Origin of the sequence: Ancylomarina sp. 16SWW S1-10-2, assembly GCF_009669305.1 — a bacterium.
In the GTDB taxonomy this organism is placed as follows: Bacteria; Bacteroidota; Bacteroidia; order Bacteroidales; family Marinifilaceae; genus Ancylomarina.
Map to the genome: position 1 here is coordinate 57,672 of NZ_SADB01000008.1, position 115,343 is coordinate 173,014.

General features: G+C 34.0%; 82 protein-coding genes and 1 pseudogene (2 of these 83 cut by a window edge). 53 read left to right on the plus strand and 30 right to left on the minus strand.

What is annotated here, in order from left to right; genetic code table 11:
* The 3 genes from EMN46_RS08260 to EMN46_RS08270 form a co-directional block, all read left to right on the plus strand.
* A protein-coding gene (locus tag EMN46_RS08260) for a T9SS type A sorting domain-containing protein (RefSeq protein ID WP_154200332.1) crosses the window boundary here: on the plus strand, positions 1–3,374 show its 3' portion. It extends 373 nt beyond the left edge of the window; the window shows 3,374 of its 3,747 coding nt (coding positions 374–3,747); the start codon falls outside the window, past its left edge; the stop codon is at positions 3,372–3,374.
* A 349-nt stretch (positions 3,375–3,723) separates the two neighbouring features.
* The gene (locus EMN46_RS08265; protein WP_154200333.1) at positions 3,724–4,170 is read left to right on the plus strand and encodes a hypothetical protein; all 447 of its coding nucleotides are present in this window, start codon (positions 3,724–3,726) and stop codon (positions 4,168–4,170) included.
* Positions 4,171–4,219: 49 nt separating this feature from the next.
* Complete coding sequence (locus EMN46_RS08270; RefSeq protein ID WP_154200334.1) at positions 4,220–7,963, plus strand: T9SS type A sorting domain-containing protein; 3,744 nt, start codon at positions 4,220–4,222, stop codon at positions 7,961–7,963.
* A gap of 212 nt (positions 7,964–8,175) precedes the next feature.
* Here EMN46_RS08270 and EMN46_RS08275 read toward each other — a convergent pair whose 3' ends face one another.
* The 6 genes from EMN46_RS08275 to EMN46_RS08300 form a co-directional block, all read right to left on the minus strand.
* Entirely contained in the window at positions 8,176–10,665 is a 2,490-nt protein-coding gene (locus tag EMN46_RS08275; protein WP_154200335.1) for an FAD-dependent oxidoreductase, read from the minus strand.
* Between the two features lie 214 nt (positions 10,666–10,879).
* The gene (locus tag EMN46_RS08280) at positions 10,880–11,299 is read right to left on the minus strand and encodes a thioesterase family protein (RefSeq protein WP_154200336.1); all 420 of its coding nucleotides are present in this window, start codon (positions 11,297–11,299) and stop codon (positions 10,880–10,882) included.
* Between the two features lie 306 nt (positions 11,300–11,605).
* Complete coding sequence (locus EMN46_RS08285) at positions 11,606–11,947, minus strand: NifB/NifX family molybdenum-iron cluster-binding protein (RefSeq protein ID WP_154200337.1); 342 nt, start codon at positions 11,945–11,947, stop codon at positions 11,606–11,608.
* A 180-nt stretch (positions 11,948–12,127) separates the two neighbouring features.
* Positions 12,128–12,373, minus strand: coding sequence for a DUF5320 domain-containing protein (locus EMN46_RS19625; RefSeq protein ID WP_195715220.1), 246 nt, complete (start codon positions 12,371–12,373; stop codon positions 12,128–12,130).
* 20 nt (positions 12,374–12,393) lie between these two features.
* Positions 12,394–12,711 carry a NifB/NifX family molybdenum-iron cluster-binding protein gene (locus EMN46_RS08295; RefSeq protein WP_154200338.1) on the minus strand — a complete coding sequence of 106 codons (318 nt, stop codon included), beginning with the start codon at positions 12,709–12,711 and terminating at the stop codon, positions 12,394–12,396.
* 7 nt (positions 12,712–12,718) lie between these two features.
* Positions 12,719–13,129, minus strand: coding sequence for a DUF134 domain-containing protein (locus EMN46_RS08300; RefSeq protein ID WP_154200339.1), 411 nt, complete (start codon positions 13,127–13,129; stop codon positions 12,719–12,721).
* Between the two features lie 338 nt (positions 13,130–13,467).
* On the opposite strand from EMN46_RS08300, the gene EMN46_RS08305 reads away from it, so the two are divergent.
* Positions 13,468–14,157: an HAD family hydrolase gene (locus EMN46_RS08305; RefSeq protein WP_154200340.1), complete on the plus strand. Its 690-nt coding sequence runs from the start codon at positions 13,468–13,470 to the stop codon at positions 14,155–14,157.
* Positions 14,158–14,217: 60 nt separating this feature from the next.
* Here EMN46_RS08305 and EMN46_RS08310 read toward each other — a convergent pair whose 3' ends face one another.
* Positions 14,218–17,163 (minus strand): FAD-binding and (Fe-S)-binding domain-containing protein, encoded by a 2,946-nt coding sequence (locus tag EMN46_RS08310; protein WP_154200341.1) that lies wholly within the window; start codon positions 17,161–17,163, stop codon positions 14,218–14,220.
* A 247-nt stretch (positions 17,164–17,410) separates the two neighbouring features.
* Between EMN46_RS08310 and pta the strand changes: the two genes are divergently transcribed.
* From pta to EMN46_RS08345, 7 genes are all read left to right on the plus strand, one after another.
* Positions 17,411–18,412, plus strand: a complete 1,002-nt coding sequence (pta, locus tag EMN46_RS08315; RefSeq protein ID WP_154200342.1) for a phosphate acetyltransferase — start codon at positions 17,411–17,413, stop codon at positions 18,410–18,412.
* A gap of 50 nt (positions 18,413–18,462) precedes the next feature.
* The gene (locus tag EMN46_RS08320; protein ID WP_154200343.1) at positions 18,463–19,668 is read left to right on the plus strand and encodes an acetate/propionate family kinase; all 1,206 of its coding nucleotides are present in this window, start codon (positions 18,463–18,465) and stop codon (positions 19,666–19,668) included.
* A gap of 153 nt (positions 19,669–19,821) precedes the next feature.
* Positions 19,822–20,205, plus strand: coding sequence for a VOC family protein (locus tag EMN46_RS08325; protein ID WP_154200344.1), 384 nt, complete (start codon positions 19,822–19,824; stop codon positions 20,203–20,205).
* Between the two features lie 86 nt (positions 20,206–20,291).
* On the plus strand, positions 20,292–21,938 hold the full coding sequence (locus EMN46_RS08330; protein ID WP_154200345.1) for a sulfite reductase flavoprotein subunit alpha: 1,647 nt from the start codon (positions 20,292–20,294) through the stop codon (positions 21,936–21,938).
* 300 nt (positions 21,939–22,238) lie between these two features.
* Entirely contained in the window at positions 22,239–22,712 is a 474-nt protein-coding gene (locus tag EMN46_RS08335; protein WP_154200346.1) for a protein-disulfide reductase DsbD domain-containing protein, read from the plus strand.
* Between the two features lie 284 nt (positions 22,713–22,996).
* Positions 22,997–24,046 carry a PLP-dependent cysteine synthase family protein gene (locus tag EMN46_RS08340; protein ID WP_154200347.1) on the plus strand — a complete coding sequence of 350 codons (1,050 nt, stop codon included), beginning with the start codon at positions 22,997–22,999 and terminating at the stop codon, positions 24,044–24,046.
* Between the two features lie 574 nt (positions 24,047–24,620).
* Positions 24,621–25,739, plus strand: a complete 1,119-nt coding sequence (locus tag EMN46_RS08345; RefSeq protein WP_154200348.1) for a glycerate kinase — start codon at positions 24,621–24,623, stop codon at positions 25,737–25,739.
* 114 nt (positions 25,740–25,853) lie between these two features.
* On the opposite strand, the gene EMN46_RS08350 is transcribed toward EMN46_RS08345, so the two are convergent.
* Complete coding sequence (locus EMN46_RS08350) at positions 25,854–26,210, minus strand: hypothetical protein (protein WP_154200349.1); 357 nt, start codon at positions 26,208–26,210, stop codon at positions 25,854–25,856.
* Positions 26,211–26,870: 660 nt separating this feature from the next.
* Here EMN46_RS08350 and EMN46_RS08355 point away from each other — a divergent pair.
* Together EMN46_RS08355 and EMN46_RS08360 are read left to right on the plus strand one after the other, a co-directional pair.
* Positions 26,871–27,545: a spondin domain-containing protein gene (locus EMN46_RS08355; protein WP_154200350.1), complete on the plus strand. Its 675-nt coding sequence runs from the start codon at positions 26,871–26,873 to the stop codon at positions 27,543–27,545.
* Between the two features lie 155 nt (positions 27,546–27,700).
* On the plus strand, positions 27,701–28,093 hold the full coding sequence (locus EMN46_RS08360; protein ID WP_154200351.1) for a DUF302 domain-containing protein: 393 nt from the start codon (positions 27,701–27,703) through the stop codon (positions 28,091–28,093).
* 50 nt (positions 28,094–28,143) lie between these two features.
* Here the strand turns inward: EMN46_RS08360 and EMN46_RS08365 are convergent, their stop codons facing one another.
* Both EMN46_RS08365 and EMN46_RS08370 read right to left on the minus strand, forming a co-directional pair.
* Positions 28,144–28,767 (minus strand): YqaA family protein, encoded by a 624-nt coding sequence (locus EMN46_RS08365; protein ID WP_154200352.1) that lies wholly within the window; start codon positions 28,765–28,767, stop codon positions 28,144–28,146.
* Positions 28,768–28,943: 176 nt separating this feature from the next.
* Positions 28,944–29,231 carry a hypothetical protein gene (locus tag EMN46_RS08370; RefSeq protein ID WP_154200353.1) on the minus strand — a complete coding sequence of 96 codons (288 nt, stop codon included), beginning with the start codon at positions 29,229–29,231 and terminating at the stop codon, positions 28,944–28,946.
* Between the two features lie 431 nt (positions 29,232–29,662).
* Between EMN46_RS08370 and nhaA the strand changes: the two genes are divergently transcribed.
* Complete coding sequence (gene nhaA / locus EMN46_RS08375; RefSeq protein WP_154200354.1) at positions 29,663–30,994, plus strand: Na+/H+ antiporter NhaA; 1,332 nt, start codon at positions 29,663–29,665, stop codon at positions 30,992–30,994.
* Positions 30,995–31,072: 78 nt separating this feature from the next.
* On the opposite strand, the gene EMN46_RS08380 is transcribed toward nhaA, so the two are convergent.
* Positions 31,073–33,196: a tetratricopeptide repeat-containing sensor histidine kinase gene (locus EMN46_RS08380; RefSeq protein WP_154200355.1), complete on the minus strand. Its 2,124-nt coding sequence runs from the start codon at positions 33,194–33,196 to the stop codon at positions 31,073–31,075.
* A gap of 271 nt (positions 33,197–33,467) precedes the next feature.
* On the opposite strand from EMN46_RS08380, the gene EMN46_RS08385 reads away from it, so the two are divergent.
* From EMN46_RS08385 to EMN46_RS08485, 21 genes and pseudogenes are all read left to right on the plus strand, one after another.
* Positions 33,468–33,857: a DoxX family membrane protein gene (locus EMN46_RS08385; protein WP_154200356.1), complete on the plus strand. Its 390-nt coding sequence runs from the start codon at positions 33,468–33,470 to the stop codon at positions 33,855–33,857.
* A 3-nt stretch (positions 33,858–33,860) separates the two neighbouring features.
* Positions 33,861–34,439, plus strand: a complete 579-nt coding sequence (locus tag EMN46_RS08390; protein ID WP_154200357.1) for a TetR/AcrR family transcriptional regulator — start codon at positions 33,861–33,863, stop codon at positions 34,437–34,439.
* A gap of 11 nt (positions 34,440–34,450) precedes the next feature.
* Entirely contained in the window at positions 34,451–35,110 is a 660-nt protein-coding gene (locus EMN46_RS08395; protein ID WP_154200358.1) for an NAD(P)H-binding protein, read from the plus strand.
* 70 nt (positions 35,111–35,180) lie between these two features.
* Complete coding sequence (locus tag EMN46_RS08400; RefSeq protein ID WP_154200359.1) at positions 35,181–36,173, plus strand: NADP-dependent oxidoreductase; 993 nt, start codon at positions 35,181–35,183, stop codon at positions 36,171–36,173.
* A 40-nt stretch (positions 36,174–36,213) separates the two neighbouring features.
* Positions 36,214–37,374: an iron-containing alcohol dehydrogenase gene (locus tag EMN46_RS08405; RefSeq protein ID WP_154200360.1), complete on the plus strand. Its 1,161-nt coding sequence runs from the start codon at positions 36,214–36,216 to the stop codon at positions 37,372–37,374.
* 54 nt (positions 37,375–37,428) lie between these two features.
* Positions 37,429–38,130 (plus strand): type 1 glutamine amidotransferase domain-containing protein, encoded by a 702-nt coding sequence (locus tag EMN46_RS08410; protein ID WP_154200361.1) that lies wholly within the window; start codon positions 37,429–37,431, stop codon positions 38,128–38,130.
* 958 nt (positions 38,131–39,088) lie between these two features.
* Entirely contained in the window at positions 39,089–40,645 is a 1,557-nt protein-coding gene (locus tag EMN46_RS08415; RefSeq protein ID WP_154200362.1) for an acyl-CoA carboxylase subunit beta, read from the plus strand.
* 40 nt (positions 40,646–40,685) lie between these two features.
* Positions 40,686–40,874 (plus strand): hypothetical protein, encoded by a 189-nt coding sequence (locus tag EMN46_RS08420; RefSeq protein WP_154200363.1) that lies wholly within the window; start codon positions 40,686–40,688, stop codon positions 40,872–40,874.
* A gap of 53 nt (positions 40,875–40,927) precedes the next feature.
* Positions 40,928–42,832, plus strand: a complete 1,905-nt coding sequence (locus EMN46_RS08425; protein ID WP_154200364.1) for a pyruvate carboxylase subunit B — start codon at positions 40,928–40,930, stop codon at positions 42,830–42,832.
* 261 nt (positions 42,833–43,093) lie between these two features.
* The gene (locus EMN46_RS08430) at positions 43,094–43,354 is read left to right on the plus strand and encodes a hypothetical protein (protein WP_154200365.1); all 261 of its coding nucleotides are present in this window, start codon (positions 43,094–43,096) and stop codon (positions 43,352–43,354) included.
* 30 nt (positions 43,355–43,384) lie between these two features.
* A pseudogene (locus EMN46_RS08435) lies at positions 43,385–43,924 on the plus strand (TolC family protein); the annotation flags it as partial.
* 488 nt (positions 43,925–44,412) lie between these two features.
* On the plus strand, positions 44,413–46,182 hold the full coding sequence (locus EMN46_RS08440; protein ID WP_154200367.1) for a V-type ATP synthase subunit A: 1,770 nt from the start codon (positions 44,413–44,415) through the stop codon (positions 46,180–46,182).
* The gene (locus EMN46_RS08445) at positions 46,182–47,510 is read left to right on the plus strand and encodes a V-type ATP synthase subunit B (protein WP_154200368.1); all 1,329 of its coding nucleotides are present in this window, start codon (positions 46,182–46,184) and stop codon (positions 47,508–47,510) included. The genes EMN46_RS08440 and EMN46_RS08445 overlap by 1 nt, the downstream gene beginning before the upstream one ends.
* A 16-nt stretch (positions 47,511–47,526) precedes the next feature.
* Positions 47,527–48,132, plus strand: coding sequence for a hypothetical protein (locus EMN46_RS08450; RefSeq protein ID WP_154200369.1), 606 nt, complete (start codon positions 47,527–47,529; stop codon positions 48,130–48,132).
* A gap of 2 nt (positions 48,133–48,134) precedes the next feature.
* Positions 48,135–48,638, plus strand: coding sequence for a DUF2764 family protein (locus tag EMN46_RS08455; protein ID WP_154200370.1), 504 nt, complete (start codon positions 48,135–48,137; stop codon positions 48,636–48,638).
* Complete coding sequence (locus EMN46_RS08460; RefSeq protein WP_154200371.1) at positions 48,638–49,246, plus strand: V-type ATP synthase subunit D; 609 nt, start codon at positions 48,638–48,640, stop codon at positions 49,244–49,246. Before EMN46_RS08455 ends, EMN46_RS08460 begins: the two co-directional genes overlap by 1 nt.
* Before the next feature lie 8 nt (positions 49,247–49,254).
* Positions 49,255–51,078: a V-type ATP synthase subunit I gene (locus EMN46_RS08465; RefSeq protein WP_154200372.1), complete on the plus strand. Its 1,824-nt coding sequence runs from the start codon at positions 49,255–49,257 to the stop codon at positions 51,076–51,078.
* Positions 51,079–51,090: 12 nt separating this feature from the next.
* Positions 51,091–51,549, plus strand: coding sequence for a V-type ATP synthase subunit K (locus tag EMN46_RS08470; protein ID WP_154200373.1), 459 nt, complete (start codon positions 51,091–51,093; stop codon positions 51,547–51,549).
* Positions 51,550–52,218: 669 nt separating this feature from the next.
* On the plus strand, positions 52,219–54,219 hold the full coding sequence (locus EMN46_RS08475) for a thioredoxin family protein (RefSeq protein ID WP_154200374.1): 2,001 nt from the start codon (positions 52,219–52,221) through the stop codon (positions 54,217–54,219).
* Positions 54,220–54,578: 359 nt separating this feature from the next.
* A complete protein-coding gene (locus EMN46_RS08480) occupies positions 54,579–57,377 on the plus strand; it encodes a pitrilysin family protein (protein WP_229130312.1) in 2,799 nt (932 codons plus the stop codon).
* Positions 57,378–57,729: 352 nt separating this feature from the next.
* Positions 57,730–59,010, plus strand: coding sequence for a serine dehydratase subunit alpha family protein (locus EMN46_RS08485; protein WP_154200376.1), 1,281 nt, complete (start codon positions 57,730–57,732; stop codon positions 59,008–59,010).
* Positions 59,011–59,227: 217 nt separating this feature from the next.
* On the opposite strand, the gene EMN46_RS08490 is transcribed toward EMN46_RS08485, so the two are convergent.
* The gene (locus tag EMN46_RS08490) at positions 59,228–60,685 is read right to left on the minus strand and encodes a sodium:solute symporter (protein WP_154200377.1); all 1,458 of its coding nucleotides are present in this window, start codon (positions 60,683–60,685) and stop codon (positions 59,228–59,230) included.
* A gap of 413 nt (positions 60,686–61,098) precedes the next feature.
* Positions 61,099–61,371, minus strand: coding sequence for a DUF493 family protein (locus tag EMN46_RS08495; RefSeq protein WP_154200378.1), 273 nt, complete (start codon positions 61,369–61,371; stop codon positions 61,099–61,101).
* A 293-nt stretch (positions 61,372–61,664) separates the two neighbouring features.
* Between EMN46_RS08495 and EMN46_RS08500 the strand changes: the two genes are divergently transcribed.
* The 4 genes from EMN46_RS08500 to EMN46_RS08515 all read left to right on the plus strand — a co-directional run bounded on the left by EMN46_RS08500 (position 61,665) and on the right by EMN46_RS08515 (position 65,503).
* On the plus strand, positions 61,665–62,840 hold the full coding sequence (locus tag EMN46_RS08500; RefSeq protein ID WP_154200379.1) for a hypothetical protein: 1,176 nt from the start codon (positions 61,665–61,667) through the stop codon (positions 62,838–62,840).
* 449 nt (positions 62,841–63,289) lie between these two features.
* On the plus strand, positions 63,290–64,366 hold the full coding sequence (locus tag EMN46_RS08505) for a M20/M25/M40 family metallo-hydrolase (RefSeq protein WP_154200380.1): 1,077 nt from the start codon (positions 63,290–63,292) through the stop codon (positions 64,364–64,366).
* Between the two features lie 152 nt (positions 64,367–64,518).
* Positions 64,519–64,971, plus strand: a complete 453-nt coding sequence (locus EMN46_RS08510; protein ID WP_154200381.1) for a hypothetical protein — start codon at positions 64,519–64,521, stop codon at positions 64,969–64,971.
* Positions 64,972–65,047: 76 nt separating this feature from the next.
* On the plus strand, positions 65,048–65,503 hold the full coding sequence (locus tag EMN46_RS08515) for a hypothetical protein (protein WP_154200382.1): 456 nt from the start codon (positions 65,048–65,050) through the stop codon (positions 65,501–65,503).
* A 301-nt stretch (positions 65,504–65,804) separates the two neighbouring features.
* Here EMN46_RS08515 and EMN46_RS08520 read toward each other — a convergent pair whose 3' ends face one another.
* The 3 genes from EMN46_RS08520 to EMN46_RS20200 form a co-directional block, all read right to left on the minus strand.
* A complete protein-coding gene (locus EMN46_RS08520; protein WP_195715221.1) occupies positions 65,805–68,906 on the minus strand; it encodes an AsmA-like C-terminal region-containing protein in 3,102 nt (1,033 codons plus the stop codon).
* A gap of 7 nt (positions 68,907–68,913) precedes the next feature.
* Complete coding sequence (locus EMN46_RS08525) at positions 68,914–69,288, minus strand: hypothetical protein (RefSeq protein ID WP_154200384.1); 375 nt, start codon at positions 69,286–69,288, stop codon at positions 68,914–68,916.
* A 546-nt stretch (positions 69,289–69,834) separates the two neighbouring features.
* Positions 69,835–69,957, minus strand: coding sequence for a hypothetical protein (locus EMN46_RS20200; protein WP_255447770.1), 123 nt, complete (start codon positions 69,955–69,957; stop codon positions 69,835–69,837).
* A gap of 312 nt (positions 69,958–70,269) precedes the next feature.
* On the opposite strand from EMN46_RS20200, the gene EMN46_RS08535 reads away from it, so the two are divergent.
* Entirely contained in the window at positions 70,270–71,589 is a 1,320-nt protein-coding gene (locus EMN46_RS08535; RefSeq protein ID WP_154200385.1) for a cytidylate kinase family protein, read from the plus strand.
* Between the two features lie 315 nt (positions 71,590–71,904).
* Here EMN46_RS08535 and pepF read toward each other — a convergent pair whose 3' ends face one another.
* Positions 71,905–73,803 carry an oligoendopeptidase F gene (gene pepF, locus EMN46_RS08540; RefSeq protein WP_229130313.1) on the minus strand — a complete coding sequence of 633 codons (1,899 nt, stop codon included), beginning with the start codon at positions 73,801–73,803 and terminating at the stop codon, positions 71,905–71,907.
* A gap of 254 nt (positions 73,804–74,057) precedes the next feature.
* Here pepF and EMN46_RS08545 point away from each other — a divergent pair, with 254 nt between their 5' ends.
* From EMN46_RS08545 to EMN46_RS08560, 4 genes are all read left to right on the plus strand, one after another.
* A complete protein-coding gene (locus tag EMN46_RS08545) occupies positions 74,058–74,750 on the plus strand; it encodes an aspartate/glutamate racemase family protein (RefSeq protein WP_154200386.1) in 693 nt (230 codons plus the stop codon).
* An 807-nt stretch (positions 74,751–75,557) separates the two neighbouring features.
* Complete coding sequence (locus EMN46_RS08550) at positions 75,558–76,676, plus strand: efflux RND transporter periplasmic adaptor subunit (protein WP_154200387.1); 1,119 nt, start codon at positions 75,558–75,560, stop codon at positions 76,674–76,676.
* Between the two features lie 30 nt (positions 76,677–76,706).
* Entirely contained in the window at positions 76,707–79,871 is a 3,165-nt protein-coding gene (locus tag EMN46_RS08555; RefSeq protein ID WP_154200388.1) for an efflux RND transporter permease subunit, read from the plus strand.
* 238 nt (positions 79,872–80,109) lie between these two features.
* Positions 80,110–81,396, plus strand: a complete 1,287-nt coding sequence (locus tag EMN46_RS08560; RefSeq protein ID WP_154200389.1) for a TolC family protein — start codon at positions 80,110–80,112, stop codon at positions 81,394–81,396.
* A 74-nt stretch (positions 81,397–81,470) separates the two neighbouring features.
* On the opposite strand, the gene EMN46_RS08565 is transcribed toward EMN46_RS08560, so the two are convergent.
* The 3 genes from EMN46_RS08565 to EMN46_RS08575 form a co-directional block, all read right to left on the minus strand.
* The gene (locus EMN46_RS08565) at positions 81,471–82,058 is read right to left on the minus strand and encodes a porin family protein (RefSeq protein ID WP_154200390.1); all 588 of its coding nucleotides are present in this window, start codon (positions 82,056–82,058) and stop codon (positions 81,471–81,473) included.
* A 200-nt stretch (positions 82,059–82,258) separates the two neighbouring features.
* Positions 82,259–83,551 (minus strand): aminopeptidase C, encoded by a 1,293-nt coding sequence (locus EMN46_RS08570; RefSeq protein WP_368667510.1) that lies wholly within the window; start codon positions 83,549–83,551, stop codon positions 82,259–82,261.
* A gap of 152 nt (positions 83,552–83,703) precedes the next feature.
* The gene (locus EMN46_RS08575) at positions 83,704–84,390 is read right to left on the minus strand and encodes an AAA family ATPase (RefSeq protein ID WP_154200392.1); all 687 of its coding nucleotides are present in this window, start codon (positions 84,388–84,390) and stop codon (positions 83,704–83,706) included.
* A gap of 289 nt (positions 84,391–84,679) precedes the next feature.
* Here EMN46_RS08575 and EMN46_RS08580 point away from each other — a divergent pair, with 289 nt between their 5' ends.
* Together EMN46_RS08580 and EMN46_RS08585 are read left to right on the plus strand one after the other, a co-directional pair.
* The gene (locus tag EMN46_RS08580; RefSeq protein WP_154200393.1) at positions 84,680–86,659 is read left to right on the plus strand and encodes a tetratricopeptide repeat protein; all 1,980 of its coding nucleotides are present in this window, start codon (positions 84,680–84,682) and stop codon (positions 86,657–86,659) included.
* Between the two features lie 106 nt (positions 86,660–86,765).
* On the plus strand, positions 86,766–88,040 hold the full coding sequence (locus EMN46_RS08585; RefSeq protein ID WP_154200394.1) for a replication-associated recombination protein A: 1,275 nt from the start codon (positions 86,766–86,768) through the stop codon (positions 88,038–88,040).
* Between the two features lie 175 nt (positions 88,041–88,215).
* Here EMN46_RS08585 and EMN46_RS08590 read toward each other — a convergent pair whose 3' ends face one another.
* The 7 genes from EMN46_RS08590 to EMN46_RS08620 all read right to left on the minus strand — a co-directional run bounded on the left by EMN46_RS08590 (position 88,216) and on the right by EMN46_RS08620 (position 99,393).
* Positions 88,216–88,944, minus strand: coding sequence for a tRNA-uridine aminocarboxypropyltransferase (locus EMN46_RS08590; RefSeq protein ID WP_229130314.1), 729 nt, complete (start codon positions 88,942–88,944; stop codon positions 88,216–88,218).
* A 188-nt stretch (positions 88,945–89,132) separates the two neighbouring features.
* Entirely contained in the window at positions 89,133–89,741 is a 609-nt protein-coding gene (locus EMN46_RS08595; protein WP_154200395.1) for a short chain dehydrogenase, read from the minus strand.
* A 67-nt stretch (positions 89,742–89,808) separates the two neighbouring features.
* The gene (locus tag EMN46_RS08600) at positions 89,809–90,372 is read right to left on the minus strand and encodes a Crp/Fnr family transcriptional regulator (protein WP_154200396.1); all 564 of its coding nucleotides are present in this window, start codon (positions 90,370–90,372) and stop codon (positions 89,809–89,811) included.
* Positions 90,373–90,649: 277 nt separating this feature from the next.
* Positions 90,650–94,600 carry an Eco57I restriction-modification methylase domain-containing protein gene (locus EMN46_RS08605; protein ID WP_154200397.1) on the minus strand — a complete coding sequence of 1,317 codons (3,951 nt, stop codon included), beginning with the start codon at positions 94,598–94,600 and terminating at the stop codon, positions 90,650–90,652.
* Positions 94,590–95,591: a restriction endonuclease subunit M gene (locus EMN46_RS08610; RefSeq protein WP_154200398.1), complete on the minus strand. Its 1,002-nt coding sequence runs from the start codon at positions 95,589–95,591 to the stop codon at positions 94,590–94,592. Before EMN46_RS08610 ends, EMN46_RS08605 begins: the two co-directional genes overlap by 11 nt.
* Positions 95,588–95,788, minus strand: coding sequence for a helix-turn-helix domain-containing protein (locus tag EMN46_RS08615; protein ID WP_154200399.1), 201 nt, complete (start codon positions 95,786–95,788; stop codon positions 95,588–95,590). Before EMN46_RS08615 ends, EMN46_RS08610 begins: the two co-directional genes overlap by 4 nt.
* Before the next feature lie 1,193 nt (positions 95,789–96,981).
* Positions 96,982–99,393, minus strand: coding sequence for a penicillin-binding protein 1A (locus EMN46_RS08620; RefSeq protein ID WP_154200400.1), 2,412 nt, complete (start codon positions 99,391–99,393; stop codon positions 96,982–96,984).
* Between the two features lie 568 nt (positions 99,394–99,961).
* On the opposite strand from EMN46_RS08620, the gene EMN46_RS08625 reads away from it, so the two are divergent.
* Both EMN46_RS08625 and buk read left to right on the plus strand, forming a co-directional pair.
* Positions 99,962–101,302, plus strand: a complete 1,341-nt coding sequence (locus EMN46_RS08625) for a serine hydrolase (protein WP_195715222.1) — start codon at positions 99,962–99,964, stop codon at positions 101,300–101,302.
* A 415-nt stretch (positions 101,303–101,717) separates the two neighbouring features.
* Positions 101,718–102,794 carry a butyrate kinase gene (gene buk / locus EMN46_RS08630; RefSeq protein ID WP_154200402.1) on the plus strand — a complete coding sequence of 359 codons (1,077 nt, stop codon included), beginning with the start codon at positions 101,718–101,720 and terminating at the stop codon, positions 102,792–102,794.
* Between the two features lie 395 nt (positions 102,795–103,189).
* On the opposite strand, the gene kdsA is transcribed toward buk, so the two are convergent.
* Entirely contained in the window at positions 103,190–104,008 is an 819-nt protein-coding gene (kdsA, locus tag EMN46_RS08635; RefSeq protein WP_154200403.1) for a 3-deoxy-8-phosphooctulonate synthase, read from the minus strand.
* An 85-nt stretch (positions 104,009–104,093) separates the two neighbouring features.
* On the minus strand, positions 104,094–105,098 hold the full coding sequence (locus tag EMN46_RS08640; RefSeq protein WP_229130315.1) for a transglutaminase domain-containing protein: 1,005 nt from the start codon (positions 105,096–105,098) through the stop codon (positions 104,094–104,096).
* Between the two features lie 387 nt (positions 105,099–105,485).
* Here EMN46_RS08640 and hrpB point away from each other — a divergent pair, with 387 nt between their 5' ends.
* The 3 genes from hrpB (at position 105,486) to EMN46_RS08655 (ending at position 112,444) form a co-directional block, all read left to right on the plus strand.
* A complete protein-coding gene (hrpB, locus tag EMN46_RS08645; RefSeq protein WP_154200405.1) occupies positions 105,486–107,969 on the plus strand; it encodes an ATP-dependent helicase HrpB in 2,484 nt (827 codons plus the stop codon).
* A gap of 506 nt (positions 107,970–108,475) precedes the next feature.
* Positions 108,476–110,719, plus strand: coding sequence for a peptidase U32 family protein (locus EMN46_RS08650; protein ID WP_368667509.1), 2,244 nt, complete (start codon positions 108,476–108,478; stop codon positions 110,717–110,719).
* Positions 110,720–111,232: 513 nt separating this feature from the next.
* Entirely contained in the window at positions 111,233–112,444 is a 1,212-nt protein-coding gene (locus tag EMN46_RS08655; protein ID WP_154200406.1) for an NAD(P)/FAD-dependent oxidoreductase, read from the plus strand.
* A 656-nt stretch (positions 112,445–113,100) separates the two neighbouring features.
* On the opposite strand, the gene EMN46_RS08660 is transcribed toward EMN46_RS08655, so the two are convergent.
* The gene (locus EMN46_RS08660; RefSeq protein ID WP_195715223.1) at positions 113,101–113,700 is read right to left on the minus strand and encodes a Crp/Fnr family transcriptional regulator; all 600 of its coding nucleotides are present in this window, start codon (positions 113,698–113,700) and stop codon (positions 113,101–113,103) included.
* Between the two features lie 242 nt (positions 113,701–113,942).
* On the opposite strand from EMN46_RS08660, the gene EMN46_RS08665 reads away from it, so the two are divergent.
* A complete protein-coding gene (locus EMN46_RS08665; RefSeq protein ID WP_154200408.1) occupies positions 113,943–114,407 on the plus strand; it encodes an OsmC family protein in 465 nt (154 codons plus the stop codon).
* Between the two features lie 212 nt (positions 114,408–114,619).
* Positions 114,620–115,343 carry the 5' portion of a methyltransferase gene (locus EMN46_RS08670; protein ID WP_154200409.1) on the plus strand. Its footprint extends 377 nt past the window's final position, so 724 of the gene's 1,101 nt are visible here — the first part of the coding sequence; its start codon is at positions 114,620–114,622; the stop codon falls past the right edge of the window.

Sequence of the window (115,343 nt, forward strand, 5' to 3'; positions counted from 1 at the left end):
GTGCAATTATTGTAGATCCTGATGTAAGTGACAAAAATACTTGGTATGTAGGAAGTGCCAGTGGAGGTATTTGGAAAACAACTGATGGTGCAGATAATTGGACTAATCTTTCCAATGATTTAACCAACTTATCGGTAAATGCTCTTTTTATGGCACCATCAAAGCACGATGTTATTTATGCTGGAACTGGGGAGAGTTTTCCAGGAAGTGCCAATAATCTTGGAAATGGGATTTGGAAATCGATTGATCGTGGTGAAAGTTGGACTCAATTGGAAAGTACTGTAACTGATGAGAATTTTAGCTACATCAATAGCCTTTGGGTGAATCCAATTAATGAAAACATTGTTATTGCTGCCACAGAACACGGTATTTTTAAAACAATAAATGGTGGAACTGATTGGGCTGAGGTTTATGAAAGTTCGACAGGAATTGAGGTTTTAAAAGCACATTCCTCCGAAGAGAACACGATATACGCTGGAGAAAATTCGAAGGGGATACTTCGTACCTTAGATGGAGGGGATACATGGAAAATGGCGTCTGAAGGATTAGTCGTTGGTGGCAGATATGAACTTGCCGTATCTCCTGTTAATAAAGAGATCGTTTATGCAAGCATCAACGTTTCAAGTAGTGAATCCTACGTCTATGTGTCTATAAATGGTGCTACCGATTGGCAATGTTATAAGGATGAAGATAATGATGCAAATAATGAGAATTTTTTGGGTGGACAGGGAGATTATGACAATGTAATTACGGCCCATCCATTTAAGGAAAATGAAGTGTTTGTAGCTGGCGTAAATATGTGGAAAATCACACTGAATGAGAAAGCGACAGAGAGTGAAACGGTTAAAGCAGCTTATACTGAGAATACTGATTTTCTTTCTTTTGTCAGCTTCGGTGCTGATTATTTGAATGGAAGTTTAACCACAACGGTAGGTGCAAATTTGGTTCCTACCGATTGGACATCAGTAGAGATTCGTTTTGGATCTGGTCTTTCTCAAAAAGCGCATCGTTTTACAGTTCCCGATGAAGCAACTTCTGGCGTTGCAGCATCAACTTACACTTACCAAGATTATGTTGATGTTCCTTTTCAAGTTTGGGATACTAAAAACGATAGGCAGTTGATGGTTTCTTTTCGAGATCAGGAAAAGGATGGCGCCTTTAATCTTTATACGCGTACAGGTACAGAATATGGTGATTTGGGAAGAGAATATATTTATGTAAATGCCGTTGAGTACAATGCTGAGTCAGCAAATGCTAGCATAGCCGTTTCAGGAGGGCATTTATATAAAGCACTATATATGATGTGGCCCACATTAACTGCTGGTGCCGATTGGAATTCTGATAATTTGCCTGATTCAAAGATTGTTGTAAAATACGGTACAGTTAAAGTTTTTGGCGGAACTACAACTAGTGTTACAGATGCGTATGGTGAATATGGGGGAGGTAACAGATACGACCAGACTTATGGTATGGGGAAAACTAGAATACCTGGTTTACATCCCGATCATCATAACATTACAATAATTCCTAAGGATGATGAAAGTTTTAGAATTATTGATGGAAATGACGGTGGAATTGGAGTCTCTGAGGATAGTGGTGAAATTTTTAACCAAAAGCCATATAATTATATAACAACCCAATTTTATGGTGTAGCTAAAAATCCTGAAGCCAATGAATACATTGGTGGAATGCAGGATAATGGCACTTGGCAGTCGGCAGTAAGTGAAAATGCATCTTCTGAAACCAACTATCATTTTCGTATAGGAGGAGATGGTTTCGAATGTTTATGGCACAGTACAGATCCTGAAAAAATATTGGGAAGTGTTTATAATAATGATATTAGAAAAACCATAAATGGAGGTGAAACTTGGTCAGGTGTTAATGGAATAACTGAGGATGATGGCCCTTTTATTACTCGACTTTCAAGTTCAAAATCGCATCCAGATGTGGTGTTTGCTGTCGGAAATAAGGGTGTTTATAAATCTACAGATTTTGGATTTAATTGGACGATAAAAAATATTGAAAACAATTGGTCTGATGGGACCGTTTATAGTGTGCACAATGTGGGAGTTTCTCAAGCTGATTCTAAAATAGTATGGGCAGGAGCTGCTATGCAGAAGAGTAATGGCTATCAAATTCATGTTTCGCAAGATGAAGGAGAAACCTTCACTGCTGTGAATGACTATGCAGAAAGGTATATGACTTCTTATATAAGTGGAATTGCGACTCATCCTACAGAGCCAAGCACGGCTTATATTCTTTTTTCAACAGCTAAAGCTCCTAAAATTTTAAGAACGACTGATTTGGGACAAAATTGGGAAGATATTTCTGGTTTCGGCACAAATACAGAAAGTGATAATGGTTTTCCTGATGTGGTTACGCATTGTCTTTTAGTGATGCCAAACAGTCCTGAAACCATCTGGGCTGGTACCGAAATAGGTATGTTTGAATCCATTGATAATGGGAAATCATGGCATATTCTAAGTGGTAATTTACCTCCTGTTTCTATTTACGATATGCATTTTGTAGGCAATCAAGTGGTGATTGCTACGCATGGAAGAGGCATTTGGAGTGTAGATATTCCTGTTATTATCCCTGTTCCCGAGGTCATGGAATTAAAAGAGATTAAAGACCGCGTATTGAAACTAGATGTGGACGTTAAAATAGCTTGTGATTCTATAGAAATTTATATTAATGATGAGCTGAATGAAACGATCCAAACTTTAGATTTGGGCTCTTATAGTTATGAGATACCTGTTGAGGAAGCTGGTGTTTATAATTCTTACGTGACCGCTTATGTTAATACGGAGCCCTTTAAATCGAACCAAAAAGAGGTAGAGGTAAAGGATAAGATTCCTACGGTTAATGGGTTTGAAATTATCGAAGATTTACAGCTGAATTTGCAAGTTAATATTCCGGTTAAATACGATAAGTTTGATATCTATATTAATGGTGAGGTTTATGATACCATAGATAATCCAGATGTAGGAAGTGCCAATTATGATGTAGTTGTTGATAAAGATGGTATTCATGAGGCCTATATCGTTGGTGAGATATTTGGGACATCGTTCACATCTAATGCCAAAACTGTAGAAATAATCTTAACAGGAATAGAAACGGTTAAGGAAGAGATAGGTGAGATGAAGATTTATCCTAATCCTTGCCGTAACGCATTTAAACTTCAACTCGGTAATTCAACTCAAGATTTTAGTTTGGATATTTTCGATCTTACAGGGAAGAAAGTTTATTCTATAAAAGAGCGAAATACAGGGGATAATACCATTCGCGTTGAATCTCTTAAGAATGGTATTTATGTTGTTAGAGTAAGATTCGATGGTAAAGTAATGTCAAGTAAAATTCAAGTTGTAAAGTAGATTACAAATAGGTGCAAATCCTGAATTAGTAAATTCATAATCAATTTTTTAAAGCCTCAGATGCCAGCCATCTGAGGCTTTTTCTTAAGAATTTTCTATCTCTGATAAATATTCATCCTTTTTGTGTAAACTTATTATATATGGAGAGCTAACGAATTGGGTGATAAATATACAAGATGGTTAATTTGATTAATGTGGAAAATGATCTTTATAATACAAACACCTGTTTATAAATTGATAGAGTTGAGTAGATTTGTTTGTTGTCATGAATAGTCATTATATTTACCAAACACGATACTGTTAAAAGCTTGTTTTGCAAGTATTAACTAAATGTTAAGAACGATAAGAAATGATAAAGCAATTTTCAATATCTATTAAAAATATTCTGGTTAATTCATTTATACTTCTTCTTTTCTTCGGTTGTATTCAAACGAATAAAGTAAGTCAGTACAGAACTCTTAAGTCGGAGAAGACCTACCAACAAATTGCTTCAGAAAAGTTTGGTGAAAAAGTAGACTGTAAATTAAATTCAAATAAGAGTTATGCATTGTGTCAAAAGATGATGACTGCACCCGAACTTAATCCGAATCAACCGATAGCGTTTTTTGTATATGATATCAAAAAGAATGAGATTATTTATGAGGATAAAATGGCTAATGCAAAAATATCATGGCATACTAATACACAGTTGAAGATAGTCATGCAAAAAGGCTATATTGTAAGTCCGGAAGACAAAGGAAAATCGATCTATTTTTTCGATCTTCAATCAAAGAAGAAAATAACCCCTAAAAAATAAAAATTTTAACCAACCAACCAACCAACCAACTAACTAACCTAAACGGTTTATGAAGAAATTTTACATTTTTCTTACTGTGGGAATTCTGGCATTGTCAGCTGTTCTTATCATTAAGTCAATTAGACCTCATGAAAAACAATTAGCTAGCAATGAATTCACACCTGAAGAAATCTGGCAAAAGCAATTTCAAGAAAAAAAGGCAAAAAGAAAAGTTGGCTATAGTAAAGCCAACAAGCCAGATATGTTCAGTAAGTACTATAAGGATATTACGACCCGAATAGGAGAAAAGAAATCTGGTTATAAAATGAACTACAAGACATTGGAGCTGAATAAAGCCCGTGATAATGGTTCAAAATTAAAAAGTACAAAAGCTACTTTGGATTTTATTCAGAGAGGTCCAGCCAATATTGGTGGTCGTACTCGGGCCATTGTTGTTGATCCTGATGATGCTGAAAAAAACACGTGGTATGCAGGTAGTGCTACTGGAGGAATTTGGAAAACGACTGATGGTGCTTATAATTGGACCAATTTATCCAACGATTTAACTAATCTATCGGTAAATGCATTAGCTATGGCTAGTTCCAATCATGATATTATTTATGCTGGTACTGGTGAAAGTTTTCCTGGTGGTGCCAATAATATTGGAAATGGAATATGGAAATCGACTGACCGAGGTATAACTTGGGTACAATTGTCCAGTACTAGTACAAATCCCGATTTTGGTTATATCAACCGTCTTTTTGTTGATCCTATTAATTCAGATCTTGTGATTGCCGCTACCGAGAAAGGCTTATTCAAAACGAATAATGGAGGAACAGATTGGGTACAAGTATATGAAAGTCTTAGTGGAGTAGAAGACCTTGCTGCTTATCCTACTGCAAGAGATACTATTTTTGCTGGTGAAAATGGAAAGGGAATTTTACGTACAATTGATGCTGGTCAATCATGGGAATCCTTTTCTAAGGGACTTGCTAGTGGGACCCGTTATGAGGTCTGCGTATCTCCTGTAGATCGAAATATTGTTTATACAAGTGTTAATATCTCAGAAGAGGCATCGAATGTTTTTATCTCAAGAGATAATGCTAATAGTTGGACTAAATTTAATGATGAAACAAATTTCTTGGGCGGACAAGGTGATTATGATAATACACTTGAAGCACATCCTTTTATAGACAGTGTTGTTTTTGTAGGTGGTGTTAATATGTGGAAATTGGCTTTTAATAGTACACCTAAAGAATTAGATGCTGCTGTTAAAGCTGCTTATACAGAGAATACAGATTTTCTAACTTTTGTTAATTTTGGAGGTACCTTTTTAGATAGTGGATTAAGCACAGAAGAAGGAACAAATCTTTTAACGACAGACTGGTCTTCAGTAGAAATTCGTTTTGGAGATGGAATTTCACAAAAGGCACATCGTTTTACAGTACCTAACCAAGGAACTAATGGTGTTCCAGTTGCCGATTATACTTACGCTGGCTATGATGACGTTCCTTTTCAGGTTTGGGATGTTACCAATAACAAACAGTTAATGGTTTCTTTTCGAGATCAGGAATCAGATGGAGCATTTAATATTTATACCCGCAAGGGAGATGGTGCAGCCTATGGTAATTTAAGTAGAGAGTATATTTTTGTTAATGCAGTAGAATATAATGCTGATGCTCCAGATGCAAATATTGCCGTTGCAGGTGGACATGTTTTTAAAGCAATGTATATGATATGGCCTGAATTGACAGATGGTTATACATGGGATTCTGAAAATTTGCCTACTTCTAAAATTATTGTGGAGTACGGACCAATTGAAGTTTTCGATGGTGAAAAAACAAGTGTAGCTGATGCCTATGGTAATAATGGAGGTGCAAACAGTTACAATCAAGCAGCAGGAAAGGGGAAAGTTAAAATAGAAGGTTTGCATCCTGACCATCACAATATTACAATTGTACCCCTTGAAGGTGATAATTTTAGAATTATTGATGGAAATGATGGTGGTATTGGTGTTTCTGAAAATGGAGGTGTATTATTTGATCAAAGACCTAATAATTATATTACAACTCAATTTTATGGAGTTGCTAAAAATCCTGATGCCAATGAATATATTGGAGGAATGCAGGATAATGGAACTTGGCAGTCAGCTGCAGATGAAGATGCTAGTTCAAGTTCAAATTACTACTTCCGTTTGGGAGGAGATGGTTTTGAATGTTTATGGCATAGTACAAATTCTAAAAAGCTGTTGGGAAGTATATATAATAATGACATTTATAAATCAGATAACGGTGGAGATAGTTGGACAGCTGTTAGAGGAATTACTGATGACGATGGTCCTTTTATTACTAAGTTGTCGGCTTCTAAATGGCATCCTGATGTCGTGTTTGCAGTAGGAAATACAGGTGTTTATAAATCGACAGATTTTGGTAGTAACTGGAAACTAAAAACGATTGGAGACAACTGGTCTGATGGAACCGTTTATAGTGTGCATAATGTTGAAGTATCTCAAGCCAATCCGAATATTGTTTGGGCAGGAGCTGCAATGTCTGAGACTAATGGTTACCAGATTCATGTTTCGCAGGATGAAGGCGAAACCTACACTGCAGTGAAGAAATATGCTGAAAGAGATGTGAATGCTTACATAAGTGGAATTGCGACACACCCTTCTGACCCTAATACAGCTTATTTACTTTACTCAACAAGTGAAGCACCTAAGATTTTAAGAACAACTGATCTTGGAGAAACTTGGACAGATATCTCAGGTTTTGGTACAGGAGATGTAAGTACTAATGGATTTCCAGATGTTGTGACTCATTGTCTGATTGTTATGCCTTATGATACTAATGTTATTTGGGCAGGAACTGAGATTGGATTATTTCAATCAACTGATAATGGCGAAAGCTGGAGTGCTGTTGGTGGAAATATACCTCCAGTAACTATTTACGATATGCATATTGTTGGTAATCAGGTGGTATTTGCAACCCATGGACGTGGTGTTTGGAGTGTAGATATTCCAGAGCTTGACAGAGTTCCTTTAGTCTCAGGATTAGAAGAAGTTAAGGATAAGGTTCTTAATCTTAATATGGATATTAAAGTCGATTATGATTCATTGAAAGTATATTTAAATGGAGAATTTTATGAAAAAATTGTAACCCCAGCAATTGGAGAACAGTCTTTCTCTATAACAGTTGATCAGGTTGGTACTTACACATCTTATGTTCTCGTTTATATAGATAAAAAGGAATTAAAGTCGAATCAGGTTGAACTAGAAATTAAGGATAAAACTCCTGTAGTTAGCAAGTTTGAAGTTGTTAAAGACTTCAAATTAAACCTAGAATTGGAGCTTCCTGTTAAATATGATAAGTTTGACATCTATATTAATGATGAATTTTATAAAACCAATGAGAATCCAGTTGTAGGGATTACTAGATATGATATAACAGTAGAAGATGCTGGAAACTATAATGTCTATATCATTGGTGAAATATTTGGGACTTCATACACGTCCAATACTGAAGAAGTAGAAATTATTCCAATTGTAACTGGAATCGAAACGATTGAGGAAGAGATCGGTGAGATGAAAATTTATCCTAATCCTTGTCGTAACGCATTTAAACTTCAACTAGGAAGTTCGAATCAAGACTTTAGTTTGGATATTTTTGACCTTACAGGAAAGAAGGTTTATTCTAAAAAAGAACGAAATTCAGGTGATAACACCATTCGCGTTGAATCTCTTAAGAATGGTATTTATATTGTTCGAGTAAGATTAGATGGTAAAGTAATGTCAAGTAAAATTCAAGTTGTAAAGTAGATTATTCATTTTTACTAATCTCAGATTAGTAATTTTATAAGCATATTTTAAAGCCTCAGATGCTAGTCATCTGAGACTTTTTCAAAACAATTTTTCTAGCTCTGATATATATTCATCCTTTTTGTGTAAGCTTATAAAAGGTCGAAACATTACATAAAAAAAAGACTACCTAAAGGCAGTCTTTTTATCGATTATATTGTTTTGAGTTGTTATTAAATGAATAGGTTGACATTTGATTTTTCAGCTTCCTCAAGGTAAGCCGCAACACCTCCAATTTCAACACCTTCTAGTAATTCTGCTGGATCAACTCCCATGATGTCCATAGACATTTGGCAAGCAATCATTTCAACACCATTTTCCATAGCTGTTTTCAATAATTGTTCAAGAGAATCAACCTTTTTCGAGCTCATTCTTTTCTCCATCATCTTAGTACCCATCCCCATCATATTCATTTTCGATAACTTAAGATGACCAGCATCACTAGCCATCATCTTACCGAACATTTTGCCCATTAGGTCTTTTTTAACGCGAGGTTTGTTTGCTTTTTTAATAACGTTTAGCCCCCAGAATGTAAAGAATAAAGTTACTTTACTACCCGTTGCAATTGCACCATTTGCGATAACAAGAGAAGCCAAAGCTCTATCTAAATCGTCAGAGAAAACAACCATGGTTTTGTTCTTTGCTACAGTTGTATTGGAATCTATAGGAGATTCGACCTTTTCTTGTTTTTCGATAACAGCAGAAATAATTCCTTTGTCTGATTCGCAAGAAATCAACTTGTTTCCTGTCATATTACACCACGATTTCACATCTTTGATGAAACCGGCATCAGTAACTTTTTGGCGAAGTCGTTGACCAACTTCAAGCTTATCAACCTCTTTCTTAAGTTTGATTATAGGACCAGGACATTGTAGACCACACGCATCAATATCTATCGTTTTGATCTCTTTCCCTTCGCTGTTTTGCCCCTCAGCTTCTTTCTCTTTTCCACGATAAATTTGGCCATCTTTAGCAATATAGTTAGACTCAAAGATGTCTTCATTACTTTGTTTGCATGTAGCATGCTCGTATGTTTTGTAACCACCACTCAGGTTTACAACATCATTAAAGCCTCTCTGCATAAGAATTCTTGCTGCAAAATAGCCACGAAGTCCTACGCCACAGTAAATAATAATTTTTTTGTCTTTCGGAATCTCATCAATTCGTTCACGGATTTGATCAAGCTCAATATTAATTGCACCTTCAATTTTTCCTAGTTCAGATTCATCTGGTGTTCTTACATCTAAGATAAAGGTGTTAGGTGCATCCAAAAGGTGTACTTCATCCCAATGGATAATATTAACCAATCCTTCAATAATATTACCAGCTGTAAAGCCGGCTTGATTCACAGGATCTTTGGCAGATGAAAAAGGTGGGGCATAGGCATGCTCAATTTCTTGAAGATCGTATATACTTCCTTTGTTTTTAAGTACGTTTGCGATAAGATCGATACGCTTATCAACACCTACATAACCAATAATCTGACCACCAAACAGTTTTCCTGTCTCGGGATCGAACATGATTTTAATTGTAGTAGGCATAGCCCCTGGATAATAACCTGCATTCGATGCACCGTGAGTAATATTAGAAATATACTTAATCCCTTCCTTCTTAAGTACTTTCTCTGCTAATCCGGTTGATGCTACGGTAATATCAAATACTTTGGCAATAGCTGTAGCAATAGCCCCTTCATATTTTTTATGATGTCCGTTAACCAAGTTATCAGCCAACATTCTTGCTTGTTTATTGGCTGGTCCTGCCAAGTAAGTATTCGTGTATTTACCTGTTATTGGATGAGGAAATGCCATAGCATCACCAAGAGCGTAAACGTGCTCGGCGCTAGTTTGTAAATATTCGTTTACTTTAATACCACCATTGGGAGCTAATTCAAGACCAGCTTCTTTCACTAATCTAGTTTCAGGACGTACCCCAATCGATAGAATTACCATATCAGCCTCAATCTTACGACCCGATTGTAGGTGAATGTTTAATTTATCACCTTCGCGACGGAATTCAGATACACCATCTTTTAAATAAAACTCAACATTTTTGGTTTTAAGGTGCATGTGTACCTCGGCAGCCATTTCGTAGTCTAGAGGTGTCATTACTTGATCGGCCATTTCTACAATGGTAACCATCATCCCTAGGTGGTGAAGGTTTTCTGCCATTTCGAGACCAATGAAACCGGCACCTACAACAACAGCTTTCTTAGGTTGATTATTATCGTAAAATGATTTGATTTTATCGGTATCCCTTACGTTACGAACGGTAAATATGGCATCATCTTTAATGCCAGGAATAGGTGGTTTAATTGGTTCTGCACCTGGCGAAACGATTAACTTATCGTATGTTTCAGTATAGTTTGTTCCATTAAGTATATCCTTAACTTCAACCGATTTATTTTTAGTGTCAATGCTTATAACTTCATTTTGAACTCGGACGTCAACATTTAATCTCGCTTTAAAACTTTCAGGGGTTTGTAATAATAGATTTTCTCTTTCTACAATAACACCACCTACATAGTATGGTAAACCGCAATTAGCATAGGAAATATGTTCTCCTCTTTCGAACATGATTATTTCTGCCGATTCATCTATTCTTCTTAGACGAGCTGCTGTTGTTGCTCCTCCAGCTACTCCTCCAACTATTAAATATTTTGTCATGATAATTATATTCTAAGTATTATGTTTTAATCCCCATATTTAGATATTTACATATATGGCAAATATAATATATCATTTAGTTTCTACAACATGGAATGAAGTAAATATGACATGTTCCATAACAGATTTGTAATATATACTCGGTTGAAAATTCGACAGACTAGTATTAATGAGGAATAAGCCTTGTTAATGCTAATCAGTTTATAAATAGGGATTATAGTAGGGAGAATTCTTTTTCGTGTTTGAAATTAGATTGAAGTTTACTAGCTATAAATTCAGGAATTAATTTAGGTTGTCGAGATTCTTTATTTACGAAAACAAGAGTAGAATTTGCTTTACAAAGAATCTGACCTTCTTCGTTGCTTATTAGGAATTCAAAATAGAAACGAGTTTTGGGTAAGTCTTTTATAGTTGTTGTAATGCTTATGAGCTCGTCGTAATGAGCTGGTTTTTTGTAATCAATATTAAAAGATATAACAGGCATCATGATATTCATATCTTCTAAGTACTTGTCATTTAAATCCAGTTTTCGTAAAAGCTCAGTTCTAGCTTGATGGCAATAACTCAGATAATTGGCATGATAGACATAGCCCATCTGGTCGACTTCGCCGTAGCGAGGTCTTAATTTCATCATATCTTTAATCACGTTTTTTAGTTTTAAATTTCAAAAAAAATGATCTAGTTGATGCTCTTAAATTGTTTGTGATGAGTGTTTGATCGTAGTATTATCAAATGAAATTTTTGTCAATTGTAAAAGTTTATTTTTTATTAGATAATTTTCGATAATATCTTTTAGACCAGGGTTTAAAACAGATTTATTTTTCCCAAGACCATTTATTCCGCTTGTTGTGGCAATTTTAAATGAGATAAGGTTCTATATATTAAAAGCATAATCAGTGCAATATGTTTGCACTGATTATGAGTTTGCTTTATTTATCAATTAATGATCACAGTAGTTAGCTGTAAATGTTATTGTTTTATTAAGGTAAGCTTCAATTAATTCTTTAGCTGATAATTTAGGTGCACCAACAAAAACATTAACCCCATTTTTATTAAATAGTTGAATGGCCATTTGACCCATTCCACCGGCAATAATATCGCTCACACCTTTTTCAGATAACCACTTTGGAAGTACGCCTGGTTCATGAACGGGTGGTGTTAGTTTTTCTTCAGATACAACTTTACCATTTTCGATATTTAGAACGGCAAAAAAGCTACAGTGTCCGAAATGGGCATCTAAAATATCTTCTTTATCTACTGGAATTGCAATTTTTTTCTTCATAATATTTCTTTTTATTGAGTTTATTATTATTAATGGATGGGTTTATGCGTAAAAAAAATTCGCGCAAAGCTCTCAAATGAATCTATACTTGTAAAAGAAGACTTACCAAATTAAATTTCTTTTAAAGTATGACGATTCTTTGCAAACGATGCGTGAATTTCAACTTATACAGAATAGATTCTAATTAGAACCTCTTCCTCTTCCTTGGCCCTGACCTTTTCCTTGTCCACGACCTTGACCTTGACCTTGACCTTTTCCTTGGCCTCGTCCTTGACCTCTACCACCTCCATTTTGAGAAGCTGATCTTTGTTGGTCTTCATTTGGGTCTTGTTGATTCGTTCCTTGTGAATTAGAATTACATCTTCCTTGACCTCTTCCTGTTTGAGAACCTTTTCCACCTGGTCCTGTTCCATCAAATCTTGGCATAAAACCTCCTTTTTATATAATTAAATATTAATGCGATCAACAACACTTTGTATGTTTGTTGAATCTTGAATAATAATCATTTGAATATTTCGTTTTTCTAATTGTTCTTTAGCTTCAGGACCAAAATCGCCCGAAATAACTTTATCAGCCTTTAGTTTGTACATTAATTCAGCTGCTTGTTTTCCAGCAGAACGCTTTGTATTTACAAATTCATTTTTTACAAATGAGCTTTCTTTTGTTTCGCTATCAAATACACAAAACCACTCAGTTCTACCAAAGCGCTTGTGAAATTGAGATGTTAGTTCATTACCTGAAGATGTAATTACTGTTCTACTCATGAATTTTTTATTTTTGATTATCTAATAGCTTTATATTTAACGATGTACACAAAGGACAGAATTCCTCTCCCAATGTTTTTGGAATCGTGAATTGTGCTTGACAATGATCACAGACAAACCAAGATTTGTCCATCCAACAGTTTCCAAAAACAGTTATAATTTCCTTTGTTTCAACAAATGCCTGAGCAATTTTGCGTCTAGCACTTTCATATATTCTTGCAAATGTTGGCCTTGATATACCCATAAGCTCTGAGGCTTCTTTATGGTTCATCAAATCATAGTCTGCAAGTTTAATTGCTTCATATTCTTCATAAAGTAATTCTATCGGTCCTTCAGTACCTCCATTTGTTCCATACGGTTTATAACCTTTAAATTCTGGAGGAGCTACAACTTTTCTTAGTCTCCTTCTTCTGGGCATAAGGTGATTATAATAGTAATGAGAATATTCTCACTTCAAATGTAATGAGAATATTCTCATTTAAAAATATTTTATGCCTTTATTTGAGATAATTTGAATGATAAAAGTTGAAGACTTTATTTAGGAAACTTCTATATTCTATCGATTTGATATATTTTGCTTTTTTTATTGCTGAATTAATTTACTTTTGCACTAAATTATAGATGATTTATTGGGGTGGTTTTAGGGTCAACTTAATAGAATTAAAGAAGTTTGTTTGTATGTTGCTAATAATGAAAATAGTGCATTTGTAAACAGATAAGTATGATACTAAGAAGTAAAATAAGAGAAGGCAAGACATGATTGATTTGATCGCATTTGATGCAGATGATACGCTTTGGGGAAATGAGAATTATTTCTACCAAACTCAGAATGAATACGCTCAAATATTGAGTGAATATGGGTGCAAAGAGGCTGTTTTGGAACGTCTATATTCTACTCAAATAAAGAACTTGAAGCTATATGGTTATGGCATTAAAGCGTATACGCTTTCGATGATAGAGGCTGCATTGAGTTTGTCTTTTAGAGAAATTCCAGGAGAATTGATAGCAAAAATATTGGCTCTTGGAGCTAAGATGCTTACGGAGCCCGTGCAACCTATGAATCATGTGCAACATGTTCTTGAAAATTTATCTAAGAATCATGACCTTATAAGTATTACAAAGGGTGATCTTTTAGATCAAAATCGTAAGATGAAAAAGTCTGGTTTGAGTAAGTATTTTTCAGATGTGATTGTGCTAAGCGAAAAGGATGATCAGGCTTATCAACAAATTATTGAAGGACGAAGCATTAAAGCAGAGAATTTTCTTATGGTTGGTAATTCTATGAAATCGGATATGCTTCCTGTTCTCAATATTGGCGGATATGCTGCTTATGTCCCTTGTAAATATACTTGGGAATATGAGAAATTAGCCGAATCTATACAGCACGAAAAGTTGTTTGAATTGAATAATATGAAAGAAATTTTGGACTTGAAATTCTTTAATTAGAAGTCAAGCTAAATAATATACAAAATCCCTGTTTCTGTTGAAGCAGGGATTTTTTTCTTCCTAAATTTTAGTAACCAAAGCATCAAACAAAATCTCTACAGGATGTTGTGCTTCTCTCTGACTGCCATCTTTTATTTGATGACGGCACGATGTACCAGAGGCTGCCAATAATGTTGTTGGTTTGGTATTTCTAATTGCAGGTAAAAGTTTAAGTTCTGCTATTTTCATACTAAGATCATAGTGTTCTGCTTCGTAACCAAAAGAGCCAGCCATACCGCAGCATCCCGAATCAATTTCAGTAGCTGTATAGTTTTCTGGGAAAGATAAAACCTCTTTAACAGGTAGGGTAGAAGCTAAAGCCTTTTGATAGCAGTGCCCGTGGAAACTAATTTCTTTAGATTCTTTTGTGAACTGTTCTTTTATAATTCGTCCTGCTTGCATTTCTTGCCAAAGAAATTCTTCTATCATTAGGCAATTCTCCGAGAGCTGCATAGCCGATGTTTTAAGGTCTGGGTAAGCGAGATCTTTATATTCATCTCTAAAGCTAAGTATAGCGGAAGGTTCAATGCCTACCAAAGGTGTTTCTTTACTGATAATGTCTTTTAACAAGCTGATATTTTTATTAGCAATAACTTGTGCCTTTTTCACCAAGCCCTTTGAAAGGTACGTCCTACCATTTTCGTGATGTTTTGGAATGATGACTTCATAACCTAATTTTTCAAGTAGTAGTATTGCTTTAATTCCTACACTTGTGTCATTAAAGTTGGTAAACTCATCGGCAAAGAAGTACACTGTTTTTCCTTTACCATTTATCCTTTTCCCTTTCTTTTTATACCACGATCTTAATGTTGTTTTGTGTAGAGTAGGGATGTTTCTTTTTTGAGCAAAACCCAATTGCTTTTTAATAAAACCACCAAGTTTTGGATGTTGGTTAACGTAGTTATAGAGCTTGGGCGCAATTGCTCCTAATTGATTAATCTGACTAATATTTGCAATTAAGCGAGTACGTAAGGGAATTCCATTACACTCATAATAATGTTGCAAGAATTCAGCCTTAAGTTTAGCCATATCCACATTCGATGGACATTCTGACTTACAAGCTTTGCAAGACAAACATAAATCTAAAATATCATAGACCTCTTTGCTGTCGAATATATTTTTCTTTTTGGAATAGCTTAAGAATTCTCTCAGGAGGTTGGCTCTAGCTCGTGTCGTGTTCTTTTCATCAAGGCTTGCCTGGTAACTTGGACACATATTTTTACCTGTAAGGATTGTATTTCGACAGTCTCCCGAGCCATTACAACGTTCAGTTGCTTTAATCATCCCACCATCAGCAGAAAAATCGAAATAGGTTTCAGGCTCTTTAGTTTCTTGATTATTAGTGTAACGCAAGTGGCTGTTCATTTTTGGTGTATTCACGATCTTTTCAGGATTAAAAATAGTGTTTGGATCCCAAACGGCTTTAATATCCTTAAAAGTCTGATAGTTTATTTCACCCATCATAAGAGGAATAAATTCACCTCGTAAACGTCCATCACCATGCTCTCCACTTAACGAACCTTTAAATTTTTTCACCAATTTAGCCGTATCCAAAGCAATGGTATGAAATTTCTCCCTATCTGTATCTTGTTTCAAATTAAGAATAGGTCGTAAATGAATTTCGCCACTACCAATATGTGCATGAAATACACAGGACAGATTATGTCTTTGTAGTAGAGTTTTAAATTCAGCTATATATTCAGGAAGAATTTCTGGTAATACAGAGGTGTCTTCGATAACCGATACGGGTTTGGCATTGCCTTTTAAATTAGAAAGAACACCCAAAGCTGACTTTCTTAAATCCCAAACGCGTTTAATATTTTCGGAACCTGTAATAATTGGAAAATGGTAACCCAAGTTATTGCGTGTCAACTCAGCTTCCATTTTTTGAGCCAGCTCATTAATTATGGCTTGACTTTCGCGTGCAAACTCGATAATAAGTATGGCACCAGGTTTGTCTTTTAGGAAGAATCTATTTTGTGCTTGTAGAGGATTATTTTCTGATAGTTTTAGGATTGTATCATCCATTAATTCGACTGCACCAGGTTTGTATTTTAAAGCTATTAAATTGCCTTGCATGGCTTCTTCAAGTGATGTAAAGTGTGCACATATAAGAGCAACCTCCTTTGGTGGAGAAGGAACGAGATCTAATTTAATCTCAGTAGTAAAAGCTAAGGTGCCTTCTGATCCTGCGAGGAGCTTACAAAAATTAAAATTTTTAATGCTTTTAGAAAAGGGGGAGCTGTCTAAAAGAAGATCGAGAGCGTAGCCCGTATTACGTCGGTGGTTTTTTGTGTCAGGAAATTCACTGCGAATTGCATCCTGTATCTTAGTGTTTTCGAGCGTTTCTTTAATATGTTGATAAATCTTTTTTTCTAAGCTTGATGTAGTGCCTTTTGGCTGACATTTTTCATGAAAATCTTCATCGCTTAATGCGGAAAAACTAGCATTAGAACCGTCACTTAATATGGTTTTTACTTCTAAAGTATGATCTCTTGTGCTACCATATATTAAGGAGTGAGAGCCACAAGAGTTATTGCCCAGCATGCCACCAATCATGCAGCGAGATGCTGTTGATGTTTCAGGTCCAAAAAATAAATCGTAATCTTTTAAGTAGAGATTTAACTCATCGAGAATAACACCTGGTTGAACTCGTACCCATTTTTCAGCTACATTTAATTCTAAAATTTCAGTGAAATATTTTGATATATCTACAACGATACCATCGCCAACAACTTGTCCAGCAAGCGATGTTCCTGCAGCACGGGGAATAAGAGATAATTTTTCTTTATTCGCAAAGAAAATGAGTTTTTTTATGTCAGATTCATTTTTTGGATAGGCAACAGCAAGAGGCAGCATTTTGTAGGCAGATGCATCGGTTGCGTAGATTAAACGAGTGCTTTTATCTCTATGAAATTCCCCATCGAATGCTTCTGAAAAGTTTAAAAATTTATCTGATGTTTGCATGAGTATAGTTAAGTTGTAAGATGCGAATGTGTTAGTAGATATAGTTTTGTAAATACTCTAGTAATAGTTAACGAAATAAATATTCTAGCTAAATTTTCGCTAAGATATTAAAATTAATTCTTATCAAGAATGAATATTAATATAGATAAAAATGTGTTAAAAATGAAGGTTTAGAAATGCATTTTGGGCAATTATTTATAATTTCGCAATGTCGAGATTACAAAAACACATAAAATACTGACTCACAATGGATTTATTACAGAAAATTAAGGAAAATGCAAAGCTGCATAACAAAAGAATAGTTCTTCCAGAAGGAACTGAAGAAAGAACACTACAAGCAGCAGACATACTTTTGGATGAAAAAATTGCACAAATTATTTTAATTGGAAAGCCTGAGACTATTAAATCAGAAGCTAGTCGATTGAATTTAAAAAATATCTCTAAAGCAACTATCATCGATCCTGAAAATCATGATAAAATGGAAGCTTATGCTGAAACTTTAGTTGAACTTCGTAAGAAAAAAGGGATGACAATGGAACAAGCTTTGGGGCTTGTTAAAAATCCTCTTTATTTGGCTACTTTAATGATTAAAGCAGGTGATGCTGACGGCGAAGTTGCTGGAGCTATGAATGCTACAGGAGATGTATTACGTCCAGCTTTCCAAATTGTGAAAACAATGCCTGGTTGTTCAGTTGTTTCTGGTGCTTTTATCTTGATCTTAAAAGATAAAACATTTGGTGATAATGGTATGTTGGTTGTTGCTGACTGTGCTGTTCATCCAAACCCAACAGCAAGCGAATTAGCTGAAATTGCAGTTGCTACTGCAAGAACAACAAAAGCTATTGCTAATATGGAACCTCGTGTTGCAATGTTAAGTTTCTCTACAATGGGATCGGCTAAGCACGAAATGGTTGATAAAGTTGTTGAAGCAACTCGTTTGGCTAAAGAAATGGCTCCAGAATTCCTAATTGATGGTGAAATGCAAGCTGATGCTGCCATTGTTGAAGCAATTGGTGCAAGTAAAGCTCCAAATTCTAAAGTTGCAGGTAGAGCTAACGTTTTGGTATTCCCTACACTAGAAGTTGGAAATATTGCTTACAAATTAGTACAGCGTTTAGCTGGTGCTGAAGCTGTAGGTCCAGTATTGCAAGGTATGGCTGCTCCAATCAACGATTTATCAAGAGGTTGTTCAGTTAGCGATATTGTTAACTTGGTTTCTATTACAGCAAATCAGGCTGCAGGAATGTAAGTTGAGAAATCAGAAATAGAAACTTAATTAACAAATCAAAACAAAATATAATGAACGTTTTAGTTTTAAATTGCGGAAGTTCTTCATTAAAGTATCAAATTTTGAACATGGGCAAAGAGGTTACTCTTTTAGCTTCAGGTTTAGTTGAGCGTATTGGTCTTGAAAATGGTGTGTTAACTCACAAACCTGAGGGAAAAGATAAGTTCAAAACTGTTCAAGATATTCCTAACCACTCTGTTGGTATTAATTTAGTACTTGCTGCTTTAGTTGATGCTAATCATGGTGTAATCTCTGACATTAAAGAAATTAATGCTGCTGGTCACCGTGTGGCTCATGGTGGTGAATATTTCCAAGATTCAGCTTTTATTACTGAGGATGCTAAAGCAAAAATCAAAGCATGTTGCGAATTAGCTCCACTTCATAATCCTGCTAACCTTGAAGGTATCCTAGCAATTGAAAAATTATTGCCAGGTTTACCACAAGTTGCTGTATTTGATACATCTTTCCACCAAACACTTCCTAAAAAAGCTTTCATGTATGGTTTACCATACGATTGTTACGAAACATTGAAAGTTCGTAAGTATGGTTTCCACGGAACGTCACATAAATTTGTTGCAAACAAAGCCTGTGAAATTTTAGGATGGAATATCGAAGATAAGAAAATCGTTTCTTGTCACTTAGGTAATGGTGCTTCTATATGTGCTGTTGACGGTGGTAAGTCTATCGAAACTTCTATGGGATTTACGCCAAACGAAGGTTTATTAATGGGAACTCGTACTGGTAGTCTTGATCTTGGTGCTTTATTATTTATTGCAGAGAAAAAAGGTTTATCTATTCAGGAAACCAATAATTTGATCAACAAAGAATCTGGATTAGCTGGTGTTTCGGGTATCTCTTCTGATATGAGAGACCTTGAGAATGCTGCTGAAGAAGGCAACGAAAGAGCTCAATTGGCTTTAGATATGTTTGCATATCGTGTGAAAAAATTTGTTGGTTCATACATCGCAGTAATGGAAGGTGTTGATTTAATTATTTTCACTGGTGGTATTGGTGAAAATGATGTAATTACTCGTGAGAAAGTAGCTGGTCAGTTCGACTATTTAGGAATGAATTTTGATTCTAAGAAAAATGCTGGACTTCGTGGTAAAGATGCTCTTATCTCTACTGAGGATTCAAAAGTGAAGTGTATGGTTGTAACAACTAATGAAGAGTTAGTAATTGCTACTGATACTTTACGTATTGTTTCGGCACTTTAATAAACTAAAATATATTTTTAGGAAGGCCATCTCTAACGAGATGGCCTTTTTTATATTATTTAAATGATAGAATTAACTTGCGTAAAATAAGAAACAAATCATAATAGATGTTACCTTAGGTGTTGAAATTATCTTTTAAATAATAGTTGAGTCATGAAAAATGAAAATATACTTGGTTTGAGAACAGTCGTTTATATGGTAACTGATCTTAATAAGGCAAAAGATTGGTATACTAAAGCATTTGGAACTCAACCCTATTTTGATGAAGCTTTTTATGTTGGTTTTAACATTGGAGGCTACGAGCTAGGACTTTTGCCTGAAGAAAAAGCTAAAGAAGGAAAAAGTGAGGGTGCTATTTCTTATTGGGGTGTAGAAGATATCAACTCTGTATTTAATAAGATGATAAGTTTGGGTGCTAAAACTCATGAAAAGCCTACAAATGTAGGCGGAGAACTTATGGTAGCTAGCCTAATAGATCCTTGGGGTAATATGATTGGTTTGATTTATAACCCTTCATTTAAATTGAGTAATTCATAATATTTCACTTATTTTAATTTAGTTTAATTCCAAATACGAATTATTAAGGATATCTTGTGGAAGTTTTAAACACAAGATTATTAGAAATGACTTCATATATATTAAAGCATAAACCTCAGTCTTTTTCACTATCAAACATAAAAGGACTTTCGTCTCCCATTACGATACTTTATGGGGGTAAAACTGGGAATTCAGCTTTTATTGCTGAACAAATGAGACTGCAATTTCAAACTCACGAATTACAGCCCTCGGTCTATAATATGTCAGAATATGACGTAAATAATTTAGAGAACGAGAAATATCTTTTCATTGTTGTTAGTACGCGAGGGGAAGGTGATCCTCCTGGACCGGCTCAGCAATTTTATAAATACCTTTTCGGATCGGAAGTATCTAAGCTGCCTAATTTAAACTATTCAGTATGTGCTCTTGGCGATTCTAGTTACCAGAATTTTTGCCAAGCAGGAAAAGATATTGATATGAAGCTAAAAGCTTTGGGAGCTAAGCCATATACTGATCTCGTTACCTGTGATTTAGCATTTAATTCTAAGGCCGAAACGTGGGCTTCAAACTTGATCAATAAATTTCAAAGTAGAAAAAATGGTGATGTACTAGCCTTAAAGTTTGGCGCTAACTCTGTAGGACCTACTTTTACCGTAAAAGTTAAAGATAAGTATCGAATTACGGGTGATAAATCGAGTTGTGAAATTCATCATTTGATTCTTCAAACTGATCATCCCGATTTTACATATCAAGCTGGCGATTCTGTATCAGTTAAGGCTAAGAACCCCTACTCATTGGTTGTGAAAATCATGATTAAACTTAACTATTCACCTGATACTATTGTCGTTTATAAGAATAAGAAAAAAAGTATAGAAGAATTATTAGCTGTGAAATTAGAACTCACAAAACTCAGTGAAGATGTTCTTAGAGCTTATCAGTTAGTTAGTACTGATGAAAATTTGAAACGGCTATTAGAAGATGAAGAAAAGTTACATGCTTATTTAAAGCAAGCAGATGTTTATGATATGATTTGTGATTATCCTTATGCCATTGATGCGACTAGTTTAAGTCAAGTTTTGACAAAGGTTCAGCGTCGAGAATATTCCATATCGTCAAGTATTAAATCAACTCCTAATGAGGTTCATTTAACTGTAAAACAATTTAATTATTCAGCCTTTGACAGAGATCGGATTGGAGCATGTTCATCATACATAAACAAAGGTTTACAAGCTGGTTCAGAGTTGAAAATTCAAATTATTCCCAATGATGAATTTCGTTTAGCTCCTGTAGATGTGCCTATAATCATGATAGGTGCCGGAACAGGAATTGCTCCCTATATGTCTTTCTTAAAAGAACGCGAAGCTGTTGGTGCAACTGGCGAAAATTGGTTGTTTTTTGGAGAAAAAGAAAGAAAGTGTGACTACCTCTATCAAAATGAAATTGAACGCTTTAAAAGCGAGGGTGTATTAACACGTTTGGATTTAGCTTTTTCTCGAGATCAGGAAGATAAAATTTATGTGCAAAACAGGCTGAAAGAGAATGGCCAATTAGTTTTTAATTGGATAGAGAAAGGAGCTCATTTTTATATTTGTGGATCAATTGCTCTGGGCAAAGATGTGAAACAAAACTTGATTGAATTGTTACAAGATGAAGGAAAGATGAGTGTGTCAGAAGCTTTATTTTATCTTGAACATCTAAAAGAAGAATCACGATATCACGAAGATCTGTATTAGGAATGTTTTAAATATGTGGTATATAGTTTGTTCTATTTTCTAAACATTAATTCGAATAATATATCTGCAAGTAAATTTAAGACGAGTTTAAATGACGGGTGAATCAATTATGGGTATTATTATAAATAATGTAAAGCCTTCTTTATGAATGGTATATCTTTATTGTCAATATTTCATAAAACAATTAACATTCTTTAATATTGATTTATTCACCCTATTTGCTAAATAAAGGGTCTTAAGGATATAAAAGAGCATTAATGATTTTTTTAAAATCGTGAAACCTAGATAAAAATTAAAGATATGAACAGAAAATTCACATTAGTTGTTACTCTATTATTGATGGTAAGTAGCTTATCATTCGGGCAAATTCTAACCCCAGCCAAATGGAAAGTGGAGTTGTCGAAACAAGAAATTAAAGTTGGTGATGTAATTGATGTTGTTTTTAAAGCAAAGATTGATAAGTCATGGCATCTGTATTCAAATGATTTTGATGCAGACTTGGGACCAATTTTAATTTCATTTGATTTTGAAGATCACGCATCTTATGAGCGTATTGGAGAAGTAAAGCCTGTTAATGCTCAGAAGCACTATGATAAAATTTGGGAAGGCGATGTTAGTTATTTTGAGAATACTGCTGAAATGCGTCAGCAAATTAAAGTGAAAAGTCTACCATTAAAAATTGAAGGTACTTTCGATTTTCAATCGTGTTCCGATGCGAGTGGACAGTGTGTAATGGGTGATGATGAGTTTGATTTGAACTACCCAAACAAGTAAAAAATAGTTTCTCTTTATGAGATTTAAGCCATCCTTCGGGGTGGCTTTTTTGCTTTAATCATGTATTATGAAATGCTATATCAAGACGATTCATTTAATGATAAGGTTAGGTGTTTTTTTTATAGATTAGTTTTGTGGGTTTTAATGCATAGGAAGGAATAAATATCATTTTTTTTAACATTTGATTCACCCATTTTCGATAATTAAGGGTCTTATAAATAGATTAGGATATTAATATCTTAAATTAAATATTATTATGAATTTCAAACCCCTATTATAAGAATATGGAAAAAAACAACCCTTGCAAAAGAATTAATGGATTATCGTCTCTAGTTGGAAACACGCCATTATTAGCAATTGAATTTGAGTATAAAGGAACAACGAGAACAATTTACGCGAAAGCGGAATATTTGAATATGACAGGTAGTATTAAAGACCGTATGGCCTTTCATATTATTCGGAAAGCCTATAAGTTGGGTACATTAAAAGAAGGTGACCGAATAATTGAAGCGACTAGTGGAAATACTGGTATTGCTTTTTCTGGAATAGGTAGAGCGATGGGACATCCAGTAACCATTTATATGCCTAATTGGATGAGCCAAGAACGTATTAACCTAATGAAAAGTTATGGCGCTGATATTCGATTGGTAAGTAAAGAAGAAGGCGGTTTTTTAGGTAGTATCGATATGGCTGATAAATTGGCTTCCGAGAATGAGAATACATTTCTTCCACTGCAGTTTTCAAATAATGATAACTGTGAAGCGCATTATAACACAACTGCACCTGAATTATGGTGGCAATTGAAATATATAAGTTTAACTCCTGATGCTTTTGTCGCTGGGGTTGGTACTGGCGGTACTGTAATGGGAGTTGGTAAGTATCTAAAAGAGCAGAACCCTAAAATTAAGGTCCATCCTCTAGAGCCCTCTAATTCTCCAACTATGTCGACAGGACACAAGGTTGGTAAACATAGAATTCAAGGTATTTCCGATGAGTTTATTCCATCAATAGTTAAGCTTGATGAGTTAGATGAAATTGTGAGTGTTGACGATGGAGATGCTATAATAATGGCTCAGAAATTATCTTCAATTCTAGGCTTAGGCGTTGGAATTTCTTCAGGAGCTAACTTCTTGGGTGCTTTAAAAATTCAGGAAGAGTTAGGTCCAGACTCAGTTGTAGTTACGGTTTTTGCTGATGATAACAAGAAATATTTAAGTACAGACTTAATGAGAGAAGAACCAATCAAAGATGATTTTATGGCTACTGGGGTAGAATTAAAACAGTTTAGATCATTTAAACGTGTTTGTCCTACTTGTTGTGGTCCTAATGATTGAATCTCAATTTGATATTAGTTATGAGGTGGTTAGATTATCTAACTGTCTAAGACGAAATTAGTCGAGAGAATGGCAAAATTTCACTTCATATAGTTGGTGAGAAAGAAGACTTTTATCATGAAGTTGAGTAGTTGATTTCGAACTCATCTTAAAAAAAGAATAAATAGTCTTCCAATTAATTTTGGAAGGCTTTTATATGCTATTATAGCTGTATTTAAGAGATTTATTAAAAAATAAATAAGTTACATTCACCCTTTTCCTATTTTTAGGTGTCTTATATATAAGAACTTTAGTTAGTAAAGTTGGTAAAATCATATTAGAGATATTTTGTGAATTATTTCGCACGTTTTTATTTCATCTTCTTTGGTCGGATTTGTTTGAATAAAAATTAAAAACATACTCTAAGAGGTTAAAATTAATGGTCTAAAAAAGCCACCTTCAGGGTGGCTTTTTTTAGTATGTGATGTCTCGTTCTAAAATAGCTCTATATAAATGTAAAATTAGCATTAGGATTAGTGTTTAGGTATAATTTGTTTAAATTCAATCCTGAATATTTATTCATAAAGTAAATAACATGAAAATAATTATTGCTCCAGATAAGTTCAAGGGTTCTTTAACAGGGATGGAATTTTGTGAAACCGTTGAAAGAGGTCTTAGAAAGTACAGCTCTAATGTTGAAATTATAAACTTACCCTTGGCTGATGCTGGTGACGGAACTATTGAAGTTCTAAACTATTACCTAGATGGAGAAATGATATCTCTAGAGGTTCATGATCCTTTACATCGAAAAATTAAGGCTAGCTATTTGTATTCCAAAAGTAAGAAAACGGCCTATATCGAAATGGCTGAAGCTTCGGGAATTCGTTTGCTGAAAATGAATGAAGCAAATCCTATGCTGACCAGTACTTATGGTACGGGTGAACTTATTAAAGACGCTTTGGAAAGAGGAGTGGAGCATATTATTTTAGGAATTGGAGGAAGTGCAACTAATGATGCTGGTTTGGGTATGGCAAGAGCTTTAGGTTATCGTTTTTTCAATCAGTATAAAGAAGAATTGAAAGGTCTGGGTGAAGATTTAATTCAGCTTCACTCTATCGATAAATCAACGGTTCATCCACGACTTAAAGAGGTGAAATTTGAAGTTGCTTGTGATGTTGATAACCCTTTGTTTGGAGAACGAGGAGCCGCCTACATTTATAGTCCGCAAAAAGGGGCTAGCTCTGAAATGGTTCTGGAATTAGACGCAGGACTCCAGAATTTTAATGAAGTTGTGAAGGCGCAATACGATATTGATTTGCATGAAATTAGTGGTGCAGGAGCAGCAGGAGGACTTGGTGGAGGAGCTATGTTATTTTTAAAAGCAATGTTGAGTTCCGGAATAGATTTGATAAAAAAGGAAGCTAATTTTAATACGCATATTAAAGATGCTGATTGGATTATAACGGGCGAAGGCAAGTTGGATAAGCAAACTTTTTCTGGCAAAGTTATTCGTGGTATTATAGATTCTATTGATATGCAAAAATTAGCCTTATTTTGTGCGGTGGTAGATCTAACAGAAAAGGAAAAACAAGCCATTAATAGCGATTATATCGCTGAGACATCAGTATATGCAAAGAATGTGGATGACTCGATTAAAAATGCGGGAAAGTATCTAGAACAGGCTGTCGAAGAATTCGCAAAGAATAATCTCTGAAAGAGACTAAAATATAATAGATTGAAACTTTATATTTAAATAAAGGGTGCCTTGTAGGTACCCTTTAATTTTGTATTTAAATCGAGAAGCTTCTATATTAAAGCTTAGATAGATTTAATGTGTTTTTTTTACAGATTTAGTTTTCGAAAGATTAGTCGTTCTTTTATTATCAAAAATATAATTGACTCCCGTAGAATCTATTTTGATACGTACATTGGATGCTTCTATATTTATAATTGTATCTCTACTTGTACCGAGGAGTATTTTTCTTCCATCAGAAAGAATTAAGGTTGCCTGTTTCTTGCCCGGTTTAATTTCTTTATCTGCTAATACTTGTTTGTTTAATGGTACAATAAAAATTAAAAAAAATCCAACAGTTATTATTCTTTTAGTTATTACACGTAAACCATGTGTTGCACTCTCACGTTTGCCTTTAAACTTTATTAATCCGGCAATCTCTTTCTTCTTCATTATTACTTTCTAAATTAATTAACCTAAGTATTCATTTAAAATTCTAAAGGTAAGACAGTCAATTTTGATAAAAGGGTGACTAGATATATGTTATTTTCTGTTAAAAAATATTTAAACTTAATTCTTTAAATAATTATAGGCTTTAACTTGTAGATTGATAGTTCAATATGATTTTGTATTTTAAATATGTTATAGAGGTAGTTTTACCTTCTTTCTAATGAATAGAGCATAAAATGAAAAAGGAAGCATATTTTTTTCATCGTCTTAAATTATGATGTGTCTCAAAGGAAATTAAATTCGAAGTGAATAATTCATAATAACTGTTTTGTAATTTAATGTGCCAGAACCAAAATATACAGAAAATGGTATATGGGTATGTATAATCTTTTGCAAATAGGTTGTGTTATGTTGTTGTGAGTGGACAATCTGTAATGGCTGATGATGAGTTTGATTACTGTAACTGGTAGTAAATTAGTCCTTTAGTGAGGTGTTAGTCATGCTTATAAGTAGTGTTTTTTTAATAATTATTCGAATATTCTAGTTACAGTCAAAAGCGTTAATTCTGTTTATTATTTAAAAAAAGTGATGCAAGTTCTTTGAACTCAAAAAAAAATCTAATTTTGTTCCTACTAGCTTATTCCAAAAATATATAATTGACTTATGAAAAAATTGAAATTTATTTTATACATAATGCTTGCTTTTTTAATTGTAAGCTGTTCAGAAAGTGACGGGCCTATTGAGATGGGAATTGAGAGTAATGCAACTTATACTGTGACATTTACGATGCATTGGAATAGTTCCGATTTTCCAACTGATTATCCTTCAAATGCATCTTTTTCTCCACTGATAGGGTGGAGTCATTCAAGCTCGAATAGTTTTTTTAAAGTTGGAACAACAGCAACTGAAGGAATTAAAGAAATGACTGAAACAGCTAGTATAGACACCTTACAGACTGAGTTGGAAACTAAAATTACAGATGGAGAAGGTTTGGATTTTGTTCTTGGAAGTGGATTGGATAGTGGAACTGGTGAAATTTCTGTTGAAGTAGAAGTTGATGCGACCAATTCAGCAATTACATTGGTTTCTAAGCTGATTCCAAGTCCTGACTGGTATGTTGGAGCTCTTAATGTTGATTTATATGATGGTAATAATTTCGTAGACAGTACAATGACTGCTGTTGTTTACGATGCGGGTACCGACAGTGGCTTAAGTTTTGCTTCAGCTAATTCTACGACTGATCCACAGGGATTAATATCCTTGTTTGTTGATTCACCTCTTGGTGATGGTACCGAATTACCAACTGCTTTTGCAACTGTTACGTTTGTGAAAAAATAGATTGAAATATTTAAATTTCACAGGTCTCTGATAAAAAAATCAGAGGCCTTTTTTTGTGGCATATAATTCGTAAATTGGTTAGAGATATAATATCAAGAGGCTATTAGGTTTAGCTTTGAAGGTATTCGAGTTAATAAAAATTTAAGATTCAAGTTATGAGCTATTATTTTAATAAGGTTTTGAAAACTAAAAACTTCGATGAAGCTATTGATCAGATTACTGTTGAATTGAAAAAGGAGGGCTTTGGAATACTAAATCAAATAGATATAAAAGCAACTCTTAAAAAGAAAATAGACGTTGACTTTAAGAAATATGTCATATTAGGAGCTTGTAATCCTCATTATGCATACAAAGCTTTACAACAAGAAGATAAAATAGGTGTTTTTCTTCCATGTAATGTTATTGTTGAAGAACACGATAATGGTGACATAGAAGTTTCGGCAGTTGATCCAATTGCATCTATGGCTAAAGTGGAGAATGACTCCTTAGGCGAAATCTCAATTGAAATTCAGAAGAAGTTGAAGCTTGTAATCAGCAATTTAAATTAGATAAATAGTTTAACAAGAAAATTCCAGTATTTAGCTGGAATTTTTTTCTTTTAGCTCATTAAGGAAAAGATGGCTAAGGCATATAAATAAAAACGTAAAAATCTGAATAAGCCGTACATTAGGTACTTTTTAAAGCTAAAACTGATAATACCCGAGGCAATACTAACCATTGAGAATGGAATGGGTAATAGAGCGCCTACAATAATTAAAAATCCACCCCATTTACGAATATTCGCAATGTGTTTAGCCATTTTAGTCTCCATGTAAAGATTCACTTTCGGAATGTTAAGAATACTTTTACCTATGAAATAGGAAACGCAACCTCCTAAATAGGAAAGTAGGGCAAGTAGAGAAAGGTTAATGAATGAATGATCTAAGGTTTTAACCCATGCAATAAATATTTCTGGAGGAATAAGCCCCAATATTGATTCTGATGCGAAGAAAAGAGAATAAATACTTATTGCAGAATAATTCTCGGTAATATATTCAAAGAATGTATTAAAATCGATGATAAAACGATCCAGTAATATGAGTCCAAATACAATTAATATAAAGGGTAAAATGGCTTTCTTAATATTTTCCCAAATAAAATTGTAAAATCCTGTATACGAATAATATTGGTGTATAAGCTGCAATTTTGATTTTCGATTCTTCTGTGTTGATTGTGGTCTCATTTTTTCCTTTGTTATAGTAGAATAAAGTAAATCCTAAAAAAGAAGGATTTGTTATTTCAATTAGCAGGTATGGCACAGGAATTTAAGTTTGCGAGCCAATTTTAACTTTTACCAATTGAGGTAGAAAGTTTAAAAATTAGGTCTACGAAAAATAGTTGTGTGCCCAATTTCCAATTTTATATTGGAGGAGGTAAAAAGGATGTATCTGCTATACTTAAAGGGAAAAGTAAAACTCTAATTGAGATGGAAATCTGTTTGTGAAAAAGTTTCATTGAATTTGGAAGGGTGGAAATTAATTGGTTTCCGGACTCTTCATTTTCGTCTTCAAATGATGATTGGTCAGCATCAGAAATAGGCATATATATATCAGCCTTTTGTTGTTGTGCCATCACCATTTTATGGATTGTTGGACCAACTACAAAAAGTAAAGCTATAAGTATTAATTGAATGCTATAGTTTTTCATATTTTTTACTAATCATGTAAATGTAAATAAAAAACTAAAGGGTATTACATATTTCATAGTTACTTATGCTCATATGTATAATAATCTAATCTTAACAGCGAGATAACTCTCACTAGTATAGCGGTTTGTATGTGTATTAAATAAGTGTTAAAAATTTGTAATGCATAAAATACTGGGTTTCCCATATATGATTTTGAATTAGCTGTCTTTCTATTATATCTTATGTGTTAGGTATATTCAAATTAAGATATATTAATATGAAGGTTATCTTTAATTTTACCTGAACCTTTGAATGGAAGACAGGATTGCTCTTTTGAAAAAGTATTAGTAACTTTCTTCTTTTGTTGTATACAGAAGATGATGAAATAAGTATTTATTTACAAATTGAATCAATCTGTATGTAAGTTTAGTTCGCATTTAAAGAGTATATAATGATTCAATTTTTTAAAAGGAAAAGACTATTTGATCGTATTAAAGATCCTTTAGCAGATTTCGTAAGATTAGAGGCATTTGGTGGTATTGTTCTAATGGTATTTACTGTATTAGCATTAGTTATTGCTAATTCCTATATGGGAGAAGATTTTCTTGCTTATTGGGAGAACTATTTTGGTCTACATTTTGGCGATTGGCAACTAAGCAAAACTTTAATTCATTGGATTAACGATGGCTTAATGGCAATCTTCTTTTTTGTAGTTGGCCTCGAAATTAAGCGGGAAATGCTAACAGGAGGGCTATCTTCTATAAAAAATGCCAGTTTACCAATTTTCGCTGCCGTAGGTGGAATGTTGGTCCCAGCTTTAATTTATGTTTATTTTAATCAGACAGGATCGGGTACACATGGTTGGGGAGTGCCTATGGCAACAGATATTGCATTTGCACTTGGTATTTTAATTCTATTAGGGAACCGAATACCTGTTTCTTTAAAGTTACTATTAACCTCAATAGCTATTGTCGATGATATTGGCGCTGTAATCGTAATAGCTCTTTTTTATACCTCAGAGATCGATTGGATGTATCTAATTTATGGCGGTGGTATATATGCTTTACTTTGGGGTTTGAATTTATTAAAGGTAAGGATTATCCCTGTTTATTTATTCTTAGGATGTATCCTTTGGTATGTTCTCTTAAAATCGGGTGTACATGCTACATTAGCGGGTATTCTTTTAGCTTTAACTATTCCTGCACGAGCTAGCTGTGAAGTGTTTGAGTTTATAAAATCAGGAACGTCTCTATTGAGTCAAATGGGTAAGATTCCTACAGAATCAACAGTAGCTGAAACGGATAAACATATTCAGTCATCTGTAGAAACAATTAAGGAAAACTGTCAGGAAGTAATTTCTCCTTTACAGAGGTTGGAACATGCCTTACACCCTTTCGTTATCTACTTTATAGTGCCTTTATTTGCTTTTGCAAATGCTGGTGTTATTATCGATCATCAGCTGCTTGGAGAGGTTCTTGAGCCTATATCCATAGGAATTATATTGGGGCTTTTCTTGGGTAAACCTATAGGTATATATCTTTTTGCATGGGCAGGTGTTCGATTGGGTTTTGCACGAAAACCAGTCGATGTGTATTGGTCACAAATATTAGGAATTGGATTCCTTGGAGGAATTGGTTTTACGATGTCTTTCTTTGTATCACAGTTAGCATTTACAGATCCTTCCGTATTGAGTTTAGCCAAGCTTGCTGTTCTTATTGCATCTGTACTATCTGGTTTGATAGGTTTCTTAATTTTAAAATCCTTTTCACACGATCCTAAATAATTTATTTAATCATATTTAGTTTTTAGGCCGAGACGTAAGTTTCGGTCTTTTTATGTGTTAGATTATGAAATAGATGTATTAATGAACAACTGTATTTACTGTAAATTTAAATGTAGAACCAGTTCCTTCTTTACTCTCTGCCCAAATCTGTCCTTCATTTTTTTGTACAAATTCATAACATAAAGCGAGACCTAATCCTGTTCCTTTTTCTTTATTAGTTCCTATAGTCGTGTGGCCTTTATCTATTTTGAAGAGTTGGTCTATTTGTTCTGGAGTCATACCTACACCATGGTCCGAAACCGAAATTATAGTTTTAGAACCTTTTTGCTCTGTTGATAGGTTGATCACGCTTCCTTCATGGGAAAATTTAATTGCATTATTAATCAAGTTTAGAATAACTGTTTTAATCGAGAATTTATCAATAAATACTATTTTTTCTTCTGTTTCAGAATATTCGATAGTAATATTCTTAAGTTTTGCCGTAGCTTGATGAGGAAGTATACATTCTCTAATTAATTCAGCTAGGTTTTCTTCATGTATTTGAATTTTAATATTCCCTTGTTGAATTCTAGCCCATGTTAATAAGTTATCAAGTAGACTATATGTGTTTTTTGAGGCCATATTTAAATCATTAATGAAATCTTTTCGTTCTGAGTCGTTAAGATTATCATATGATGAATGTAGAATATTACTTAGGCCAATTATAGCATTAAAAGGCGATCTTAAATCATGCGCAATAATAGAAAATAATTTGTCTTTTGTTTTATTAGCAATTTCAAGTTCTGATTTTTGATTTTGAATGATCTGATGAGACTTTTTCTTTATTCTAGATCTATTTAGTAGAATCAAAAATAAAATAAAGACTACAAAAGATAGTAGAATTAGATAATTATTATTCTGATTTTGTTTTTCTATTTGTAGCTTGTTTAAGTTAACGTCTTTCCGAAGAGATTCATTCTCAATAATTTTTTGTTTGGTCTCAAATTTAGTTTGTAACTCAGATATTTGATGCTGGCGTGTTACATCGAATATGCTATCTCTATAATTTAGTTCCTTTTGTTTGTAATCTAAGGCTAGCTCAAGTTTGTTAATTTTAGAATAGTATAAGCTATATATTTTGTATAAATCAACTAAGTTAGAACTGATATTATGTTTTTCTATAAGGCTTTGAGATTCCTCTAAACACGTTTTCGCTTCTGAAAAATTATTGTTTAATATTTCTAGTTTAGCAACAAGTATTAAGTTCATAATAAGTTGCCTTTTTGAATTGTATTTTCTGTTCAGTTCAATGGCGTGTTGTAGATATTTTAAGGCTAGTTTATTGTGTTTTAAAGAATGGTGTGACTGCCCTAAATTGGAGTAAACTAAGGAGAGTTGGAGTTTATTGTTCAGTTTCAAGTATGCCGGTAGTGCTTTGTCAAAATATTCGATTGCTTTTTTATGTTGCCCCATCTCGCTATAACATGCTCCAATATTATTTAGAGCGGTTGGGTAAGCTAATGTATAGTTTAAAGTATTTGAACGAGCTAGTGCTGTTTTAAAATATCCAATAGCTCCCTGTAGATCTTCATTACACATTAAAGTGCTACCTATATTTAATGAAATATTAATGAGTTTATCATCGAGTTTTAAGCTATCAGCTAGTTGATAGGCAGTCATGAATTTTTCTAATGCAAGTTTGTACTTAGCTTGATTAGTATAGCTAGCTGCAGTTGTATTTAAACATTGTATCTGAATGTTCAATTCATTAGCATCTATAGCTTTTTTGTATGACCTATTGAGAACATTTATAGAGCTATCTATTTCTCCAATTGCATAAAGTCGAAATCCTTTATAATATAGAGAGGATATCATTTCCTTATTCAGATGTTTTGATTTAGACAAGCGTAAAGCTTCGTTATTGAAACTTAAGGCGTCTTCTTTGTTTCCCGAATAAATAGATGCGTAAGATAAATAGTTTAGTGCATTTATTTTGACGCTATCTATATGGTAAATAGTAGCTAGAGAATCTGCTTTTTTTGAATAATATATAAGTTGGTCAGTATCTTTATAATAATACGTTTTGGCAAGTTGGAGGAATAGGGATGCTTTGTTTTGATCTTCCGATTTATTTAGTTCCTGTTTTAGACTATCAATTTTGTTTTGACCATAGCTTAATTGACAAAACAAAAGGTTTAGAATAAATAGTGACAGATATCTCATAGGTGTAATTTGTGTAAATCTAGCTTATTAAATGGGGTAGCAAAGTAGGAAATAATGTTCTATTATTATGTTCTTTCTTATTAAAATTAGTTGATTAATAATGATTATCTGTTTATAAATTGACGAGTTCTTGAAATAATGTCAAAAATAAATATTGAAATAAAAATGAACGTTCATTCATTATTAAAAATATTTGTATATATTTGTACTAACAAAATCAGTAAAGTGTATTATGTACTGATGAAAAATGATTGAATTTAAATATAAAGATATGAGTATTACCAATAAAATATGGTTTGGAGTTAGAATATTATTCGCTCTATTTATGATTATGGGAGGGGTGCAACATTTTATAAAGCCTAATTTTTATTTACCATTTGTACCGAGTTTTTTACCATTCCCAATGACTATAATCTATTTATCGGGAATTGTTGAAGTTGTCTTAGGTTTGGCTTTGTTATTTACAAAATATGCAAGAATTTCAGCTATAGGTATTTTTTTACTCATGTTACTTTTTTTACCCGTACATGTTTGGGATATCATTTCGGACACGCCAGCAATTGGATCACATAAGGCGGCATTAATAAGATTACCGTTTCAGTTTCTATTTCTGGCTATAGCCTGGAAAATTAAGCAAGTATCATCACTTACAAGAAAGTAAAATATGGCAACACGAGTAAAAAGTCCAGATAAACGTAAGGCTCTATTAAAAGCAACTCTTAGTCTAATTAATAATAATGGTTTTCATGCGGCACCCATGTCTAAAATAGCCAAGTTGGCTAAGGTGTCACCTGCAACAATCTATATTTATTTTGAGAATAAACAGGATTTAGTTAACCAATTGTACCTTGAAGTAAAGAGCGCTTTTAGCGAGCATGCTTTTCAAAATTTCTCAGACGAAATGCCTGTTAAAAAGGGATTCGATATTATATGGAACAATATTGCGGATTATAAAATTAGTCTGCCCGAAGAATCTAATTTTCTCTCACAGTGTGATAATACACCTATGATTGATGAAAAAAGCAGACTAGAAGGACTGAAGAATATTGAGCCCTTATTGAATTTATGGGAGCGAGGGAAAAGTGAAGGAATTATAAAGAATATTTGTCCATACATTCTTTACGCTTATGCTATATATCCCTTGGCATTTTTAATGACTGCACAGCAAAGAGAAGATTTTGAATTGACAGAAGATTTAAAAGGTATTGCTTTACAAGCAGCTTGGGATAGTATTAAAATCTAAAAAAAGAAGAAATGGGAAAGACAGCATTAATTCTTGGCGCAACAGGCTTAACAGGGAAATTACTCTTAAATCGTTTATTGGCTGATGAGGCTTATGATAGAGTTAAAGTGTTTTCTCGTAGAGCTTTGGGACTAGAACATCCAAAGTTGGAGGTGTATATTGGAGATCTTTTAAAACTAGATATTTTTGAATCTGATTTTTTGGGAGATGAGGTATTCTGCTGCATTGGGACAACAGCAAATAAAACGAAGGATAAAGAAATTTATAAGCAAATAGACTTTGGTATTCCTGTTTCAGCGGCGACCTTATCTAAGAAAAATGGAGTAAATAGTTTTCTAGTCATTTCAGCTCTTGGCGCCAATGCTGAAAGTTCTATTTTCTACAATAAAACCAAAGGTGAGATGGAAAAAGCTGTTTTAAATCAGCACATTCCTAATACCTATATTCTTAGACCATCATTAATAAAAGGTTCTAGAGACGAGAAGCGTATTGGTGAGTCAATAGGAGGACTGCTGGCAAGTATAGCTTCGGTGTTTTTAGTTGGAAAGTTCAAGAAATATAGAGCTATTAAAGCTGAATCTATTGCAAGTGCGATGCATCAATTAGTAAAATCGAAACTCAAAACACAAATCATAGAATCTGATCAAATAGAAGAATTACGGCGTTTATGATGAAAACTTCGTAATTGCACCCTTTTTTACATTAATAAAAGAATGAACATTCATTAATAAAATAAAAAAGATGAAAACAATACATTTAAATACAAGACCAATAGGTACGCCTCAATTGTCTGATTTTAATTTAGTAAATGAAGATATGCCTCAGGTTGGTGATAACGAAATGTTATTAAAGACAACTTATATTTCAGTTGATCCTTATTTAAGAGGTAGAATGATGGAAGGAAAATCTTATATCGCGCCATTTGAATTAAATAAGGCATTGAGTTCTGGAATGATTTCTGAAGTGGTAGAGTCGAATTTAGATGGCTTTAAAAAAGGAGATTTTGTCTCTGGAATGTTAGAATGGAAAGAATATCAGACTCATAATGGTGAGGGGTTAATGAAAGTCGACCCTGCTCAGGCTTCTCTATCAACTTATTTGGGCATACTAGGAATGACGGGTTTAACTGCCTATTTAGGTTTGACTGAAATTGGTAAGCCTAAAGCTGGTGAAACTGTTGTTGTTTCTGGAGCTGCAGGAGCAGTGGGTAGTGTTGTTGGTCAAATTGCAAAATTATTAGGTTGTCGTGTGGTTGGTATTGCCGGTAGCGATGAAAAGGTTGAGGTCCTAAAATCAGAATATGGTTTTGATGCAGGTATCAATTACAAAACCACTGGAGATATAAATAAAGCTATTGCTGAAGCGTGTCCCAATGGAGTAGATGTTTATTTTGATAATGTTGGTGGTGAAATTTCAGATGGCGTCATGTTCAACCTGAATCGCTTTGCAAGAATAATTGTTTGTGGAGCCATATCAATGTACAATTCAACAAGTTTACCAATGGGACCAAGGTTAGATTCTATTTTAATTAAGAATTCAGCATTAAAACAAGGCTTTATAGTAGCTAATTATATGGCGAAGTTTGGTGAAGCTATTCCTAAGTTAGCTCAGTGGCTGCAAGAAGGTAAATTAAAGTCTACCGAAACCATAGTCGAAGGTTTTGAAAATACACCTCAAGCTTTTATCAACCTATTTGAAGGCAAGAATAAGGGTAAGATGATTGTGAAAATATAAGAAGTAAGAATTTATTAGTAATTAATAGCAAATTGAAACGATGAATAATTTCGAATATAAAAATCCAACTAAAATCATTTTTGGTCAAAATAAAATTGCAGAGTTGGCAACAGAAATTCCTACAAACGCAAAAATTCTGATGCTTTATGGAGGAGGGAGTATTAAAAGTAATGGCATTTACGATCAGGTTAAAACGGCTTTAGCAGATTTTGAAGTTTTGGAATTTTCTGGAATACCTTCAAATCCAGAGTATTCTATCCTAATGAATGCATTGGATTTTATCAAGTCGAATGAAATTACCTATCTTTTAGCTGTTGGAGGAGGATCTGTAATTGATGGAACTAAGTTTTTATCAGCTGCTGCTTTCCACGAAGGAGAAACACCTTGGGATTTACTAACAAGTAGAAAGCCTGTGTTGAAAGCAATGCCGTTTGCTGCTGTTTTGACTTTACCTGCAACAGGTTCTGAAATGAATTCTGGAGCAGTGGTAACCCGAAGAGAAACCAAGGAAAAGTTAGCTATGAGTGGTCCTGCTTTGTTTCCTCAGTTTTCTATTCTCGATCCTCAGGTGATCAAATCTATTCCAGAGAGACAAATAGCCAATGGTTTGGCTGATGCTTTTACTCACGTTTTAGAGCAATATTTAACTTACCCAACTGATGCTTTATTGCAAGATCGATTTGCAGAGGGTATTCTACAAACCTTGATTGAGGTGTCACCAAAGATATTGAAGGATCCAAGTGATTATAATGCAGGAGCCAACTTTATGTGGAGCTGTACGATGGCTTTAAATGGTTTAATTTCTCAGGGAGTGCCTTCTGATTGGGCTGTACATGCTATGGGGCATGAGTTAACCGCTCTTTTTGGTATCGATCATGCACGTACCTTAGCTATTATTGCACCTAGTCATTATAAGTACAATCTAGCTAGCAAAAAAGAGAAGTTGGCACAATTTGCCGAACGTGTATTTAATATCAGCGAAGGCAGTACTGAAGAGAAAGCACTTGCTGGCATTGATGCAACTGAAGCCTTCTTTCATACTTTAGGAATTAAAACGAAACTTTCAGAATACACTGAGGATTATACAGGTACAGCAGAACTAATTTCCAAACGTTTTACCGATCGAGGTTGGATGGGAATTGGTGAACGAGGTAGTTTAAGTCCAACAGATGTAGCAAAAATTATAGAGATGGCTTATTAATAGTCTTATCTTTACTTACAATCCATTTATAAATATTTTAAAAAATATAACGATATGTCAATAACAACAGGAGCATTAAAAGTACTAATAGTTTTGACCTCACATTCTCAAATGGGAGAAACAGGTCATAAAACAGGATTTTGGGTTGAGGAATTTGCTAACCCTTATTATACATTACTTGATCAGGGAGTTGATATTACGATTGCCACACCAAAAGGTGGAGCGGCACCAATCGATCCAACTTCGGATTTACCTCAAAATGCAACAGAAGATACGGAGCGTTTTAACAAAGATGAGGCCGTGCAGAAAATGATTAAAGAAACAATTGCACTAGCCGATATTAATTTTGAAGATTACGATGCTGTATTTTATCCAGGAGGTCACGGACCACTATGGGATTTAGCAGAGGATAAAACATCTGCCAAATTGATTCAAGATTTTTATGCAGCAAACAAACCAGTTGCTTTTGTGTGTCATGCACCAGCTGCACTAAAACATGTGAAAGACGTTAATGGTGAGTTCTTGGTAAAAGGAAAGAAAGTTACTGGATTTACCAATGAGGAAGAGGAAGCAGTTCAGTTAACTAATGTTGTTCCATTTTTGGTAGAAGATATGCTTAAAAAGAATGGTGGCATTTACAGTTGTGGAAAAACTTGGGAAGCTTATGCAGTTCAGGACGGAAATTTAATAACAGGTCAAAATCCTGCATCATCAGCTTTAGTTGCTGAAATATTATTAAAGAAGTTGAAGAAATAAAAAACGGTAATTCGTTTTATTAATTATTGAGCCATTACGTGAATTCGATTCATGTAATGGCTTTTTTTGTAGGTGTATTCTCTAAATTAAAAGGTAAGAGAAAGGAGACGTTTATATATGTGCTGGATATTTATATTCTTTGTTATTAATCTGTTATGAAGTGTTGGGTGGGTAAATATATGAAAGTTTGAGACAATATAACAAAGCATTAAATTTGTATAAACTTGGTACATTAAAAACGAATGAAAGTAAGTTTATTTATAGACTTGATTGGTTTTCTAATAAAGAAAAAGATCCTTATATGTACGATGTGATGATATTAAGTAATCCTTCTAATTTCCCCCATTTGCTCTAAATCTTCTTTTTCCTGAAATAATTAATCTTTTTTAATCAATCCACTAATTTATTCTCTACTTCCTTATGAGATAATGGCTATTCAGAATTGATTTTTATTTGTGTCAAAAATTTTTGATTGGTGTTTTGTAATAAATAGGTAGTGTGTTAATTATTAGTTATTATTGTAATTAAATTTTTAGAAAAAGAGTTTTATGTCTGTATTTTCTCTTGAAAGAAAATGTTATTAAAATCAATTTCTACAGATATTCATATTTTTCAACTTGTCTTTTATATGTTTTACAATATCTAAAACGAATTGTTGATATTCTTTTTGATTTCTTTTTTAATGAAATTAATCGAGTTAATGTGTTGATAGTAAATAGTTTGGTGTTGTTCTGTATTGATGCTTTTTTACGTATGAACGTTTGTGTTAATTGGGTGTTGTTTTAAAACAGTTTCTTATATATAGCGAAAGTATTTATATTCGTCCTTTAATAATGAAATAATTCTTTAATCTAGTAAACGGATATTATAAAACTAGGTTTAAAATTGAATAGCAATTGAGGTAAATTGGAAAATCTTTTGGGTTTTCTAGGCAAATTACTTGAAAATAAATATAAAAATGAAGGTATCTGAAAAGTTAGATCTCTTAAAGAAAAAAAGAGAAGAAGTTAAAAAAATGGGCGGAGAAGCTCGTGTTGCTAAACAACACGACAAAGGTAAGCTTTCCGCTCGAGAGAGATTAGACTTGCTTTTTGATGAGGGAAGTTTTAGAGAATTGGATATGTTTGTGGAGCATCGTTGTGTAAACTTTGGTTTTCAAACAACTGACATTCCAGCTGATGGTGTAATTACTGGTCATGGTCTAGTTGATGGACGTACAGTATTTGCTTATTCTCAAGACTTTACTACTAGAGGCGGTTCTTTAGGTGAAATGCATGCTGCAAAAATCTGTAAGATAATGGATTTAGCTGTAGCTGCTGGAGCTCCAGTTATTGGTCTTAACGATTCTGGAGGAGCTCGTGTAGAAGAGGGTGTTGATGCATTAAAAGGATATGGTGACGTATTTATGCGTAACTCAAGAGCATCAGGTGTTATTCCTCAGATTTCTGCTATCATGGGCCCTTGCGCTGGTGGTGCAGTATATTCTCCAGCAATGACCGACTTTGTGTATATGGTTAAAAAACAAAGTCACATGTTTATTACTTCACCTTATGTAATTAAAACAGTAACTGGTGAAGAAACTACTTTTGAAGAACTTGGTGGAGCTATGGCTCACAACACTAAAAGTGGTAACGCTCATTTTGCTTGTGATTCAGATGAAGAAACAATTGAAGCAATTCGCGAGCTTTTAAGCTACCTTCCAAGTAATAATATTGATGAAGCTCCTCAAATGCAAATGGGAGATGATCCTCAACGTGTTTGTGAAGAGTTAGATACAATTATTCCTGACGATCCTAAGACACCTTACGATATGAAGCTTGTCATAGAATCAGTTCTTGATCAAGGTGAATTTTATGAAGTTCATGAGCACTATGCTGAGAATGCAATTGTTGGCTTTGGTCGATTAGATAATAATTCAGTTGGTATCGTTGCTAACCAACCATTCATTCAAGCTGGTTGTTTAAATATTGATGCATCTGATAAGATTAGTCGTTTTGTACGTACTTGTGATGCTTTTAATATTCCATTAATCACTTTTGTAGATGTTCCAGGATACCTTCCAGGAGTTGAACAAGAGCAAGGTGGTATTATTCGTCACGGAGCAAAATTACTTTGGAGTTATGCTGAAGCTACTGTGCCTAAATTTACTGTGGTAACACGTAAAGATTATGGTGGAGCTTACTTGGCAATGTGTGCTAAGCCTTTGGGAGCAGATATGGTATTTGCATGGCCAACTGCAGAAATTGCTGTAATGGGTGCTAAAGGTGCTGTAGAAGTAATTTCTGCTTACAAAAAAGAAATTGCTGGTGCTGATGATAAGCAAGCTAAAACTGATGAGAAAATTAAAGAGTACGAAGATGCTTTTAGCGTTCCTTACTTGGCAGCTCAACGTGGTCATATTGACGACGTAATTCTTCCTAGCGAAACTCGTGCACGATTGGTTGATGCACTTAATGCTATGAAAACAAAAACAGAAGTTTTACCAGCTAAAAAACATGGAAATATTCCATTGTAAGAGTGATTTAATTTTAAATTAATTATTAATACCAATAGTTATGACACGAGAAGAAAAAATTAAAAAAGCAGTGCTTGTAGCAGTTGCTTACCACATAGAACAAGAGAAAGCTGAAGCATTAAAATGTGAAGTTTCAACTACTAGTTCTTGGTCACGTACAGGCATTAAAATGATGATGACTAAACGTAAGATTATTCAGCTTCGTGGTCGAAACTTACGAAGTGCGTAATTCCATTTTTATGGTTGCCAGGAAAAGTATTAATTAGAAAAAAAATATAAAAAATGACATTCGATAAACACGGGGTTTTAGAAATGACCCAGCTTAATTTTGACGCTGATCGTCCAAAAGCTAAAAATCCAATTAAAATTAATGATGTAAGCTTACGTGATGGACATCAATCTCTATTTGCTACACGTGGTCGTACAGAAGATATGTTGCCTGTTGCAGAAATGATTGACAACGCAGGATATAACGCTGTTGAAACTTGGGGTGGTGCTACTTTCGATACAATGCACCGTTTCTTGGGTGAAGATCCATGGGAACGTTTAAGAGTATTGAAAAAGTATATGCCTAAAACACCATTTTCAATGCTTCTTCGTGGGCAGAATGTGGTAGGATACCGTAACTATGCTGATGATGTAGTTCAATCTTTTGTTCAAAGATCAATTGATAATGGTATGGATATCTTTCGTTGTTTTGATGCATTGAATGACTTCAGAAACTTCGAAACTGCAGCTAAAGTTATTAAAGATAACAAAAAACATCTTCAAGGTGTTGTGTGTTATACACTTAATCAACCTCGTTTAGGTGGTGATGTATATAACATGGACTACTACCTTAATAAGGTGAAAGATCTTATTAAATTTGGTGTAGATTCAATTTGTATTAAGGATATGGCTGGATTGATAGCTCCTTATGATATCTACAATTTAGTACGTGAAATCAAGAAATTTACTGATACACCAATTAACTTGCATACTCACTTTACTTCAGGTATGGGTGATCTTGCAATTTTTAAAGCTATAGAAGCTGGTGTAGATATCGTTGATACTTGTATCGGACCTTACGCTTACCGTACTTCTCATCCTGCTGTTGAGCCAATGATTATGTCTTTATTAGGCACAAATCGTGATTCAGGAATGGATATTAATAAGATTACTGCTATTGCTGCTGAAATGGAGAAATCTATTCCTAAATATAAGCACTTAGACAATAGTCCTAAATATGCTACTACTGATATCAATGTGTTATTGCATCAAACTCCAGGTGGAATGCTTTCTAACCTTGTAAATCAGTTGAAAGCAATGGATAAATTGGATAAACTTCCTGAAGTTTTCCGTTTGTTACCTAAAGTTCGTAAAGATCTTGGTAATATTCCATTGGTTACGCCTACATCACAAATTGTTGGTGTACAAACAGTAAACAATGTATTATTCGATACTTTCGAAGGAGAATATGCACAAATTACTAAAGAGGTAAAAGACCTTTGCTACGGATTGTATGGTAAAACAACTCATCCAATTAATCCAGAACTTCAAAAGAAAGCTCTTAAGGGTTATGCAAGAGGTGAAGAACCTATTACTGTACGTCCAGGATCTATTCTTGAACCAGAAATGGATGCTGTTAAAACTGAATTCGGAGATCTTGCAAAAGATATTGATGACGAAGTTTTATGTGCACTTTATCCTGTTACAGGAAAACGTTTCTTGAAATGGAAATATGGTTTGGAAGAAATTCCAGCAGATGTTAAACCTAAAACTTTGGAAGAAGTTGCAAAAGCAGATGAGCTTGTAAGAAAAGCACTTTCTGGCGAACTTACTTCTAAAGGAAAAGGTAACGGTCGTGAGATTGAAGTTACTATTGAAGGTGAAACTTTTACTGTAGAAGTAAATGATCCTAACGGTTCTTCTGCTCCTCAATTTAAAGGACGTAAGAAAAAAGATTCTGCAAAAGAAGAAGAAACAACAGGAAGCCTTGTTGCTCCACTTCCAGGTATGGTTGTTGAGTACAAAGTAAAAGTTGGTGACGAAGTTAAAGCAGGAGATACACTTGTTGTACTTGAGGCAATGAAGATGATGAATAACATCAATGGTAAAATTGATGGTGTTGTTAAAGAGATCAGATATGAATCAAGTGATTCTGTTTCTAAAGGTGATGTTCTTTTAGTAATTGAGCCAAAAGCTTAATCACTTTTTGATAATTATATTTTAAGTACCCCCTGAATTTATTTTCAGGGGGTATTTTTTTTTACGTTTTTTTGGATGTTTACTCTAAATCTGATTATAGTTCAGAGGTCGTAATGGCAGATTTTTGTAGCTGTAATACTTTTAAAGTGTTTCATAAATATGAAATAGTAACTTGAATACAGGTCTCAATCAGGTGTTGCATTAAGTAAAACCGAAGTTTTATTAAGTATTGAACAACAATATTGGTCCTTGATTTCTTTGATGGAACAAAAGAAGGTAACAGCAAAAGCGATATCTTTTCTTACCGATGTAGTCACCGATATGAATCCGTTACAAAATAGGTGTGGTGACCAAAATGAGGTGTTAAAGCCTAAAGTCGAGTTAAACAATTCTAAGCTGTTTCAAATTAATATTGAGAACAATATTGCATTAGCTAAGATGGCACTTAACCAGTCAATTGGTTTAGGTATTGAAAATCCAATGCATAACGCTGATACAACAATAGAAATTCATCAAAATTGAATTTAATATAGTGATGATAATCTAACGAATCGTGAGGAAGTTAGGATTTTGAATAGTCAGGTTGAAATTAAAAACTCAGAAGTAAAAATCGTTCATTCAGATTATTTACCTCAGTTGATTTCCTTTGCAAATTATAGGTATCAAAATCCAGATCATCTTGCTCAAAACGAGGGAGAGTTAACTTGGAATGCAGGTTTATCATTAAGTATCCCTGTTTTTCATTGGGGTGAAAGAAAGTTAAAAGTAATTCAGTCTAAAATGAATTTGGAAAGTTCAAAGAATACACTTGAGAGAACAAAAGAATTAGTCGTTCTGGAAATGCATCAGTCCATTTTTAACTTGAAAGAGGCTTTGGTAAAACTAGATTTCACACTAGAAGCTTTAGAACAATCAGAAGAAAATCTTGCTCTTGAAACGAATAGATTGACTGTAGAGGTTGCAACAACAACTGATCTTCTAAATGCACAATCGCAATGGCAAAAGGCTCATGTAGACTATATATCAGCTAAAGTAAATGTTAAAATTAATGAAGCTAAATATTACAAATCAATTGGGGCGTTGAATCCTTAATTGGCATTTTGGTTGTTAATCATTTTTTGTTTAAATGTCTTTGGTTGTTTATAAAACACGATGCTATGAAATAATTGTTAGGAATAAATGGGTACATAAAGTAGTTTTATTTATAATACCGCACGACAATATGTGTTATGCAGCATATATAGAGGTTTGGAAAGTTAAAGAAGTTAAATAAAATAAAAACATTCATAATGAATGAACAATCTATTGTAAAACTAATTAGTTTCACACTAACAAATTGAAACCCTTAGCTGTCTTGTATCCCACTAATTTAGCTAATTCGGGTTTTTGATATATAATATTCTTTTTACTTAGATATTTTGTGATGACATTTTAGGCTTTAGATTTTTAATTTGATGCCATAATTTGTTGTGATGAAACTTTGACTCTTGTATGAAAAATTCGAGTTCTTAAATCTAGATTGAACTAGATAAACGACTTGAGTCTATATGGTTCTTAGGTAAGAATTTAATGAATTAATTATGAATAGTAACAGTAAAAGAACAGGAGTTCTCATCTCCATTCAGGATTCTCTAGTTAAGGCCCGCTATAATGAGAACGTAATTATGGGAGAAACTGCTGAAATTTTGGTAGAAGGTAAATTTTTGCAGGCGGAAGTATTACAGATTGTTTCTGATCCTAAAAATGCTAAGCTTGGAATTGTTGAAATGCAAGTGTTTGAAGATTTAACAGGGGCTAAGATCGGTGATTTAGTTGTATTTAAAGGGAAAGCTCTTTCGGTTCTTTTAGGTCCTGGTCTGTTAACCAGTATTTGGGATGGTCTTCAGAATGCACTTTACCCCTTAGGAAAGCAGGACAGTTATTTAAAACCAGGAATGAGGGCTCCCGCTCTTGATGAAGAAAAATTATGGGACTTTACACCAATGGTAAAGCCTGGAGATACTCTTTATGGAGGTCATGCAATAGGGTCGGTTCCCGAAGGTCGATTTATTCACAAAATATTGGTTCCCTTTGGATTTGGAAAATGTAAAATTCAGACAATTATTGAGAGCAGTTTGGTCAATATTACTCAAACTGTTGCTATTGTAACTGATGAGCACAATAAGGAACACGAGTTAAAATTGGTTTTTAGTCATCCAGTTAAGTCACCCATTCCATTTATGGAACGTTCCATTCCGAAAAAGACAATTTCGACAGGAGTGCGCGTAATTGATTTATTGGCTCCAGTTGCTTATGGTGGAACAGTTGGAAATCCTGGACCTTTTGGGGCAGGTAAAACCGTATTGCAGCATTCTCTTTGCAAATATGCACTTGCTGATATTATCATCATGGCAGCTTGTGGCGAACGTGCTGGTGAGGCCGTAGAAGTTTTTAAAGATTTTGCTGAATTGGATGATCCATCAACAGGAGAATCTTTGATGAATAGGATGTGTATTTTTGGAAATACCAGTTCAATGCCAGTGGCTGCGCGTGAAGCGAGTGTTTTTATTGCTTTAACGGTTGGTGAATACTATCGTTATCAAGGGTATAATGTTATTTTATTGGCAGACTCGACTTCTCGTTGGGCGCAGGCGCTTCGCGAACGGAGTGGTCGTCAGGGTGATATTCCTGGACCAGAGGCTTTTCCAATGGATATTCCCGATCAAATAAAAGGAATGTACCAACGTGCGGGAGCTGATACGGGTTCAGGCGGATCATTAACATTTATTGGTACTGTTTCGCCAGCGGGTGGAAACTTTCAGGAACCTGTAACGCAAGCTACTATGGATTCTACAGGTGGTTTTTGGGGTTTGTCACAAGATCGTGCCGATGCAAAAAAATATCCAGCCATTGATTCTTTGGTTTATACCAATTCGGTGTACGATAGTTTTATTTCGAAAGAGGATCGCGATCAGATTCTGAAGACGTTGCAGGAAGCTAACGATATAGATCAAACAATTAGTACGATTGGATTGAAAAAAGTACCAGTTGAAAAATATGTGCTCTACCAAAAAGGTCAAACAATTGATTTTTGCGTGTTACAGCAGGATGCTTTTCATGAATTGGATGCCTGTACTCGTCCCGAACGACTTCAGGTAATCAATATGGCCATTCAAAAGTTAATTAAGACTCCGATTCATTTTTCTAACGAAGAAGGAGATGTGGAAGAGTTAAAAGAGCAAATTAAAACGGAGTTTGATCAGCTTCGCTTGTGGTGGAAAGATTGGAATGCAAATGCCAAAAGTGATGCTGAGTTAGCAGGTTTGCCTGAACAGATCGAAAATTTTGTTTTACAAGAACAATACGCATAATGATACGAAAAGAAATTAATAGGATTAGCGAAGTTGGAAAAGCGTTAATTTCCGTAGAAGGAAATCCGGGCGTTGCTCTAAATCACGTGGTTGAGTTGCTCGAAGCTGATACAAATCAAAGTCTTTCCTTTGCAAAAGCGATTAATATTACTGAGGATACGACTCGTTTTCAGGTTTTTAATGGAACTCAAGGTTTGAGTACGAAAACAAAAATTAGAATGCATGAATTGCCTTTAACGGCTGGTTTTTCGCATAAAATGCTTGGACGAAGTTTCGACGGTGTTGGTCATGTGAATGATGGTGGACCTGATATTCTATTTGAGAAAGAATTGTCGACTCGTTTAGATACCTTAAATCCGACAGCACGTTTGGTGCCAAAACAACCTCTGTGGACAGGTATTCCGATGATTGATGTGTTTAATACCATGGTTAAATCGCAGAAAATTCCAATTTTTGCAGGACCTACCGAGCCTTATAATCGTTTGCTTTCGCAAATTGCGCAAGGTGCACAGGCTGATATTATCATATTTGCAGGTATTGGATTAAAGTTCGATGAATATCATTACTTCAAAGAGGAACTTTCAAAATCGGGAAATATGGATAAAACCATTATGTTTTCTCATTTGGCTGGCGATTCACAAATTAAAGGTTTGATGTTGCCTGATGTTGCATTAAGTGTTGCTCGTGAATTTGGCGATCAAGGAAAAGATGTACTGGTTTTGCTTACCGATATGACCAATTGGTCGAATATTTTACGAAATGTAGCCAACTATCAGGATATGATTCCTTCTTTGCAAGGATATCCTGGTTCGTTATATTCTGAATTAGCTAAAAGATATGAGGTTGCTGCCGATATCGATGGAGCTGGTTCCATCACAATTATTGGGGCGACTACTATGGAATCGTTGGAAGATCCGGTTCCTGATAATACGGGTTACATTACCGAAGGCCAGTTCTTTTTGGAAAATGGGAAACTAAAATTGGCTCGTTCTCTTTCTCGTCTTAAGCAGCAGGTAAATGGAGGAACTAGAAATGATCATCGGGCTGTAATGACGGCTATGGCTTCCTTACTTGCCGATGCTGAAAAAGCTTATGAAGCTGCCGAAGTAGGAGCTGCCAATGATGCGTTCTCTCAAAAATTGTTGCGATATAGAAAAGATTTTATTGATCAAATAGAAGAACCTTTCGGAGAACCTCTTCAACTTGAAGCTGCCTTGGATTTGTGTTGGGATGTGTTACGCAAACATTTTGAACCTATTGAAACCGGATTAAGTAAAAAATTGACGGATCAATATTGGGATTTGAAAGATTCAGAAAAAGGAATTTAGCTTAAAAAAATAAAGAATGAAAGAGACCAAAGAAAACTTGGAAGGAATTGTTTTGAAGCTTAAAGATCAAGGCGTTAAAGCAGGACAAGAGGAAAAATATAAAATAGTAGAGGCTGCTAAAAAGCAGGCCGAAGAACTATTGGTTAAAGCTAAATTGGAAAGTAATCAAATTATTCAAGAGGCAAAGACAAGTGCTGCTCAGTTCGAAAAAAATGGGAAAGCTGCTTTGGCGCAAGCTTCTCGTGATTTGATTGAGGCAACAAAAATTGCCATCCTAAAACATTTGCAGTCTACTTTTGGAAAACAATGTGAAAGCTTGTTTACTGAGGAACAATACTTATCGGAATTACTACCAGTAGTACTGGCTAATATACCAGGGAATAAAAAGGTTGCCATTTCATCGGAATTAATGCCACAAATGGAATCTTATTTGTTGAAAGACGCTATAAATAAGGGAGTAGAATTACAAGCTTTGCCAAATAGTGAAGCCAAAATTGTGGTGAATTGCGACGAAAAAAGTGGCATTCAATTTGTGATAAGTGCAAAGGATATTCAGGAGTCTGTATTTTCTCTTGTTAATCAAAATTTAGTTGAATTACTCACCAATAATGAGGAGAAATAGTCATGTTAACTGTATATCTTACTTGCAGTTTGCCGACTTTATATTACAATCAAATTGCACCCATTACACTTTCTGAATTTTATGAAGAAGCAAGTTCTCAGTTGTCTATTAAGAATTTTGAAAAGCTTAAACAAACAGATCTTCAACAGGTGAATGCACGAAGTTTGCAAGCTCGAATGAATTCTTTTTGGGAATTGAATGAAAGCTTGAAAGCTGATGTTGCCGAGATTCGGAAAGTTAGACAAAGTAAGCAATTACCTAATGTGCATACACTTCCCAAATCGTTTGCTGATAAAAATCCGCTCGAGCGAGAAAAATCTCTGCTGAAAATTCAATGGGATGCGCTTACTGATCTTGAGTTTGGAGAAACCTTTAGTTTCACTGGCGTATTGGTTTATAAGCTAAAACTGCAAATTCTCGAACGTTTGGCTTCCTTCGATGCTAAAAAAGGCAGGTTAGTGCTCGAATCGATTGTTAATCCTGCAAAAGAAAAGGAGATGGTGTAATGGCAGTAGCAAAAATAAAATATACTAAAACGGAACGCGCCCGTCAGAATAAAATTTTGAAGGTTTCTTTGCGAATGTTGCCTTTGTTCGAGGCAATGGAAAAATCATTAATGGCTACAGTAAATACTATTGCTGAGAAAATTGAGCAGATACGCGCAGCTATCGAAAAAAATGAGGCGCAAGCAGAAGATTGGCTTGCTGTTTTAAGTGATTCGTGGGTAGATATTAATCAGTTTATATGGGTAAATAAGGTAATTACTAAAGCCGTTGATATTGCTGGCGTTCGTGTGCAACAATTCGAATCTGTAGATTTTAAACGAATGCCAATTCCTGAAAATACACCATTGTGGGTTGATGATGCCATTGAATTGATGCAAGAACAACTTCAATTACTAGCTGAAATAGGTTGTTTGAAAGAACAGATCGAAAGTTTAGAGGAAGAATTGCTCGAAGTACGTGCACGGATAAAATTGTTTGAGAATCGACGTATTCCCAATGCAAAAATTGCCATTCGAAAAATAGGACAAAAATTGCAGGATGATGAACGATTGACAATTGCGACGGCTAAAGTGGTGAAAACAAAAAAACTAGAGGAGGCCTTTCTATGATTACAAAAATGAAAAAGTTAGTGCTTTTCTTGCCAAATATAGAAGAGGATATTGATGCCAATTTAACCTTATTGGGAGAGTTGGGAGTGATGCACGTAATGCCTTTTCAGCCCGCTAAAGATGCCTCAATAGAACGTGTGGATGCGCGAATTAAGCAGTTGGAGAAAGCCATTGAAATTTTGGATGATTATTCTGAAATTGATAGTAGAGAATTTGCTATACCAGCCGATTTAAATTTTAGAAATCAGAAAAGAGGCGAAATTGCTTTGTTGGAAAAGGTTTTGGAGGCTGATGCACAGGAAATGGCTCTGCAGAAGTTGGAACAAGAGCAAAATAAGGAATTGAAGTGGTATAATGAATGGGGAAATGTTTCCATAACTGACCTTGCTGAGTTGAAACAAGTTGGTGCCTTTATTCGTTTATATTTGTTGGATGATAGGGATCTTAAAAAGATTCAGGATCTAGAAAATATATCGGTAGTTGGAAAATTAAGTCATCTGCATCAAGTTGTTTTTGTTTCGCAAGATCCGAATGAAAAGTTAGATTTTAAAGAAGTTGAACTTCCCGCATATCAGCAAACAGAATTAAAAGAATTGGTGGAACAAACCCATTTTAAAATGGATGAAAACCGCAAATTGTTAGAGATTCTTGCTTCGCAAAAAGATGTTTTGAAAACTGCTCTTGAAGAAAGAATTAGGCGTATGGATGTTCGAAATGTACATTATGCAGGTAAAAATTTTGACGAACAGATTATTTGCTGGAAGGGTTTTATTCCGGAACAGTCGGTTGACGAATTGGTAAGTGTGGCTGAAAAAAATAGTTGGGCTTATATTATCGATGACCCAGAGCAGGAGGAATTAGACGAAGTTCCAACCTTAGTTAAATCAGCTAAATGGGCCGAGCGAATTCGTCCAGTAATGAATTTTATGGGATTGGTTCCAGGCTATAAAGAATTAGATGTTTCCAAGATATTCATGATTTTCTTCACCTTTTTCACCGGTATTTTGGTGGGTGATGCTGGTTATGGCTTGATCTTTTTACTCATAACTTTAGCTGTTCATTCTAAAACAAAATTCAAACGTAAAATTGAATTTGATTTGATGTATACCCTTTCGGTAGCTATCATGATTTGGGGTGTGCTAACAGGAACCTATTTTGGTTCACAGTCTATTGCTAATTGGTCATTTTTAAGTCAATTAAGAGTAGATAAATTGGCCAGTTTTGGAGGTGATAGTCTGTTTGTTCAACAATTAATGTTTTCCATAGGAGCCATTCAGTTAACTATTGGGCATTTACAAACGGCTTGGAAATATAATAATAGTGTGAAGGCAATTGCTCAATTGGGTTGGGTTTCAATTATTTGGGGGCTGTATTTTGTTGTGGATCAAATGGTTTTGGGTATTGCAGCACCCGCTGTAATGCCTTGGTTGTTTGTTGGCGGAGCAGTTTTAATTGCCTTGTTCTCGAATCCAGGAACCAGCTTTTTTAAAGGTGTTCTTTCTTCTTTAGGATCTTTGCCTTTGAGTGTGATTAGTGGTTTTTCGGATATTATTTCTTACATCCGACTTTATGCGGTAGGTTTATCAACGGTTTTAATGGCAACTAGTTTTAATCATATGGCCTTGGGCGATGGAATTACGACAATTGCCTCTGGCATAGGTGCCGTTTTAGTACTTGTTTTAGGTCATGGATTAAACATGATTCTTGCAGGAATGGCTGTCATTGTACACGGTGTGCGTTTAAATATGCTCGAATACGCTGGTCATGCTAGCGTGGAGTTTTCTGGTAGTGAATACCAGCCTTTTAAATTAAAAAATCAGAAAAATATATAAATTTTTAATAGTATGACTTTATTAACAGTAGTAACAGGTTTTGGCGGACATGCCATAGGATTAGGAATAGCAGGTGTTGGTTCGGCTATAGGAACAGGAATTGCAGGATTGGGAGCAATGGGGCTTTGGAAACAGGCCATTAAGGAAAAGAAAAAATTGCCTTCTTTGGCATTAGCTATGGTTGGTATGCCGTTAAGCCAGGTGATTTATGGAATGATTTTTATGAATTCTATGATTGGAGCTAACCTTAATCCAGATAGTTATATGAATCAGATGATATGGGCATTTTTTGTTGGAATAGCCATTGCTGCTTCTGCAATTATGCAAGGAAAATTAGGTGCTGCGGCTTGTGCAAACTTAGCTGTTGACGATAAACAGGGAGCAGGTATGTACATTGCTGCTATGGGTATTATCGAAACAGTAGCTTTGTTAGCTATGGTATTCGGCATGGGAGCAATTCCAAGCGTATAGAGCAACCATTGATAGTAAATTGTTACGATTTTGTTTAATGCTAAATACGTATTACAAAATCTTAAACTAAAATCACACATTTTCAGATCCTGTCAGACTTACGTTTGACAGGATTTTTTTTGATTTTAAATGTTTGAAATCACCTGCTGAGATAGCTTCCAGTTTTTTGGTGAAATTTACAAGGGTGCAGCCATATGGACTCAATCTGTTAATCCCTTGTTAAAAGACATCTCTTTCGGATAAAAAAAGACGTGAAAATGTTTGTTTTTCATGTGTTATTTACAAATTTACATCATATTGATGGTTGAATAGATAAGCTTAAGAGAGAGAATAAATATAATTCGATTTTTTAAAAAATATTTAAAATTCAGCTTTTATCTAATCTAGATTAGATGAAATAGTGTAAACTAAAGATTATCAAGTTTTAAACAAATTGTAATTAACAAAACATGTTGCATGATTGTTTACTTGAGTTGTGTTATCTCCCTGAGTTTAACATTTTTTGACAAAAAATATAAAATATGATTCACCCATTTCCCTCTATTAGGGGTCTTATGAGTAAGAAAAGAATAAATAGTCAAGAATTAGTCTTTAATGAGACATCGATCAATATTATAATTGAGATGTATATTAAAACATACACACAACAACTAACATAAATTAAGACAAATGAAATTGAATTTTAAGTTTGCTCTCGTTCTTATTTTGAGCAGTATGATTACTTTAAGTGCATTTAGCCAGATTGTTCAACCTGCTAAATGGAAGGTCGAATTCTCAAAGAAAGATGTGAAAGTTGGAGAAACACTTGAGGTATTAATCAAAGGAGATATTATAGATACATGGCATGTCTATTCAAATGACTTTGATCCTGAATTAGGTCCTATTGTTGCGACATTTAATTTTGAGAAAAATGATTCTTACGAATTAGTTGGTGAAGTAACTCCAATTAAACCTCATAAACAATTTGATAAAGTTTGGGAAGGAGAGGTAAGTTATTTTGAGAAGAATGCTGAGTTTCGTCAAACCATTAAAGCCTTAAGTGAAAACATAAAGGTGTCTGGTTCTTTCGATTATCAGGCTTGTTCTGATGTTTCAGGACAATGTGTGACTGGCGAAGAGGATTTTGATCTTGTTTTAGGTGGCGAAGTCGTTAAGGCCAAAGTTCAGCAAGAGATTAAGCAATCAACTCCTGACGAAGATAAAAAAGAATCTAAAAAAGGTCTTTGGGCTATTTTTATCGCAGCTTTTGTTGGTGGATTAATTGCAATTGTTACGCCTTGTGTGTTTCCAATGATTCCTATGACCGTGAGCTATTTTATGCATAGTGGAGGCGGAAATAAAGCTAAAGGTAGAATGAATGCATTCTTCTATGGTTTTTCTATTATTGCAATTTATACTATAATTGGTACAATTTTAGCCGTTGTGATGGGGCCCGGATTTGCTAACTTCTTAAGTACGCACTGGATTCCTAATGTACTTTTCTTTATCATATTTGTTGTGTTTGCCTTTTCATTTTTTGGTATGTTCGAAATTACGATGCCAAGTTGGATGGTCAACAAGTCTGTTGCAAATGAAGATAAAGGTGGCTTTTTAGGTTCGTTCTTTATGGCTTTCACATTGGTACTTGTATCATTTTCATGTACAGGTCCAATTGTAGGTTCTATTCTTGTGGCTTCAGCAGGAGGTCAAGTTCTAATGCCAATTATTGGTATGTTAGGATTCTCTTTAGCATTTGCACTTCCATTTACATTATTTGCAATATTCCCAGGATGGTTAAATAATATGCCTAAGTCAGGTGGATGGTTGAACTCAGTAAAAGTCGTTTTAGGATTCTTAGAATTAGCTTTAGGTTTGAAATTTTTAAGTATTGCAGATCAAACTTACCATTGGGGAATTCTAGATAGAGAAGTCTACTTAGCTATTTGGATTGTAATCTTCACATTAATGGGATTCTATTTACTAGGTAAAATAGCGTTTTCACACGATAGCCCTGTTAAGTTTGTTAGTGTGCCAAGACTATTGTTATCTATTATCACATTCTCTTTTGTTGTGTATATGATTCCAGGTATGTTTGGAGCTCCTCTTAAAGTCTTATCAGGATTTACACCTCCAAAATCAGGTCTCGATTTCGATCTTGAGTCATTAATTGTTGAAAATGCAGGTTCTGGTGTAAAACATGAAAAAATAAATTCTAAGTATAGCGATTTCCTTCATTTACCACATGGTTTACAAGGGTATTTCGATATGGATGAAGCTAAAGCAGCATCTAAAGCTCAGAATAAACCCATATTTGTTGATTTTACAGGTCATGGATGTGTAAACTGTCGTGAGATGGAATCGAATGTGTGGTCTGACTCTAGAGTATTGAAGAGATTAAGAGAAGATTACGTAATCGTGGCAATGTATGTTGACGATAAAAAGAAATTACCTAAAGAAGAATGGATTGTATCTAGTTTTGATGGTAAGACAAAAAAGACATTAGGTAAGAAAAATGCAAATTACCAGATTGAGAATTATAATGTAAATGCTCAACCTTACTATGTTCTTATGGATAATGAAGGTCAAGCTTTACACATCCCAAGATCTTATGATTTAGATGTTGATGCATTTGTTAAGTTTCTTGATGAAGGAATAAAGAATTTTAAGAACGGGACTAGCGTTGAACTCTAATTTATATTGAGTTAATAAGGTGCTAATTTAACATTGTCCTTGTTCTTAAGTAATTTTTTAGTTAGTCGGTAGAAGGGCAGAATTTATATAGAATTGTTTGGTGTCGATAGACGCAACCTTATTTAGAATCATCTTTGGTCGGATCTGATTTTGGATAAATTAAAAGCAATTTCTTGAATTCTGTCCTTTCTTATGACCAATTAATTTAAATTAATATAATCATTCAAAGAGAGAGTTAAGGTAATATACGTAATGTTAAGTTTTGTGATGTGTTTTATTAAATTCGCACGACTTGATATATATCGCCAAGAAAATTAAGTTCTATTATTGATATAACCCAATTTAATATTTTAAAAATGATGTCTAAATTAAAATTTTCATTTCTAATATGCTTCAGTATTTTAGGATTGAATTCTTTTGCTCAGATTACGACTACAGTACCCACTAGTGAGGCTGTAAAAACTGGTGTGTTAGAGAATGGCATGACTTATTACATCATGCATAATGAAGAACCTAAAGATAGAGCAAGTTTTTACTTTGTTCAGAATGTAGGTGGAATCTTAGAAAATGATTCTCAGAATGGTTTAGCTCACTTTTTAGAGCATATGGCTTTTAACGGACTTGAGAACTTTCCTGGTAAAAACATGCTTGATTATCTAGAAAAGAATGGTATTCTTTTTGGTCGTGATATTAATGCATACACTGCACAGGACGAAACGGTATATAATTTAAGTAATATTCCAGTTGCCAGAGAAGCTCTACTTGATTCTGCATTATTAGTACTTCACGATTGGTCTGGTGGCCTTTTACTTGAAGGTAATGAGATTGAGTCAGAGCGTGGTGTAATTCACGAAGAGTGGAGAACACGTCGTGATGCTAACTTTAGATTGAGAAGCAAGACGAACCACGTCATGTTTAACAACTCTAAGTATGCTGATCGTGATGTGATTGGATCATTAGATGTAATCGACAATTTTAAGCATTCAGTTCTTCGCGATTACTATGAGAAATGGTACCGTCCAGATTTGCAAGCTGTAGTTGTTGTTGGTGATATTGATGCTGAGAAAATGGAAGCTAAAGTAAAAGCTTTATTCTCTAAAATTCCTATGCCTAAGAATGCTGCTAAGCGTAAATATACTAAAGTTGAAGACTCAAAAGAGGTTGGATATGTTGCTGCTAAAGATAAGGAAGCAAGAAGCTTAAGTATCATGTGGGGGTTTCGTAACGACTTAGATAAAGTTATTACAGAAGAGACTCAAAGACGCGATATGGCTACTAGTATGTTTAACTCAATGCTTAAATCTCGTCTAGCTGAAAAGACTAAGAAATTAGAATGTTCGGCAGCTGCTATGGAGATTGCCGGTTTCGAAATGGTTAGAACTAAAGGACTTGACTATATTTATGTTTCACCAAAAATTGGTAAAGAGTTAGAAGCATTTGCTGAAGTGTTAACAGAACTTGAGCGTGTTAAGCGTTATGGTTTTACCAAGTCAGAATTAGATCGTGTAAAAGTACAATTTCAGAGATCTTATGAATCGTATTATGTAAATTATTCTAAAATTGATAATGATACGCATGCAAAAGCATTAGGAAATTTATTCTTAAAATCTAAACCTTTTCCTTCTATAGACTGGGAAATGACATTTGCTGCTAAAACAATTCCTGCTATTACGCTTGAAGAAGTAAATGCATTGGTTGCTAAATATTCTGATGAGAATAATTCAGCCTTGATTTTAAAAGGTCCTGATAATGCAACACAATACTACCCAACTAAAGAAGAATTATTAGCAGTTGCAGCTAAGGTAAAATCTTCTAAAATTGAAGCTTATACTGAAGAAGGTAACGACAAACCATTAGTTGCGAAGAAATTGAATGCAGCTATAATCACAAGTACATTCAAAGTTGAAGGAACTGATGCTAAAGGTTATGTTCTAGAAAATGGCGCTAAAGTTGTAGTACTTCCTACAGAGCTAAGTAAAGACAAAATCTCAATGTCTTCGTTTAGTTTTGGTGGAACATCTTTACTTGATGTGAAAGATCTTGCTTCGGCTGATATGGCAACAGGTATTGTTGAGATGTCAGGTGTTGGTGAGTTTAATGCAACTAATTTGAAGAGAAAGTTAGCTGGTAAGATTGTAAGTTTAGGTGCAAACTTAGGTGGTTTAACTGAAGGCTTTTCGGGTTCTGCATCTCCTCAAGATTTTGAGACTTTAATGCAGTTATTATATTTGAATTTTGAAGCGCCACGTTTCGATAAAGCACCATTTGATGCTCAAATGGCTCAAATAAATAACTATCTAGCAAATATTGGTGTTGATAACAACAAAGCATTGAAAGATACAATTGCATTAGCAAGCTCAAATTATAACTCTCGTACATTATTGTTCGGTGAAGAATTCGTAAAGAATATTGATTTCAATAGAGCTTCTGAAATTTATAAAGAACGTTTTTCTGATGCAAGTGACTTTACTTTCATCTTTGTTGGTAATATTAATGAAGCGGTTCATTTGCCAATGATATTGAAGTATATTGGTAATATTACTTCTACTAATAGAAAAGAGTCTTTTGTAGATCATAAGGTTGGTCCTGCTAAAGGAAAAACGATAAAGACTTTTAATCGTAAGATGGCTGTGCCAAAAACAACTGTATCATATGCTCTAAGTGGCGAATTTGATTATACACTTAAGAATAGATTGATGCTTAATGTTGTTTCTCAGCTTTTATCTAAGCGTTATATGACCACTATTCGTGAAGAAGAAGGTGGATCTTATGGTGTAGGTGTTAGTCCATCAGCTTCTAAATTACCAAGTTCTGAATTTTCTATTAATATCAATTTCGATACAGATCCAGCTAAGTGTGATCGTTTGATGGAAATTGTAAAAGAAGAACTTGTGAAAATTCAGAAAGAAGCTTGTAATGCCGATGATTTAAATGAGATTAAGAATAACTTTATCAAAAGTAGAGAAGAATCAGAATTAAAAAATGGTTTCTGGATGGGTGTTATTCAAAATAATTTGATGTTAGGATCTAAGTATACTTCTAAGGAAGATTATAAGAAAATTGTTGAAGGTATCGATGCAGCTTCTGTTAAGAAGTTTGCAAAGAAACTTTTAAAGAAAACGAATATTGTAGAGGTTATCATGAACCCTGCTGAATAATTTTGATTGTTAGTTTATGTTAGTTTGGATCGATCAGTTTTACTGAACGGGTCGATTCACTCTTTTATTATCACAGATCAATTTTGGTAAAATGGATGTGTAGAGGTATTGTATTCTTTTTTAGGAGTTTACCATAATTAAAGCTAGCTTCGCATAAATTACAGATTACTTAGATCTAGATGTTTTTTTTAAAGCTTAAAATCTAAATTGAATTGTTTTATATTCCTTTGGAATCTAGCTTTTAAACTTCTCTTTTTGAAGAATTTTAATTTATACTTAAGCTAATTTTGAAATTGTTTTTTCTTTTAATAAACAACATAATAAAACACAACAAACACAACACAACAAAACAATGAAGAACGTATATTTAAACAAATTAAAAAAGGAGTTTGTACCAGCTGCTGGTTGTACTGAGCCTGCATCAATCGCATTAGCTGCTGCTAAAGCAAGTGAAATATTGAAGGCTACGCCTGATAAAGTTCAAATGAAGGTAAGTGGAAATATTTTTAAAAATGTAATGGGTGTTGGAATACCTGGTTCCACGCTTGTTGGTATGTCAATTGCTGCTGCTTTAGGGGCTTTAGGAGGGCAATCTAAATATGGTTTAGAGATTTTTACGCACATAGGTGAAACTGTGGCTGAAGAAGCTAAAAGTTTTGTTAATGATGGTAAGGTTGAAATCAAGATGGTAAAAGATGTGCCTAAGCTTCATGTTGAATGTCTTAGTACCAAAGGAAAAGATACTTGTCGTGTTATAATTCAAGATAGACATGAAAATGTTGTTTTGGTAGAGCATAATGGTAAAGTTATTTTTTCTAAGGGTGTTGATATTTCGGTGGATGATGTAGACAAGGAAGAAGATTGGAGCGTTGAATCAATTTATAACTTTATCACAAGTGTTGATATTTCGGAACTTCAGTTTCTTGAAAAAGGAATTGAGATGAATAGAAAAATTGCAGAGGAAGGTTTAAAAGGTTCTTACGGTTTACAAGTAGGTAAGTCTATGCAGTTAAATATTGAGAAAGGTATTATTTCTGATGATATCATTAATAAATCAATAATGATGGCTGCTGCAGGTTCCGATGCTAGAATGGCGGGTTGTTCAATGCCAGTAATGTCTAACTGTGGTAGTGGTAATCAAGGTATGAGTTTAACTCTACCGATTATGGTTGCTGCAGAAAAATTAAAAATTGATGATGAAACAAAATTAAGAGCATTGGCTTTAGGTTTGTTAATCTCAATACATATGAAATCTTATGTAGGTCAATTGTCAGCTATTTGTGGTGTTTTATTGTCTACTTCAGGTGCTGCATGTGCTATCACTTATATGATGGGTGGTGAATTGAGTCATTTAAATTCAACATTAAAGAATATGACAGGTACCGTTACAGGTATGATTTGTGATGGTGCAAATGCGTCATGTGCTTTAAAAATATCTGCTAGTGTAAGTGCTGCTATTCAGTCGTCTTTATTAGCGATAAATAGTCAGTCTTTAAATAATATGGATGGTATTATTGACGATAATGTTGAAGAGACTATTCGTAATATCGGATTATTAGCCAATGAAGGTATGCAAATTGCGGACGACGTTATTTTGAAAACGATGGTTGGTAAGATGGATAGAAATTGCTAATAGAAAGTTTGTATAAGACTATTGAACAAATTTGTTCAAAATAGACTTGGGTCAATGGGATATTCCTATTGACCCATTTTTTTGAAATAACATCAATAATATGGTAATACCTAGTAAGTTGGTGATAATGAAAATGTTGTGATTTGAACCAGATATTATTAAATTTTCATGGTACAGATATATTTTGATAAGTTTCTGGTTTAAGAATTATAGTAAACTAGCTATTGTGTTTAAGGTTGGCTTTATGAATAAAGGATTCGGATTTAATTGTTTCTGCTTTGCTAAGAAGACTTGCAATTAGATAAACTAGAGATGAACCTAGCATGCCTATTAAAACATGTTTAGCAGTTCCAATTTCCCATGGAAGTGGGAGCTTAGCACCTAAAGCAACCGTTAAGTTGTATAGTGAAAAGATGGTTCCGAAAAGCATAGACGACATGGCTCCAATTGTAGTTCCCCTTTTCCAAATAAAACCAAGTATTAAAGGAACAAATGCGCCAGTGGATAGTAGGTCTGCAGCAAGCCATGAAACCTTAAGTATAGATTTTATTTCGAGACCAATTAAGAGCGCAATAAGCGTTACGATGATTGTTCCAATTTTTCCAACAATAAGAAGCTGTTTTTGTGTGGCTTCAGGTCTAAATCTATTTTTATAAATATCTACACAAAGCACCATTGCTCCCGTGTTGATCAAAGAATCCATGGTCGACATGATGGCTGAACAGATACCTACAAAGATTAAGGCACCAAGGAATGGAGGCATGTAATCGTTAATAATTCCAGAAATAATTCCACCTTGAGGCATCTCTTCAAATAAACCTAAAGCTAGCATTCCTGTGAACGTTACCATAAGGTAAAGCGGGATATAGACTAGAAAACTTAGGCCTATCATTTTACGAGCATCTTGAGGAGATCGGGCAGCTGATATGCGTTGCCAAACATTGGCTTGTATCATCCACGCACTACCAAATGTGATAATATAAACCATATTACTCGACAATTGGTGTGTGAATGAGAAGTAATACGTTAACTGTTTTGTATCGGCTATTGTTTTGATTGCTGATATCCCACCTGAGTAATAATAAGCGTATGCAAATACTAATATTGAAGCTGATAAGAGAAAAATAAACTGTATAATATCAGTACGAACAACAGCTTTGAATCCACCAAAAAAGGAATAGAGTAAGACAATTCCCGTTCCAATAAGTGCTGACATAGTATAATCTAAGTGTAGAAATTTTTCGAAGAATATACCAATTCCCACAATTTGGGAAGCTGCTGTAATTGTCATGAATAAAAAGATGAGAATAGATAGCATTAGAGCTGGTGCTTTCCCATAACGTTCTTCTAATAACTGAGGTTGTGTAATACTCCCAACTTTTCTGATGGCTCTCGCAAAAACAAAAAGTAAGCCAGTTGAAAATAAAACAGGCATACCATAAATCCAAAAGGCAGAAATCCCATTTTGATAGGAGTGATCAGCTGTTTCTATAGCTGAACCTGCTCCCCACCACGAAGCGATAAAAGTAATTGCTAAAGCTAAGAAAGAGAGTGATCTATTGGCTAGAAAATAGCCTTCAATCGAATCACTTTTCTTAGAAAATAGTGAGGAACTCACAATAAGAATAACATAGATTGTTAATAAGATAATGGAAAATGATTGAAGAGAAGCCATGCTATATTTTAATGCTTAAATTAGTTTATTGTAATACATAGATACTTATTTTTTTATAATTGGGTATAAATATGAATGAGTAAAAGAATATAAGACTAGCAATCATAGTTGATATTGATAGAATTAGTCGTGTTTGTTATTTATGCTTTTACTAGATATTACAAACCGTTCGGTATGAGAAGAAAGTTGATTATAGGTGTCGTTTATGTCCTTTTTAAGGATGATTTTAAAAATACCAGCGTGTCAATTCACACCATTTCGAAAGTTTTCGAAAGAATGGAAGTTTTAAGAACGTTTACAGAAAGTTTTATTTTTAGACAGATTAAAGTCTGATTTTTACAAATTTTTTGAAAAAAGGGAAAATCTAGAAAATATAAAATTATGTAATATTAAACGATCTAAACGTATAGATTTTATAATGCCAATAAGCCTTCAATATGTTTAGTTTGATCATAAATAGCAATTACAGCATCTGCATCTTTCATCATAATTTTTACGGTAATACTAAGGTAAGCCATATTTTTTGATGTTTTAAAAGCGAATTGAGTTCCTTTTGGAAATATAGCTTTTACAGCCTCTGTTTTTTCATCTTTATTAGGGATAACAAATTTGAACATATATATTGAAGGCCATTGAGTGGAGTCAACAAGCTGTTTGCGTATTTGATTGTATTTTTCTTGATCCATTTTGCGTTATTTATTTCTGCAAAAATCGAAAAGTTTTTCCAAAATTCCACAATTATATAGGTTTATTATAAGTTGTTAGTCATATTTTATTAAAAGGATTCATTTTGTGGATTTTAATTGTTTTGTAGTGAAGTGATTTGTATTTAATGTGAATGGTCTAGTTTCCTGTTAATTAGTGTTTTATGCAACATGTTTTTTTTACTGATTATTTTTTAGTATATTAGAATACTATGTCAGAATTCCCCGTTTGTAAAAGCTATATTTTTGACAGAATTAACTCTAAATCTTGAGCTATGAGAAAGGTGATTCTAATCCTGATGATAGTCTCGATTGCTTCACTTGTCATTGCACAAGACAATTATATTAATCGAGACATACGGCCTAATATGAGCTTGGAAAATTCCAGGACTTATACGCTCGATTTTTTGAATGGCTTAAGTTTTCCCCAAGGTGATTTGAATCATTTTCTTAAAAATGGTTTTAATAGTGGTATTCTCTTTCACAAAAATTTCTCAAAAAAGTTATCACTAGGATTTAGTGCAAATCATAGTCGGTTTGATTATAGACAGAATTTTGGTCCAATTCAAGGTTCGGGGAGTCAGGAATTAAACACAACATCTTTTGATGTAGGTCCTCAATATAATATGCGTTTTGGGCGGTTTTCTGTAGAGTTTTATGGACGATCGGGCTTGTCCTTAGTGAATTCACCTCAATCATCAAGAATGTTTGAAGAAACAGATATTACTATAACGACGCTTGAAGCCTATAAAAGTACTGCCCTAACTGTACGCTTGGGCGCTAATATGACAGCCAATATTTTCGAAGGACTCGATTTCTATTTTAGTTCGGAATATATGACTACTCTTAATAGTGAAATGAATTATCAAACGCGTGATTTATCAGAAGCTGTTAGAGAAGATGGTACACTTAATTCTGTTTTAGCTAATGAGTTACCTTACACGAACGAAAGTCTCTCATTATCTATGTTAAATGTGAATATTGGCGTACGAATATCGATAGGAGCTAATTCTAATAGACATAGATCAAATTCTATTTATAAAGCTAATGGAAATTCTATGTTTGATGGTTATTTTCTTAAGTCTAATTCTAACAAAAAGGATGGAGAAAAACGTGCTCAATATAATAATTTAACTCGTAGTAAGACTTCTTCTATTGTTGTTCCCATTAATGATAATAAAAAAGGTAAAATAAGTGACACGATTCAAACCAAAGGAAAATCTGCCCTGGATCAGAATATAAATCGTATTGATAATACTTCGATTATTGCACCCAAACCAGATATGAGTGAAACCCAATTAAATTCTGAGTTTAAACCCGAAGAAGAGATTACTTTAACTGATATTTCTGAAGATAAGTTGAAGCTTAAAACCAAAGCGCAATTGTCAAAGGAAAGAAGAAAAAGAAAGCGTATTGAACGTAGACTTAAAAGATTAAAATCCAAGATGTAAAAATTTCATTCAATGTCTTAATTTTTGAATATAGCATGTCCTGAAGATGTTTTGTGCTTATACTTCCTACAATATCTAGGTTTTTGAAATTAAACCTTGCTTTATTGTACCCTAATTTATTTTAGTAATCATTAAGATATTCCGATACAGTTACGTGTAATCCTTTTTTTTGAATTGACAAGGCTCCTTGATGTGCTTAAAGTAGATGTTTCGAGACTTTAAATAATCTCTGAATAGTTTTTATATAGATAGCTTTAATAATTAATTAATTAACTAAAAAAGTGAATTATAATTTCATGACAAAATTCATTTTTAGTTTGACAGTTTTTTGTTAAATTCATGCTGTCTATTTTGGAATACAGCAATTTGCAAAAACTAGAGTTCTATTCCGAAGTACATGTAGCCATGTTTAGCACTTGAAACTAAATCAATAATTTAAAAAGATAGAGATGTCAGAAAGAATGATAAAGCAATTTATGGAGATGGTTCAGATTGATAGTGAATCTGGAAATGAAGCTAATTTTATAAGTTATCTTGAAAAAGAATATCAGAAGTTAGGAGCTAAAACAGAACTTGATAGTTATGGTAATATGATAGCAAAATTACCGGCTAAAGGTTGTGAAGGTAAAGAACCAATCCTTTTATCTTGTCATTCTGATACGGTGAAACCAGGTATAGGCATAGAACCCGTGTTAGCCGATGGTGTAATAAGGTCGAAAGGAGATACTATTTTGGGAGCCGACGATAAAGCAGGAATTGCCGAAATGTTGGAAGCTTTAAGAATTGCAGAAGTACATCCTCCTATCGAAGTAGCGATTTCTCGCGAAGAGGAAATAGGTCTATTTGGTGTAAAGAATCTCGATTATTCTAAACTAACAGCTAAAAGAGGTTTCTTACTGGATAATGATACTTTAGATACCATCATTATTGGTGGTCCATCGTATTTTACCTTTGATGTTACAGTAAAAGGTAAGTCGGCACATGCTGGAATGGAACCCGAAAAAGGAATTAATGCTATCGTAGCTGCATCTAAAGCTATTTTGGCTTTGAAACTAGGTCGTTTGGATAATGAAACAACAGCCAATGTTGGTATTATTGAAGGTGGAATTGTTCGTAACGGTGTGCCTGATAAAGTGACTTTTAAAGCAGAATGTAGAAGCTTGAATCACGAAAAAGCCGTAAAATTAGCAGCCGAAATGAGAGCCGTAATGGTAAGTGCAGTTGAAGCTGAAGGTGCACAAATCGAAATTGACGAACAAAATTTGTGTAAGGCTGTAGACATACCAGAAAGTTCTTTTACTGTTGACTTATCTAAGAAAGCACTTAAAACTGTTGGTATTGATGCCAAAGCCACTTTTATGACTGGATTTACGGATGCTTCAATTTATAATAATATGGGTATTGAAATGGCAGTAGTAGGTATTGGAGCAAAAAATGAGCATGCTTTAGATGAGCATATTTATGTAGCAGATATGGAAAAAGCTTTAAAAATGATTGTAGAGTTGTTACGTTTATCTGCACAGTAGTTTCCTTTAAACAGAATATAGAAAAGTGTGATCTCAACTGGTCACACTTTTTTAGTGGCGAAAATGAAATTGTTTGTTTAGCAAAAATTGGATCGTAGTTTCCCAATCTCCAAGAAAAAAAACAAGGAAAATTGGAAATTAAAATTGAGAGTATGAGTAATACAGATTTTACAATAAGTTTTAATGAGCGAAGATTGTTTAGTCCTTTAAAAAAGAAAACACATTATGTTAGTGGCGTATTATTAATTGGAGTCGGATTATGGGGATTAATAATGGCAAATAGTGAAACAGCTACTTTTTACTGGATTTTCTTTGTAGGAGGAATTTTTAACCTTGGAATTGGGTTTATGGGAAAGTATTTACATAAAGAACATAATTTTATAACAATCAATCCTGAAATAATTGAATTCAAAAATTCATGTCAGAAACGAAAATCTCTTTTAATAAATGACCTACGAGATATCGTACTTGAATCAAATAAAGTAGAATTCTTTACCCTTGATCAGCAAGTTTGTACTTATGACTTTTCAAATTTTACTAATGCTGAAAAGGAAGACTTAAATGATGAGTTGGGTAAAATAAAAAATAAGTTGATTGCAGATTGATCTCTGTAGTTATGAGGCGTTCAATATATTTTGGTTTTAAACTAAAAATAAATTGTGTTACTAATATTAAATCAAAATGACGGAAAGAATTCAATTGTATAAAGTGAAAAAGGTCAATATTAAATTTTTTATGTGGTTTAGTTTATTTGCTTTCGCCTATGGCTTATTTCTTTTTATTCTGGGGCTGAGTCATGGTTTTAAGTTTGACTTCCCGGGAGATTGGAGCTCTATAGCTTTTATGGCACAAGGTTTGATTTTTGCCTTGATAGCTTATCAGCAATGGTATAGAGGAAAGTATTTTATTGAGCTTGATAATGACAATTTGAGCTATCAATTGCCGGACAGCAAGAGAGTTGTAAGTATTCTAATATCAGATATTAAACAGATAAAAATGGATGGTATTGAGATGTTTATTTTAGCTAATGGGAGCGAGAGTAAAATTCTTTTCGAGCATATCGAATGGAAAGAATTAAATCGAGTTAAAGCCTTAGTTAAGGATTTATCAGCGAGAGTAAGCCAAAATAATGTGTAAATTAAAGTACGTTTTAAATCTTGGTTTAGGTTTACCAATGGGAATGCTTATTGGTATGGCTTATTGCATATTTCTAGATAAAAAGTTTCATGACCGTAGCAGGTGTTAGAGATGTAAATTGCATTTTAAATTCAATGAATATAAGTGTAAATGCTCTCTCTTTATATTCAGTTTGTTTTTAAAAGGATAGTATTCATAAGACAAAAAAATCCTGATAAGCATTTAGCCTATCAGGATTTTATATTTTATTTCGATAAATCATACCTAAAATGAAGGTGTGTTGTAAATAAATAGAAGTCTATTAAAACTCCTTAACACTCTTTTTAAGCGATTCCGAAATCAGCTTTTTCAAACGTAAGGTTTGACTCTCCATAGCACCTTGTTTTTTTGGATTGTACAAATGTTTATATTTGCAATCTACAAGGTTGTATTTTAAGTCGTCTATTGTTCCAGTTACATTTAGTCCTAATCGAACAGGTAGAGGCGTATCCGTTACCGATATGTGATAGTTAAAGCTATTATCCATATTATGACGACCAGAAATAACTGCTTTATAATTGTCCATGACAATAAGGAAAGGATAGACGTCTATTTCATCTTTAAAAAGAGTCATTTCAACGCTAAGGCTATCGATCACATTTACTGTTTTTTTCTTGAACATGAGTTTATTGGCAATCATGTCGAATGTTTCGGTATCCATAAGAGTAAGTTCCTGTCCTTGGAAAGCTGCCGCACCACGAATTGTCGATTGCTTAAGCGAATAATCACTTTTAAGATAGGTTTCTCCGGCCAAATGGAATTCGCCTTTTCCCTTGAATGATTTTAGCATTGGAATCATTGTGTTAACAGAAGGAATCAAAGCAATAAGTTCAGCAATATCAATATCTAAAAGGTGAAAGTCGATGCCACTAAAAAGGTGGTTTTTTCTGTCGGAACGGTACATCGCTGTTAACTGCATATTAGCAGCCTTGCTCGTAAAACCCATTTGGTCCAGAATAAGTGTACCATCTTTAACAGTTAGTCCACCCTTAATATTTTTGATAATATTATCATTTACGACAGTTTGATTAATCGTTGAGTTTAATCTAATTTCGACGCCTTTAGGGACCATAAACGGATCGTCTTCGGCGCTTACTGTTTCATTGCTAGCAAGAGTTGAGTCTTGACTCCCCATGCCGTTAAAAATGTCCATCAATTGATATACATCGGTCTTTTGGGAGATCAAATCAAAATTTCCTTTAAGCAATGCTTGGTCGTTAAGGTACTTCGTGATGTCGGTAAGTTTACCAGTAAGGCTAAAGTCAGAATCACCCAGAGTTAAATCGACTTTCTTAATCACCATTGTATCGGGATCAAGTGTAAACGACATGTTTGGAATCTCACCCTTTAGTTGCTTGCCTAAGTCATAAATTGCATCGGAAAAACTGATAGCCATTTCGGGCTGCCATTTAAGGATAACATTATTTTGAGATTCGTCGTACTTCAAATTTGTTTTGGCATATAGCTTTTTAGCATCAAATAGAATAGAGTCTTTGCTAATGATTTCAAACTTTTGACTGTTGATTGTAGAATTGATAAGAGCAATTTCTTGTTTTGCCTTAAGCGTTGGAGCATATTCAAATTGTCCCGTAGCATTATTCGCACTTACAGATATTGTATCGACAATTGCATAAAGACTATCAAATTTAAAATGACAGAACGATATGGGTGCAGAAACGTCTTTTGCCAGTTGATTGATATCGACAGAAAGCTCGAGGTTCTGAGTTGCAGCACTCATCGTAGGAGACATGTTTATCCTCGAGTTTGGTGCATCAATTTTGATCTTTGCAAACAGAAGGTTTTTGTCTGCTTTGGTTTGGCTAGGTAAATTAAGTTTAATCTTTCCCGAAGGAAGATTTACCTTTATCGTGTCGTCATAAATTGCATCAAAATTTTGAGTATTGAAATCGCCCGTTAAATAGATACGGTGATAGGCTTCCTTATCTATATCAGACTGAGAAAACTGGGTGTGTAGATTTCCATTAAGCAAACCCTGAATAATTATATTCTGATCTTTTGGAATAAACGATTTAAAATCGGCTAAGTTTAAATCACTCTTCGAATAAATATCGTATTGTGGAATTCCCAAAATGTCTGAGATATTTCCTTTAACAGAAATAGCGCTGTTCAATATCTTGGCAGAACTACTATTTACAGTAATATTTGAATTTTGGTTTTTATTCAGATCCACCTTAGTCGACATCGATAATTTAATGTCTTTTACAGTTGGATATCCTGTATATTTAATTTCTCCCTTAGAGTACTCTATGTTTGTTGTTAAAAGGGGCGTACTAGTTTCAGACATAAGCCCTGTTACCGATCCCGATACTTTTGCATACCCTTTTGCCTTGATGTCTTTTAGTTGATCAGAATAGGCTTTAGGAACAAGAGCAAGAATGTTTTCAATATTCAATTCATTAGTCGAGTAGCTTATGTTGGTCGATATAGAATTATCTTCTAACATGTTTACCTTCCCATTAAATGAGATGGCTTGCTCATCGTTTATAATGAGTTCGGACTTCTTAAAATCATAAGAATTCTCAGATAGATTTGCATTAAAAGGTAAGTTTGAATCCAATTTCATATTAGACAAAATGGTATCACCAGCCATAGAAACCGACATGGCTTTACAAATAAGTTTTAAATCGGAGTTTATGAGGTTTGCGTCCTTAGCTTTAGAATTAATTTTTAGATTACAATTTTGTGCCTCAACAAAAAGAGCCATTGAATCGGATGTTGTATACAGCAATTTATCTAATTGCATATCCAAACCGAAGTTCTGTTTCTCTTTGCTGTAGTTGAGCTCGAGTTTCGCATTTAAGTTGCTAATATCAGCCTTTCTAAATGTCGACTCATCGGTATACTTGGCATTAAAATTTTTGAACTCCACATTGCTAATGTCGATATCACCAAATGATACTTCGGAATTAGCTTCTGACGAATCGGAACTGCTTTTTAAAATATCGAAATTTGAGTGACCAAGCGAGTCTATTTTGAAATTCAAATACCCATCTTCAATAAGAAATGGGTCGAGTTTTATATTGCCACCAAATAAATAAGACATTACATTTAGAGAGGCAAAGCATTTGGGTGTGTACAAGAGCGTATCTGTTTTCGATGTATTTGTCTTTTCTGTTAAACAGAGGTTCGTGATCTCAAGCCCCAAAAATGGATAGGTACCAAAAAAAGTAGGTTCAACTTTTTCGACATTAGTGTTGCAGTCTAGATATTCTTTTGCCTGCTTATTAACTATTGGTGTTAATTTTTCGGGTGTAAATAGATACCACATACCTATTGCCGCAGCTATTATCAATACAAAAACCAATACCAGTAAAGCTGTTCCAACCTTTTTTAATATTTGCATTTTACTCTTATTGTTTTGTAAATGATGTTGATTCTCCGTAAGAGTCTTCATACGACATTGTTGTTGACGTTAAATCCGTAATGGTGTAAACTTTTGGAACAAGAGCAGGACCAGTTTCGAATATATGAATTTGCTTTAACACATCTTTTGTGATTGTCCAAGTAAATTTCTGAGCTTCTGATTCTTTAACATCATCAGCAGTATTCCAAAAACCTCCTGATTTATCCTCATTGTATTTCTCAAATAATGTACCACTTTTCCATTTACCAATAATTAAAGTCTCATCAAAAGTCGGTTGCGTTTCGTCGTCCGAACTAGAACACGAAGTAGAGAATAGCGCTATTAGAGCAATACTTAAAATGATTAATGCTATGCGTTTCATTTGTTTTTCATTTGTTTATGAATACATCTATTTATTACTCAAAAATAAGACTTTATTTTAGTAAATAGATGAATCCTGATTTGTTAATTATGAAAATTATAAAATATTAGATGTTGTTTCTTATGCTTGCTTGGATTGTATTTATAAAACGGGGTGGATAAAAGGGCTTTTATCTACTAAGTAAAATTTTCAACTCGATAGGAATAAGTTGGTTTTTACTATTTATAATTATATGGTTCTGTAATTTCATCTGCTACTGATTTATCTAATGTATTTTCATTAAGGTGTTAAATCATCGGATTATTTATAATGAAGCTTTCATTCGTGTTTTTTTTAGAATAGGGCTAATTATGAACGTCCTAATATATCCTTCAGATATTTTTCAACCTCTAAATAGTCAAACTCCCTTCATACTAGTACGTCGTCATACTGAACTTGTTTCAGTATCTGTCGAATATTGATCTGCATTAAACTATTGAAAGAAGCGTGTAAAAAAAGGCAGTCCCAATAAAGGAACTGCCTAAAATTATTTTGAGTTGAGAAATACTATTTCTCTAGTTTTTCAATTTCAATAGCCAATTGGTCAACTAATTTGTCAAGTTGATTGATTACAGCTAAAATGGCTTCAGGTTTTGACAAGTCAACACCTGCTTTTTTCAATTGTTCCATTGGAAAATCATTTCCACCCGATTGTAATAAAGTTATATAACGTTTAAGGGTAGCTTTCTTATCTTTATTACTACCTTCAGTTACATCTTTGTATAATTTAGTCGATGTTGTATCATGGTTAACTTTTATGAAACTGGTAGCTTAATAGATTGTTAAATAAGTTGTTTAAAAATAATTTATAGGGTGTTTTGTATTTTACACGAGTTTTAATTATTGTTCAAAAAAAAAACGACAAATATAGGTTTGTAGCTTAAAGGTTTTCTACTTTTGAAGTTCGATTTTTAATCTCAAAAATTTACGACTGAAACCTTTATGAAAAAGAATAATATTCTATTAAAAATCATCATTTTTGGTATTGGTCTCTTTGTTATGGCTTTTGGTGTTGCTTTATCAGTCAAAGCTAATTTGGGCGTTTCACCTATATCTTGCATCCCTTATGTATTTAGCTTCAAATCACCTTTAAGCTTAGGAACACTAACAATATTTTTTAATATTTTCCTTATGCTAATTCAAATAGGGATACTCCGTCGGAATTATCGTTTAATACAATTATTACAACTTCCAATGGTATTTGCATTTGGATTATTTATTGATTTCGCTCTTCGTTTAATTTCTGGTTTAAATCTTTCAAATTATTTTTTGCAAGTACTATTTTGTTTGATTAGTTGTATTCTAATAGGTTTTGGTGTTTTTTTAGAAGTAAAAGCAAAATTAACCTATTTACCAGGAGAAGGTTTAGCTATGGCTATTGTAGATACCTTTAAAAAAGAGTTTGGAAAAGTAAAAATCGGAGTAGATAGTACTTTGGTTTTTATAGGATTAATAAGTTCATTTGTATTTTTTCATCAATTGCAAGGTATTAGGGAAGGTACTGTTGTAGCAGCTATATTGGTTGGTTTTATTGCCAAATTCTGTACTAAAAGAATACATATAATTGATTCTTGGATTGAACCAAGTTTAGATAACAACCCAAATTTAGGTTTAACTGAGAGTAATGAGAAAAATAATTTAGTCATCACTATTTCACGTGAACATGGTAGTGGTGGTCATGAAATTGGAAAACACCTAGCTGAAAAATTAGGAATCTCATTTTATGATAAAAAACTAATTGACCTTACTACTAAACAAACTGGGTTTACATCAGATTATATTAAACAAAATGAGCAGAAGCTAGTCAATTCACTCTTAGCTGAATTTTACGAACAAAACTATGCTTATGTATATGAAAAGCAAGTGCCTCTTGATGTTTTGTTTTTAGTTCAAAGTAAAATTATAAGAGATATCTGCGCAAAGGAATCATGTGTTATTGTCGGACGTTGTGCCAACTTTATACTAAAAGATAAGCCTAATTGTTTTAATGTATTTATTCATGCAAATAAAAACTATCGCAAAGCGAAAATTTCCGATGAGTATGAAATTGAATCTGAGATTACAGATAGCGAGTTGAGAAAAACAGATAAAGAGCGAGCAAACTATTGTTTACATTATACTGGTGAAAATTGGAATAATGCAACGAATTATAATTTGACGATAGATAGCTCTGAGTATGATTTAGAAGAAATAGTTGATTTGATTACTATTTCTATTAGTAAAAATAAGAGAAAGCTAAGTCTTATTTATGGAGAATATTAGTAACAGAAATAGGGTATAATATGATGTGTAAGTAATGCTAGAGAAAATGATAAATTATCAGATAATTGCTAATTAAGTGTTTATTAGAGGTTTTTCCCTTTTTAAAATTGAAGCTAAATATAAACCATTTGTCCTGATTTTAGGAGCTCTCGTAAGCTTTCAATAGTAGAACTCTCTTCATACTAGCACGTCGTCATACTGAACTTGTTTCAGTATCTGTCGAATATTGATCTGCATTAAATCATTGAAAGAAGCGTGTAAAAAAAGGCAGTCCCAATAAAGGAACTGCCTAAAATTATTTTGAGCTGAGAAATACTATTTCTCTAGTTTTTCAATTTCAATAGCCAATTGGTCAACTAATTTATCTAGTTGGTTGATAACAGCTAAAATTGCTTCAGGTTTCGACAAATCAACACCTGCTTTTTTCAATTGTTCCATTGGAAAATCATTTCCACCCGACTGTAATAAAGTTATGTAACGCTTTAAGGCAGCTTTCGTATCTTTTTTGCTTCCTTCAGTTACATCCTTATACAATTTAGACGATGATGCAAAACAGGTTGCGTACTGATATACATAGTAAGGTGAGTTGTAAAAATGAGGAATACGAGTCCAAGGGTAGTTTGAGTATTTTGTTTTCTCAGAAACATCACCATAGTATTTTTGAGCAATATCACCCCAAAGTTTAGCGAAGATATCTGCATTTACAGGCTGGTTTTGCTCAACCATTGTATGTGCTTGATATTCGAAATCAGCAAACATAGTTTGTGTGTAGAAAGTTCCAATAATAGCCTGAATCGCATGGTTCAATAAAGTAATACGTTCCTTAGGATCTTTTGTAGTTTCCATCATATGATCTAACAACAAACGTTCGTTGAATGTAGAAGCAACTTCAGCAACAAAAATTGTGTAGTTATGTGTTGCAAAAGGTTGAGTGCTACTGGCTAGAGTTGTGTGCATTGTATGTCCTAACTCGTGACCTAAAGTAAATACGTAATCTAAAGTCTCATTGTAGTTAAGTAGCATGTATGGGTGTACACCATAAACACCGGCCGAAAACGCGCCACCGCGCTTACCTGGGTTTTCATATACGTCTAACCATCCACTGGCTGTAGCCGTTTTAAGTTTAGCTTGATAATCTTTACCTAGTGGAAGAACTGATTCTGTTACAATTTTTACAGCCTCTTCGTATGGGTATGTCTTGTGAAAATCAACTAAGCTCATAGAACCATCAAAACCATAGTATTTCTCTAGGCCTAAAATTTTCTTACGAAGTTTCGTGTATTTTTGTACAGGCGCTGTGTTTTCTCTAACGGTATTAATTAGGTTTAAGTAAACATCCTTAGGAATGTTGTTGCCTTCCAATTTAGCATCTAAACAAGATTCATAGTTTGCAGCACGAGCATTTGCCCATTCTGATTGAATGATACCTTCGTAAATGGCAGCATAAGTGTTCTTGTTTTTGTAGTAAACATCGTAAAGCGCTTCGTAAGCCAATTTACGGTCAGCCTGATTTTTGTATGTACTCGTGATATGTGAATACATACCTGGAGTTACTTTTACTGTTTTTCCATCAGATAATGTAATTTCTTGAAATTCAATATCAGTTGTTGATAAAGCCGTAAAAGCACTGCTAGCCGTTCCCGACGATTGTGAGAAGAAAGACACTAAACGTCCCATATCTTCATTCAAGACATGTTTTTGCATACGATACATATCCATTAAACCAAATTCTTGTGGTTTAAGAGCAGGTGTAGATGCAATCCATTGTTTCATGGTTGCCTCAGGAATCTTAATCATTTCAGGAGAGATCCAAGTTGTAGCCATACTCATTTGATTAAAGAAAATACCTACTCGTTGAAGCTTAGCTTGTAGTTCCATGTTTTTACCGTCAACGGTAGATTGGAAGGAAACGAATTGATAGACTTTATAAGCCTTTTTCATCATAGTTTCTTGTGCATCAAGAAGTGTAACTAAGTTTTTTACATCTTTTCCAAGCTTTCCTTTCATAGATTGAATGATTTCAATCTCCTTAGACATTGATTTGAAATCAGCTTCCCAAGCATCCCAACTTTCGTAGATATCAGAAAAATTCCATTTGTATTTCGCTGGTATTTCTTCGCGAGTCTTGTAGCTCACTTGAGCCGTTGCTTGCAAACACATTGTTGCTGCAAGTAGCGTCATTATGAAACCACTTTTAAATTGATTTAGATTCATATAAGTTTAATGTTTAAGTTATTTATTATAAGTTCAAATATAAACCTATATAAGGATATTTTCATAAACTCATATCCTATAAAGAAGGTAAAATCGATTATCATCAAAATGTACAAGATAAACAGGGCAACTTACACTTTAAAAAAAATGACAAAATTGGTGATGACAGTAAGAAAACTTGTATTTTTAAGAGTTCTGAAATAAGTCGACAAATAGGACTTGTGGATATGTAGATATTAATAAAGCAAAGTAGCATGAAAAGAATTGGACTTATTGGTGGTATGAGTTGGGAATCATCTATCGTATATTATGAATTACTAAATAAAAAAGTGAGAGAAATTTTAGGTGGTCATCACTCTTGTAAGAGTTTGATGGATACGGTTGATTTCGATCATATTGTAAAGCTCCAACATGAAGGTAAATGGGAAGAGTTGGACGAGATTATGGCAGATTCTGCGAAACGACTTGAAAAAGCGGGTGCTGATATAATTGTTTTATGTACCAATACAATGCATTTGTGCACTTCTGCAATTAAGGCTAGTATCACTATTCCTTTTTTACATATCGCCGAAGCAACAGGTATGGAGATTGTTAGTAAAGGCATTAAGAAAGTCGCACTGCTTGGGACTAAGTTTACCATGGAAAAGGATTTTTACAAGAAAGTGCTTGCCGATCAATTTGGTATAGAGGTCATTATTCCTACCGATGAGGAAAGAGAGCAGATTCACCAGATTATATATGGAGAATTGGTTCAAGGTGAGATTAAAGATTCTTCGAGGGAAGTTTATAAGACTATCATAAAGAATTTAGAGAATCGTGGAGCTGAAGGTGTGATTTTAGGTTGTACCGAAATTCCTCTTTTAATCTCAGATTCAGATGTGAATATTCCAACATTTGATACCACAACGATACATGCAGTGAAAGCTGTAGAGTGGGCGTTAAAGTAGGATGTTTTTTTCCTTTTTAGTTCCGTTAGGAACGTTAGTATGGTAGATTCGTTTATTTCATGTTTTTTTAGAGCTCCTTAGGAGCGATAGCTTTGATTTATATGGCGATTCCCGTATAAATATTTCCGTCTGTCATCCCTACGGGATTTTTGTGTGTGTATTGTAATTTTACGACCATACTTTCAGCTCTCCGAGCTTTTCTAGGTGATTGCTCAGGTTTATTTCTGTTTAGTTCCGTTAGGAACGGTAGTATGGTAGATTCGTTTATTGTATGTTTTTTTTAGAGCTCCTTAGGAGCGGTAGCTTTGATTTATATGGCGATTCCCGTATAAATATTTCAGTCTGTTATCCCTACGGGATTTTTGTGTGTGTATTGTAATTTTACTACCAACTTTCAGCTCTCCGAGTTTATGTTTACAATAAAGAAGAGTTCTTTTTTTTCTGTTTAGTTCCGTTAGGAACGGTAGTATGGTAGGGTTGTTTGGATTGTAATTTTTTAGAGCTCCTTAGGAGCGGTAGCCTTGATTATATGGAGATGCCCGCATAAATATTTTAGTATGTCATCCCGACGTAATTTTTTTTAGTACAGTAATTTTACACCCACACTTTCAGCTCACCGAGCTTTTCCAGATAATTGCTTCAGTTTTTCATTTTTAGTTCAAGTTTATTCATGTCATATATCTAGTAGGTCTAACACTTTTTGTCTAAGTTATTTAACAAGTCGTTAAGATCTCAAAATTTTATATTATTTTAAATAAAAGTAAATTCGTACTTTAACTAATTGAAATTATATAACACGATTTATAGATGAATAGAAAAGTTCTTATTGTTGTCTCAGTTGTAATTATATTGGCCTTAGGTTATGGTGGTATGATTGGTTTAAAGAGCCTGAAAAAGCAGCCACAGAAAGATGTGAATAGACAGAAAACACCTTTTGTAAAAGTGGAGCAAGTCAACTATCATGATATTTCCACTTCTATTGTTGAAAAAGGACGTTTATTGTCCAACTTGGAAGTCAACTTGAGTTCCGAAGTTCCTGGTAGAATTGTAGATGCTGGTGTGCCTTTAAAAGTAGGACAGCGTTTTAAAAAAGGTGATTTGTTACTTCAAATTTACGATACTGATGCTAAAATGGATCTTCAGGCACAGAAAAGTACGTTTCTGAATAAACTCGCTCAAAGTCTTCCTGATATTCGTATTGATTATAAAGATAGATTTGATGCTTGGATGACCTTTTTTAATGAGATAAAGCTTGATGAGAAATTACCAGTTTTACCTGAAATGAAATCAGAAAAGGAAAAGGTATTCTTGGCGAGTCGTAATATTCTAGGTGATTATTATACGATTAAATCTAGTGAAGTTAAACTATCGAAGTATCGTATTTATGCTCCATTTACAGGTTCTTACGATCAGGTTAGTACACAAATTGGAGCTGTAGCTGGAATGGGTTCAAAACTTGCTGGAATTATTGAGTCAAGAAAATTAGAACTACAAGTACCTATTGAATCGGAAGATATCAAATGGTTGAGAATTGGCGATCAGGTTGATATATTAGCTTCTAATGGCGATAAAGTTGCTTCGGGTAAGTTATTACGAAAGTCAGAGTTTGTAGATGAGGGGACGCAGTCAATAGCTGTGTTTGTAGGACTTAATACGACTCATAATGAACTGTATCAAGGTCAGTATTTAACTGCAAAGTTTAATGGTAAACAGATTGACAATGTTATGGAGATTCCTAGAAATGCTGTATTCCGGTCGAATAGAGTGTTTGTAGTGGAGAATAATATGTTGAAGGAGAAACAAATTAATGTACTTAAGAGAAACGAAAACACCTTGATTTTCAATGGTCTCTCTGAAGGTGAACTTTTGGTAACAACAGTCCCTGTTAAAGGTGCTGAAAACATGAAGGTTCAGATCCTTAAATAAGCTTTTGTTTCAATTCTCAAATCTAAATTTATGAAGACTATTATATCTCATTTTGTCAGATATCCCTTTTATGGGAAGATGATTATTGCACTTTTTCTGATAGCAGGAATTTTCTCTCTATTTCACATGAAAAAGTCCTTTTTCCCAGAAACGGAATCCAAAACAATTAATGTATCTATGGTTTACCCTGGAGCTTCTCCCAAAGAAGTTGAAGAGGGAATAACATCTCGCATAGAAGATGCTGTACGAGGAATTGTAGGTATTAAAGAAATGAACTCGGTATCGTCGGAAGGTTACGCTAGAGTGACAATTACCACAACGGGTGATTTAGACTTGGATGAAACACTTGCCGATGTAAAAAATGCAGTTGATGGAATTCCTTCGTTTCCATCGGGAGCAGAGAAAGCAGTTATATCAAAACTAAGGTCAACAACACCAGCTGTAAGAATGGCAGTGACTGGTGATGTCGATTTATTGACACTAAAGCGTTACTCAGATGTTATTTATGATGATTTGATGCGTTCGAAAAAAATGTCTCAAATATCCATCTCGGGTTTACCTAGTTTGGAACTTTCTGTTGAGATTAAAGAGGATGACTTACGTCGTCATCAGTTGACATTCTCAGAGGTGTCAGCTGCTATTGCTAGCAATAATATTGATATTTCAGGTGGTGTTATAAAAAATGCTAAAGAAGAGATTATAATTAGATCTCGTAATCGTTCAGTTGATCCGGATAAAATTGGAGAAATTATTTTACGTGCAAATTCTGATGGATCGTACATTCGTTTGAGGGATGTTTGCGATATCCATTTCCAATTTGAGGATGTACCGAGTTCATCTTATGTGAATAATAATCCAGCTGTTTCAATTGGCGTAAATAAGTTGAATAATGAGGATTTGGAGGAGATTTCAGAATTCTGTAATCAATATGCTAAAGAGTTTAATGCAGATCATACTGATGCTAGTTTAGAGGTCACTTTCGACTATGTAAACATGTTGCAGTCGCGACTAAACCTATTGTATAAGAATGGAGGCTATGGCCTAGCTCTTGTGGTTCTAGCTTTAGCTTTATTCTTGAGTTTCCGTTTATCCTTATGGGTAGCATGGGGAATTCCGGCTTCATTTTTAGGCATGTTCATTTTTGCCAACCTAATGGGTGTCACTATCAATATGATTTCACTTTTTGGTATGATTCTAATCATCGGTATTCTTGTTGATGATGGAATTGTGATTGGTGAAAATATATATACGCATTTCGAAAAGGGGAAGAGTCCTCGTCGAGCAGCTATTGATGGAACAATGGAGGTTGTACCTGCTGTTTTAACATCGGTAACAACAACAATGGTAGCATTTACACCTCTATTACTTGTTACGGGTAATATGGAGTTTCTTTACGAGATGGCCTTTGTCGTTGTCTTTTGTTTGGGTATTTCTCTATTCGAAAGTCTCTTTGTTTTGCCAAGTCATGTGGGAAATGAAAAAGTACTGAATGTGAGAAAAAGTCATACCGCTTTTAATCGCTTCCGAGATAAAATTGAAAAGGGCATTATGTATATGCGCGATCGGATTTATATGGGCTTTTTAAGAAGAGCCATAAAATGGCGTTGGATTGTTATTTTTCTTCCAGTAGCATTCATCTTTATTACCATTGGTTTGTTTGGTGGCGGGTTCATAAAAAGCACCTTCTTTCCTAATGTAAGTTTCGATACTTTTAATATTAATGTAGCTTATAAACCTGGAACCAATAAGGATATAACCGTTAAAGCTTTAAAGGGGTTTGAAAATGCTGTTTGGGAAATAAATGGGGAATTAAAGGAGAAATATGCTCAGAAAGATGATTTCATTCAATATACAAACTTATCGGTAGGTTCGGCTTTTAATGGTCAAGAATCAGGTCCGCACTCTGGAAATATTACAGTAACACTACGCGATATGGAGGGATCTCCAATTTCTAGTTTTGATATTTCTAATGCTGTAAAGGAAAGAATTGGGGCTGTGAATCAAGCTGAGAAATATACTATTGGCTCAGCTAACAGGTGGGGAGCTGCGGTTTCAGTTAGTCTTTTAGGTTCGGATATGGATGAATTGAATGCAGCGAATATTTATTTTCAAGATGAGCTTAGAAAGATGACTTCTTTATATAATATCAATGATAATAACCCATTAGGAAGTCGTGAGGTTCGTTTAAAGTTGAAAGATAAAGCTTACTATTTAGGAATGGATTTGAGTAGTATCACTTCTCAGGTTCGTCAAGGTTTCTTTGGTGGTCAGGCTCAGCGTTTACAAGAAGGTAAAGATGAGATTAAAGTTTGGGTGCGTTATCCAAAGAGTGATCGTGTTTTTATTGGACAAATGGAGAGTATGCGAATTAGAACTCTAAATGGTGAGTATCCATTGTCGGAGCTGGTTGATTATGATATTTTACGTGGTCCTGTTAGTATTCAGCGATACAATGGTGCTCGAGAAATTCGTGTTGAAGCTGATTTATTGGATCCAAATGAACCAGTTCCTCCAATTTTAGAAGAAGTAACCAATAATATTCTACCTGTTCTTAAGGAAAAATTTCCTAGTGTACGTCCCGAATTTCAAGGTCAAGCAAAACGTTCATCAGAAGATATTGCTGAAATGAAAATTTACTTTTCAATAGCTTTCTTAGCGATCATATTTATAGTGATGATTCATTTTAGATCTTTCACTCAAGGCATGATCGTAATTCTGATGGTTCCTTTAGGTATTCTTGGATCCGCCTGGGGACATGGTATCGAAGGTGTTCAGGTATCTATGCTTAGTGTGTGGGGAATGGTTGCTCTATCTGGTGTCATTATTAACGATGCCGTCGTCTTTCTCTCCAAATACAATACCAATTTAAAGGAAGGTATGAATCCGGAATCAGCAGTTCTTGGAGCGGGGAAAGCACGTTTTAGAGCTATTGTGTTAACCACAATTACCACAACGGTTGGTTTGTATCCATTGATTCTTGAGAATTCATTTCAAGCTCAATTCTTAATTCCAATGGCTATTGCTTTGGCTTATGGTGTTTTGCTTGGTACATTCTTTATTCTAACACTTTTCCCTGTTATAATTCTTGTTTTGAATGATATTCGAAAATACACAAGGGAACTTTGGACAGGAGAAAAAGTTGATCCAAGGGATGTTGAACCAGCAATTAAGGAAGCTAAAGTAACTTTAGACTAAAGGATAAAGTAAATAAAGTATAAAGGTTAAAGTACCAAGGATAAAGGGAACAAAATACAAAGGTAACAAAGTATAAAGGTTAAAGGAATAAGTTTAAAGGGTAGAGTGAGTGAAGGATAAAGTAAACAAAGAAAGGGTAAAGGAGCTTGTTGATTTTTGACATTTAGACTTTTCAGACTCTTTGACTTTTTAGACCCTTCGACCTTTAGATTTTTTGGACTTTTAAAATAACGAAACAATGAATAAATATATATCAATCATACTCATGTTGTTTTGTGCTGGGACTTTGTCTGCGCAGAAAGAATTAAGTCTTGCTCAAGCAATAGAAGTAGGTTTAGAGAAGAATTATAATATTCAGATTGTACGGCAATCAGAGAAAATTGCTGACTTAAATAATACTTGGGGTAATGCAGGACAATATCCTAAAGTAGAGTTTAATTTTAGCTCAGCTAATAAGAAAGACTATAACGAAAGTGATGATTATAGACAGAATATTTTAAGTCCATCGCTTGATTTAACATGGACTCTATTCGATGGTTTTGCTGTGAGAATTCGTAAGGATAAGTTTAATGACTTAGCCGCATTATCGAAGGGTAATACCATTGTTGCTGTTGAAAGTCAGATTGAATTGATCATTTTAGCCTATTATAAAACTCTAATGGAGCAGGAACGCTTGAATGTTAGCAAAAAAATAATGGAACTTTCTGAAGATAGATTTTCTAATGAGAAAGTAGCAAGTGATATTGGTACTACAGGAAGTTACGAGTTGCTTTTGGCTAAGAATGCTTTTCTTGAGGACAAGTCGAACTACCTGACACAGCAAGTGAATTATAATAACACAGTACGTGATTTGAATTTTTTGCTAGGTGTTAAAGAAAGTACTCAGTATATTTTTACCGATGTTTTTATGACCCCAGTGACTGATTTTCGACTAGCTGATTTGCTTGATAAGATGTTTGCGAATAATAACAACTTAAAGAATCGATATATGCAAGAAACGATTCAGAAGCGCGATATAGAAATGGCTCGATCGAATTATTACCCTAGTGTTTCTTTAGGAGCAGGAGCAGAAGGTTATAGGCTTAATCAAAAGTATGATGTTGCTTCTAAAGTTGATTCAAAATCTCATGCTTTGTACGCCAACTTAAGTCTTAATTATTTGATATTTAATGGGAATGCAAATCGTAGAGCTTTGCAAATAGCAAAAATTGAAGAAGAAATTTCGAAGATAGAAACAGCAGATTTAAAGCATAGTTTGACTAATACGTTAGCTCAGAATTTCGAATTGTATGAGCTGCGCAAGGAATTGTTCGATTTAGCTGAAGAGAATTTGTCGGCTACAGAGATTAATATGCAATTGTCTAAGGAGAAGTACGAATCGGGTAGTATTAATTCCTTTAATTATCGTGATGTTCAAATAAGTTATCAGAATGCTTCATTGGCCAGACTAGCTGCAATATTCAATTTGATTCAATCGAAAACAAGCCTAGTTCGAATGACAGGAGGTATTTTGAGTGAGTTTTAAGATATCGCATTCACTTTAAAGCATAAAAAAACCACCAATTATTTGGTGGTTTTTTGTTTTATAATGTAATGTGTTTACAATAAACGGAATCCTAAAGTCACATTAAACATTTTGTTTTTCTTAAGAAATTCAGAAGAAACATCAGTTAAGCCAAATTCGTAATCAACATCAAACGTTAATTTCCAAACGTCGATACCAGCACCAACCTTAGCATTCCAAACAGCGTCTTTCACTTTTGGACTAAAGTCATTTACACCATCAGTTACAAAATCTTTAAAGTTGTCATCGATACTAAATGAAGCTACAGGTCCAGCAAATGCTCTTACCTTAATCACAGGCAGTTTAATAATTTTGTATCCCAATAATACTGGAATATCGATACTTTTTGTTTTGATATCTGCAGATCCACCCATGTACTCAAGAGTTGATTTACGTGATACGTAATTCAATTCTGGTTGAATATACCACTTGTTGAGGTTGATTCTAGCAAAGGCACCCAACATCATACCATTATCGGCTTTATCTTTAATGCCACTTATATCAGTATCCGCTTTTGTACTAACAAGTCCACCGTGAATACCAATGCTAATAGGTGAGGCTAATTGAGCAAACAAAGCTGATGAAAATAAGCTGATTGCTGCTACTAATAATAATTTTTTCATAATCTTAGATTTTGTATTAAGTAATTGATGTGTTTCCTAATTATGTATAGAATATAATTCTACTGACTTACGAATTTATATTAAATTTTTCAATTATGAAAGTAATCAAAAATCGAACCAAGTATATAAAATTGTTAATTAAAGGCATAAAAAAAAGCTCAATTCTTAGAATCGAGCTTTTTTTATGTTATTGTGTTTGTTTATTTTATATCTAATTTCTTTCTCAATTTTGCAGGAACTGCATTTTTATTAATCATGAAAGACATTGTTTTATAGGCTACAAAAGGAAATGAAGCATAAAAATAACCATCGTATGGATTGTTATCGGTACCCCAAGAATTTTTTACGATAAAATATTTGTTCCCGTTTTGATCTTTAGAAATACCTACAATGTGCATACCGTGATCATCAGTTGTTGTGTAGTTATTGAAAGCTTCTTGACGCATTTCTTGAGTAATTACTTTTTCAGCACCAGGACCTTTGAAGCTAAATAATTTAGCATTCTTATTCTTGTCAGACATATCCTGCCATTTAGAAATCTCAGAATCGCTCATATTCTTAGTATCTGCTTCAGGAACAATTGCAACACCTTTACGGTATGCAAATCCTTTTTCACTTACATCAGCAGCCCATCCAATTGTGTAACCATCCATAATAGCACTTTCCATAACGTCCATCATCTCGTCAATAGGTAAGTTATAAACTTCGTCCCATAACCAGTTGTCACCAACTTCGATAATAAATTTTTCGTAAAATGGGTGGTGAGTATATGAAGATATTTCGATATAATCATCAGCATTAAGACCTGTATAGTCATCAGCAAACGATCTAGGCGTGTATTCTTTGCCTTTGTACTCAAACGTTTTAGGTAATTTTCCTAAGTAAGCATCTAAAACACCATCGAAACCTTTGTGCCAAACAGGTGTTAACTTTTTGTTTTTATTTTGTATTACAGCATCCACATAGTTGCTAAGGATAATATCCATTTCACCATGAGTATGACCTGTTTCGCCGTAATTTAATCCAGCATATACCGATTCAGGAACGATACCGTAGTTTTTCATTACATAAGTAACATCGTGAAAAGCTCCACCGCCACCAAAGTTGAATTTTCCGCTCAAACGAACATCTTTAATCGCTTTATCTGAGTAGCAGTTGTAAACGACAAACATTTCAGATAAATCTACTTCAGGCTTACCCATACGAAGCATCTCAGATTCCATAAATGATAAACCAGAAAATGCCCAACATGTACCCGAACGGTGCTGATCTTTTACAGATGTTGCAGGCATGCGTTTTACATCAGTAAATACGTAACCTTCTTGTTTGTCCTTTTTTTTGTCTTTTTTAGCTTCAGCCGATGAAGAAAATACAGTTCCTCCAATTAGTAGAGCTGCCGCAATAATCTTAAAATTCATAGTATTGTTGTTTAAATTAAAAAATGATCTAATTTTCTTAATTAATGTTTTGTTGTTGTTCTTTTCTCGGAAAATTAGTTAATGAGTGCAAAAATAACAAAAACTTAAACCTAGCCAATTCATATAAGGACTTTGCTTAAGTTTTTAGATATAATTAGTATTTGACTCGATGAAATAAGTAAAACATCGATTAACATACTGTGTTTATTTAATAAAAAGAGACTAAACTAGATGATGTGTTTTTCTTTTAAAATTGAAATTGTTGCATTCACAATAATTTTATCTTTGAGTTTCATTGAGTTGAAAATAACATCGAAATAACATAATTCTAAGGGGGTTTTATTAAAGAAATTTCTTAAAAAATCACGTTTCTTGTCCACTGTTTGAGCATAAATCATCATTTCTTCAAGTTTACCAGCATGACTCTTCTGCAATTGTTCTGCTCGCCACTTTAAGGGAGCTTGAAGTCTGATGTGTAAGGATTTTTCAATATCTTTTGCTAGAGATATACCACCTCGTCCAATAATAATACAGTTGCCTCGTCTAGCCATGGCTTGCACAACTTCGGCAATTGTTTTCCTAATTAGTTTATCACTTTTGTAGTATTTATTGGACATGGCTGAAAAAATTTCATCCCAAGTCGATTTTTCTCTCGATTCAAAAACGTATTCAAGCTTTTTAGGCTGTAAGCCTAATTTTTGAGCTGCTTCTTCTATAATCTCTTTTGTTAATACTGTCCATTCTTGTCCAGTAATTTGTTGGAGTTTGCTAACGAGTTCATTGGCTATAGTAATTGCATGGCAACCACATTCTCGAGATATGGTAATAACTGGTCCTGGAAATTGATATTTTGTTGATGTCATTTCCTTAAGTTGATACCTCTTTTTCATATACTGATTCAGAATATCTTTCATAGCTATTGGTTTTAAATTATTAAAATCCAATTGATGCTTTTTTTGATACAATATATTTAAAATTGATGCAAGTTATTTATCATTGAAGCATCCAATCAATATGATTCTATCTTCAAGTTAAGACATTTAATAGTGAAATGAAAATAGAATGAATATGTTTTTTTAATTTATAATTGAGGATTAAAATCAAATTTAAGTTTGAATTTATTGATTTAAAATCTGTTAATTTAATCCAATTACAAGCGAGATTTTTTAAGTTTGTAATTCAACACTTGTAATCAATTTTTATATGCGTTTATACCGACTTCTTTTATTTTTCAGTATTGTATTCTGTTTAACAACTGCTAGTGCACAACTTAACACAGAAAATTTATTATCAAAGGGACGTAATGCCATTTATTTTGATGATTATACAGAAGCCATTATCAAATTTAATGAGATCATAAGAGTGAAGCCATATCTTCCAGAACCCTATCTTTTTAGAGCATTGGCTAAATATTATCTTGAAGATTTTGAAGGTGCTGTAATTGACTATACAAAGGCTATTTCGATTAATCCTAATTATACTTTAGCTTATTTGTATAGAGGTGTTGCCTATAATCATTTAAGTCGATATAATTTGGCTCTTACGGATTTTGATATGGCCGAAGATTTGAATCCCACAAATTCAGATATATTCGCAAATAGAGGTATTACCTTGGCTGCATTAAAACGTTTTAAGGAAGCAGATAGCAACTACTCAAAGGCTATTAAGCTTAAGCCCGATATGCTTGGTTCGTATTTGAATAGGGCAGTTGTAAGAGAACAATTGGATGATTTTGAAGGTGCTATTGCTGATTGTAATAAAGCTGTTCAACTTAATAATTTTTCTGCTGATGCTTTTGGCCATAGAGCTTATTTAAAGTACAAGGTCAAAAAATATAAGGAGTCTGTTGATGATTATGAGAGAGCTTTAAAGATTAAACCTGATGATGCAAGATTGATAATGGGACGAGGTATCTCCAATTACGCTACAAAAAATTTAAAAGGCGCTTTGGCTGATTACGATAAGGTCATTGAGCTTGATCCGAATAATGCTTATGGCTATTATAACAGAGCTCTACTTAAATCGGAGGTAGGCGATTTTAATTCAGCTATTGACGATTTTAATATGGTATTGGATATGAATCCTGATAACATGCTTATTTATTTCAATCGAGGATTGGTGAAAGCTGATATAGGTGATAATTTAGGTGCTATTGCAGATTATACAACAGCAATTAATATATATCCCGATTTTGCAAAGGCCTACTTAGCACGATCATCATCAAAAAGGGATATTAATGATATGGATGGTTCTTTTAAGGATAGAAATCAAGGATTACTCATTATTGATAAGTATAAACGGATGAAGAATGGAGGAGCTATGGCACCTTTCGTTGATACGACTGAAAATTTTCAGCGATTAATAGATCTGAACTCTAGAGAAAAAATTGTTGAAGAAATTATAAAAGGACGTGTTCAGGATAAATTTGTAAGAATTAAACTAGAAAAAGATTTTTACATCAGCTATTTATCCATCGATAGTCTGCGAGCTGGGAAAATGCAGTATTACGATCAGGAATTGATGAATTATAATCAAAAGCATAACTATACACCTGCCTTTGCTTATAGTAATAAGCATTATACATTTTCCCAAAACTTGATTAAACAGCAGATTAAAAAGGCTGAACTCAGTATTAAAATGGGAGATAGTGAAGCCTATTTTTATAAGGGAACCTATGAGTTGACGAATAAAAAATATAATAATGCTATTGCTTCATTTAATGCATGTATTGAGCAGAACAACGATTTTGCATTTGCTTATTTCAATAGAGCCAATGCGATTGTCGATATGACTGATTACATTCAATCGATAGGGGTGAATGATGATACCAATTTGAGCTTAAATAATGGAACAAAAGGGAAGAATCGAGAGATTATTGTCGATTACAGTTCCGCTGTTAATGATTATAATAAGGCTATAGACTTGAACCCAGATTTTGTATTTGCTTATTTTAATAGAGGAAATACCTATGCTAAGTCGAAACAATTTGATAAAGCAATTTTGGATTATAATAAAGCTATTGAATTAGATCATATGCTTAAAGAAGCTTATTTTAATAGAGGCTTAGTCTATTTATACAATAACGATAAAAAGTCGGCTTATGGCGATTTAAGTAAAGCTGGTGAGCTGGGTTTACTTGATGCCTATAATGTGATTAAGCGTTATTGTAATATAGAAAAATAGATTATTGTTAGCCAGGATGCTGAGCACAACAAAAGCTTAAGTTTTTTATCTTAACTTTTATAATTTAACCTTTTCCCGATAGCTATCGGGACTTTAATTTTGTCTTATGGCAGTAAACCAACCTTTAGCAGAACGATTAAGACCTACTAGTCTTGATAATTATTTAGGACAGAAACATTTGGTTGGAGAGAACGCTGTTCTTAGAAAGATGATTGAATCTGGTAATATTTCATCCTTTATTCTTTGGGGACCTCCAGGTGTTGGTAAAACCACTTTAGCAAAGATTATTGCCAATCAATTAAATCGCCCATTTTATAATTTATCGGCAATTAATTCTGGTGTAAAAGATGTTAGGGAAGTTATAGCAAAAGCTGAGAAACAAAAGTTTTTTTCTACACCAAATCCTATTTTGTTTATCGATGAAATACATCGGTTTAGTAAGTCACAACAGGATTCTCTTTTAGGAGCCGTTGAAAATGGTACGGTAACTTTAATTGGTGCTACAACTGAAAATCCTTCATTTGAGGTGATTTCACCCTTACTTTCGCGTTGTCAGGTATACGTGTTAAAAGCACAGGAAAAGTCAGACTTAGAATATCTGATTGATCATGCTTTAACAAAAGATATTTACTTAAAAGAAAAGCAAGTTACAGTAAAGGAAAAGGATGCTCTTATAAAATTCTCTGGTGGAGATGCACGTAAGCTCCTTAATATCCTAGAATTGGTGATTAGTTCTCAGATGACTGATGAAATTGTTTTAACCAATGATTTGGTGCTGAAAGAGCTACAAGAAAATCCATCGATGTACGATAAGGATGGAGAGCAACATTACGATATAGCTTCTGCCTTAATTAAATCGATTCGTGGTAGCGATCCTGATGCTGCTGTTTATTGGTTGGCTAGAATGATTGAGGGAGGAGAAGATGCTAAATTTATAGCACGTCGTTTGGTTATTTCGGCCAGTGAAGATATTGGTTTAGCTAATCCGAATGCATTGCTTTTGGCCAATGCTGGTTTTCAATCGGTCAACTTGGTAGGGATGCCCGAGTCGCGAATTATTCTCTCAGAAGTGGTTATTTATTTGGCAACATCGGTTAAAAGTAATGCATCATATTTAGCAATAGGTAAGGCACAGGCTTTGGTTAGAGAAACTGGCAACTTATCTATTCCATTACATTTGCGTAATGCACCCACAAAATTGATGAAGAACTTAGGATATAAAAAGGATTACAAGTATTCTCACGATTATCCGGGTAATTTTGTTGATCAGGAATATCTTCCTGAGGAAATAGCGAATCAACGATTATATATACCACAAAACAATGCTTTAGAAGTAAAGATCTTAGAACGTCTTAAGTTTTGGTGGAAGAAAAGATTTTAATATTCTGTAATGTCTTCGTTTTGTGTATGATATACTATTGAATACTTGATGTAATAATGAATTCTGATAGTTGTTACCTTTGATCAGTTTCATTAGGTTTAAATCTGCTTTTGAGGTTTAATACGTTTAATTTAATAACAGCACCTTTAACTACTAACATTCACAGAAAAGCCATCTAACTTTCTTGTTTAAAAAAAATACTTCTTTGCGTTTTCTTCTTATACCGGTCCTTAGGTATAACCTCTCTTTTCGCACTTGGACGGTAGCTATTAATATTTGGATGTAGAATATATTCGACTTGATACTCAATCATTTTTTCAAAAGGAATAAGGAAATCCTTTGTCTCGCATTGTTCTACGTCACCTTTCTTAAGTAAATTTAAGACAGTATAGACTGACTCGATAGTACTAAGACAAAGAGGTTCTGGCTGTTGCTTGATAATAAATTTTGATTTTATTTCATTATCAAAGCTCACTCTTTTTAGTTTTTGCAAGTTTTTACTTAGTTTAAGCATTTTACGGGCACAGGGCCATGTGCCATCTAGAATAAAGATGTGTGGATTATTACCCATAAAAGAATTCATTTCTGAACTTTTTCTTGTCGATAAGTTGAAACTATCTTTTCCTGGATAAAGTAAAAAAGAAGAACTGTTTTCTTTTGCCAGTATTTCATTTACACGATTATTATTGGTGAAATCGACACCAACTATAATTTCTGAATTTTCAAGTTGAAGCTTAGTCATATGACCCGTTCCGTTTTTTTCTTTTTTGTACTCTTTCGGGTGCATAAGAATAATAAAGCGAGTTTTAGTCTGGAAAGGACTAATATATTTACAAATACATGTGCTTGAAGGCCTCATGCATTTGTAACATTTAATTCTTGGATTTTTTATTTCTACTTGCAAGTTGTATATCTTTTTATTTTTCTAATTGGCTACGTTGGTGTATATGGTTTGTTGCGTGTTTCAAGCAACTAATTTAGTAACTAATAACTAAATAAAAAGCCCTCACAAACTTTCGTAAATAGGTGAGGACTTAGCAATAAATTATATACGGCTTAAGTTTGATTTCTATTAAAATAGGTAGTTTTTATTTATGCATCAACAAAAAGCACTTGACCAGTAATAAACCCATCAACCGAACGTTCAAAAGCTTTACCAACTAATCTACCAGGAACTGGTTCAAAACCAGGCATCATTTCACCATAAACATCCCAAGCCTCTTCTAAAACAGTTGGGTTTATTGAGTTTACTCGGATTCCTCTTGGCATTTCAAAAGCAACACATTTAACAAATGTATCAATAGCTCCACTAGTAGTAGCATCAGCAATTGCTAAAGGTATAGGCTTAGTATTTAAAATTCCTGTTATTAAAGTAAATGACCCCTTATCTGCAATATATTCTTGACCAATACGTACAATGTTTATTTGTCCCATCATTTTACTTAAAATGGTACTCATCCATTGTTCTTCGGTCATTTCAGTAAAATTTGCATATTCACAAACACCAACAGTGTTTACAACAGCATCAAAATGACCAACATCTTCGTATAATTTCCTTAATGATGCTTCGCTTGTAATATCTACTTGAAAGTCATAATTATCGGCAGACCGTCCAGCGGTTATAATTTTATGTTTTCCAAGACCAGTTAAAGCAGCTTGTCCCATTTTTCCGTTTGCTCCAATTAAAATTATTGTTTTCATATAATATTTGTTTTTAAATTATATGCAAATTTATGAAGTACTAAAGGTTTATGAAGAGGACATTTGTCTAATACGTAATATTAGCCCTTATTCGACTTAGGTGACGTTGTGTAACGCCTAGGTAAGAAGCTATATAATGTAGTGGAATCTCTTTGATATATTCAGGTTGCGTTGTAATTAAATCTAAATAGCGTTGTTGAGCCTTATCTTTTTGATGATTAAATATCCATTTTTCTAATTCAACATATTCCTTTTCGGCAATAATTTTCAAAAAACGCAACCAATTATTATTTGATTTGGCTAAATTTTCTAAAGTTGCTTTTGGTATTGAAATTATTTCAGCATCTGTCAGAGCTTGAATATTTTCTTCAGATTTTTTTTGTGAAATAAATGAAGAATAAGCCATTAATAATTTATTAGGAAAAGTGAAACAATATGTAATTTCATCGTCATTATTTGAATAATAATAGGAACGAAAAATTCCACTTTTGACAAAAGCTATAGAGTCGCAAATTTCATTATTATTAATATATAAATCGCCTTTTTTTAATAAAATAGTTTGAGATAAATTCAAGAAATCATTAATCTCTATGTCGGTAAATAAATTAAATGATTTTAAATATTCTTTCATTTCTTTGATGTTTGGTATGCTCAAATTACCGCCAACGGTAAATTGTATGAAATGTGGCAGTTTGCGGTAGAGTAATTGTCAACCAGCAAGAACTGTAACTGCGGGTTGAGACGATTCAAATAATTACAAACCCTGCCATGTTTTATACAAAATGTGTGTGCGGTCGTACTTTATTTTCGTCTGTCTGTCAGCGTTGGCAAAGACATACTCTTTTGCAATTTTTGGCTGCAGCGTTGGATTGAGCGAATTGCAAATGTGTATGGCTTTTAGCGTTGGCTTACATTGGTTTTATCATTTTTTCAATAAATTCAACTTCCTCTTTACTCAATTTATATTTTTCATAAAGTTGCTTGTCAATATCCTCAATGGATTTATTCCAATTTATATCAGATTCAGAAGTGAAATGCTGAAGAGGAACAAATTTGTATGTTTTTGAGGTTCCGTGTTGACTTACTTTTGGTAAACTATGCATAAACCTTGTAAATTTCGTATAGCAATATTTTACCAAGTTATTAGAGGATTCTTTATTTAACTCTAAATTTGCTCCTATCACGATATAAGTCTCAGTGCTTATTGAATTAGGTTCACCTAAGAATGCGTTTAAATTATCATCGTTTAATTCTGTTCCAATATTGTTGGCATATGGTGCAAATACTTTGTATTTATCAATCCAGATAGTGTTTTTTGTTATTTTATCCTTTTCTATATATCCAATTTGCTTTCCTTTTCCATAACATAAAACGGCATTCTTCAATCCTTTTTTGAATGGTTTAAAGACACTTTTATTTTTAACTATATTGCCATCAAATCCAAAAGGTTTTCTAGAAGAAATATGATTTTCAAAAGATTCAAATTCTTTATTCGATTTAACTTTTTGTAGAATATCTACAGCTATACTGTGACGGATAAGAATATCGGAATCTACAGTTTTTAAACTCCTAGAATGTAGAGTAGGGGTTAAATTATCACCATAAGTAAATACTTTAGTTAAATGTTTGCTATTATCATAATTGTTATCTCTTAAAAAATAACAAATTCCACCTCGTAGATTAATATTTGGAAAAATTATTTCAGGTTTAAGAAAATCGTGCAGTTCTGAAATCTTAATATCATTTAGCATTTCGTCTCTAAATGTATCTAAACCTTTACCGCCGGCATACCAACGTGTTGGCATAATCATACAGATATAATTAGGACTAAGTTGTTTTGCAACATTAACAAAATCGTGATATATGGGCTTGGCGCTAGCTTGGGCACCACCATCACTTTCTTGATATGGCGGGTTTCCAACGATTACATCAAATTTCATGTCGTTATTATTAATTTTTATTAATTCATCTTCAATCAAATTGTTTTCTTCAATTAAATCGTAAGAAGTGTAGTTTGTTTCTATATTTTCTAAATCTAGTTCAAGGAGTTTGTATACTTTTCTAGTAAACTCGTAAGCAATTTTGGATGTAGGTATTGAGCAAAAATTGTTAGCCACAACTTTCCCAAATTTTTTATAAGTGGCATAAACAAATTCGCCTTGTTTGGAAGCAATATCAAGTAGTAAAGTGGATTTGTTTATTGCATCAGCTGGTAATGAGTTCATCATTTTATCAGTAACAATTTCTGGTGTAACAATCTCAGAATCCGATAAACGACTAAATTTTTTCATCGCATTACTTGCTCTTTCAATTGGCGAAATAGTTGTGTCGTTTGCTAATGAATTTATGTTAGAGATTTTATAATCTAACTCACTTAGAACAAAAGGGTTAATATGCTCTTGAAATAATGAAAGTATATCTATTTCCAGGTTTAAGTTGAATGCTATTCGTAGATTACTTTCATCATTGTTTATTGCTTCAATAATTTTCTGAAGTGATTTGACTTCTGAATCTGTTAAAAAGGAAAAGAAAAGTATTCGTGCATAATACATAGCAAACTTCCCTTTGTAATCTATTTTTTCATCGTCTTTCGAAGTTTTAGATTTCTTTTCTTTGTTATCTGGCTCATCTTCGTTATCAGGTTCGCCGCCAGTATCAATATCGTCACCTTCTCCTTCCGACGGTTCTATTTCTAAACCTTGTCTTGATTTTAAGCCACCTTGTTTTTCGATTACGGCTTTTATTGCCTCTATGTCTAACAAAGAAAAATCTATAGAAATAGATGTAGCTTCATCTAATACACTTCTTTCACTAGAATATTTACGAACTGCGTCTAAAATGTCAGTTGGCTCAACTTCAACCATTTTTTTATTGTTTATCAAAACTATAGGTGAAATTTGCAGTTCTCTTTTTATGCGTTCCTCTAATTTGGTGTTTCCGTTAGATTCGACATTCACATTATAAATTTGTGACTTTTGCTCCTGCATTTGGAACATTCTGTTCGGATTAAAATCAACTAACAAGGTTTGAGGTTTCATATTGTATTTTACAATATCACCATCTGGTTCTTTGTAAACTTTAATAAATTGGCTTTGTAATCTGAAAATTGCTTGGTCGTACTCTTGTGGTGAAGCGGTATCTTTTAAATAGAGCATCGTATCCCATTCAGGAACAGTACTTCCTGTAAGCATTCTATTTACAGTTAAAGTGATGGTTTTTTTGTTCTCACTTTCACATTTACTTATTTTAGATTTTACCGACTGTGTGTCTTTGTAAATTTGGTCATTTTCAACGCCAGAAATATTGATTACTTCGTAAGAACTTAAGTTTTTAAATTCATTAGACTTAACTAATTCCTCAAAAGCGTCACACGAAGCACGATAAGGAAGAACACAAACCATATGACGACACATTTTACCCTCTTTCAATTTACTATAATCTAAAAAGCTTAATAAATTATCATCTTCATCTGTGCCATCAATGACGTTAAGTAAATCGATGATTTCTTGTTCATAGATAAACTTTTTATGGAGTTGATTTGTGTTGTCTTTAAGAATGGATTTAGGTTTTAATAATTCAGAAAAAGCATAAGTAATACCTAGCTTTTTAAGTTCCTCCATTCTTTGTCTCGAAGATTCATTAGGGTTAAATGCAAAGCGTATCATTTGAGGGAAACCGTAATAAGGGTTATCCCACTCTTTTACTTCATCTTTGGTTAGATAGTGTTCATTCCAAACTTTCTGGTCTTCTGCAATATTTGTGAATTGATAAAAAGCAATTATATCATCATTTGTGAATTCACTGTTCATTAAAATTCGATATGGAGTTCCAGATAGATGAATGCGAACCTTTGCGTTGATAGTTTTTGTGGTGTCGTCTAACTGGTCTATGGATTCATCATTTAGTTTTTCTTCACTTTTTCGTTCTTTGATAGAAAAGCCTTTTAAAACCTTGCCGTATTCTAATGCTCTTGCACCAAAATGTGTTTCATCAATTAGTAAAAGGTCTATTTGATTTTCAAATACTTCTTTATGCTTTGTTTTTATTGTATCGCCTTGTAAGTCTTGAAGAGTAAGAAATAAAGCTATTTTTTTATTTGCCTCTATGTTTTCTTTTATTATTGTATCACTTTGTAAAAGTGAGTTGCTGTCTAAAAACGTAAATCCATCAAACTTTTTATGGCTTTCTACAGTTTTTTTCCATTCTCCCCTAACGTCTGCCTTTGCTGAAACAATTAAAACAATTTTAGCATTCATTTCTATTGCACAACACATAGAAGTAAATGATTTACCAAAACGCATTACAGCATACATTAAAAGATTGTTTCTGCCTTTGCTTAATGCTACTTTGAATCTTTTAATGGTCTCGTCTTGATTTGGTCTTGGCTCATAAGTTTCAGTTCTTTTATAGGTATGGGTTTCTGGAATAAGACTGCCATCAAATTTGTAAAACTGATATTTGGTATCGTTATTTTTGTGAGATTCTTTTATGTCAATTATAGCATCATCCAAGTCATTAGGTGTAGCATCTTTGAAAAATTCATTTGAATAATATGGTATTGACTCTAATGAATCAGGCAATAACCTAGACTTTTGGATTTCGTTTTCTAAATATTTATGAACTGCAAAATCTCTGAAAAAAGTTTCTTCGTCAACTTTTGCAACTTCTTGAAATTTCTTCTCTAATTCAGGAAAGTGTTTTCTCCACTCATTAAGTCTTGTTTCTACAGGTCTGTAAGTGTCGCCAACTTTTAAATAATTAGGAATTGTTTCAGTTGTGAAAGCATAAATATGAGGCTCAACTCTTCCGACAATCAATTCCTCAAGTATTTGTATATCAATTTGATTATTATTTGCCATTGATTGATTTTTTAATTAGGTCAACAAACCTTAGTTTTTCACCTTTTAATTCTTTGTTTGACCAGTCCATAATTAAACAGTAAATTCCATTGTGTTCAAACAAATTGTTATTGAGACAGCCTTTGCAAAAGGAATTGTCAGTTTCTTCTTCGCCAAATAGGTTAACCGATTTTATCTTTATTTCACCACAAGAGAATGGAACTACACCTTTTAAACCATCCATTTGCCAAACATTCCAACAAATTATATATGCTATCTCTTGAATTGAATTAAGTAAAGGTTCTTTTCCAAATTTATATTTGTAGTTTTCAATGAAAGTAAATAGCATTGATTCTCTTGCTAATAACAAACTGTCACCTTGCCATTCATAAGCATAAGTGTTTTTATAAGCAGACTTGGTTGCCTTAAGCCATTCATTCAATTCATCAACATTTTCATTGATAACTCTTAGTTTCCTATCTAACAAACCAATTCTGTTTTCAATTTCAATGAATTTGCCAGTAGTAGTGTCGTATCGACTTGTTATATATGGTGCTTCTCCACAAGCAATTTCAAGCCGTGTATCATTTATGTAATCTTTCCAAGTCTTGTTTTTTTGAAATTTAATTTTTGCTAGGTTAGTCTTCCATTTTTTTTCATCTTGTATTTCTTTATTGAAAACATCTTTTCGTTCGAACCATGCATTATCTATTAAGTTATTTTGAGAATTACAAATCCAAGAAGGCGTAAACACTTCTGCCATATTTTTTACTCTGGATTGTTGTAATATTTCATCTTTTTGAACCCTTGGCATTATTACATTACCATTTGTGCCGGTAATATATTCAGATTTAATTGGGTTACTTTTTAAATAGTGTTCTCCTAAGTAATCATAATTACTTGTAGCCCAAATTATATTTTTTTGAGTTGTCTGGTCTCGCAAAAGAATATCCAATACATCTGGATATTTTTTCAAGATTTCATTTTCTAATATGTCAATCTGTGTTCTCAATTCAGCTGTTTAATTGGTACAAGTAATTCTTTGGCTTCTACATTCAAGATTTTAGCGATTTTGTATAAATCTTCTAAACTTGGTTGTCTTACATTTCTAGAATATTCGTTAATCGTGTTATAACTTTTACCTGTTTGCTTGGCTAGCCACGTTTGTGATATTCCTTTATCTTTTAAAACTTCTTTAATTCGGTTCATTTTAAACCTTATTTAATTATTTCGCACAAAGATACTAAATGTTCACTATTATTTAGTGTAAATATTCATTGTTTTATGATGGGTTTGGAAAGAGCAAGCTCTTTTGGTTTTTCAGCGTAAGGTTTTAGCGTTGGCAAAAAAACCAAATGTGCTTGCCAAGCGTGGGCTTTTTTTCAGTATGCCGCACAACGGTATTGCTAAGTTTAGTTGGGTGTTAAAACCACTTTTCTATCTCTCATTTCTAGTTTTCTAAGAGATAGAAAGCAGTATTAAACAACTTTAACCCCAATTAAATTTAGCTCTTGTTATGTACTTTTACATTTTAAAGCCTCCTTGTTGCAAATCACCCCTAATAGGCTTTTAAAATTAGGTCTATTTTAGTCTATTAATTCTCTAACTAAAATAGATAAAAGGCACTGTTAAACTCTTTATTCCTTTTTAAACTCCTTTGTTTAGTTTGATCTTATGAGCTTTAGATTTGTCTAAGGCAGCGTCATATCAAACTATACATGGCTGAGTCCTTTATACAAAACAAGATCTCAATAAAACAAGTTCCTTTCTTAAAAGAACAAGTGTAATTAACTGTTTATCAATGTCGAATTTCATCTTGCTCTTGACATTGATTCTAAAAAACAGTAACTTATCCAAGTCTTAGTTAACGATACTAGTCGTTTGAAAGAGCGATCTTTCACGGTAGCACCGAATAAGACTTGAACAATGCTACGCATTGCCTTTCTTGTCCTTTTACGCCTTAAGGAACTTTCCACCCATGTTTTGTCTCAGCCTTAAATAAAGAGGGTTTTATCTCTCCATAAAGAGCTTAATTGTACATAACAAGTGGGTAAAGTGCAATGCACTTTATCCCATTTATATGTTGGTTTTTGTAAGTTGTTGCTGTTCTTGTTGTTATTTGTTGAAATAACATCTAATGTACTTTTTATTTTTGCAAGAGATTTTTACTCACGTGGGTGTAAATCTCTGTCGTTTTGCTCGATTGAAGTTTAAAGGTAGTGTTATTATCTTAAACGTATAGTTTTACAATATGTAAATTTATTTTGAATAGCATAAAATTAAATGGGTGGTCTACCTTTTCTTTTTTGTTACAATGTTTAACCAATTATAGTTATTAAGGCAACACCAATAGAGGAAATAAAAAAGCGTAAAATCACTTAGTAATTTTACGCTTTTCATGTTTACTTATCTTTGTTCTTTCTGCTGAATATTGATTTGATTTTATCGTATATCGATTTCTTATTTTTCCTTCTGTTAGCTCTACGTTCCTTCAATTTTATTTTATCCTCTGGTTTATTGTCAATACCAAGAAGTCTTTCGAAGAATCCTGCTTTAGGTGGCATGTAGTGAGGCATATCTAACAGAGCTAGTGTTTCGTTGTCTGGTTTAAAGAATGGTGCGTAACAATATTTGTGATACTTACTGTTATTATTGAGTTGATGCATAAATTTACCATATATTGGTAAAGCCATAGTAGCACCTTGGCCTAAAGCTAAAGAGCGGAAATGAACTCTCATATCGTCGGCTCCGACCCAAGCTCCAGCAACTAAATTTTGATTGTACCCAATATACCATCCATCAGCCTGTGATTGTGTTGTTCCCGTTTTACCTGCAAATTCACCTTTTAAACCATAAACGGTTCTTAAAGATTTGGCTGTGCCACTATCTACCACAGCAGTAAGCATGTGATTAATTATATCAGCATTCTCTTCTGATAAACTTGTTTTATACTCATTATCCAATGGGTTTAAGTCGACAATAACTTCACCTTTGTTGGTTTCTATTCTAGATATATAATAAGGTTCTACTTCTTTACCTCTATTAGCAAGGTTAGCATAGACCTGTATCATTTCTAAAAGTGAGATATTTGCCGTACCAAGAGCCAGTGATGGCACATTGGGTAGGGGCGATGAAATACCCATTTCTTCAGCGAGTTCGATGGTTGGTTCTATACCTGTTTCCATAATAAGGTCAACAGCAATTGTATTAACAGATTCTGCCAAAGCACCTTCCATACTGTAGCTTCCTTCGTAATTGTTATCAGCATTTCTTGGTGACCAATCTTGAAATTCTGGGTAGATCTTGCGTTTATTTGGATAATATTCGTACGGAGACATATTAGCCTCAAGAGCGGCTGCGTAGACTATTGGTTTGAAAATTGAACCCACTTGTCGTCTACCCGTAACATGGTCGTACTGAAAATGTTTGAAGTCGATACCTCCAACCCAAGCCTTAATTTTTCCAGACTTTGTTTCCATAGCAACAAAACCTGTATTTAGAAGTTTTATATAGTGTTTAATTGAATCTAGAGGACTCATTTGCACATCTTTTTCACCATTCCAAGTGAAAATTTTCATGTCTCTTTTCTTTTTAAGAAGTGCATTAATTTCATTTTCTTTTTTGCCTTCTTTTTTTAAGCTCTTATAATAAGGCGATCGTCTAATTGCTGAACTTAGAATTTCTTTATTATCGTCCCAAGGGTTTTGTTTTCCCCAGTGTTTATCGAATAAGTTTTGTAGGTTTTTCATGTGATATTTAACAGCATCTTCTGCATATTTTTGCATGCTGTAATCTAGTGTACTCACAATTCTTAAACCATCACGATATATATCGTAATAGGAACCATCGGCTTTTGTGTATTTTTTCAGAATGTTATCTGCTTCCAGACGAATGCGTTCACATAAATAGGGAGCAAGACCTGAATGGATGCTTTGTCTTTGATATTTTATTTTTAAATCTTGTCGTTTAAGTTGCTCTGCTTTGTTTTCTGATATAAAATCATTTTTAGCCATTTGTCCAATAACTACATTTCGACGTCTTTTCGATCTTTCAGGGAATCGTCTTGGATTGTAATAAGATGGAGCTTTTAGCATACCTATTAATACAGCACTTTCATCAAGTTTAAGTTGATAAGCTGGTTTACTAAAATATTGGCGAGAGGCACTTTCAATACCAAAAACTTGTTCGCCAAAAGGAACCGTATTCAAATAGAGTTGAAGAATTTTCTTTTTAGAATAGATTTTCTCTAAACGCGAAGCTGTTATGGCTTCTTTAATCTTATTGACTGGCATAGAGAATTTACCAAAATCTCTTCTAGGATAAAGATTCTTTGATAGTTGTTGACTAAGTGTACTTCCTCCTCCAGAGTTTTTGTTGCCAAGAATAAGCGTTTTGACTAGAACTCGAACCAAACTAATTTCGTCAATGCCTTCGTGGCTATAGAATCGTGAATCTTCAGTAGCAACTAGAGCGTTTATAACGTTGATTGGAATAGCACTAAAGTCTATGTTTGTACGATTTTCGGCGTAAATACGTCCCAAAACAGTTCCATCCTCAGAGTATACGACTGAAGCGTCGGCATTTTGAATTGTTTTTAAAGTATGGTAGTCTGGTAATTTACCCCAAGCTCCATAATAGATGCTTGCTAAGAATAAACCAAATAAGGATCCAGCTATAAGCATACAGAAGAATAAAAATCGAAAAAGCCGAGTTTTAAAAGTTCTTTTAGCTTTCCCTTTTTTAGCTTGTGTTGGCTTTCTTTTAGGAGGATTCTTTTTTTTTGCTTTTGTAGTCGTGTTTTTGCCTTTTGTCATTTATTGCTTTAGTTGCGGTTTAGAACTCAATTTATGGTATACAAAATCTAAGCTATCTGAATCAGTTCTGATAACGTTAGTGAATTAACTTTTATTGCTTAAAGTTTTAAATTGAGTTTTAATCTTAGGTCATTGCAAATATAAGTAAAACTTGTGAATTTGAATTCCTAAAACGAAGGTTTGGATGTATTAAAATGATTATATCTGTTTTTAGTTTTTTCAAGCTAGATTGTGTCGAAATGTTAGCATTTTTAGTTCTAAAATAGCTTTAATTATTCTAGAGATTCTCTTTCCAATAGCTTATACATTTTTTTTTAAAGCCTAAAATCATAACCGTATTGCTTGTCTTGAATCTAAATGATTGTTTTTATGAAATATATTTAAAGTGCCTGAAGTGCTTGTTTTTAGGCGAAATATAATAGTTTTCAGCTTATTTATAGAGTAAATGTTTTATCTTTATAGCCGCTAATTGAGAAATAATAGTCATTTTTGTGGCTTATATTTATGCGAGGGATGAATATCCGTAAAGCATCTTGTTCTGAGATCTTTATTAGATAAAATGTGGAGAATGACTATAAAACAAATCATAATATTGGTATTAACTTTGGTTTTTGTATTACTTGATACACATACCAGTTCGTCAAAAGGAGAAGAAGCTCGTATACCTTACGATAGCAAACTTGCACCTGTTTCGCATCGTATTTCAAACGAACTTTCGTCATCAGATGCAACTAAAAAAGCTGATTATAGAATTAATAGATTCCTTGAATATTGGCGAATAGAAGGAGCATCTGTTGCTATAGTAAAAAATGAAAAGCTTGTATTTGCCAAAGGTTACGGATATGCTGATGTAGACAAAAAAGAGAAGGTTGAACCAGATCATTTGTTTCGTATTGCTAGTGTTTCAAAATTAATTACCGCTACTGCAATTATGAAACTCAAGGAAGAAGGCAAATTGCAGTTGAGCGATAGAGTTTTTGGTGAAGATGGTATTCTTAACTCAAAGAATTACTTAACTATTCATGATAAACGAGCTAAGAAAATTACTGTAGAGAATCTTTTAAGACATACTTCTGGCTTTTCTAGTAGATACGGAGATCAAATGTTTATGCCATTGACAATTGCAAAAAAAATGGATGTGCCTACTCCGGTAAGTGCTGAAACCATTATTGAATTTGCACTTTCAAAACGCTTGAATTTTGCGCCTGGTAGTCGTGGAAGTTACTCAAATCTTGGTTATGTAATTTTAGGTAAAATAGTAGAAAAAGCATCGGGTAAAGATTACGAAGCCTATGTGCAGGAACATATTTTACAACCTGCAGGTATTTTTGATATGCATATTGGTCGAAATTTACGAATCGATAAATTACCTAATGAAGTTAACTATTACGAACAATCGAATGCAATACTAGTTTCTCCTTTTGATGGTTCAGGAGGAAAAGTGAATCGTAGTAATGGTGGCAATAATATTGAAGAACTTGGAGGTGCTGGTGCTTGGATAGCTTCTGCTGCTGAACTAATGAAATTTTATGTAGCTATTGATGGTAAAGATAAGCAAGCTGATATTTTATCTAAAGAAAGTATAGCATACATGACCAAACCAAGCCCTCGAGGATTCAGCCCAATTGGGTGGAAAGGAACACTATCGAATGGAACTTGGTGGAGAACAGGAACTCTTGCAGGAACGTCAGCTCTCTTAAAACAAAATCCTGATGGAACGACTTGGGTAATAATAACCAATACATCTTCGTGGAAGGGATCTAAATTTCCAAAGGATCTAAATAAACTGATGAGACGTGTGATGCGTTCGGTTAAAAAATGGCCAGAGACAGATTTATTTAACTATTTCGAAGCTCAACCTAATGAGCTTGCATTTGATGATATCACCGAGTTTTTAGAACGTAGCTAAGCATTTAAGGTATTAGTCGTTTTTGTGCAAGCTATTTGTTTAGAATTTCTTGTTCGTTCCTGTATGCTCTATAAGTAATTTAAAAAGTTAATATCCAACTTACATAGATGTTTGTAATGGACTATTCCCTTTTTCCAAAGAGTTAAGAGACTTATATATTCCATTTGAAACTGCGATTTCAATAAAAAAGAAGCTCAAACCCTATATGAGCTAATCTAACATTCAAAAAACTAATTTAATTTTGTTGTTTAAAATAACAATTTACTCGCTTAAGTGTTTGATATTGTGTTGTTAATTGTGAAGTTGAGACAGTTGTTTGTAGCGTGAGAAAAGTTTGCTGTTTTTGTTTTTAAATCTTTAATAGAATGGTAATTTTGCACTCAAATACAAAACAAACAATAAACTACTATTTCTAATGGAAAATCGCAGAATCTTAGCTATTAATCCGGGATCTACTTCTACAAAGATTGCCGTGTATCAAGGTGATAAATCAGTATTTTTAAAGAACATTAAGCATTCTAACGAAGAGTTAGCTCAGTTTAACAGCATTTCAGAACAATTCGAATTCCGTAAGGATATTATATTAAAAGAATTGATTGAGGCTGATATTAGGATTGATCTTATAGCGGCTGTTGTTGGACGTGGTGGTTTGATTAAACCTATTGAATCTGGCGTTTACTTGGTTGACGAGAAACTTAAATCTGATTTACGTATTGGAATTCTTGGAGAGCATGCAAGTAATCTTGGTGGACTGATTGCTGATAATATCGCACAGTCATTACCTAATGCAAAAGCTTATATTGCCGATCCTGTTGTAGTGGACGAAATGATTGATGTTGCACGTATTTCTGGTCATCCAGAGTTTGAGCGTATGTCTATTTTCCACGCTCTGAATCAAAAAGCTGTAAGTAGATCATTTGCTTTGTCTGTAGATAAAAATTATGAAGAATTAAATGTTATTGTTGCCCACTTAGGTGGTGGTATATCTGTTGGTGCTCACCTTAAAGGTCGTGTAATCGATGTGAATAATGCCTTAGATGGTGAAGGTCCTTTTTCGCCAGAGCGTTCTGGAACTCTTCCTGCTGGAGCACTAGCTAAGCTTTGTTTTAGTGGTAATGTGACTTTGGACGAAGTTAAGAAAATGATTAAAGGTGAAGGTGGCTTAGTTGCTCATTTGGGAACTAATGATGCTTACGAAATTGAATTGAAAGCTAAGGATGGAGACGCTAAAGCTAAGCTAATTCAAGATGCAATGGCATACCAAGTAGGTAAATCAATTGGTGCTTGTGCTGCAGCTTTAAAGGGTGACGTTGATGGTATTATCTTAACTGGTGGTATAGCTCACAATGGTGATTTAGTAAACTATGTGAAAGAAATGGTATCATTTATAGCACCAGTTGTTGTTTATCCAGGTGAAGATGAAATGAAAGCGCTTGCAATGAATGGTTATATGGTATTAAGAGGTGAAATAGAAGCTAAAATATACGAGTAATTCATCAGTGTCAAATAAATAATGCTCTTGTTATGATATACTTAGAGTCTATATATAGTATAAAACCTTCGGTTAGTTCCGGAGGTTTTTTTATTTTAATCAGAAACTGATATTGATTCGCTTGTGAAATGTAGCATCAATCTAGTTTTAAGTTGATTTTTGTTACTCTTCATCTAGGCATTGATAAATCATGAATTTTTTAAGCTGAAATAATTCTATGAATAAAAGTAAATAAAGAAAATAAAAGCAGAATTAGGATTCTTATTTTGTTGAGAAATCAGTTTTCTGGTACAACCATTCGAGGCTATTATATAGAGTAAATGCTGAAAATGAAAAATCCTTGTAAGATATTGCTCACAAGGATTTTTTATATGATGTTAAAAGTGATGCTTCAATTAAAATTGATTCACTACTTTACGGATAGCAACAAGCTTAGTCAATAGGTCTTCAAGGTGATCTAAATGTAACATGTTGGCACCGTCAGATTTTGCATTTGCAGGATCAGGATGCGTTTCAATAAAGATACCATCGACTCCAACTGCTATACCTGCTTTTGCAATGGTTTCAATTAAGTCTGGACGTCCACCAGTTACACCTGAAGTTTGGTTTGGCTGTTGTAGTGAATGAGTAATATCTAATACAACAGGACAATTATTCTCTTGCATTGTAGGAATTCCACGGTAATCTACGATCATATCTTGGTAGCCAAACATGTTTCCACGGTCGGTTAGCATGACTTTATCGTTTCCAGATTCTCTAACCTTGTTAACTGCAAATTTCATTGATTCCGCAGCTAAAAATTGTCCTTTCTTAATGTTTACAACTTTGCCCGTTTTAGCAGCAGCAACTAATAAGTCGGTCTGACGACAAAGAAAAGCAGGGATTTGTAGGATATCCACATATTGGGCAGCCATAGCAGCTTCTTCAGCGGTGTGAATATCTGTTACAGTTGGTACGCCAAATGTATCGCTAACCTTTTTTAGTATTTTTAAAGCTTTTTCATCTCCAATACCAGCAAAAGAATCTAAACGAGAGCGATTTGCTTTACGGTACGAACCTTTAAAAACAAAAGGAATCTCAAGTTTATTGGTGATTTCAACAATACGTTCAGCAATCTGCATTGCAATTTCTTCACCTTCGATAGCACAAGGTCCTGCTAAAAGAAAAAAGTTACCTGATTCGGTGTGTTTTATATTGGGAATGTTCTTAATCATGATGTATTTGTGTTTAATTTCTTGCAAAAATAAGAAAAGCATTGAGAAATAGAGAATACCTGATCGAGTTAATGAATAATGATATTTAAATCTCTTTGAACGAAAATGATTTTGTGTAAGTATTGGTTTGTCCATCACTTTCTACAATAGGGTATATGAGGAAGTTAACGGGGCCTTTAGTATAACCTTCTAATATTAAATCACGTCCTTGAGTAAACTCAACACGATTTGCATCTAGGTTTCCAAAATAGAAATCTGTTTTAGATGGATTATTATCAGCCTCTGAAATATCTACTGGAGACCATTCATTATTCTGATAAAAATCAGCCCAACAATGGTAGCCACCTATTATCCCACTTTGACCTTCGGGAATTGAAAATCCAATATGAAAACGTGATGGGATTTTCATACTACGAGCTAATGACATAAAATATGAATGGAAATCGGTACAATTACCTACAGAAATATCACAAGCATAATTTGAATTACCATTTCCAAAGGTGAATTCGCCAGCTATTTTAGTTGTTTCTAAATATAGTGATACAACACTGTCTTTAGTTATCCCAGTTTTAATATTTTCGGGTAAACTAGCATAGTATTGATCTGATTGATTTTGAGATTTTGGTTTGCCATAATACATCTCATTAAGTACGAAATCGTAAACAGGTCTCATATTTTCTGGCGTAAATTTATTGGCTTCAATAATAGAGTCAAATCGATTTCCAATTGGGACTAATCGATTAGCTTTTAAGTACTGACTGGGATCTGTAGACTTAAACCTAGCATTTCCTCTTTGCTTTCTATTTACATTGAAACGAATATTAATATCTGTAGCTTGTTCTAAACCGTTTTTAATCTGCGCATAGAAATAAGTGTTACCATGCTGTTTTTCAGTTTCTATTTTATAATCTAGTTCGGTTTCAATTGAAAGTTTGCTAATTACTTGAACTTCATTCGATTGTGGAATGGGAATCCATACTTTTATATTCTTATTCGTGTTTGCATTTAGCTCTACCTTGTAGGTGAATTCAAAGTTTCTCTCTGGTACTTTGCTACAACTGATCAATACAGTAGCAATTAGTAATAACATCAATCTCATCATCTTATTTTTATTGAATTTTATGCTCGTTTTTTATAATCGTGCAAAAATAGTCTAAAGCAATTGCTTTACAAAGCGATGTTACTAATAAAAGACTATTTTCTCTTATTTACAGAATGGGATGGTGATTATTTCCATTTACGATCCCGTTGTACTTGATTACTAGTAAGTATGAAGTGTTATGCTTTTTCATTAATATGTTGTCTATAGGTGTTGAGTTGGAGATTTGTGATCTTCCTTAAATCTTTGTGTCCTTTGTGAAATGACTTCGTGTTTTTTGCGTTTAATTTGATGTATGCATTCGTGTTGTATTTGCTGTTGACTCCTTTTTACTAAATTTGTGGTCTCAATCATTCAGAACCATTAAAAACCTTCAAGTTGACTTTCGATCCATTCAGCATAGATTTACCCGTAAAAGAAATTATTCTAGAAACTAGAGAACATCTAGTGATTGACAATACGCTTATCATTTCAGCACCTCCTGGAGCAGGAAAAAGTACCTTGTTGCCATTAGCTTTGATGGAAGAAACGTGGCTGAAAGGTCAGAAAATATTAATGCTAGAACCTCGAAGATTGGCAGCCAAGAGTATTGCTATGCGCATGGCTTCACTTATGGGAGAGGTAGTGGGACAAAGTATTGGTTACCGCATTCGTTTCGAAAAGCGAGTTTCAAAGGCGACACGTATTGAGGTGCTTACCGAAGGAATTATGACTCGAATGTTACAATCAGATAATGCGCTTGAAGGCGTTGGATTGGTGATTTTTGATGAGATACATGAACGAAGTCTTCATGCTGATTTGGCTTTGGCATTGTGTCGAGAGAGTCAAGATTTTTTGCGTCCAGATTTAAGAATCATGTTGATGTCTGCAACGATTAATAGTACAGCCTTAAGTGATTGTTTAAATGCGAAAGCAATAGAAAGTAAGGGAAGGCAATATCCTGTCGATTTAATATATACCGATGCCAGCGATGTGAGATTGTTGCCTGAAATAACTGCAAATATAGTGTTTAGGGCAGCTAAGGAACAATCTGGTGATATACTCGTTTTTCTTCCTGGTGAAGGGGAAATTCGGAAATGTGAAATGCTGCTCAAGAATCAGTTAGATGGCTTTCTGATTCATCCTCTGTTTGGCATGTTGGCAGGGAATAAACAGATTGCTGCTATTATGCCTGATAAGCAAGGCCGAAGAAAAATAGTCTTAGCGACTGCAATTGCGGAGACGAGTTTGACCATTGAAGGGATTAAAACGGTAGTCGATTGTGGTTTTAGTCGGGTATCACGCTTTGATTCAAAATCAGGTTTATCACGACTTGAAACGATAGAGATAACAAAGGATTCTGCCGATCAGAGAGCGGGTCGTGCAGGTAGACTGGGACCAGGAGTTTGTTATCGTATGTGGAGCTTGGCAACTCATTTGAGATTAAAAGAGCAACGAGTGCCCGAAATATTGGAAGCTGATTTAAGTACCCTTGTTTTAGAGCTGGCAGCGTGGGGTGTTGATAATATTCAGGATTTAACATGGTTGAGTCCACCTTCTGCAGCGGCTGTTTCTCTAGCCAAGGAAAGTTTGCATGAGTTAGAAGCCTTAGAAAATAATCGTATCACTGAACATGGTCGCCAAATTCAGAAATTGCCTTGTCATCCTCGTATTGCGCATATGTTGCTTAAGGCGAAGGAGGAAAATCTTTTGCCATTGGCTACCGATTTGGCTGCACTCCTCGAGGAGCGTGATCCTTTGCCACGCGAAACAGGTATCGATATTAATTTGAGAATAGAGGCTTTGCGCCGTCACCGTAAAGGAGACAGAACGCTTAGACCCCTGAATAGAATTGAGAAAGTGGCCGCTACATATAGACAGCTTTTTCGTATAAATCCAGATAATGGACCCGTTGACCCTTACGAAACAGGCGTGATTTTGGTGCAGGCTTATCCCGAACGAATTGCTCATGCAAGTCCCGGAACCAATGCGCGTTTTATGATGGCAAATGGTAAACAAGCCATGGCGAGTCATCAGGATGATTTGGCTCACGAGCCTTGGTTGGCTATTGCTCATGTGGATGATAGGGAGCGTGGCGGAAAGATATTTATGGCTTCGGCTCTTAATCCGCAGGATCTTGCACCTTTGGTAAAAGAAAATGAAAGTATTATTTGGGATACACATAAAGGTGGCTTGGTTGCTAATAAGGAATTACGAATTGGTCGGCTTGTATTGCAATCAAAACGATTGACTCATCCCAATGAAGAACAAGTTGTTGAAGTTATTTCTAAGGCTATAGAAAAGGAAGGAACTAGTTTATTGAATTTTAGTCCCGATTTTACTCAATGGCAAAATCGTGTCATGAGTCTACGTAAGTGGCAACCGGATAATCATTGGCCTGATGTGAGCACTGATAATCTACTAAAAAGTAATAGAGAGTGGCTAAGTCCGTACTTAAATCGAATTCGAAAAGTTGAAGATTTGAAGAAAATAGACTTGGAGGAAGTTCTGCAGAATCATCTGCCATGGGAGAAACAAACAGAATTGGACAAGCTTGCTCCTAAAAGTTTTTTTGTGCCAAGTGGCTCTAAAATTAAGTTGCAATATCAAGCAAATGGTGATGCGCCTGTATTGGCTGTGCGTATTCAAGAGGTATTTGGTTTACTCGAAAACCCGACTGTGAATCAGGGAAAACGTTCTGTATTGATGCATCTTTTATCACCAGCATCACGTCCTATTCAAATCACTTCCGACTTGCCTAACTTTTGGGAGGATACCTATTTCGAAGTCCGTAAGGAGCTCAGAATTCGTTATTCCAAACACTATTGGCCCGAAAATCCATTGGAAGCCGAAGCTCTAAGAGGTGTTCGACGGAAAAAATGATGTGATTTTAATTATTAATTACGAATTATGAATTATTTGAGGGTCTCACTTTTTTGTGAGGCTCTCAATTGGTGTTTGTATAATTACTCATCTTGCCAGGAAGTTGACATTTATTTCAATTTTTATTATCTCGGGTATACGAAGAGATTGCCGCGTCCTCGTTCCTCGTCCTCGCAATGACAGACGGGGTGGTTTTAATTATGAATTACGAATGATTTGAGGCTCTCAATTGGTGTTTGTATAATTACTCATCTTGCCCAGAAGTTGACACTTATTTCAATTTTTATTATCTCGGGTATCCGAAGAGATTGCCGCGTCCTCGTTTCTCGTCCTCGCAATGACAGTCGTTTTTGAGAAACTCTCCATGTATCATAATAGTTGTCGAATCACTTACTTATTTCTAATTGAATTAAAAGGAGTACTTTTGATCGCGAAATAAATTGATGGGAATAGTGTGTTGAAGCAGAAGGCTGAAAAGGCATTATCAAATAGCTTAGAATAGGATTGTGGATAGAAAATTAGAATTACTTGCGCCAGGGGGAGATATTGAAGCCATAAAAGCAGCCATACTTGCCGGAGCCAATGCGATATATTGTGGTTTGGATAAGTTTAATGCCCGAAATCGAGCTGCTAACATTAGTTTTGACGATTTACATGGTATTTTAAGATTGGCACATCATCACGATTGTGAGATTTTCATCACCCTTAATATCATTATTGTAGAGAGTGAGATTCCTGCCCTTATTACACTTCTGGATAAATTAGCGAATACGAGTGTTGATGGCCTTATTGTACAGGATTTGGGCATGCTTTATTTATTGAAAAAGTATTACAAGAGCTTCGATGTTCATGCCTCAACCCAGATGACGACTCACAACAGAGGACATATTAAATTTCTTTCTCAGTTTGGGGTTTCTCGTGTTAATTTATCGAGAGAATTAAATATTCATGAGATAAAGGAGCTGAGTTCTGTTGGGCGTGATAATCAGATACTGACCGAGGTATTTGTACATGGCTCCAATTGCCTTTCTTTTTCAGGACTTTGTTATATGAGTTCCGTGCATGGTGGTAATTCAGGAAATCGAGGTCGTTGTAGTCAACCTTGTAGAGATCAGTATGTACAAACTGCAGCAGGAAAAGATTATCCTCTTAACTTAAAGGATAATTCAGCCTTTTTTGATATCAAGGCATTGTACGAAGCAGGTGTTTATTCCCTAAAGATTGAAGGGCGAATTAAGAAAGCCGATTACGTTTATGCCGTTGTGGATGCTTGGAAAAAGAATATTCAATCTTTATATAGGAACCAAAAAGGGGAAACGGATAATAGTGTTTTGTATAAGGTTTTTAATCGGGATTTCTCCAATACATTCTTAAAAGGGGATATCAATAAAGGTATGTTTATCGATAATCCTAGAGATAATACTATAAAGCATTTATCAGAAGAGAAGGCTTATGCATCGGCAGAAGAGTTAGAGGTGGCTCACTTGGCTTTGTATCAGGAAAAGGATGATCTTAAGAGCTATATTAAAGAGAACATTATAAAATTAGATGCAAGTAAGGGATACTTGAATATTTCTTTATCGGGAGAATGTGACCAGCCATTAAAGTTATCCGTAAAGACACCAGAAGCGTCTTTCGATTTATTATCGGAGGTTCCACTTTTGAAAAAGGGTAGTGAGGTTTTGAATAAGGAAATGCTGTTGAAGCGATTTAAGGCTATAAACGAAACGGCTTACTATATTAATGAAATTGATATGGCTCATTTAGGAGCTGATTTATTTATTCCTTACAAAGAGTTGACTTCTCTTAAAAAACGATTGCTGTTCATCTTGAATGGTTCAAAAGAAAGTATTGAGCCGATTATACTTCCTCGTCTCAAAAAATCGGAAGCTCACATTGAACAAGCCAAACTCTCCATCTTAATTTCTTCTAAGGATGATTTTTCTCTTTGTGATGAGGCTACTGAGGCTATTTATTTTCAATTGCCCAATAACTTTCAGAATAAACTAACTGAATATCTTGACCTTTTTAGAGGAAATAAAAAGTTGATTCCTTGGTTTCCTGCGGTAATTATAGGAGATGCCTATAATACGGCTGTTGAATTTTTAAGTGAACTAAATCCGCGTAGAATTGTTAGTAATAATACGGGTATTGCCTACGAAGCCTGTCAAAAAGGAATCGATTGGATTGCGGGACCACAGCTTAATTTGACCAATTCGTATAGCCTTTTGTGTTTAAAAGAAGAGTTGAATTGTAAGGGTGCTTTTCTGTCGAATGAGCTAAATAAAAATCAGCTTAAATGGATAAAGTGTCCCGAAGATTTTGAGCTTCATTACAGCATCTACCATCCAATTGTATTAATGACAAGCAGACAATGTTTGTTTCATCAGGTAATTGGTTGTGAGAAGAATAAGGTAGATGAGACTTGTATTTCGAATTGTAAAAAGGCAACGACAATTACGAATATGAAAGATGAAGCGTTTTTCATAGAGAAAAGCGAAGGAAATTATCATCATATTTATAATGATAGTAATTATTTGAATACCGCTGTTGTAAAAGATATACCAGATACTTTTTCAAGCTTTTTAATCGATCTTAGAGATGTTAAAACTGGGACAAATTTAAAGGTAGATAAACAAGAATTGATTCAGAATTTTGATGACTATTTAGATGGAAATATCGATTCAGAACAAAAACTTCACGAATTGCTTGTTTCAACAGCTTGTGAGCAATATAAAAAAGGGATTTAACTATTGTATCAATAGCGTTTTAAATAAATTGGCGCTTCGCCCAAACCCGACTTCATTTTTTGGCTTGATCCAAAAAACGAAGCAAAAAAGATCAAGGCTGTTTTTTAAATATCTTTCTTATTTGTCTCATGCTTAAGTGCGGCTGGGGGATTTTCGAACAAGTTCTCAACTTCCCAGTCTTACTAAAGCTTTCGTTAAACGAAAAATATTTAAAAGAAAGGCCCTATTTACTTAAGCTCAAAAAAGAACACCTTGTTCCTATTATTGAGTTTAATTGTGAGATTAGTAATGAAATACAAAGCACAAACAAAAACGTTTAGGACAGAGTAGGTTTTAAATAGTTATTATTGCAAGATTAATAGAGCTACATTACATAATGTGTGAACGCTACGAATTTTCTGTGTAATTTTGTAGACAAGTTTTCCTGTCAATACAAAATGGGGAGCATTTAATAAACGAACCATTGCCATCTTAATACATAAGGAATTGGCACCTGAATAAAATCATATATACATGCGAGTAGGAATAATTGGTGGAGGAGCAGCAGGTTTCTTTGCAGCTATTGCTGTAAAGGAAAATTATCCCGAGGCTAAGGTTGTTATCATTGAAAAATCGAGACAACTTTTATCCAAGGTTAAAGTTTCAGGCGGTGGTCGATGTAATTTAACGAATGCTTGTGATCCTAAAGATCTTTTCGGAGCCTATCCTCGTGGTGGTCGAAGTTTAAAAAAAGCCTTTCATCTGTTTAATAATCAAGATTGTGTTAAGTGGTTTGAGTCTAGAGGTGTGCCTTTGGTTATTCAGGATGATAAGTGCATTTTTCCTGTTTCTCAGGATTCCCAGAGTATTATCGATTGTTTTTTGAATGAATGTAAACGACTTGATGTCGAAATACAAGTCGGATTAGCGGTTAAGTCCATTAATCCCCAAGGAGAACAATTTGAGCTTGTTTTTGATAAAAATGATGTTGTTTCGGGAACCTTCGATAAGCTAATTGTAACAACTGGTGGTTCACCTCAAAGAAAAGGCTTGGAGTGGTTGGAGTCATTAGGGCATAAAATTGAATGCCCAGTTCCTTCCTTATTTACTTTTAATATGCCCGATGAGGCTGTAACCAAGCTGATGGGTATTGTTGTTGAAAATGCGATGGTAACGCTTCCTTTATCGAAATTAAAAGCAGAAGGTCCTCTTTTGATCACACATTGGGGAATGAGTGGTCCTGCAGTGTTGAAGTTGTCGGCTTTTGGAGCTCGTATGATGAGTGAGAGAAATTATGATTTTAAGATCTTGGTTAATTGGCTTAATTCAAGTTCCAATGATTCAGTAATTGAATACTTGAATCAAGTTGTTGAGGAAAATACAAATAAGATGTTAGGTAATTATAGACCTCAATTACTACCCGATAGACTATGGCAATTTCTTTTAATTAAAGGCGATTTGTCACCACAAAAGCGTTGGGGAGAGCTTGGTAAAAAAGGAATAAATAAGTTGCTCAACTTGCTAACAAATGATGAATATACGGTAAAAGGCAAAACCACATTTAGAGACGAATTTGTGACTTGTGGAGGAGTTAGTCTTGAGAGTGTAGATATGACAAGTATGCAATCTAAAAAGTGCAAGAACCTTTATTTTGCAGGAGAAGTGTTGGATATTGACGCCATTACGGGTGGTTATAACCTGCAAGCTGCTTGGTCTACAGGATTCCTTGCCGGAAAGCTGAAGTAAGCTAAGTCAATTTGTGAATACTGATTTCAGATTTTTAGGAAGTCTGTAAAAATGGTTCTACGACCATTTTAGTGGATGACCATACAATATCATAGTGAATATTAGTTTGAGATTTAAGTAAATTCTTTAAACTCTGCAATATTTAACGAGTTTCAATCTTCTACAATATCTCGTAAAAACTAAATTATATCTTTTTTTTATTTTTCTTTTGGCTTAATCCAAAAGAAACAACCCCGAAGGGCTCATGAGCACCTTTTAAAATTTAGTCTGCGAATAAAAGATCAAGTCTCCATAAGACTCAGGGTGAATACTTCAGATATCATAAGTGCAACTGGGGGATCTCCTCGTTCCTCCTCGTTCCTCCTCGGTTGACTTCGTCGATTTCGCAAGCTCAATTTCCAGTTTTACTAATGACTTCTTTGTATTCTTACCCATCGCCTTCTGAGGCCATTTACTGGTTTCTGCTTAACAAAACACGCTCAAAATGTTTTGATAAGATATGATTAAGATTGTGGAATTTTTCTTTGATTATCGGAATCAGGATGACGGGTATGAGCTATTTCATCAAATTCATACCGTAATTGATGTATTTCCACTAAAATGGTAGTAGTACCGTAAAAATAATAATTCTGAATTTATAACTCATAATTTAAAAATTAGCCATTCTTAATTATAAGATCTAGATTTTCAGGTTTTAGAATTGTGATGCATTTATCTTTTACATGAATAATGCCATCATTATGGAATTTAGCCAATGTATTTATAGTGCTTTCTTTAGAGCAGCCAGCTATAGACGCAAGTCCTATGCGGGTTATTGGCAATGTAAAACGAGTGCTGCGATAAATATTTTTAAATTCAAGTAGAATCATCGCCAAGGAGCCTTCTACATTCTTTCTAGAGAGTCGGCTTGTTCGGTGCATAATATCGTTGGTAAGCTGTGACATGTGACGCATAAGCTTAAGAGCAAATTCGCCATTCTCTTTAATTAGACTCAAAAATAGATCCATATCAATCATTCGTATCGTGGTATCTTCCAGAGCAATTGCTGAAAAGTCGTGGTTTTTGCAAGCAAAACTGCATATGATGCCTACAAAGGAATCGTTGGTTAACAGTTTTAAGGTTGAAAGTTTTGAATCATTTGTTACATCAAGTTTTACTAAGCCATTTTCAATGTATAGGATGTGTGAAGCAACAAAACCTTGCTTAATAATCGTTTCACCTTTGGCAAATTGAAGTGTCGTGGTGGATTTTTCCACTAGTGTTTTTTGGTTTGGTGTTAATGAATCAAAACAATCGCTGGCACTAATTGAATGATTGTTAACGCTATATCTTATAAATTGATGATCTATGTTCATTTCTCAGTTTAAAACAGGTTCCTTATTGGGTGATGTATTCCACCAAATATAGTGAATCTATGCTTTAATAGATGTTTTTATTGTTGATAAATATGCCACATTTTTACTTTGAAATCAGTAATAAACAATAAAACGAAATCAATATGTCAGATTTGAAATTTAGAGTAAAAGCTTATAGCGAGAACCCTACAAAAACGATTGTAAAAGCAAGAGGTTTTGAAATCATTATTGATGAACCAGCTGATTTAGGTGGGACAGATGAGGGTGCAAATCCGGTAGAATACATTCTTGCAGCATTTTGTGGATGTATTAATGTTATGGCTCATGTAATTGCCAAAGAGATGAACATTGAACTTCGTTCTCTTAAGATTAAAATGGTTGGAGAGCTCAATCCTAATCGCTTATTCGGCACTTCATTTGATGATAGAGCTGGTTATAAAGGTATTGATGTGTCCATTGAACCTGAATGTGATGCTACACCTGAGATGTTAGCTAAATGGATGGAGGCAATCGAAGATAGATGTCCTGTTTCAGATAATTTAAGGCATATCACTCCAGTGAATTTAAAACTAAAGAAGAAAAGAGTTAAAGAAGGCGCTTTAGCTTAGTCTATTTTAAAAATGGTCAAAAGAATAGCTGTCACTCCCCGAGTGTCAGCTTTTTTTGTCTATCGATATGTCTATCAAAATACGTAGACTAAAGTGAATCTTAGAAATAAATAGAGTAGTTTTGTGAAAAATAGAAAAAGATATCTAGCTCTAAATTGTAGCATTTGTCTTTTTGAATTATCCCACTAGAACTATAAATGACTCAAAAAATAATGTTGAAGAACCAATCAAATTTTGAATTGAACGTATCTGATAATGCCATTCAGATTAACAGACCAGAACCGATTATGGATGTTGATGTATTGGCATATAAAAAGCGCATGGATCCTATGGATGCAGTTGATGCTTTGGTTGAGGGTGACCATGTTTTGATTGTTGATTATTTCAGTAGTGGTTTAACCGTTCTTAATGCCCTTAAAACTTATTTAAAAAATAAATATTCCGATCAATCTTTCAAAGGTCAACGAGAATTCCGCTCTAAATACCGTGAACTGTCTCATCGTTTGGTTTTATTGGTTAGCCATAATAAGTTAACTGTACGAAAATCACCAGAAATTGGTTGGCTTAAAAGTCTTTATCCAAATATGGATGAATTCTTATTGCCTTTTCCACAAGTTCAAGGTTTGAATAGTTCTTGGCAATGGCACGAGAAAGGGATATTTATTCCTGTTTTAGGTCGTAAGATTCGTCCATTTTATGGTACCTATTTCCCAACACGATTCGAGCATCTTATTCTTTTCGATAATTGGTTGAAACGATACGAAGGTGAAAAGAAATCGGCTATTGACGTTGGAATAGGAAGTGGTGTATTGACAATGCAAATGTTGAAACACGGTTTTAAAAAAGTGTGTGGAACGGATTCAAATCCCAATGCAATTGTAGGGATTAATGAGGAGCTTAAAAGAACGAGACTCGATTCGAAAGTAGAATTGATGC

What these genes read in the sequence shown, in the direction of transcription:
- EMN46_RS08595 (WP_154200395.1), bottom strand. Translation starts at nt 89,741, where the DNA reads ATGAAAACAATAATTTTAATTGGAGCAAACGGAAAAATGGGACAAGCT.
- EMN46_RS08345 (WP_154200348.1), top strand. Translation starts at nt 24,621, where the DNA reads ATGAAAATAATTATTGCTCCAGATAAGTTCAAGGGTTCTTTAACAGGG.
- EMN46_RS08505 (WP_154200380.1), top strand. Translation starts at nt 63,290, where the DNA reads ATGTCAGAAAGAATGATAAAGCAATTTATGGAGATGGTTCAGATTGAT.
- EMN46_RS08470 (WP_154200373.1), top strand. Translation starts at nt 51,091, where the DNA reads ATGACTTTATTAACAGTAGTAACAGGTTTTGGCGGACATGCCATAGGA.
- nhaA (WP_154200354.1), top strand. Translation starts at nt 29,663, where the DNA reads ATGATTCAATTTTTTAAAAGGAAAAGACTATTTGATCGTATTAAAGAT.
- EMN46_RS08335 (WP_154200346.1), top strand. Translation starts at nt 22,239, where the DNA reads ATGAACAGAAAATTCACATTAGTTGTTACTCTATTATTGATGGTAAGT.
- EMN46_RS08455 (WP_154200370.1), top strand. Translation starts at nt 48,135, where the DNA reads ATGTTAACTGTATATCTTACTTGCAGTTTGCCGACTTTATATTACAAT.
- EMN46_RS08625 (WP_195715222.1), top strand. Translation starts at nt 99,962, where the DNA reads ATGACTATAAAACAAATCATAATATTGGTATTAACTTTGGTTTTTGTA.
- EMN46_RS08475 (WP_154200374.1), top strand. Translation starts at nt 52,219, where the DNA reads ATGAAATTGAATTTTAAGTTTGCTCTCGTTCTTATTTTGAGCAGTATG.
- EMN46_RS08520 (WP_195715221.1), bottom strand. Translation starts at nt 68,906, where the DNA reads ATGCAAATATTAAAAAAGGTTGGAACAGCTTTACTGGTATTGGTTTTT.
- EMN46_RS08300 (WP_154200339.1), bottom strand. Translation starts at nt 13,129, where the DNA reads ATGCCCAGAAGAAGGAGACTAAGAAAAGTTGTAGCTCCTCCAGAATTT.
- EMN46_RS08310 (WP_154200341.1), bottom strand. Translation starts at nt 17,163, where the DNA reads ATGCAAACATCAGATAAATTTTTAAACTTTTCAGAAGCATTCGATGGG.
- EMN46_RS08600 (WP_154200396.1), bottom strand. Translation starts at nt 90,372, where the DNA reads ATGAAAGAATATTTAAAATCATTTAATTTATTTACCGACATAGAGATT.
- EMN46_RS08565 (WP_154200390.1), bottom strand. Translation starts at nt 82,058, where the DNA reads ATGAAAAAATTATTATTAGTAGCAGCAATCAGCTTATTTTCATCAGCT.
- EMN46_RS08515 (WP_154200382.1), top strand. Translation starts at nt 65,048, where the DNA reads ATGACGGAAAGAATTCAATTGTATAAAGTGAAAAAGGTCAATATTAAA.
- EMN46_RS08485 (WP_154200376.1), top strand. Translation starts at nt 57,730, where the DNA reads ATGAAGAACGTATATTTAAACAAATTAAAAAAGGAGTTTGTACCAGCT.
- pepF (WP_229130313.1), bottom strand. Translation starts at nt 73,803, where the DNA reads ATGAATCTAAATCAATTTAAAAGTGGTTTCATAATGACGCTACTTGCA.
- EMN46_RS08360 (WP_154200351.1), top strand. Translation starts at nt 27,701, where the DNA reads ATGAGCTATTATTTTAATAAGGTTTTGAAAACTAAAAACTTCGATGAA.
- EMN46_RS08415 (WP_154200362.1), top strand. Translation starts at nt 39,089, where the DNA reads ATGAAGGTATCTGAAAAGTTAGATCTCTTAAAGAAAAAAAGAGAAGAA.
- EMN46_RS08365 (WP_154200352.1), bottom strand. Translation starts at nt 28,767, where the DNA reads ATGAGACCACAATCAACACAGAAGAATCGAAAATCAAAATTGCAGCTT.
- EMN46_RS08460 (WP_154200371.1), top strand. Translation starts at nt 48,638, where the DNA reads ATGGCAGTAGCAAAAATAAAATATACTAAAACGGAACGCGCCCGTCAG.
- EMN46_RS19625 (WP_195715220.1), bottom strand. Translation starts at nt 12,373, where the DNA reads ATGCCAAGATTTGATGGAACAGGACCAGGTGGAAAAGGTTCTCAAACA.
- EMN46_RS08495 (WP_154200378.1), bottom strand. Translation starts at nt 61,371, where the DNA reads ATGGATCAAGAAAAATACAATCAAATACGCAAACAGCTTGTTGACTCC.
- EMN46_RS08280 (WP_154200336.1), bottom strand. Translation starts at nt 11,299, where the DNA reads ATGATGAAATTAAGACCTCGCTACGGCGAAGTCGACCAGATGGGCTAT.
- EMN46_RS08320 (WP_154200343.1), top strand. Translation starts at nt 18,463, where the DNA reads ATGAACGTTTTAGTTTTAAATTGCGGAAGTTCTTCATTAAAGTATCAA.
- EMN46_RS08305 (WP_154200340.1), top strand. Translation starts at nt 13,468, where the DNA reads ATGATTGATTTGATCGCATTTGATGCAGATGATACGCTTTGGGGAAAT.
- EMN46_RS08425 (WP_154200364.1), top strand. Translation starts at nt 40,928, where the DNA reads ATGACATTCGATAAACACGGGGTTTTAGAAATGACCCAGCTTAATTTT.
- EMN46_RS08410 (WP_154200361.1), top strand. Translation starts at nt 37,429, where the DNA reads ATGTCAATAACAACAGGAGCATTAAAAGTACTAATAGTTTTGACCTCA.
- kdsA (WP_154200403.1), bottom strand. Translation starts at nt 104,008, where the DNA reads ATGATTAAGAACATTCCCAATATAAAACACACCGAATCAGGTAACTTT.
- EMN46_RS08265 (WP_154200333.1), top strand. Translation starts at nt 3,724, where the DNA reads ATGATAAAGCAATTTTCAATATCTATTAAAAATATTCTGGTTAATTCA.
- EMN46_RS08605 (WP_154200397.1), bottom strand. Translation starts at nt 94,600, where the DNA reads ATGGCAAATAATAATCAAATTGATATACAAATACTTGAGGAATTGATT.
- EMN46_RS08545 (WP_154200386.1), top strand. Translation starts at nt 74,058, where the DNA reads ATGAAAAGAATTGGACTTATTGGTGGTATGAGTTGGGAATCATCTATC.
- EMN46_RS08325 (WP_154200344.1), top strand. Translation starts at nt 19,822, where the DNA reads ATGAAAAATGAAAATATACTTGGTTTGAGAACAGTCGTTTATATGGTA.
- EMN46_RS08385 (WP_154200356.1), top strand. Translation starts at nt 33,468, where the DNA reads ATGAGTATTACCAATAAAATATGGTTTGGAGTTAGAATATTATTCGCT.
- EMN46_RS08400 (WP_154200359.1), top strand. Translation starts at nt 35,181, where the DNA reads ATGAAAACAATACATTTAAATACAAGACCAATAGGTACGCCTCAATTG.
- EMN46_RS08480 (WP_229130312.1), top strand. Translation starts at nt 54,579, where the DNA reads ATGTCTAAATTAAAATTTTCATTTCTAATATGCTTCAGTATTTTAGGA.
- EMN46_RS08550 (WP_154200387.1), top strand. Translation starts at nt 75,558, where the DNA reads ATGAATAGAAAAGTTCTTATTGTTGTCTCAGTTGTAATTATATTGGCC.
- EMN46_RS08275 (WP_154200335.1), bottom strand. Translation starts at nt 10,665, where the DNA reads ATGACAAAATATTTAATAGTTGGAGGAGTAGCTGGAGGAGCAACAACA.
- EMN46_RS08405 (WP_154200360.1), top strand. Translation starts at nt 36,214, where the DNA reads ATGAATAATTTCGAATATAAAAATCCAACTAAAATCATTTTTGGTCAA.
- EMN46_RS08295 (WP_154200338.1), bottom strand. Translation starts at nt 12,711, where the DNA reads ATGAGTAGAACAGTAATTACATCTTCAGGTAATGAACTAACATCTCAA.
- EMN46_RS08560 (WP_154200389.1), top strand. Translation starts at nt 80,110, where the DNA reads ATGAATAAATATATATCAATCATACTCATGTTGTTTTGTGCTGGGACT.
- EMN46_RS08340 (WP_154200347.1), top strand. Translation starts at nt 22,997, where the DNA reads ATGGAAAAAAACAACCCTTGCAAAAGAATTAATGGATTATCGTCTCTA.
- EMN46_RS08525 (WP_154200384.1), bottom strand. Translation starts at nt 69,288, where the DNA reads ATGAAACGCATAGCATTAATCATTTTAAGTATTGCTCTAATAGCGCTA.
- EMN46_RS08620 (WP_154200400.1), bottom strand. Translation starts at nt 99,393, where the DNA reads ATGACAAAAGGCAAAAACACGACTACAAAAGCAAAAAAAAAGAATCCT.
- EMN46_RS08535 (WP_154200385.1), top strand. Translation starts at nt 70,270, where the DNA reads ATGAAAAAGAATAATATTCTATTAAAAATCATCATTTTTGGTATTGGT.
- EMN46_RS08450 (WP_154200369.1), top strand. Translation starts at nt 47,527, where the DNA reads ATGAAAGAGACCAAAGAAAACTTGGAAGGAATTGTTTTGAAGCTTAAA.
- EMN46_RS08390 (WP_154200357.1), top strand. Translation starts at nt 33,861, where the DNA reads ATGGCAACACGAGTAAAAAGTCCAGATAAACGTAAGGCTCTATTAAAA.
- EMN46_RS08330 (WP_154200345.1), top strand. Translation starts at nt 20,292, where the DNA reads ATGACTTCATATATATTAAAGCATAAACCTCAGTCTTTTTCACTATCA.
- EMN46_RS08440 (WP_154200367.1), top strand. Translation starts at nt 44,413, where the DNA reads ATGAATAGTAACAGTAAAAGAACAGGAGTTCTCATCTCCATTCAGGAT.
- EMN46_RS08285 (WP_154200337.1), bottom strand. Translation starts at nt 11,947, where the DNA reads ATGAAGAAAAAAATTGCAATTCCAGTAGATAAAGAAGATATTTTAGAT.
- EMN46_RS08370 (WP_154200353.1), bottom strand. Translation starts at nt 29,231, where the DNA reads ATGAAAAACTATAGCATTCAATTAATACTTATAGCTTTACTTTTTGTA.
- EMN46_RS08510 (WP_154200381.1), top strand. Translation starts at nt 64,519, where the DNA reads ATGAGTAATACAGATTTTACAATAAGTTTTAATGAGCGAAGATTGTTT.
- EMN46_RS20200 (WP_255447770.1), bottom strand. Translation starts at nt 69,957, where the DNA reads ATGGAACAATTGAAAAAAGCAGGTGTTGACTTGTCAAAACCTGAAGCC.
- EMN46_RS08585 (WP_154200394.1), top strand. Translation starts at nt 86,766, where the DNA reads ATGGCAGTAAACCAACCTTTAGCAGAACGATTAAGACCTACTAGTCTT.
- EMN46_RS08445 (WP_154200368.1), top strand. Translation starts at nt 46,182, where the DNA reads ATGATACGAAAAGAAATTAATAGGATTAGCGAAGTTGGAAAAGCGTTA.
- EMN46_RS08430 (WP_154200365.1), top strand. Translation starts at nt 43,094, where the DNA reads ATGGAACAAAAGAAGGTAACAGCAAAAGCGATATCTTTTCTTACCGAT.
- pta (WP_154200342.1), top strand. Translation starts at nt 17,411, where the DNA reads ATGGATTTATTACAGAAAATTAAGGAAAATGCAAAGCTGCATAACAAA.
- EMN46_RS08640 (WP_229130315.1), bottom strand. Translation starts at nt 105,098, where the DNA reads ATGTTATTACTAATTGCTACTGTATTGATCAGTTGTAGCAAAGTACCA.
- EMN46_RS08615 (WP_154200399.1), bottom strand. Translation starts at nt 95,788, where the DNA reads ATGAACCGAATTAAAGAAGTTTTAAAAGATAAAGGAATATCACAAACG.
- EMN46_RS08665 (WP_154200408.1), top strand. Translation starts at nt 113,943, where the DNA reads ATGTCAGATTTGAAATTTAGAGTAAAAGCTTATAGCGAGAACCCTACA.
- EMN46_RS08500 (WP_154200379.1), top strand. Translation starts at nt 61,665, where the DNA reads ATGAGAAAGGTGATTCTAATCCTGATGATAGTCTCGATTGCTTCACTT.
- buk (WP_154200402.1), top strand. Translation starts at nt 101,718, where the DNA reads ATGGAAAATCGCAGAATCTTAGCTATTAATCCGGGATCTACTTCTACA.
- EMN46_RS08350 (WP_154200349.1), bottom strand. Translation starts at nt 26,210, where the DNA reads ATGAAGAAGAAAGAGATTGCCGGATTAATAAAGTTTAAAGGCAAACGT.
- EMN46_RS08575 (WP_154200392.1), bottom strand. Translation starts at nt 84,390, where the DNA reads ATGAAAGATATTCTGAATCAGTATATGAAAAAGAGGTATCAACTTAAG.
- EMN46_RS08395 (WP_154200358.1), top strand. Translation starts at nt 34,451, where the DNA reads ATGGGAAAGACAGCATTAATTCTTGGCGCAACAGGCTTAACAGGGAAA.
- EMN46_RS08420 (WP_154200363.1), top strand. Translation starts at nt 40,686, where the DNA reads ATGACACGAGAAGAAAAAATTAAAAAAGCAGTGCTTGTAGCAGTTGCT.
- EMN46_RS08465 (WP_154200372.1), top strand. Translation starts at nt 49,255, where the DNA reads ATGAAAAAGTTAGTGCTTTTCTTGCCAAATATAGAAGAGGATATTGAT.
- EMN46_RS08580 (WP_154200393.1), top strand. Translation starts at nt 84,680, where the DNA reads ATGCGTTTATACCGACTTCTTTTATTTTTCAGTATTGTATTCTGTTTA.
- EMN46_RS08270 (WP_154200334.1), top strand. Translation starts at nt 4,220, where the DNA reads ATGAAGAAATTTTACATTTTTCTTACTGTGGGAATTCTGGCATTGTCA.
- EMN46_RS08655 (WP_154200406.1), top strand. Translation starts at nt 111,233, where the DNA reads ATGCGAGTAGGAATAATTGGTGGAGGAGCAGCAGGTTTCTTTGCAGCT.
- EMN46_RS08380 (WP_154200355.1), bottom strand. Translation starts at nt 33,196, where the DNA reads ATGAGATATCTGTCACTATTTATTCTAAACCTTTTGTTTTGTCAATTA.
- EMN46_RS08555 (WP_154200388.1), top strand. Translation starts at nt 76,707, where the DNA reads ATGAAGACTATTATATCTCATTTTGTCAGATATCCCTTTTATGGGAAG.
- EMN46_RS08355 (WP_154200350.1), top strand. Translation starts at nt 26,871, where the DNA reads ATGAAAAAATTGAAATTTATTTTATACATAATGCTTGCTTTTTTAATT.
- EMN46_RS08490 (WP_154200377.1), bottom strand. Translation starts at nt 60,685, where the DNA reads ATGGCTTCTCTTCAATCATTTTCCATTATCTTATTAACAATCTATGTT.